The organism is Pseudomonas sp. KH_024_B2, assembly GCF_057839965.1.
The window spans coordinates 343,818-457,692 of sequence record NZ_JBYQPS010000002.1 but is presented as its reverse complement, the minus strand read 5'-3'; the positions used below and the strand labels follow the sequence as shown (position 1 = coordinate 457,692).

The following is a 113,875-nucleotide window of genomic DNA, read 5'->3' as shown; positions in this document are numbered from 1 at the left end:
GGTGAAGGCCGGGCCAGCTTGATTCTGATTGGGGTTCGTCATATCGACCTTTCCGCAATGCGCGGGGACCATTCGACCACGGTCCGTTTTCCAGACGGCATTCGGGATGCGATAGCGATAGAGGCAGGTTTAAAGCAGATGTCCATGATGACGTGGATGCTGAAGGCACTTCAATGCTGGATCAATGATCAACGCGATATTCACACGCTACAAAACGCCTGTGCTGAAATTCAGCATCAGGATAGTTCCAACGTTGAATGACCTAAACGGAAAACAAGGAAAAATCCCTCCCTTCCTCGGTACTCCTGGGTTGGGTTTGGCCGTTCGCACTTACGGTTAGTAACAAGGAGATGAGATGAGCGTACAAGACTGGCTGATCTGCAACGACTCGGATGAAATTGTAGAGGTCGTGATTCACTCGTCAGGCAAAGCCTGGCCAAGAGTGGAGTTCAAGGTTCTATCAGCCTTCCTGCTTTATCACTCTATTGCTCATCCTGGTGCGCAAATGCGCATCGGACGGCTTGATCACTCGGACAAAAGTGTCTTCGTGTCAGAGCAGGATCGGAAGGAAAACGGGTCTAAGTTCGATTGGCTCGAGTGGAACATAGATAACTACATGACCATGCTGGCGAGAAACAATAATGCCTATGCGGGCCATATGGGATGGTTCACCGATATGACTGTCGTAAGTAATGCCCCCCCAATCGCCTTGAACTCCCAAATGATGCACCCCCATATATCCTCTAGGGAAATCGCACAACGCCGAGTGGCTAGTTTCAATCATGGCACCGCACCAGGTTCAAGGGTTCACTACCTCAAAAGTGAACTGGAGGGTCGACAAATTACGACCATCGTAAGCCCCGCTTACATCCTTGGTGATGACGCCCCCGTGGTCGAACTAGACGGTATTGGTACTGCTTTGCTGGATAAAGTTGAGCCATTCTTCGGAAGTTGAAGAAAAACTGATGATAAATGCACGGATGGTCGCAACCTTGGCAGCATTGGTACTTGCGGGTGGTGCTAGTGACTGAACTGATCCGCGTGCTTGCTAATCGTCCCTAAGGGTCATGCATGATCTAGTTACCCCGCCCTTTCGGGTTGACCTGAGCGGCCACAACCTAGCCAAACGGCGTTCAGAAGAATCTTCTTTGGAAATGCAGGCTTGCCAAAAAAGACTCTCGGCGGGGAACCCCGCCGATGTCTTAGATTTTGCAGCTGAAGGGAATTGCATCGATTTCGTCGATGCAGCTGAGTCGGAATGCGGCTCCAGCAAGCAGGACTTGACGCAATTCGCAGAGCATTTTTTCCAGTACTTCTTGCTCATAGCCGATTCGGCAGTGCGCGAACGAGACCTGCAACAGCTGCTTTGACTGATCCGGTGAGAACAGCAATGCGTCCTTTTTGCCGAAGGCCCGGTTGAAATCGCTGTATGGCCCACCCTGTAATGCGCGTTCATCCTCCTTTTCAAGAGGGTGAAGTTTGTAGCGGATAGATATCGCTCCCCGCTTCTTGCCCACCATTACGAACAGGTGAGCGCCGTCTGTATCGACTACCTCCTCCCTGTCGATCCAGTGACGGATGACAGGAAGTTTGGTAGCGATATCGAAGCCAAGGGCAACGGTAACCCGGCTGATTGCAGTAATCGTCATGGTTCTCTCCAATTGAGCGAGCCATGACCCCGGCGGGGCCTAGGCCCGCATGGGTTTTATGGAAATTGGCTTCAGTTCGGTTGAGAAACCAAGCCGTAAATTTGATCTGGGTTTACGCCCAGGCCCAGCAAGAATTTCACCTTCATCTCGATCGTTCCCATTTTCATGGCACGACCGATCAGTACCGACCGATCCTCTACCAAGGAATCAAGCTTAGGCGTTGAGGAATTGTCCTCGAAGAGCCCGGGATTGGATGTACGCAGATACCCAAGTGTGTTGGAAACCACATCAGGCGCCCCAGCCATTTCATCGACTATCAGGCGAAGGCGGATCTGCTGGATCCGCTTCTGCAGCTCCATCCTGAGATCAATCAAGCCCGCGGCCTCCAGGCCAGGAACGAGATGATCATCGGCGATACCTCTGTCATGCAGGGGGCAAATGGCATTTGCCAGGCCCTTTGTCCCCTTGTCACGGGCAATAAAGCCGATGTACGCACAAACATTGATTGCACCGCTCAGATCACGGCACAATTCTGAGACAGGATGTTCCCTCTGAGCGGCGAGCAGCTTTAGCTCACAACTCGCCAAAAAGTCCCCAAGCGCGAACATCATCTGCGTAAGATTCATGACCAACTCCAACAAGCCAGAGCGACAGCCCGCAATGGGCCGTCACTCAATTAGTATTTGGGTTTATGACGCAGGACCCGATCGGGCCTTGGGATTTATTCAGCAGGACGCTGACGCATCAATCGCATCGGCATGGTATCGGAGATCCGTACCTCAGCTTTTTTCGAGAACTCGACGGCGCCGGCGAAAAGATCTTCTGGCGTCACCTCGCTCCGAGGATGTTGGTGGTACCAGACAAAGAACCCTGTTGTGCTGAGGACGTTATTGCCCTCACTGGTGTACTCGCCGCCGAGCTTGCAACACTCTTCGGGAGCATCCGTAAAGTATGCAATAGCGGTTCGCTCGCCCACCGCGGTTTGAAACGACTTTTTCGCCACTGCAGAGGTGTGATTCATGCTGATCTCATCCACGGCCATCCAGCCGGAATGCACCAGGCCCCGCAGGATCGCCTGTTTCATCTCTTGGTAGTTCATATTGGAATTTGACATTTCGAAGCTCCATTTGGACGGAGCTTGCCCCGGCAGGGACAAAGCCCCGCGAGGGTGGGTGTGCGCAGAGTTGCGCGTTTAGTGCTGGTGGCCAGCTCACTACGGACCCAGACATTCTAGGTTCGTGAGAGGCTCAAATGTTGCCTTAACCATCTAACCGCGGCAAGAGCCACAATCAGACGCAAGCTCCGGGTGCCGCCCCCAGCATATGACGGCACCTGTGGACGCCGGCGAGAAGCAGCCTATCAATTGCTGTCCAGGTCAAGTTGAGGGTCTATGTCCACGAAGTTCCGACGCAGGTAACTCTCCATCGCGAAGTCCTCAATCGTCCACTCTCCATGCCCCAGGTTCCCAACCAGGTCGCGGCGCTGCAGGCGCTTCAATGCGGTCTGAACAGTCGCGGCGCTGGGTACGTTGCCACCGGGCATCTCGCTGCCAATCCACTCGCGTCCCTCGGTAGAGAACACCGAGATGCCCCTCACCAGTCCGATAAGTACAGAGAAATCCAGAGGAGCCATCTCCAGAATCAGGTTCTCGAAGTTGCCTTCGTCGGTCATGGTGCCCCAGGCTCGATGGTCCGCGTCACGCACGCTGAGCCCCTCAGTGAGGCACAGCAAGAACACGTCACGAATGTACTTGGGCATGTACCCCCGGGCAGCAAAACGCTCGAAAGCGGCATTTACGTCCCACTCCCGTCCGGTGATCTCCTCAAATCGTTGGCCGAGATGCTGCACGAATTCCAAGCCCAGATTAGGAAATTGGATCTCGTGGCTGAACTGGTAGAAAGGTGCCTTTGTGCGACGAAACATGCGATGTAGACCGTCCTGAGAGGATCCGGTGAACACTGCAAAAACTTCACCGTGCGCCTGCTGCAGCAACGAGCGGAGCGTCGCAGTCAGATCCTCGAAATCCTTCTTGCTCGCCAGGTGCTGCACTTCGTCGATGATTAAAAGCGCCTTGCCGTTCCCGAGTCTGCGGAAGCGCTCGAAGAGCTCGATTAGGTTCAGACCACTCTCCTTCGCCAGCTCGGCCTTCATCGTTACGCCGTCGGTACCGGCGCCGGCCTCCACCGACTGCACGAGTGAGCCAGGCCGCATGAGCTTCAGCCAGTTGCGCCGCAAGAAACCGGCACCGTGGATGGCCTCATACAACGCGCCTGCAATCACCCGTTCAGGGTGCGCCTTGTCAAACCAAAGGTCAGCCGTGGCAACGATGAATCCGTGTGCCTTGGCAATCGGTATCAGGTCGTTGATGAGAAAGGTGGTTTTCCCCTTGCGACGAGGCGCGAAGATCGTCGCCGCATTTTGCAGACGCGACTCGAACGTGGCCAAGATGCCTTCAGCCAGGTAGGTGCGAGGGAAGAGAAGCGTGTCCTTGGTTTCTGGGGTCATTATGGGCCTTTAGGCTGAAATCCATAAATTAGGAATTTCTGCATAATTACGCATAATTTCGCAAATTGGAAGCGGTGCGGCGCTGCGAAGTGCCTGCGACAAGGCCCTGACTTTATCCTAAACATACGCGGAATAGGTCGCGCAATAAGCGGTATTCGCGCCAAGCTTCCACCGGTCGGTGGATGACGAGCTCGAAGGTGTTGCAGTTTAGCGACCTCATCATAACCTCATTGAACTGACTTTATGAGGTAACAGGAATGAACACGGCCCAACGCAACCAACTGATCAAAAAGGCAATCTTGGAAGCAATTACCGCTGGCAAGGGCAACTGGATCACAGGCATCGTCCCTGCCGTGACCGCTCTCAACGTCACAAAATCGAATGACGGCCTGAAGGTTCGCAACTGCCTCAGCGCTTTGATCGAGAAGGGGTTGGTGTATCGCGTTTCTTTCACTTCTGAAGAAATCTACGACTTGGTCGAAAACAAGGTCAGCCCTGTTGAGCCGGCGGGCGGGTTCACTATCCATCACGCGTTCGCGAACGGCGACTTTATCAAAGCGATTTCCGCCGCGCATTGCGCTGCCTACGATGACGAAAAAATGCCCGAGTCGGTAACCTGCAACGTCACCGGCATCACGGTGTTCTTGAAAGTCGAAAAAGGCCAGTTCGTCGAAACCCTCGATGACGGAACAGATGTTTCGGAACTGTTTAATGCAGCGCTTGATAAAGCAGTTGGCATGGCGTGATGAACTGAAAACTGTTGAAATCCAACACCTGAATTGAAAAGGAAATTCACGTGACCACCAAGGCCCAGTTCGACGAAGCAGCTCAACGGCTGCTCGGAGAAGAGAAGTACTCCAACCTGCTCAAGTCTGGCTACTCCCGACCGGACTTCTGCCGTGAGATTGCCCAAGACGAGTTCGTGGACAATCTGTACAGCCCGCCCACCAAAGAAGCTGACTTGGCCCGCATTCGCCGTGTTGCTGCCCGCCTCTGGAAAGGGGATGGCGTCACTGGCTTGGAAGATTAGCAATCGACTGCCACTTAATCCCCGCGCTTGCGGGTTTTGGCTGTAGAAGCGCCGCGGATTTACTACCCAACTCAACATCAAAAACCCCACAGAGAGTCGATGCAGCCATGAAGGCAACCGAAGAGATTACCACCCAGATCTGTGATGCAATTCCAGAGCTCACACCCGAGCTGCTGGCCGCGGTTTTGAATGCGGCGGGGGAAGATTGTCAGATTCTCTTCATCCAAGGTGAAGGTCAGCAGGTCATCAAGGGCAAGACTCATTACCCCGACTACCTGCAGGTCGAAATTACTGATCCGCGAGAGGCCATGAACTTGGCGCAGCAATTGTTGAACGCGTGCTCCGCCGCTATGGACAACGGTGGTGTATTGCGGTCTCCGGTGACTCTCTCCTTTGCCGGGCAGGCCTTACTGAGCGAATAAGCAGGTAGAGCAGGAAGAGCAGCATGAAGCGACGCATACATTTCGAAGTGATTACCTGTGCAGCCACCGAAGCGGATCCCGAAGGAGATTCAGAAATTGCGTGTGGCACCCAGGCTGACGTTGAAGCGGAGCATCTTACAAATTACCCGGATCATGTGACCTGCAAGCGCTGCCTGAAGCGCATGCAGGCCGAGATCCGGCCAGCAAAGGGGTAGCCGATGAAAATCAGAGTGGACGTCTCAGACGAAGATCTAGAGAGCATGCAGTGCGAATCACTGGAAGAGTTCGAGCAGCAATTTCGTAACCAGCTCGATAACGGCGTCGTGACCGACGACGGCGGTGCAGGTTGTGACTGGATGACCGAGTACCAGCTGGAAATCGTCAAGGTTTAGGAAGTGAACATGAGTATTCAGCCGCAAATCGCTTCTACTGCCAGCAAATTTGGGTGCCGCGTTATTACAGTCACCCAGACGCTACCTGACTATCAGCGTCATGAAGCCTATCGCAAAAAGACAGCCGCATTCGAAGAGTGGCGTCAGAAACTCAATCGTGGTGATCGACTGCCAAGAGGCCGGTTTTTCAAAGGAAAAGCCCCAGGGCGAAAGATGGTGATTATGGACGAATTCTGGCAAGCGTTCAGGTAAGGAAAAGCCCGTATGGCACTCATTCACGTCATCAGGCAGGACAAGGCCCAGGCCCTCAGTAACAAAGCGTTGTGGATTTTGATTGCTGTATGGGGCGCGACTTGCCTCGCGCTTCTCGTAATGACCATGACCGTTCTATTTGAAGCCGGCTACTGGTGGCTGGCTCTGTTGATTATTGGACCCTTGGGAACAGGCTTGGGCCATACATCTAGCGAGTGGATTCGGTACTGCCGACCTCAGTGGTTCAAGTCTTAGAACGAGCTATAGGTAAAGACCCCGCAATACCAAAGCCCAGCCTTCGCGCTGGGCCGAGGCCGTAAGAGAGGCGCGCTTTTCGCGTCATGGATCAACCAGGATGAATGTCCGATGAAACGCCCTTTGCTTCTACTGCCCTTGATGCTCGCAATGCTCGCCGGTTGCAGCAAGCCAGTCCCCACCGAAACCGGCCCCGAGCCAGGTACAGCGGCGGCGGCGAAAGAATTGGCACCTAATTTCCTGTTGCAGATGTTCACCGTGGTGGATGAGCCGGTTATTGACGGTGACACAGCAACCGTCAACGCTGTGATCTTGAATCAAAAGTGCGTGCTGACGATGCAGCGCACAAACGAAACCCCCTATGGTTGGTTGGTAAGCAAACAATCGTGCGTGGCTACGAATCTCTCAACGCAAGGTGCGAATAGTCCAATCGTCACCGGCAAAGGTGCCCAGGTTGTCATCCATGCGCAAAGATGAGGAAAATGAGGAAAAATCACCACTGCTGACGTTGCCCAACCTGCTTTATAAGAGAAACATATGAACAGGAAAATTATTCCGTTTGTTGGCGTCATCCTTTGCATCATCGCCCGCGTCACTTTAGGAACTGACACTTTCACCGGGTGGGATGCTTTGGGCTTCGCCATCGGGGCCGGGGGGTTTTGGATGCTTGGCCGTTGGCCATCTCGAAGCACTTAGAGAAAACGCATGGCTATCTACGAACAAATGCAAGCTCAGCTCCAAGAACTGATGGACTTGGTGAAGCAGGATGAGCAGTACACTGCTGCCGTCGCCTACGGCGCGCTTCAAGCCGATCGGGACAACGCCCGGGCCCACCAGCAGCGTACAGCTCGCATCGTCGAATTGAAGCGCAACTACGGGCTTAAGTGAACGTTCCTCGACGACGACACAGCCGCAGACTCAGGAGCCGGACAGGAATGAGTGATGAGGACTTGAGGGAGTTGAAGCGTCAAATGGTCGCCCAGGTCAAACATCAAACGCGGTGGTTACGCCGGGCACCGATGTTGATTGGCGTTGTCGGTGGAGGGTTAGCCCTGTTGGGTTTATGGCAAGCTGCAGGGTCACTTATCACCCTTGGTGCTCTGTGCGGGGTTACTGGTTTTGGTGCGCAAGCGGTGCTTTGGTACAGTCTTCATGACGAGGAAAAACCATAAAAATTCGGTGGGCACATACACCGCGAAGCTGCATCGGAAAGCGTTCATTGCCCAAAACAGCTGGTAGGGGACAGTCCAATGAACGCTTTACCAATGTAGCCACGACCTTCTGGCCGGCCCTGCATTACACCGCGTTTGTGTTCTGTTACACGGACTCAGGTTCGAGCGGTCGGGTACCTCGACACGATGGAAAATTGAGGCACCCCAGAAACACACTGTTTGCTATTCCACCATTGGTGGAGCGAGGGTACCTAGCCGTCATGCCACCACCGCACCGGGGGCAACTGGGTGAGTTGTCGGCGTGCGACGAAGGTGGGCACTCCTTCAGCTCCTCACCAGCTGTAGGCGACACGTGACTGACGATCGCGCGATCGGCCTCTCCAAAAGAATCTTCTGCAGGAAGGGTTTTCCTGCCCAGGTCAGGCTTCTTGAACCACTGAACAAGCCGTTTCCCGTCGACCAGCTGCAGATTGGTCCCCTTCGCAAACCTCGAGGCATCGCTGGTATATGCCCCAGAGGTGACCACAAACCCTCCCGTCGCGCCACGCGCTGACATCACGCCATAAAGCTCGCGGACGACCTGTACTCCCACTTTCGAGGCTCGCCACTGTTTGCATTGGACAAGGAACACCTCCCTGCCCTTACGCAGCACCAGGTCGATACCACCGTCCGGCCCCTTATCCGTCTCCTGAACAGTGAACCCCTGTTTTCGAAAGGCTTCGCCGACCATGTTCTCGAATTGCTCCCAGGTGAGGTTGCGGATAGCAACGCCTGGCTCCTGCGCAGTCCCAATGCGGCTGAATTTTCGAGCCCTCAGTTTTCGCTGCCCCCACCCAAGGATTCCACCCAGCAGAAACACAAGCGGGATGACGTACTGCCCGATAAAGGCGAACAGCCGAAGGATTTGTTGCGCGATCGCAGGGCCAAGCTCACTGCCAGGTGTTACTGCCAGCATCGGCAATTCCGTACCACCGTAATACCGTAAGAAGGCAAACGAGCCACCAGCAATCATCAAATTCGCCCAGAGCGGGATTTTCATCGCAATATTGAGCAGGTCATCAAGAGTTGAGGTTTTGCGCCGTCTGGCCATAAGTAGCTCCATTGAGTGAAGAAGCAATCATGGTCACTTGCGACGAAACATGGGCGTCAATCTGTTCCCTGGATAGGCGCTTTTCACCCTTCAAGGCCTGGATCGGCGCGTTTCCGATGTTGGGATGTGGGAAAATTCCTGCAGCAAGTGGGCCCCTATGCGGTTCAGAGTTTTTGTGGGGGATGACTCATGGCACGTGCCGAAAACCGCAACCCTCGGCTTACGTCCAGCTACGCCACTTCTCGCATGACAGAAACACTGCATTCACCCAAAGCGGTGTTAGGGCTTGGCATCATCGATAGTGCAACGCTTCAAGTGATCGATATCGGTACCGCTACCAATGCCTGAATCGATGTTCCCATTTGAGTCGAGATAGATTTTTGTTTTTGGCCACTTGGGCACAATGCTGATGCAGTGGTCCCGACCTCCCCTACTCCCCCAGGTAAACTCCATGAAGAACTGATCATTCGGGAAGATGTGGCCAAGATCCGCTGTCGCCTCGCCTGGAAGCATCCCGCCTTTATCTATCCTGTGTTGAGTGTTCCAGATATAGCGAAGCTCCCCCTTCCCATCCTTGGAGTAATACACCGCTACGCGCGGCGTTACGACGTACCAAAAAATGAGTGGAGAAAGCAGGAGCGCAACCAGGAAAGGCCATTTTCGGAACTTACTTGCAAACGTGAACACGAACGCCATCCCCCCAATCCACTGGCTTAACTGCGAGCACTTTCTCCATGATCATTTCGGCGGTGATTCCACCGTCAGGATGCTCAGTGAATAGCTCGATTCCTATTCCGATTGAAATTCGGTCTGGAGCATCGTCATATGCCTTCAAGCCGGCGACACCATCGGTCGCCTGAGGACCTCTGCGCTCATCCCAGTCAAACAGTTTTCTTATTCCATCCGAGACGATCTGCTCAGCCCCTGCGCCGTCAGAAAGAACGCTTTCGGAAAGCCCCGCTGCCCGCCCGACGTACCCATAATGGATGTTGGACCAGATGTCGTAGAAATAATCATAGCCACCTTGTTTATGGCGAACTCCACCGAACTTCTGCTGGATTATCGGCTTGTGATCCCAGGGACGATCCTGTCCGACACGTTCCGTCCAAATCGCCATTGCCGCCGCGGCGTTTGCTGCAGCGATTGCTTGAGGACTGGTCGCACCCAGTTGGGCGAACCAAGGCAATTCCATTTTGCTTCGGGTCTCTGCCGCCGTGTCGAAGCTGAGGAGCTTTTTCATCTTCAAAACTGAAGAGTCATTGATATTTCGGTTCATCTCACCAGCAATGTAACTGGCTAACTCCTCCATCCGGTCAGGGTCATTACAGACGTTCGGCTGAGTAATCTGTTCAGGCACCGCCTCAGGTTGCTTGGTTGCCGCATCCTGGTGAATCAGAGCGTTGGCTGCGGTAGCTTTCTCTGTGAGGTTCGGGTCGGCTAACAGGGTAGCCATTCTCTCATCATCTACTGTGCCGTCCGCCCGGAACGCTCCGAGGGCCGCAAAGTTAATGATCGCGGCACCTGGTGCAGCCCCCATGACAAAGCCACCGCCCACATCGCCGGATCCGGTGATGATTGTCCCACCGTGACTGGTTGGGCTCCCCAAATGAGCCATTGGACGACCGTTCACCAGGATCGAAGGGAAGCCGGTGGTAATCAACGCCCCACAACCACAGGTATCGCCTACTCGGGCAGAACCCATAAAGTTGATGTTGAAATCAGCTGAGGCCGAGGCGATTGGAGTCGTGCCGTGTCCCGGTAACGGGCAAACATGCTTGTCGCCCAATCTAGCAGAGGAAATCATGAATCGTCCTTGTGTCGTTCTATCCGTTTTAACAGGTGCAGTGCTGCCTGACCCTATCAGAATCAGCAGTGAAGATATGTAGGAATAATCCTAATCTCCTCGAGAGGCTGGAACATACGGGAATGAGGAAAGGTGCATCGCCCTCGCGATGCCTTACTTTCCCTTCAAAAAATCAAAGATCGAAATGGTGGTTATTTCCTGACTTTCGTCGAAAACATGCCTGGGACTTCCTACGTCGCTGGTTAAGTCCGTTTCCAATCATGAGGGAGTTCTGGAGAATGGTCCGAAGCCATTCAAACAGCTTTTATGACCGTATACGCCACCACGGTAGGCGCCGGTATACAACTCACCGTTGTCGCGTTTATACACGCGCATAGACTGCGCGATAAATGCCTCATTCATTGCACTACCGCACTCCTCGCAGTTGCCGAGTTGATCACCAGGGCGGCGAGCAGGCCTTAAGGTCATGATGATGTTGCCGGTGAATATACCCAAGGTCTACTCCGCGATCGATTCGATGGATATGAACGTCGGAAATTGAATCCGTGTCTCCAACTGCTCAGCTGAGTCACCATCCCAACGCCCCTCCTCGGTGAGGAAGGCATTGGCATCAAAGTCATAGAGCGAATCGAATTCAAGAGTGCCGTCGAGTTTAAGGGGAGCGCCGTACACCTCTCCCTCCTCCATGACCGCGGCGTGCCCATCAGCGATTAGCAGGGCTTTGCCAGGGTTGGCTTGCAGCAACTGGCGATACTTCTCCAGTACTTCCTTGAAGGTCATTGTCTGACGCATTTTTTACCCCATAGTCACCTGTGAGCAGGACCGGCGAGCTGCCATGTCCACTTCATATGGGGCATTTTCCCATAGCGATTCAGAATGCAAGCTCCCTCAACGGTCTGCCTCCGACCTTGCGTTTTTTTGATTGATGAGAAGATCGTTTTTATCGTTGCTACTCACGTGGAAACACCAGCTCCTCTAGTGACTGCTGGCATCACTCATCAATCAAGGAACTTGCCATGAAGCTGTATCTAGAGGGTCACAACGTAAAGCGAGGTTACGCGGTAAGCGTTCAGTTTTCCGACCATGAAGTCAGCGCAATGCCTCCCGAGACGGCGCTGTTGGAGCCAGACGAGCCAGTACGGTTCTACAGCGACCGCCGTTATGCAGACCGCGTGATTGGCCGCTTCAATCGCCGCTTCGCAACCAGGTAGGAAAATCCAGATCGGGTCGCCCGCGCGTGCCAACCGGCGCCCCTATGTGAAGGGTTTTGCGTTTCATACTCGGGTAATGCAGCGGTTGGAGCAACGAATCACTCTGCAGCGTCCATTGTCGCCTGGACCTCCCTGCTAAATGCATCGCTGTCCTCACTGGAAAGTACCCCAGCCGACTCCAACTCCAACAGTCGCCCGTGGATCAGGCCCTGCCTCCAAATACGGAGGTCCGGCTGTTTCTCCTCTATAGCTCGGGCTAGATCAATGCGCAGTTCGGCTAGCTTGCGGGCCTTAAGGGCTTCTGGCGCTTCGTTTCGACTCATGAAGGTGCTCCATCCAGCTGGTTTGAAGGTTCCATGGTTCTTGGGCTAGCTCTAAGAATAGACCCAGTGCTCGGCCCCTAGTCAGCTATTGAGTCAAAGACGATAGCGTGCCAGGAACAACAATATCAGTCATCGAACGGGTCCTTTTCCTTCCAAGGGCTGAACAGATCGTTCCAGTCACTATTTGGGTCGTCTTCAATCACATAGGTTTTGACTGGAGGCGCATCAGCACTCGGAAACAGGTTGAAGAAAAGCACCGCTGGAATCGAAGCGCATACCACCAGTACGAAAGATAGGGCAAAGGCCCAGCCCGGGAAATGATCCTTGGCATACACCGCAAATAATGAGGAGGCGGTCAGCAAGGCTATCGACCCAACCCCCTTACCAATCAGTTTTACGGCTGTATTCATTGTCTCGCGTCCATTCCCAGGCCCGCCTAATTCAACGCCTAAACAGCACTCACCACAAGGCAGTTTCCCGGCGTGTTTTCGTTTTCCAGCATTCCCAATTTTTTTCCGCGGTGCTCAACCAAAATCGGGGGCAGGAACCCCTACAAGCTCCCTGCCCCCGACGACGATTGGCTTCGGCGCGACTAAAGACTGTCGCTAGTGCTGAATCCTCCCCCGCCATCGGAGCTGGACGTGTTGAAGAAGCCACCGGTGTCGCTCCCGCCAGAGCCTCCAAACGTAGGAGTGGACTCGACGGGGATGGATCGGCGATTACTGTCTACCTCACTCACCACCTGTGAATGAGAGAGCGAGCCAGCCATGTATCCAACCAGCATGGAATCGAGATCCATCCCGTCGGAGTACCGGTAGTTGTCACTTGTGTAATGGCTGGACCGCAAGTCGCGCTCCAGGTGCTTTGCTCGTTCGTAGTTGCGCTCGGCTTGCTTACAATCCCTTTCCATGAGCGGCAATCGGGACTGAAGCGCGTCGAGTTCGCTCCGAAGTGAGCGCACTTGATCTACCAGCTCGTCGTCATGCGGCGTGCTTGTGCTCCTCGCCTGCCGCATCAGGGACTCCATGCTCATATCTGCAAGCTGGGCTGCGAGCAACGCTGAAGCCTTGATGAAGAATTGGTCGGCCTTACCCGCATAGCTGTCAAGTTGCTGATGGAGACCATTGGCATCGGCCTTCGCCGCCCCCAAAGCTTGGCGAACTTGCTCCAGACGATCCTCTAACTGAGGCACGCCGGCGACTACGAGTGCCGCATCGTGGAAACGCGACAGTTCGGCCTGCTGAGCAGCACGATTCGCCTCCCGCAAGCTGTTGGCGCCCTCATTGGCCTCCTGCATGGCTAAAAGAGTCATCTCAGTTGCCAAGTTCTGAGTGAAATTGCACAGGTGCGCGATCCGACGATCGATCGCCCGGAACACCGTCCCACGACGATACCCCTCCGTACCGTACTCTGAACCTTTCAGGTAGAGGAAGAGTCGGTCACCCTGAAAAGCCTGCAGTTTGGTTTTGCATTCCTCACGCAACTCCGCATAGGCAACCGCAGCTTGGGCGCTTACCGCTACGACCTCCCCTAGAAGGGCGGACTGGGTTTTGTATGCAGGATCATCCTGAAGCTTTCGGCTAACGCCCGCGACCGCCGCTGCGATTTCAGTGCAGAGACCAGATTCCACATCCATGTGCTGCCCGATACCCGCCTCGGCGACGGATAGGCGGCGACGTAGATCGGCCTCACTCTCCGCCCGGAGGTCCAACAATCGCTGAACTTCGCGCGAAACATCAGCACCGTCAACGAGTTGATAGCTGGCCATTTTCTGGAAGGCGCTACCGATGCTGTGCTGCAAGCGCAGATCATGCTCGTGTGCGTTGGATAGTTCACGCTGGGCATTCCGCAGATCGTTCTCATACCGCCGGGAGTTATCACCAACGGTGGCAATCATGCTGCTCGACTTCATTACCACTCCAGGATGTAATCAGGGTTGCCCGTTGTGCGGCCCTCGGAAAACTTGAGGGTCAATGAATTGGCGTCCTTGACGCCCATACGGCTGTTGTCAACGCGGCCATCGGCAAGCTTGTCGTTCTTCGCTTCTATGTAGGCTGCCTGGCTAACGCGGACGCCGAAGACCTTGGCAAAGCGCTTTTTCCCGGTCTCGGCGCTCGTTACCGGTACCGACACGACGTTACCGGCCGAATCCGTCGCTTCCGTCAGCAAGTACCAAGTCTTACCTCCAGTCGGATCAAAGTTCCGCTCTATCATGGACTTCTCGCCCGCCCGACTGACGACGTTCAGCTTCAGAGCGGTTGATGCGAACTTTTTCAGCTGCTCGACCTCTTGCAATGCCCGCTCTGCGGCGCTGACGTCGAGCCCCTTGATGGCATCATCCACCTTGGCGAACATCGGCTGGAATTGGTCAGCGTCCACCTTGCTCAACCCCATGTCGCGGACAGCCACCTGCGCTTCCTGCAGCTGATCGAGAAATGGATCAATCGCTGTCGCTCGTCCCAGCAAGTTGGCCACCAGGTCCACCGAATTTCGAGCCGCGGCTACCCCCTTTGTGTCCGCTTGCGCAAGTGCGGACCGAGCATGTGCGGCAGCAATGGCCAGCGCCGCATGTTGGCGACTGGTCGCAGCAAATCGGTCGCCCGTTGAAAGCGCGGTCAGCTTCAGGCTGGCAGACAAGAGCTCAGTGATGTCGGACAGCTGCTCGTCTGCGGTTTGTAGGGTGGAAGTACCCTCCTCGAGTGCTTTGGTCGCCATCGCAGCAAGGTTGAGATCACCGATTCGACTATCCGCCGTGACCTTGGCCGGGACAGTTGTCAGCATCTGACCCTGTGCTTTATCGAGCAAAACCACCACTTGAAGCAGCATTCGCCCAGCTGCAGGCAGGTTCGAACCGGCAACCTCAGGCTGAAGCTGAATAGCACGCTTCCTCAGCTGCTCGACCTTTCCAGTCAGTAACCGCGCGTGAACGCGAATCCCATCAACCTGATTCTGAGCGGCTTGAACTCGCTCCTCGCCAATCCAATGGGCGGCAACTTGGATGCCGACGCCGGCAACGGCAGATAAGGCCAGCACCAGGATCACTGGCTTCAGCCATTTGCCACGGGTGATGTATACGCGAGTCAGCAGCCGGGTTACAGGGCCAATTGGCGGCGCATCGTAGGTTAAACGGGCGGCGAAGTAGTCCTTTACGCCCTGTTCTACTAACCCGTCTTGCACGTCGACGCCCTTGGCCTTGTAGAACTCTCGAATACGTTCAGCAACAGCCCGCCGACGCTCAGGAAGGTCCAAGTGTTTTTGGACCTCCATCTGGCTGTGCCGCAACTCGTCGATGAGCGCCATGGCGCCCATCTGGTCGGTGAGGGAAACGCTCGCCACCTTACACCCCCTTCTGCAGGAGAGCAGAGAAGCGGCGCTTGCTGTCTTCGGTGATCGTCTGGATCTCAGCCGACGCCGTACTGGATTCCTTCCTGAGCTCCTGAATCAGATTCAGGCTGCTCTCCTGGAACTCCACCACAGCGTCCGCAAGGGCTTTTACCGAACTGGCTTTCAGATTCGCCCCGTATCCGGCCTTCAACGCAGCATCCAGTTGCTCCCCTCCTACGGAAGCCTGCGCCTCAAGGCTAGCGTTGATACCATCGGTCATCGCATTGATCGTGTTGGTGGTTTCAGCGAGCCCGCTGGACGAAGTGAAGCCGGCGGCCAAGCCGGAAAGCACCGTCTCGTTTGTAGAGAAAAAGCTTACCGCACGCTGGTACAGACGTTCCTTGACCGAGCGGTACTGGTTGAGGCGCGCAAAGACCAACTCTGCGGCGTTGTAAGCAGCCTTCAGCTGATCGGCGATATCCGTGATGATCTGGAAGCGCTTGTCCTCCTCCTGCAGGTCACGCAGTGCCACATCACGCGCGAGCTCCAGCCGCACACGTTCAGTGGCCTCCAGATCGGGGCTTTCCAGAGCTGCACCGGCATCCGCCAGTGCCTTGCGCTTGGCATCCATTTGCACCTGGGCGAGCTTTTGAACTTCGCACGCGTCAACCTCGGCCGACTTCATTGCGAGCCGATAATCCTGATAGGCATCAAGGATGAGCGCTTCCAATTCGATCTGCTCATTTGCAGACTTTGCAACGGCGAGGTAATTCTTGCGGATGTCCTCGAAACGGTCTGGGATCGATCCTCGACGGAGGTTCAACCAGGTCAGCTGCACCCGTTCGGAGAGCTGCAATTTGCCGTCGGCCATCCACTCCATCATTTTCTGCGCATCATCGCGGATCGAGTCGAAGCTTGCGCTGATGTCTGCGTAGCGAGAACCGATATCCATCCCCTGAAGTTTGTCGCGCACCGCGGCATTGAACACGGTCGACTGCTGCAGGGTTGCCGCAATATTGGTTACGCGGTTGGCGTCATACACCGACACCTTGTCCAGAAGCGCGAGGACAGGTGCATCCTGGCTGGGAAAGGTGATTCCGATCGACCGCAACGAGTTCATAGAGCGTTCGAGGTAATTCGTGAGCATAAGCACATTCCCAAAGGCTAAAGCCTTGTTGATCGATGAAGCCATCTTCCATTGATCTGTGAATATGCAAGGAGGGCATCCGCCCCGGTATTCGGTACCAATTACTGATGCGGGTGAGGCCTCCCAAGCTGAAGCAGAATGTGCAGAACTTCACCGTCAACCTAAAGCCGTCGAGCCTTCTAAGGGGGCTGCCCGGGCGGGGTTGCATATGCGCTAACTCACGGACAATGCACGCATGAATCGTCTCTAGGACACCTGTGATGCACCTATGTGAAGTACACACCACGGACGCTGTTATCGCGGCGGCCATTGCGTACCGTAAATCCAAGGAAGAGCGGCCCCGGCCAGGTGATCATCGAGTTGAGGCCGTGCTCACCGCGATCGAGGGCGGCTGGTTCGAGCTCCCGGCCGGGCGGGACCTGTGTTACACCCACAGTCAGTACAGTCGGACAGCCAATCTTGTCCAGAACCTTCCTGCCGTGACCAACGTACAAGAACGATCGCGCTCCTGGTCTGCAATGAAGCGCCAGCAACTGGGTGACGGATTCAGTTTCGTTTTCGGACTCCCCAACACGCTGCCGGACATTGTGCAGAGGACAAGGGGCCTGCCATATGGGGGGCCGAGACGCCCCCTCGAATTCATTGCGGGCAGGTTTCGCGCAGTCGACTTGCTCCAGTGGTTACAGGATGCGGTAGCAATCGCAACCCAGCTCAACGGGCTTATGGATGCCCTTGAGCCAGAGTTCATGTTCGATGCCCAAGCCGACATAGAGAAGCAGGTTAACCACCTAGCGGCGCATGGGCAGATCCACTATTTGGACAAGTACCTGTATGCACTGCGCAGAAAGTTTCTTTGGCGTGAGGAAGAAAGATGGCTACGAGAGGTCAAGGCAGGGTCGATCAGCATCAGAGAGTTTGATGCGCGAGTAGCGGCCCGCGATGGTCAACGCGAGGACGACAATCGCCGTCATTGGCTGACCGTGTACGAAAAGATCCGCCAGCTTGCGAGCTTTCTGCAATACACAGGCACCTATCACCATGGAACCCTAACAAGACGCCTGCGTGAGCGATTTGGGCGATCTGTCCGGCTCCTCCGGGAGCACTCTTCAGGCGGGCTGACTCTTGAGCTCGACGGCGGGCCAAGTCTTGGAAGTGGTCAACAGCTCGAGGACGGGAAAGTCCTTGTCAATTTCGTCTGCGCCCTGGCTGACTTCGTGAAAGGAACTCCTCCCCATGTTCACAGCTACTTTGCTGCAGTGGAAAAAGCCTCGACGCAACTCAATCCCGCTTTCACCCCACCGACGGCTATGAAAAGGCGCATAGAAACCATCGAGCTCCAGGAAGCTGGGTTGATCTAACTCGGATATTTTCATAACCCTGCTTAAGAAAATGAAGTCAGCTGGGACCACTGAGGACGGCCGGTTTCGGTAATTAGGTAGCCGTCGAGGCGATCGGCCTCAACCGCTTGTAACCCACAAATTTCACCTTTCTAGGAACCACGGGGCAAAAAAAACCGCCTGCATCAAAAGCTGGCGGTTTCTTATTCTAGGTATGGGCGAGGAATGCACCCACAGCCTCAATCGCATAGTGCCACACCGCTTTTTTGTGGGACCGAGAGCAAGACCTTAGACCGTAACTCCGAACAATTTTGGAATTGTGTGAAGAAATGCAGCAAACGACATGAACAGACCCGCAATCCTGAGCATGGTATTGATCTGTGCCGCCCGATTCATTTCTCTAAACCTTGGGCCGTGTACCACCTCTGGTGTTGAGTAATACCAAGCCGATGTCAAAGGGGGATACAGTGCAAGTGCCACAACGATGATTTGGTTAAATGAAGCGTGCCAAGCCACGAACGTTAAGACAGCCAGGCACAGGATCACGAGCCATCCATACTGGTGCCGAACGAACTTCCGCCACCCCTCAAGGTGGTCGCTGCGCTCAACCTTTTCGGTCGTGATCTTATTGCCGTTCCAAACAGGGCGATCCTTAAGGTTCGCAATTAGGTTGTGCGCCGCTTCATTTGCCGCCTCTTCAGAAATGACAGAAGCAAATGCTCGAACTAATGCTTTGAAGTCAATTCCGTGAGAAGACGCGTCAAACTTCACCCCATGCGCCCCAGCGGAGAAGATAGCATCACGAACATTGCTGGCCGGCTCACCGCTCTCCCCAAACTTGCCAACCAACCATTGCTCATTGGCAATGACCACACCTGATCGACTAATCCCAGCTACCAGCTCAGCGGCTTTCTCGTTATCCATTCCTACGGTTTGCTCTTGCTGAACGCCCATTGCTACCCCCATTGATTCTGGTTAAGTCGTTGTACGAGGCACCATACCAAGAGCTGTCATTATCGCAAGTACGGTCACCGGAGGGCATTATCCCTGCATATCACTTAACAAGAATCAGATGGCGGGTGTAGGGCTGAAGCCTATTTATTCTCCCATCTGAGAATTACATAGCTCGACTCGCGCGCGGCGCAAATCTAGATAATCTCGGATGGAAAACGTCACCGCTTGCGAAGTCTTCACACCATAGGCTTTGAGGATTGGAAGTACAGCCTCAGGAAGCGGGAGCACACGCCGACATTGCCCAAAGCGCAGGCTATAAACCTTGAATGGCCAGGAGCGATGAATCATTAGAGATGAGGCATCCGGATAGGCTGTGGGAGCAACCATGGATTGCATCGGACGCGTATGGGACTTGAACAGAGCGACACGATTCTTTCCTTCCGTTGCTACGATCAGGGGCAATGTGCCGATTTGGCATGATCTCGGCGCAAATGGGTATTTCAGCAATTCACGACATGCATATTCATCCGACCGGTCCATTGTTCGTTGGATGGCCTGGTCAGAACGCTCATCGTCTGTGTAGTAATTGAAGGCCCCCGAAACAATCATCCGACTGTCGATTGTCATCGGCTGTGCCTTTCTGGCTCTAAAAAACACTTCAGAAAATGGAATCGTGCGCTCTACAAACTTACTGGGGAACGTGGCTGTCCACCCACGCTCCGGTACTGTCCATCCCTGCACCCTGCGTTTAATTCGATGGAACCAACTACCAGGAATATAGGCTCTTCCCTCGACATCAAATCGATCCTTCGCAGCAACGAATTCCGCCACTGCACTGCGCATAACATCGTTCAGAACCTTCTCCTGCGGACATGGCATACGGGCCATCGAGGTCCTCCTAAATAGTCACCTACCCGCCCTGCGCTATGCCTGTTATTGGTACTCACGGGCAGCCTGGCAGGTTCCACAACGATAGTAACCCTACGCGGCGTCTCACAAGCTACGGATAACAACTAGGCGAAATGTGAGCTCGCGCCAGCAGAAGCAAGTCCTTCAATCAGCTCATATTCGTTTACCGGCTTGCATATTTTTACGTCCAGTTATCTTGAGGGAGATCAATCAACCCGTAGGCCATCATCATGCAACTAATCGCCACTTCCCTCTTCCAGGATGCAGCCCCGGTGGCGTCGCCCATTATCGAGCGCTCGTTTGCGGAGAAGGTGGCCGAAGCAGTTGCAGTGATCAAATCGCTGATTCTCGCCGGTAAGCGATTAATCGTGGCGAGTTCGTTCGGAAAAGATAGCTCCGTCACTCTCGCGATTGCGCTGAAGGCAATGGAGAAGCTGAAGGCTGAGGGTATCGAAGTACCCGAACTCCATGTCCTTAACAGCGACACGCTCCTCGAAAATCCACGTGTCCACTCCTACAGCAAGGACGAGATCCGTTCTCTGAAGGCGTACTCCGAAAAGCACGGCCTTCCTGTACGAATCTGGGTTTGCAGTCCCAACCTCTCCGAAAATTGGCTGGTCTCCATCATCGGTGGTCGCACCGTCGCTTCATTGCCCGGAAACTCTGCCAAATGCCAGCAGCAAATCAAGGCGTCACCGATGGACCGAACAAAGCGCCAGATCAAGGCCGTCATAGAGCAGGAAATGGGCGGCGACTTTACAAGCGATACCATCGTTACGCTGATCGGTACCCGCCGGGATGAATCGGCGGTTCGTGGGCGCAATATGGCCGCCCGCGGCGAAAGCGCCTTCCAACCTGTGAACATGGCTAAGCCGGGCGACAAACCCAACTGGATCATGAGTCCCATAGCTGATTTCACGACCATGGATATTTTCGCGTTTCTTTCTCAGGTCACCAATGGGCGTCTGCAGACCTACTCGGACTTCTCTCAACTGACCGAGGTTTACCGCGACTCGGCTGGGGATTGCATGGTGAACGTGATGATTCGTGATGGGGGGGCAGAGCGCAAAACCTCATGCGGCGCCCGACACGGGTGCTGGATGTGCTTGCGCGTAAGCACGGACAAAAGCATGGAAAACATGCTGGGTCATGAGGACGGCATATACGACTGGATGAAGCCACTCAACGAATTCCGCAATTACCTCAAATCCCGCCACTACGATCCCAAAGGGCGTAACTGGCTGGCTCGATCGATCAACCCTGAGAACGGGCATATCAAGATTGCTGCCAATGCCTACTCCCCGGACCTGTGTCTGGACCTCCTGCGCTACGCCCTGACCATCGACGCGAATGAGGCTGAGTGGTCTCAGCGCAACCAGCGCCCTGCCCGGTTCCAGCTTCTGGGCATGAAGGAGGTATTGGCCATCGATCTGCACTGGTCGAGGTACTCGTATCAGCGGCCTTTCACTGCCCTTTCCGAGTACAAAGCCATTTTCGAAGAAGGTAAACGCTACCCGCTTCCAGCTGAGTACACTGAGTTTCAACGGTCGGATCTGGATATCTCCCAATCCATCGAGGTGCCCTTCGCCGACAAGGAATTCAACGGCATGTTTGAAGGTCTGCGCTCGGTAAACGATGAGCTCTCCTGCCAGGGCACCCTTCTGAAGAAGGGCATCTACTACACCAACGTCAATGAGACAAACGAGTTCGACTTGGACGACGAAGGTGTGGAGCTCTTTTATTCCTTCGAGCTCGACCGGGCACTCGAGTACTACGGCCCTCACCAGGACGTATACCCGTCGCAGGCCCTCCACTACCTGCTGCGCTATGGCGTTGTATCGTTCAAGAAAGGTGGCCACTCAGCCTGGGACCGCATGCTGCGTATTGGGAATCAGCTGCACCGGCACGGGCTGCGGGATATCCTCAATAACCCTGATGCGCTGGTCGCTAAGCTGACTGGCCTTTTCGCTTCCACCGGTGGCTCCCAAAAGGCCGCTGAGCCCCCAATACGACCGGTGCCGCGTTGTGATAACGGGCAATATCTGATGGAGTTCTAGGTGCAGCCAGTGCCCACTCCTACTGCGTCAGCGGCTCCCCTGCGGGGATAATGGATGCAACCATCGTTGACGATCATCTTCTCTTCGTTCGAAGCTCTGCTTGCTGGATCAAAGAGATGTTTCGCCATTCTGTTCGGGTCAGATTCTCGACAAGCTCAGGTATCGGAATATCGCTTGGCGCATACCAAGGCTGAGCGGAAAAATGTCGAACCAATTCATCGGGCCCAAATTGGTAGCCATGGCGAGCGAAAATCTCATTGCGCGCGACACGGAGTGCCCAGGGGCTAAGCTGCGCCAAATCACGTGACTTGATGACACGCTCCGAAAGAACAGGGTATTCACCCCTATTGTCCACAGCGCCGAGCATCAAACGACAGGTGGTGTCATAAGTTGCCTCGGAGCCATCCGGTTTGGTCGTTGATGGAAACGGATAGCGCTCGCAGGACGGAAACGGGTAGTTGGCCACGATAGCCGGAAGTGCGTCCATGCCAGGACTCAAAGGACCCCGGAAAAGCCGTTTGAACACCGCCTCTCGTGCATTCGGGTCACCCCAAAGCAAAAATCCGGACTGGGCACCCGCGTATCCCGATCTGCCAAATCGACTCTTGGAGGGCCACCCACTTACAGCGCCGGTGGACACCGGGTAAGGGAGGCCGACGGCCTGCCATTGGTGATTACCGTCAATTGACGAAACCGCCCGCAGCAGGATGCTAAAGGGCTGTCCTGGCGTCTCTGCGAACAGTTTCCGCGGCTGCGCCTGAGGATTCGCTTCCACCATTAAATCGTTGTAGACCGCGTTCAATGCGAAGGCATCCAGCAATGCCAGCTTCGACAACACTATGGCGTCGTAGAGAGCCGCGAACCGATCTTCCGAGATCGTGTCGATTTCTATAACCAGCCCGGCATCACGTCGCACCCGTTCAGCAGCATCAGGGATCTCCAGGAGACGAGATTTGCTCTCGTCTCTTGCGTAAATGTCGTTCAACCGCGCATCGGAGATACGCTCCTTGCTAGTGATGAGTTCTATCAGGACCTTAAGCTGAGGATTGTACAAAAACGCCGCAATTTCTCCGCCCGCACGACTGACAGCCTCCCTCACTTCCTTCTCCAGGGGTTTTTTAACCTTTTTCTCAAACTCCTGCTGGACCTTGATGTTCGGTGCGATCAGCCAGCCAAGCGAGCCCAGGCTGTCCACGACTTGATTGATTTCAGTCGTCAACTTGTCGTGCAGGTCCGTGTAGATGTCCTTGGCAGTACAGACTGTCTGCGGAACCTCGCTGGGTACGGCACCTAGCACGGGGCTCCAACACTCATACCACTTGAAATAAGGGTCGAGCGCACTGCCCTCCTCAGCGGTCAACAAGTGAACGGCGACGCCCTGGCTTGACTTCGAGAAAGCCACAGAAGCCCGCCGAATATCTGCAGCCCAATGTTGCAGAAAGAGCACGATAGGGTTGTAACGCGCGAGCAGGTCCACCACCGGCGCCAAGTCCTTCGTCAGCCTGTCCAGGTCCTGCTGAGACTGCTGCGCTAATTTTTTCGCTTCTTCGACACGCTTACGCGTGAACTTGACCGCCTCCATGTCCAGCTTGCGTTGTGCGCGATCAGCCTCCAGTTGCAGACCGACAGTCCGCTGCGCGATTCTGGCATTGGCGATGGCTTGTTCCGCCTCCACAATCTTGCTTTCAAGATCCTTAATCAGCTTTTTGAATCCATCGATCACGCTCAAGGCCTCATTGAGCACGTTCTGCTTGGCATTGAATGCCTCCCTGGCAATTTTCAGCGTCGCTTGTGCCGACCTATATGCCGGATTGGTCGAACAAAGTAGATCGCCCAGCCAGCCCCATTTACTGCAGATGGTCGCCCCAGTAGCATCGAGCACTCTCTGTGCATCATCGACCAAATTTTTCGCTGCCCTCGCCGCGTCGCGCAATCCCTCTAGTCCGCTTTCCTGCAGGTTGATCGAATTTTTTGCCACCTCGATCTGTTGCCGCCATCCAGTAATCAGCCCCGGGTTCTCGTCGATTATCTTGGCGGCATCGAGCAGTGATCTTCCAGCAGCCTCGATGAGTTCGTCGCGATGCTTGAGGACGTTCTCGCTTTCCTCCAGCCCCTTGCCGGCCAGCTTCAGCCCTTCCTCCGCCAGCTTTAGATTTCCCTTCGCAATCTCCAACGGCTGAAGCTTCTTGAGGCCGATGTCATTGATGGTCTTAGAGATGGCCAGCGCGTCCTCGTAGACTTTTTGCACGTTCTCGTGCAGCACTTCTATGGCGACCACATGTCCAGTAACCTTGATGACCTTCTTAAACTGCAATGAGACGGGGTTTGCTAGCATCAGTTGGTCGGCGACGAATTCATTCGGGGCTTCTGGTATCGCGGCGTATTTAGACCAGATACGAGGGGTCCGATCCGCGATGTAGCGCTCCAGTACGAAGTGTCGTACCTCAATTTCGTTGCTGTCGCTATGCTCGGCAATGTCGAAGATGCCGCCGGCGTAGTGATTGACCCACGAATGAGCGAACACGTCGGAGCTTGCGTGCGATAGAAAGCCGCTCACCCATGCCAGGTCCGCGCCTCCGCCGGCATTTGCCAGCAGATGGCGCAAAAAGTCATCGGTCCCCCACCCATCCTTCAGCCCAGGATGGATCGTCACCTGCGACGTGATGAAGTCGGGAAATACATCTGGACCCAACGCTCCAGCCAAATAAGCGTTCGGATTACCTTTAAGAGCTTCCAGCGTGGTCGGGGGGATTGGGTACCGCTTTGCGCATTGACTGCCAGGTTTCGCTGACGCCAGCGCTTCGCCAGCACATACGGATATCGAACCAGTCAGCGCATCATCCAGCACCTTGGTTGCGATATACAGATGCGTGTCGAGGGAGAATGCGAGCGAGTTTTGAGCTGGAATGCCCGCTAAAACGCCGATTAGAAAGAAGCAAGTCATTGCTCTTGCGCATCGGCGGTTTATGCATCGAACAACGCCCGAGCGCGACGTCGGAACTCTCGACCTTTTTCCAATTGAATCGAAATGAGCAATAGCAGCTAAAAATGCCATCTGATTAGTCTCCGTTTCGGCAGGGGCGTCGCGAAGGAACACGACGTGAGCCATGGAGCGACTGCGAAACGGATCACGGCTGCTCCAGGGAGTCTAGCAGCGAGCAACCGATTTGCTGCGCCCCACAGACCGTACGCATAGCGCGTGGCGCCCGAGCCGTTCCAGCGGGACACCGGAAACGAAAAAGCCCGGCGCAAAAGGCCGGGCTTTTTTATCGAATCATTGCCCCATTGACTGGAGGGGCGGTCGGGCTTGCCTGGACTCTCCCGTTTCCGAGACGCTACGTTCCCGTAGCGGACCCTCATCGAGGGTGGAGGTGGTTTGCCCGTGCCGTTCGTTGCCCATTGCTGCGCAACTACTGAGTGGAACGAACCTCAAGTCCATCTAACCTGCAGCTGTTTTGCGGATTCTCTCATCCCTGGAATCCGGGGCACCTTCTGCGGACCCCCACGGCGGTGTAGCTGATCGCCGCGGACGTATTTCTACGTCGCCACACTGAGTAGTGGCCACTATTTGGTCGTCTAGAAACTGTTCGGCACCAGGTGAGCTCGTGCTCCTTGGGTGCCTCTTTGATTTGTATTCTCCACGACCTCCTGGATATGCAACCCCCCAATGAAAAAAGGCCATCCCCGGGATGGGAATGGCCTTTGGGTATTGCTACAGCTCGATCAACTTGTAGTCAGTCGTATCGGCACTTTTCTTTTTCTTCAACTCAGCGGAGATCTCATCAGGGGTTGGATTGATCATCCACATCATGAGCTCGTAGTCCGAGCCGCTCGCAGGATGAATCCAAGCATGAACCCGATGCGTATAGCCCCGAGCTTTGTACTTGGCGTCGTCACGTTTGAGCTTGTCGTCTTCCTTCTTCATGTCCTTCTCGAATTCCGCATTGAGCTTGGCCATGAAACAGCTCTCGCAGTCGCCGTCACGATTGGTCCGACAGGTCGACGGATCAAATGCGGGCTTTTGGCAGGTCTTGCAGGGCAAAACCTTCACAGTTTCCATCAGAGCCTGGCAATCTTGCTCGGTAGCGGTCTCGATCGGAATATCCTTTCGGGAAACTATCGTGTTACCGCCATTCGGCAATTTGACTGTCAGCTGCAAGCCGTAGCCCGGATACATGAACACGCACGGGCTGATTTCGGCTGTCAGTTCAACGTCACCTTGAATAGCGGTGAATTTCTGGTTTCTGGAAAGCATGGTATAGCTCCTGAGCAATAGTCGCGGAGCTACCCCAAGCGGGATGGCATCCCGCGAGGGTTTTTGATGTGCTGCATCGCAGCTGGTGGCGGCAGTAGAACTGCCATTCATTCAGACCGAACACTCGATCTGAAAGAAACTTTTGGATGGTGCCTGATGGCTGAGGCGCAGTATAACCTGGTGGTGATTGGCGGCAAGTCGGACATCCAATCTAATTTATAGCGGTCACAGCACCTCCCTCTTCTACTTGGCCCCAGGCTGCTGATGGCCAAAAGTCGACTGCACCTCGCCCCATTTGATCACGGCAGTCGGCGCTGTGATGGACAGAGTTGTGGTTACTGACTAGCGTCAGTTACTGAGCTGCCGAAACTGATTCAGCAAGCCTGGGTCATGGTGGCGAGGATGCGTAGTCGAGGCCGTAAATGCGAGCTGAAACCACTCCAACCGACGGTCATTCCGCTGCGCTCGATTCGTTCTCATCGATTACAACCGGAGCGCCGCTATGGAAATCACTAAGTTCGGGCCGCCAGAGCAACGTGGTATTGACCTTGATTGCGATATCTACTTCACCCTCAATAAGCCTGAAGTGGATACGCTGAGTAGCCCTGTCACACAAGCTACGATCGCAGCATTGCTTGCTCCCGGCGTGCCGCCATTTGGAGCCATCGCCGCGGTACTGATTCTGAACTACATCAATCTGATGAAAGAGCATGCTGGCTCTAATGGAGTTTCCGTAAAGTGCACAATCCGGCAAGGCGCCGGATTGCTTACGCAGATGAAGGAGTTCATCGCCGAGCCAATCTGACGAGCAAGATATATAACGCAAGCCCTATCAATAAATAACCCGCTGTCAGAGCGTGACAGCGGGTTGTCTGGCGTTATTGTTTGCTTACGACACCTTTGATGGTTACCGGTCGACTCTCCCTCGCTTCAATCTTCAGAGGAGTTCTCAGCACAGGGGCATCGTTGACCGGGTTAACGGTGACTTGCACCGTTGCCGGTAGCGACCAAGCGCCCTGATTGTCCTGGGCCCTATAGGTGAGGCTGGTGACTCCGTTCCAATCTTTAAAACCAGTAAACGTGAGCACGTTTCCGACAATACTCACACTGCCCTGAGTCGTTGGCGGCGCACTTACGATTTGAAAGACCGTCGGCGCCGGTGAGTCGATGTCGGAGCCACTCAGCTGCACGCTGCCGGAGGTATCTTCGTTCAAGGTCAGTGATTTGGCATCAGCAACGGGTGGGTCGTTTACGGGGTTAACGGTGATGAAAACCGTAGCCGCGTTAGACGCCGCTCCTTTTGAATCGATTGCTCTGTACGTGACAGACGTGGAACCGCTCCAATTTGCTGGAGGTGAATAGTTAAGCACATTCCCGGACAGCCACGCAGATCCAACTGATGGCCCACCAAGAATTTGGAAAGAGTGGTAATCACCTGCATCAGGGTCATATATAGGAAGCGCAACAGCACCTACAGTGTCCTCAGCAGTTACCAGAGAGGCATTTCCTGCTGTCGGAGGTCTATTAGTTTCGCCCACCGATACAGTCATGATATTGGTATAGTCATCGATAGTTGAACAGTTCGTGCACAACTGCCAACTAACAGCAATGGCAATCTCGTATTCGCCAGGTGCGGTAGGGCCCAATGTGCTGAAGCTTACCACTGTTGACGTTCGCGATGCCCCACCGCAAGAAACGAATCCAAACAATGACCCATCCACCATAACTGGGACGAGAGTGAATAGGCCGCCAGAGCCTTTAGGCCGGTAAAAAAGGTTAGCGCCAACATTGGGTACCGGCCCCATGCCAGACGCAGTACAGCCATTGCCGATTCTGCTAGGAAAAGTTATCGTGAAAGTCATCTGGCTGTAACCAATCGGCACTTGTGACGCACCACTTATTGTCGTGCCCGGAGTTTGTGGATAGACAATCCCATCATAAATGTACGCCCTAGCGCACAGACTCGTGAACGAAAAAGCCAAAGTCGCCATCAGACATAACGTATAGCGTATTAATGAAGCCATGTTCATTGATCCACCCGGGTTAGAGCGCGATTATCTTTTAAATAACCATGCAAGTTGCATGTCCTAGGAATACCACCCGGCTGTACTATTAGATCCGCAAAGGATTTACGGTAGATGAGCTGGAAGTTAGTCCCGACACAATCTTTGTCGGTAGAAACAAAATCAACAGCCTGCCCATCCATATTAGAGCCCAGCCCTTCCACCACTCCATTTAACTGAAAAACACCCAACTGCCCAACTGCTGTATCGGCAACCTTGACGTAAATAGTTGCCTCGTAATCCACCATGCCAATTTTCTTTTTTAGAGCAATATGCTGCCCTACCTCAAGACGTTCAAGATCAACATCCTCAACGGTGTCTATATGAAACAGGGAGTAAATCATCACGGCCCCAACTACTAAAGAGAATAAAATTAGTGGCAAGGCCAATATATTGCGTGTCATAAAATCATCTCGTATAACCGGAAACTGTGCAGATCCACTTGCTGGAAAGGTCTAGAGCCGTTAACAAGTCGAGCCGCCATCAGCCCTCCTGTTCCTCCTCTTCCGATTCGCCCGCGATTAGCCTGGACCACGTGAGCGTGCCATCGTCGCCGAATCCGCACTCGTAGTTGGGGTTGTTTCGGTAGCCTTCGGCAATGGCCAACTTCATGGCCCTGTAGGTCTCGGGGGAGCGGGGACGCTCGCTGACGGGGACCCCACCCTCATTGTGGTACAGGTGGACGATCTGGTCCCATTGATCGAGCAGCCCTTTCCAATCTGGCCCGTACGTGGCCATCTCGTGAACACGCGCCCCCCACTCCGGCACCAGGTCCAGCAAGCGCAGGCAGCGACCAAGATCGGAGCAATCAGACGGCGCGTAGCCCTCGCAGGGTTCGCCGAGCATGTGGGCGCAGATCGAGAGACTCGATGCGCCGGTGTCATCTGAAAGCAACCAGCTGATCACCCGTCGTTCTAGTGTTTTCAATCCTGTCATCTCGCTTCTCTGGGAGGGGAACGTTGGAGTTCGCCGCACTCGGGTCGGACATCCTCCTGACCATGTTGCCGGCCTGATCGGAAGCGTCTCACGGGCCAGAGTGCAAAATAGGTCCAGTTCATCCCAGTTTTGGGTTCAGACAGTGCACCCACACACGCTGGCTCCACCTACAATCCCGGCTTTAGCAAACTTGCATATACCCAGGGCCGTGCGACCTTCGGGTCAAAGATTTCCCTCACTAGGAGCGCGACATGCAAGTTCTCACTGGCGCTAAAGTCTCGACGTACTTCAACTGGAATCGTGACGCTGATGAACGTTCGCAAATGACTCTCATCACGCGAGCACATGATGTGACCTTGGGCTACGAAGATTCTTTTCGCGGGAGCGCCGTCCTTACCTTGAGCGCTCAAGAGGCTCATGCCCTCGCTGCGGATATTCTCAAGCTGGCGCCCACAAGCAACGGAGTTATCCCCTATCAAGAGCGCACCGGTGCATCCACCAATCGCGTGGACCCAGAAAGCGGTCTGATCATCCGGATCACCCACAACACCGATGGAGAGCCATACCGCGAGGGAGTACGCCTCGAAATCAGCCGGCCCGACCACACAGAGGTCCTCTGCATGGACGTCGACGCATATACTGCGCACCGTCTGGCTAACAGTCTTAAGGCATATTGCCTGACAACCTAACCCGCTCCGGCCCGCCCCCTTTGGACATCCCAACAAGTCCTGATCCGATTAGGAAACCCAGATGAAATTTCGCGTTCTCTCTGTAGCGATCGACACCACCACCGTCCCGCTATCGCTGGTACCACCCTTCTCCCTGGAAGCGCCGCGTGAAGAGGTAATCGACACCCTGTCAAATGAAGGCTTCACGCAATGCCAGACCGTTCGCGATGTTGAAGTCACCTACGAACGGTTCTGGAATTTCCTCAATGGCGAAGATGCAGTCCATGACCCAAAACAAAAGGTAAAGGTCTTGCTCGTTGAGCGACTCCCCCACGAGTAGGCAGTGATCTAGAAACGGACAAGACGCCCAACCAGCTACACCAACAAGTGAAAATCATCATGACTGTAAAGCGAAAGCATCCCTGCGCACCGGAAATACCCGCCTACGATCTAGGTGTTTTATTTTTCGGGGTTGCGAGCGCTGCTCAGCTCCTCAATGTGTTAAACGAGCAATTACTAAGTGAATGGCAATTCGCCGGACTTTGCGTGACGCTACTCGTAACCACGTTTTTTGCATTCAAAGCTCATCGCATGTCGAAGTGCGACGACAGCTCAGGTCAGGTCAGGTCAGTATAAAAAGAGGCGGCCATGACTACCCATAGCGATGCATTCTTTGCCAGGAAGCTCATGGCAACGCTCAAGGAACACCACCCAGCCTTCCCGGTAGAAACGGTGAAAGGTAGTCGAATCGGCGCGGGGTCACAGCGCGTTATCCATATCACCTTCAACGGGGGTAAGTTCGCCCAGTTCCCGTTCCCTGTGAAGGGAACCCATACGGCTGCTGTGAGCGATGCTTTGTACATGTCAGCGTGCAGCATGTTGCAGCTCACACCAGCACCCGAAGCGACGTAGGAAACCAATGAACATTAATGAATCGCTTGCGGACTCTCAAATTCGATCTACTGCCTCCATGGGCAAGCTTGCAGGTCGGATTCTCAAGGATCGCCCAGCAGCTACCCGTGGTGGCTCTCCGAAATCCAAAGCATCGCGCAAGGCTGCCCGTCGTGCCCGACGCGCAACCCGGCGGGGATAGGAAATCTCGCCATCCCCCGCTTTAAATGTGAGGCCGCGTGTGTAGATAGCGGCACATTTGGGGTCGTTTCGGGAAATAGATTAATAGGCAATCTTGCCTATATGCTTGCATAGGCAAGATTGCCTATTACAGATAAAGCGGAGGACGCGTGGACAATCGCACACGCTATTTACAACTGCTGGATGACTACGAGATCACCCAGGCTAAAAGTGCTGAACTGATTGCAGCGGTTACAGGCCGACCTTGCGCAGCGCGCACCGTCCGGTCATGGGTTAACGATCCTGAGAAGCCTAGTTCAACACCGTGTCCGGATTGGGCCGTTGCTAAGCTCGAACTGGCAATTGAATACATGCAGCGCGCCTTGGCGCGTCGTGCCGAAACTTTAGGGGAATTGACCGACCATGGTACTACCGTCGAGCAATAAGCGAAGTAGGCCCAAAAATGAATCGTGACCCATGGCGCGACGTTACCGCCGAAGACCTACTGCCGGAGTTTGAAAACTCCCGAGAGCCGGAGGACGGCGCTCGTTATGTCGTCGCACGACACGGCCCGGACGGGATTATGACTGTTTACACCCTTCGCCCGTATTACCGGAAGGCAAGCGATTCGTGGCTCTTTACTTCGGGCTCGCAAGCGCGCAGCGATGAGGATTATTGGCTGCCTGAAAGGCAGTTTGATGAGGCCATGACGAGGGCTGAAGAACGCAGCCAATTGCGCCGACTGGGCATCTTTAAGGCTTAGACATTCCACTCAAGATCCACCGCGGAAGGATTTCCAATGCTGTACCTGCTCTTATGTTCCCTGGTGATGATTGTCGCCATGGTCAAAGTCCACAAAGTAGTGCTGCAGATGCTCGAGTATTTGAGCACCACAGAAGGCGCTCGCCCCAACCCGGCCGCTGCCTTGATCCCCATCCTGGTGGCCGCAGCCTATACCGCACCGGTAATGACCGTGGTCCTCGGAGTCCTCTTTACCGGTGAGAATGTGCGGATCGATGCCACCAGTGGCCGCGGGCAGATCTACCTGCTCCTTGCCGGCTCACTGGTCATTCTGGTCACAGCCCTCATCGGAGCACGTAAGGCCTGGTCTGACAGAAAACTCGCCTTCTGGGCTTCCGGTCGTCTTGTCATTCTTCTCCTCGCCGGCACAGTCGGAGTGCTATCGGCCTACAAGCACCTAACCTTTTTCAGCACTGACAATGACGGCATTGCCAACGTTGAACTTCTCCGCGATGAGGCCGAGCTGGGCGACATGAAAGCATGCGCAAGTGGGGTCGCCCTAGTGCAGTTCAGAGACACTGGCCCCCTCGCCTACCGTTGCCCCACTAGCGTTCTATTCAATCAGGATTCTCAGCAGCCCTTCACGCCATGGCCTGACTACGTTGAGGGCAGCAGTGAAGACCTCGCGGTCGCCGTGCGCGATATCAAAGCTGCCGTAGACCACGAGGCATCTCTTCAGCAGCTGGAGCGCTAGGCCCACACCTAACCCGGCTCGACGCCCATGACGACATTTCTCACTGCAGCTTCGAGGGTCAGCTGACTAGAAGCTGCTTGATGTCGTCATCGTTCAACATGAACACCGGGGCTGCCCCTTCGGCCCCAGGGCTCCCCATTAAGGCGAGATCAGCGTACATGTCCCTTGTGAGGGCAAAGCCTTGCTGTGCACTCGGGGGCGTGAAGCCGCCCTTGAACTCCAAGCCCGCACGCTCATAGAACGGAATCAGATCGTGGCTGCAGAGTAGGCAGGTGCCCTGCGAATAGTTCAGAACACCGCCCAGCAACTGACTGCCTATGCCGTGGCCTCTGTAGTCCTTGAAGACAAAGATCTTGTGTAAATATCGGGACATCGCAGGGTCTGGATGCACAAAAAACATTGCATAGCCGTAAAGACGGCCGTCTTCATGACTGATTGCAATCTTCAGGTGACCAGCTCGATAACACTCTTCAAGGATGCCAACGACTTGGCGGATCGCCCGCATCGTCTGGGCCTCTGTGAAGCCCATGAAGTGCATGGCGAGCCCAGGCTGCCCCAATAAATCAGACAAAATCCCTTTCGCATCATTTTCAAAGATCGTCGGAATGAAGGTCTCGACGATCTCCTGAGGTGCTTCTTCCAGTTGAGTCATATATTCCCTGTCAGTTTACGAGGACAAAATAGGGTGGGCCCTACTGATGTAGCCCAAGGCGGGCTGACGGTACCGACGGATCGTCTCGTTACGCGGGGCGAAATTGCACGCCACATGACCGCCAGCGAAGAGAACCATAATGGACAACTGCTTTAATCCGAACTACAGCTTTTCCTGACGGCATTCGGTGGAGCCAGAGGCGACGGGCGATTGGCATCATCGTCCGGGATCGTCAGCACCTCCTCAGAATCGTCAATGCGTTCGGCGGCATGGAGGCTGCATTGGACGCTATCCTGGTACTGGCTTGAACGTCTCGCGCGCCTAGATTTGTTCGCAGTCATGGCCACAGCGCGACAGCCCTTGATGAGCATCATTTCAGGGATACCGAGAATGCCTTTAAGCCGCTGTATAAAAGCGATTTTACTTTCGGCGGGATCCCTCGGCTCATTGCTACTGGTCCTGGTTGTCAATAATGGTCTCGACCTGATAAAGATCGGGTCGGCAAAGAGCTTGGCAGCTCCACGCATTAAAATTTCTGTCGAAGACTCATGTAACTCGATCATTGACGTGCAAGCAACGGTGAATGTGACTCCGGATCTGTTCTTTTTCACCATTGAGTCAACCCCATCTGGTCACGCCACGTGCAAGGAACCACCGATGGCAGGAGTCGAAATATCAAACCTGACGCTTCGGTTAGCGGATGGGACGACCCCACCTCAAGGCTATGTGTTCCCGTATACCCCTCCACTTCGAGCTCATGGGAAACTACATAAGGCCGAGGGAAATTATTCAAATTTTGTCGTTCATCTCACAGGAGACGGTACAACACCAGCCGGCAATTTCACCCTCTTCGACGACGCACTCGATGTCGGTTTCGGTGAGAGGGCGGCGCAAGTTGTGCTTTCAACTCGGAATTTGCAATGCCCTGACGTCTATTGGGATCCGCAATTCTGGCCTGACATCACTAGCGCTAACAGATGCCTGATTTCCTTGCGAGGCGTGCTGCTTTACGCAAATTCGGCTTTCGACCTGGCCTCAGCGATACCACCCGTTGACAGGCTGACGGAGGGGGGGAATCTGTCACGGATTGATAAACAAGACGATTCTTACGACACTACACGACTAGTGTGGTCAGGCCAGCCAAGGCCGCGGGATGGCTATATTCCGCAATCGATAACGGGATTCGAGTTTCATCTCGTTAATCGATTCAGGGTGGCTCAGCGACAGTTCATCACAGTGGCCTTCTCCGCCGTGTTCGGCACATTACTCTCAATGCTTTTTGCCCTACCTTTGGAAAAGCCCCGTTCGGATAGTGATCGGAGGTCCGGTGTATCCGATGGTCAATCTCCCAACCCCTCAGTTCAGGGAGAACCACCTCCTGAACCTCGACGTGATCCTGAACCTGAACCACCTAAGCCTCCTCCACCTGAACCACCCCTTAAAATCCAAACAGACCAGGTAGACGACCCAGAACCACCTAAAAACAAGCCGCACGCCACCACATCAACAGGAGGCGGTAAGCCAGACTAATTGGGCTTTAACGGATCCTGGCCACAATGTGCGGTGGTAACTCTGACACACCTACTTTGACAGACTGGCACCCCAACCGCATCGTAAATTGAGGCGGTTAGGAGTACTGGTTTTTGACCTCAAAGCCCCTTCAACGCTTCATGCAGTTCATCAGCCGATGACTTGCTTTCAGCCTCACGACCATTCGCAAAAACCACGTATGCAAACCATGGCGAACTCTTGCTAACGCCGTCGGCTGCCTTCAGCTCAAATTTCGCCGTGCACTTGAAATCGCCATTCTCGATTTCGGCGCCATACCCTTCAGTCATCGCCGTTACCTGATAGCCACGCTCCTGCGCGGACGAGTCGATATGACCGCGCAGACGTTGGAAGCAATTGTCACGCGGGGTCATCGCAGACGCGGTTGCTGGCATTCCAGGTGGAACACCTGCCAGGGCGTAACCAGCAGTCAACAACAAGGCGGCTGCAAAAATTATTTTCATGAATCGTTTCCTCGGCTTACCGTTGCACCCAGGCGCGAACGTCGCGCCCTTCCACTGATTCGGCCGCTGAAAGCCAGGCTTGAGTTGTTAATCATTTCCAGGTCTTGCTGCATTTGCCTGTACTGCTTTCAATCATGTCTCCGCCTCATTTCCCGGGTTTGAGGTCATCTGGCGTCCACCCATCTGGTCAGGGTGCTGGAACGGTCGCGGAGTGGTACATTAAACGGCAAATGAACCGGCAATTTTTTTTGTCGATCACTTGGTTAAGCCTCGAAATACAAGGCTCATGACATATGGATGAACCGGCAAATGGCATTATCACCTTTCATACCTCAAGACAAAGCCCCAGGCGCCCTGCAGGACGCCGTGGTTGAGCTCATGCAACTCGACGCTGCGCTTAATGCCAATATCCCTCAACCGCTGCGCCTCCCCATGATCAACCTACTGCGTCAGGTGAACTCGTTCTACAGCAACAAGATCGAGGGCAACCCGACGCTGCCCGCAGAGGTGCTGCGCGCCCAGGAAATACCTACCGGCGAAAAGGCACCCGAAGATCTGATGGAAATCAAACGCCACATTGAGGCCCAGCGCCGGCTGTCCATTGATCCAATAGACGAGGTTGCAATCTGCACTCGCGCGTCAATCGCGCGCATGCACCGCGAGTTCTACGTGGGGATGCCTGAGGAGCACATGGACATCAAGGTCAACGAAGAGGGCGAGACTGTTCGCCTTGTCCCGGGCGAATTCCGTACCCGTGGTGTGCAGGTTGGCCAGCACATCCCACCGTCCGCAGAGGCCATGGGCTCGTACCTGAATTGGTTTGAAGGCGCGTATCGCCTCGATTGGCTACACGGGATGACCCCAATTCTGGCTGCTGCAGGTGCGCACCACCGCCTGATGTGGATCCACCCGTTTATGGACGGCAACGGCCGTACCGGTCGCCTGTTCACGGATCAGTACCTGCGCGCTGCCGGCCTGGGGGGTTATGGCCTCTGGACGATCAGCCGTGGCTTCGGGCGAGACGTCGACGCGTACTATGCCGCTCTCAAAGCTGCCGACCACGTCCGCAAAGGCGACCTCGACGGCCGTGGCGAACTCTCCGATAGCGGGCTGCTCAAATTCACCGAGTACTTCATCGCGACAGCACTGGAGCAGGTGCGTTACTTCAGCTCGCTTCTGGAGCCTCGCATGCTTAGCCAACGCATCGACTATTACTTCGAGATGCGTAAGCGGGGCGCATTCCCGACCGCCAACGGCGTGGATTTGCCAATTCTGCGCATCGAGGCCAGGGATGTTTACCGTGACCTGCTGTACCACGGCCCGATGCAACGGTCGGACATCCAGGCCAAGCTGGACATGAGCGAGCGCACCACCCGGAATCTGCTGAGTCAGATGGCGGACGAGGGCTTGATTAACCTCGACGGGCGTAAACCGGTATCGCTGAAACTCTCCAGGCACTCCATCGAGTTCCTGTTCCCCTCCCTGTTTTAACCCAGGACCAACCAAAAAGCCCGGCTATTAGCCGGGCTTTTTGGGGTGTTCAAATCATCATTTAGACCAAATATTAGACTAAGCTTCGACGATCCTTATAACTCATGAACCGGAGTTGGTGCATGCAACGAGCATCCTCCCGCCTGCCTAAGCGAATCACGCTTATTTGGGGCTCAGATCGACTCGAAGTTGATGATCCCGTCTGGATCGCGAAGATTGTGCACGAGATGGGGCAAAACAGTCAGTCAGACGAGGACGGCAGGATAGACCTATTCGAGCCTCGCTCCCGCATGGTCGAAAGAATGGAAGTGAACCTAGGGTTTGCCCCGCGCTCCATGGATTCCAAAGCTCTCCCAAATCAGGCGGGGTATCAAGCTCCCGAGCAGCAGGGGCCCGTTGCAGCAGAAGCACTCAGGGTGTTTTTGGGACTGGAATTGCCCGTAGCATTGAACTTTAAAAGTCTCGGGAACCGCTCCGCACATCGCATGTCTGCCGTGCACACTGCATTCAGGCGGAGCCGATTCCACTACAACACGCCCGATGAGCTCAACCTGTGCTGGATGTTCAGCGGCTACCAACTCTACGCCACTCATCAAATCGGCACGGCGCAAGTTCGGCCCTTTCCCACTGAAGGTTCAGATCACATCGAGCGCCGTCTGTTGAACGGCCAGTGGATTCGCTGGAGTTTCGACGGTGGCTCGCCCCATCCCCATGATCGACTTTGGTCGGACCGGCGCACATTCATCTTGGCGGCCAACGGCACCCAACGAGTAGGTTCCGACGACTCGGACCTAAAGCTCGAGTATCACGACCTCAAAGCCGACGACGATGCTGTGGGCGGAATACCTCCGTCGCAGGAGGCCAGATGACGCTGCTCTTGCCCTACGGGCCTTACGCTGGCGTGAACGGTCCCTTGCTGCGTGCGGCCGCAGCCAAGCTCGCCGACATGCAGTCCGCAAAGCTCTACGACTTGGCAGTCGTGCTTGGGGTGAGCCTCGCTGAAGCTCGGCTAACGTGGGAGCAACTTGTCGCGGAGGGATTCATCGAAACGACACCTGAGGGGGACCGACCCACCGACCGCATGGATGAGCTGGCGCGCGCCAGGTTCGGCAAGCCCCTGCCTCGAAAGAAGGCAGATACCCTAGTTAGCAAAACGGTGGCAGCGGCGGCGGCCTTGAATGCTCTGCCTCCTGAAGCCCCTTACTACTGGGTTACGCGCCTCGCAGTGTTCGGCTCCTACCTTGATGCTCAGAAGTTAGAACTGGGCGATCTAGACCTGGCATGGGAGGTGGTTGAACGCCCTGGCGTCAGGGGTCATGCGCACATGGCCATTATGTACAACCTTGATGGCCTGCAGACGACACGCGCTCAAGTTTGTCCGAAGGGGCCCTATGTCCGATTGACCAGCTTGGGTGAAATGCTGGACCTGAAGTGCCCATACCAAGTGGTTTACTCATTCGAATCTGAAGAGTTGACTAAGGCCCGCGCAGAATGGGCAGCGGAACTCGATGGGGATCGGAGTGGGTATGCCGAGCTATTCCAGCAGATTTATGGGAGTTACCGGTGAACCCTGCTCAAGGTGCAAGGCGGCTGGGCGCCACTTGCGCCCCGTTCCTCGCGGGCGAAATCCGCGATCACCATTGACGTTCTTTTAGCCCACTATTCCGGATTGCCGATTTTGTTGCGTCGCAGCGGCAAGGTTATTGCGGTGGCTATCCAGAATTGGCCGATTTCACTTAGCTGCTCGCAGTCTTGCGATTGGCCACAGCATTTGTCATCCCCCCCCATGCACGCGTAGGTAATTCAGCAACTGCTCGTAGCGTGGATCCTCCTCCACCGCAGGCGCAGCGGTTCGGATGGCTTCCAGACACTTGGAAAGATCGGTGGGTGGCCACTGGGTTTGCTCGCCAATCGCCAAGCTCAAAAAATCCAAGGCGTGTTCAGGGAAAATCCTGCAGAGGTCCGCTTTATGAAGCATACGCACCGCGGTGTCTGGGTGGCCCAATGGCTGTAGCCACGCACGAAGCATCTCCATAGCCTCAGGGAATGCGCTGCCCGCCGCTACACACAAGCGGGCCAGGGTTTCGGCAATCACCGGCGTCATAACGTCCTGGCCTTTTGGCCAGAGGTTGTTGATAAAGGGAGCCACCCGGTTCGCCCAGTAGTCCGCACGTTGATCGCCCGCTCCTTCCTGAGCATTTACCAACGTATTTGCGGCGTACCGCAATCCTTCTGGAGGAAGTGCGCGGACAGCGCCAGCAAGCTCGGAGGACGTGAATGTATCGCCCGGATCCAGTGCGGCATAGGTCAAAAGTGAGGCGTATTGCACGCGATGTTTGCCCAACGCTTCATAGTGATGAGCGGAATCCAGAAACGAGCGCTTCAGCACCTCCATCAGAGGGCGGTATAGACGGGGTGACCACAAAAATCCCTCCCAAGCCGCGCGAGCTTCATGCTCGGAGAGCTGCCATTCAAAGTGAGACAGCAAGTGTTCCGTGGCCCAGTCAGGGTCAACCCGGAACAATGCAATAACATGGGCCGCGAGCAAGACACGCCCATGCCGATATTTTTCAATCCTGTCATCGCAGAGTTCGGTAAACGTGGGCTTAAGTTCGACAGGCAACCCTTTGCCGTCCTCCAGTGACTGCCGGTACCACCATTGGAGCAGCGCCTCAGTAACGTGCCCCACGGGATGATTGATGGCTCGTCCAACGGGGTCGTCCGTCTCACTGCCGTCGCGGCTGTGCAGTTCCAGGACGCGATGCCCGAGCGTGAAGAATTCCTCCTCGTGCCCAACAAAGGTTTTAGCGATGGTCCTCAGCCAAGAGCTCACACCGTGAGTTAGGGACGCCATGGCCTCATCCGGTGCCCCAGCCAATATGGGTGCCATATATCGCCAGGCGCGTGAGACGTGCTTGCCCTCTGACCATGCCTGCAGCGCCTCGCGCCAGCGGCTTGCCGGCCAAAAATTCTCTTGCGCCAAGGCCCACAGGGCGCAGGCCGTAGTTGCAAAGTTGTCGCGGCAACGCTCCCGCCAATCATCCTGCTGGAAGTAATCGGCATCTGGATGTTGCTTTAGCCATTGGATCAATTCACCGCGTCGGCGTGGTGTGGCAGTGAATTTTCGCCAGTCATCGCCGCTTCCGCTCCAGTATGGAAACTCATCGCTTTGATCTTGCGTCAACTCCCACTCCGGGTACTGCCGGCTGAGCGCATCCAGGCGCTCCTGCGCAACCGCGCTCAACGTGGCGCCGGCGCCGGCGACCTTAGCCAGCCGCTGCCATACCTCCCTATCCAGAACACGAGCCAGTCGGTCGGGATCGGCGCCGTCATCAAACATCGTGAGAGACGGGCCGGCAAGAATGGCGCGTTCAAGCTCCAGGACCATCTCAGGATCGCACTTCTCCGCTAGGGCAACGAGCAAGCGTGTGGATTCACGCTCAGTCTCCAACGACCAAAGCCACCAATGATCATCCGCTAACAGCCAGTCAAGAGCACGGCGACTGCCTATGACATCCCCTTTCGTTGCAGCAAAAAAAGCCAGGCGCTTGAAAAGAGGATATTGGATGGTCCACCAGAGCTCCGCCTCGAGGGCTGCGCGCTCTGGGGAAACCGCAGCCGTGGCCAGCCAGGCATCCCGCGTCAGCTCGATGAGCGCTGTCCAGTCGTTGTAGTCGTTGTTCTGTGGGTGCACATCGATAGATGGCTGCTGCGTGTACGAGTTGTCACGCCGATCATCAGCGCCCCCCAGCTCCCTCATCAGGTCGAGCGCGTCTCGCAACAAACCCGTGGAGTCGGTGAGCAGACCAGGAAGTGCTCCATTCCAGCGTTCGTTACCCGAAAGATCCTTCAGGTTGGAATGGACGTCATCCGCCACCAAGACGATCTCCCATCCAACCAAATCCCTGAGTCGTTGTTGCTCGTGGCCTTCAGACTCGTCGGATGAGCCGTACGGCGCACGCAACGAAACACGTGGCGACAGTAACTCCCTGAGCTCCAGACGCAGGGAAGATGTAAGCCCATCACGATTGAATCGGTTTCGCCAACGGTAAAAATCGAGTGCCCGCGGACCGACTTTGACGCGGCCACCGAGCAGCAGCCGCCAAAGCGTACGCATCAGAGGCCCGGGTACCGCATTGGGAGCACCGGCTCGCATGCGGGCCAGTTCGTCGGTTTTACCTTCGCGCTCGAGTGTGGCCAGCTGTTCTAAGCTGTGCTCGATCCCTGAGGAAAAATTGACGTGCAAACGGCCGCCCCAATTGATGATCCAAAGCAACAATGCAGGATCATCCAGGTGGCGAGTCATCCACCGCGCCAAATGCCCCATCACCGCATCCCATTGACCGCTGACACCGTCGCTTTCTACCACGCTCATGAAGGGCGCCAGCGGGTAAGGCAAGGGCCTACGCATCAAGCTGAAGGCAAGCTTTTTATCCAAGCGGGTATTCGGAGGAACGCCATACCGGGCCAGGTCGATATGGCCGAAGCGGGCCTCACTCAACGGCGTTAGCCAATCCAGGGAAGGCACCGGCTCCAGATCGGCAAAACGCTTGGCAGGTAGGCCGAGTCGGTCACTCAACGCCCAAAGCAGGCGGCCCACGAAATCATCCTCCTTGGTACTTGCCAGAGGGCGAGCAATCGCGCTTTCAACAACGATGCGCTCCTTGCCGCGTACGCCGTCGCGGTAGGTTTCCGCCCATGCCTGCAGAGTCTTGTGCAGGTACGCATGACGGCGGTGTTCCTTGTAGAGTATCGGCGTGACGTTCTTGGCCTCCCACTCGTTGGCGCGATCTTCCTCCCCGCCTTGAGAGTAACTGCCAAACGCGAACATCTCCGGGGAGGATTCACCGAGCAGGCGATCGGCAGCGAGAGCATCCATCATGTAACGAAGAACTGGGTCGGTGATGCTATAACCCACGAAACAGACGGTGTAATTGCGGAACAGCTCGCTGACGAATCCTGCGGCCCATCGCTCAGTGAGGTACGCCAGACCAAAATCACCGCTGGAAATCACCAGGTGATCCAGTTCACTTGCTGTGGGTGCTTCGCTCAGTAGGCCATGAAGATACACCAACCCGTCCCACCGATTTTTTGGCACGGGTAACAGGGGGGCTTGAAAGACATGGACCGGAAATGACGCCGCCGGCTTCGCCTCTTCAAACAAACGGTCGAAGTTGGTAGTGATCAACCGAGTGCGCCCATCACGAGTCCTGCCAAGGTTCAACAAGGCCTTGTGGGTTGCGGTTGCCTTGGGCGAGCTCAGGTCTGGCGTGAGAATGCTCGCCATAGTCCGCCGAACTCTCTCACGCCCTACTACTGCCTCCAGCAGTCCGACGGCGGTGTCGTATTGCTTGGACTTGATTGCCAGTTTCTGCACCCCGCTCGCATTGGGTTCAAGGCGTCGATACAGCTCCTCCACAAGGCCGCGGAACCCTGGCAGGCGTGCAGGGTAGGAGATGCCTGCCCCACAGAAGAACACCACGCGCCCTTCCTCGTGTGCCTGCAGCAAACGCTCGGGAATGTAGGGGCCATTTTGGACGAATTGCGGCATTCAGCGGACCTCGGAAATCAGCCGCACCCGGGCAACTGGCAGCAGCGGGCGGCCAGTTTCAGTGATGGCGGGGTGCGTGACCTTAAGAGAGACGACATCGCCGGGCAGGCGGTCGATGGTTTTTCGGTAGGCCGTCAATGCCGCGGGAGCTGCGCCTGCATCAGGCTGGGTGATCAGTCCATCTCGCATTGGCTCTTCCTGAGTACTTTCCGGACCGCATAAACAACGAATCCAGTAGTCTGGCACAACAGTCAGTTGTATGTGCAGCCGGCGCCGCCGGTATCGGCCCGCGCGCGACCGCTGCGGATTCATCGTCTCGCCGAGGGCGCTCTCGTTTGAGCAGCGCCGATCAGTCGATTAATCCTCTGTCTCCAGGAAGATGCGCCACATCCCATACTGTTGGCCCTCCTTCCAACTGCCTTCCAGTCGGCGACCATCCGCCAGGTGCAGTGTGCCGCTCGCCTCGAACCCTTTACCCCTGATGAGGTAATGCCCCTCTCCCTCCATTTCTCCGATGTACTCAACGAGCTCGCCGTCGTTCATGTATTTGACGATCAGCTGCTGGGGCGACATCTCGACGATGCACTCCGTTTGCAACTCTGCAGGTGCTTGAGGATAGAAGGTGTCCATCTGTGACTTTGCGAAACGCTGAGTGGTCATCTTTCTGGCGTCCTGTTTACTTTGTCTGGTCGAGTGCGCATCGAGGCGCAGATCAGGATAGTAGAGGTGCGCCCGGGGCTCAGGCAAAAAGTGTTTGCACGGATGGAGTCATCGGCGAATGATTCGGGGCATCCAATAGCATAGTGACTCGGCGAGCCGGCCAAAGATCAGTTTCGGCATCGCCAGCAGAGCGGGTCCTTCTCAACGAGCAGGGACGCTTCGATCGAAGCCAACGGCGTCGTCGATTCGCTGACTGAAACACCGCAGCCAGGGCAGCTCCAGACCAAGGCAAGCTTTTGTCCAGCGTCCATTGCCATCAGTTCAACGCTACCGGAGGCCAGACCCATGTTTGCCGAATAGCTTTCGCAGCCTTGGCACTTCTCGCATACCGTGCTTTGGGAAGTAGGCCAGCCGCTACTGTCAATGGCTTTACCTGCCAATAGAACCACTTGGCAGTGATGGCGGCTCACGCAACCACCTCGCAACTCAGAAAGAGCTGTTCCGCGCGTTCACGGCGTTTGAATCTGCCGAACGTTTCGAGTCGGGTGCGGACGCGATACCAGTGACCGTCGAAGGTTAGAAACAGGGCAAGGGTGCTACCGGTCAAATTTGGGGTACGTCCAGTTTTGATGATTTCTTGGTTGTCGATTGCACTCATCAGCGTTACTCGGGGTTCAAACAATGCTTCGGGAATCGGTGGTGAATGCAATGCCCTGTTCGCGAGAGGCAGGGCCTCTGCCCTTCCTCACGCTCACCGCCATTGAAAACATCGCGCTCTTTACCAGGTCCCCAAATCTGATGTGTGCTGCATGGGGATTGGCAGAGCGCCGGGGCTCATTGCATTCGTTCCTAGTGTCTCACCACTCTTCAAAATGCAAGGGGTCTCCCTCGGGCTCGAAAGCGACTCAAGCCGCTTATGGCATGGGGTAATAGGGTGTTGGGATTTTTGACGGGGATCGAGCACCCGTTCAGTGTTCTAAATGGACAATGAGGGGGCTTCGCCACCCCGTTGCCAATGCACTGATAATGCTTAATTGAGGTTGTATCCGTGCGATCTGGTCAGCAGGATTTCCTTCCAATGGCTCTCGCGCGCATCAATTTCCCCCGGCATCGCGTGCAGGTCTGCGATCTCCAGCAATGAGAATCGAAGATCCTTTTCGCGTTCGGGCGGAGCATCAATTCCAAACTCCCGCTTGAGCGCCACGTTGTGGCCATGGCTGGTCGTCGAATATGTACACCAGCGCCCCCAAATACCGGTCTCCCCGTCGGCCTTGCCCACGTATAGCTTCCCGGTATGGGTATCGGTGATCAGGTAGATGCCCTTGACACTCGAAAGGGCTGAGCGCCAGGAATCAACGTTCTGCTGGACCACCACATCGAGTTGGCTTTTGGTCAGGTTGACCTTTTTGAAGCCAGGAAAATGGCCAATGCTGAGGCGTTCGGCCAGCAGTTCAGTCACTGCCAAGTCCCCTGCCAGCGTTTGACCATACGGGTAGGAGTTACGTTTGGTGTAGCTGCTGCTCAGATACAGCCGCCCTACCCACTCCTCGGCCGCCGGCACACGCTCCAGGGTGTAGATGTAGTCAGGCTTCGGGCCGTCTCTTTCGACACAATCCATTGTCCGAAACAGACCCGCAAACAACCAGCGGGTTGGACTGCCCGCCTGAATCAGCGAAACCACGTAGGGCAGCTTAAAATTGCGATTGCTTTGCCGACTCTGCCATACGTCGAAGCCGCCCTGTATGAACACGTCGAGCGGATGATCCTCGCCGTTGTACCTGGCCAGGTGGACCTTGGTCTGTTCCGGCGAAAACGTCGGCTCCCACAGTTTCAACAGATCGAACAGGTTCAATGCAACGCTCCCCAGGTAGTCAGGATCGCGAGTGTATTCGTTGTAGGTGAGGTGTGCATCGACGGCTTGCACTCTGCCCGGAGCTGATAATATCAGCGTGATAATGGCGAATTGCCCACGGGCTTTGGCCGCGGCTTATGCGGATGACCACCTTCGGTGCTGATGGTAGCAAGACCCTCACTGACACCGTATTTCTGTAGAAAATTTTCACCCGGAACACTCAAGCCCTGCGATCGTGGGGCTTTGGCAGTAGCGGAATTCTACTTTTGGAGCTCCGCTGTTCAACCTTCACGACATAAGGGCACCGCATGAGCAATAAGCAGATCACCGTCCCATCTGAATATGCCGAATCCGTGTTGGGTCTGATCGAGCATCGCATTCGCGAGATCGGCAAGACCTACCAGGGAGCCAAGAGCAACCTAGACGATGAAGAGATCACTGCGTTCCGAGCTATGGCTCGGCAGCTCGGGTACGATTTCGAGGTTCTGTCAGAGGGTGATGGTTTCGCGATTACTCGGTATGAGTTCAAGCCGGTCGAGTAATTTTGACGAGGTCGCTCCGGCTCGCCGGAGCTTCTAGGATAAGGAAAGAACAGTGAACATCTGCACAGACTGGCTACATGGGACACCTTCTACCATCACTCAGTGGACCTTGACTGAACGTGGCGTCCTAAAGGGGCGCTCACCGCTCCACAAAGGCTTATTTTTCACGAAAAATCGTGAGTTCGCTGTGGGGAGCGCTGGAGGGCCCAATGCTAGGCCCAACGTGTATCAGGCAACTCTTAAACCGGGGGCACATGTGCTTGATATCTCTGACCCAGGAGTGACGTGCACACCTCAGGAATCGGAACAACTGCGTCAGCTCGTTGTAAGCCGCCGTCCGGGTAAGGGCAATATCCAAGCTGAGTACCAGGAGTACTGGGAAAATGGCTGGAGGACAGGTGAGATCATGAAGTATGCGGTTCGGCCCGGAGACCTGCAGATGGCACAGATGGCGCATCTCGCTCTTTATCAGCGTGAAACTGCTGCCGGCTTGCGTGCATGGAATCTAATGCAGCAGACGACGCGGGACTGCATTGAAGATATCGTCGATGCTTCGATTGCAGCTGGCTATCAAGCTGTTGCTGGCAACGAACGGCAGTATGGGGTGACTTATCCGATCTTGATCGTGCTCGATCCGAACATTCTGACATCCCCAGTGAAGGTCTGACCCTGCCCAGGTACACACCAGGCCCGGCAGTCAAACGTTGGGCCGATAGAGGTATGGCGAAGTGGAAACCCCCGCCGGCAAGGCCGTCTCACAGTATCAACTGTTGCGCGACAACCCGGCGCGACACCATCAAGGCGGCATTGCGGGCAGTTGAAGACAAATAGGATTTGTGGTCAAGGAGGTAGGAGCAACGTGACATCCGTATTGTTCATCCAATCAGTGATATGGACTCTGTGCGCAACAGCACTTGGGATTTCGTACTGGAACTATTCACGCTACGTTGAGGCGAAGCGGGACCCTGAAAAATCCAGGCGCAATCTCCAAAGCGCTTTGTACGCGAGAAGCGATGCAGGCATCGGAGAAGCCGATTTTTCGAAGATTGAAAGCGCCCACTATCGTCCTTACCAGACGCGCTTCAGAGTTGCGCTCCTCGTAGGTCTGAGCTTTACGGTTGCGGGTCTGGCTCACCTGTTCGCATAGTCGCGAGTACCCTCCGACTGGACCTCAAACTGATCCAGTGAGCGAGACCTCGGCGGCGCATTTTTCAACGCATTTCTACCCCACTCAGAGTAGTTGACGGATGTCTAAGTCACGACGTGTCAATTTTTTACAGGCCACGCGCATTATCCTTGCGGGCAACGCGGGCCATATGTGTTCTTTCTATGATTGCCCCAAGGTCACCATTGGTCCCGAAGTCAAAAGCGACGGTTCCGTTGGTGTGAAAGGGGTAGCGATCGCTGCGCACATCTACGCAGCTTCTCCCGGGGGCCCAAGACCACCAGTTGGCCTTACTGACAAGGAGATCAGAGCAGAATCGAACGGCATTTGGCTCTGTCCCGATGACGCGCTGAAAGTCGATACTTTTCAGTTTGAGTATCCTCCTGAGCTCCTGCTGCAGATGAAGCAAGTTCGAGTCTTCGCGCAAAGCCTGGCACTGCAAAATCCGACCGTCAGCTTTATGGCCCACTCCATAGGCATGAAGCGACTCGACAGTATTGTGCGCAAACACCTGCCTGATCTGGATAAGGAGAAGATCATTGACGCAGTCAAAGCGGCCTACATCCGAACAGAAATCGCTCATTCGACGGCCGAGATCCCCTTTCCAACTGCATCATTCGCGCTCTCGAGCGTCCAAACGCTCAGTCGTGTTATTCGGGAGGTGATGGTTTGCGCGAACCACAGGCTGCAGATCGAGGACCAGGTCTGGAGAGACGTGATTGCTGAGTGGTCCGTCCACTTCGGGAAATTTCAGCGCCCTCCGCACAAGCGCTGCTCGATATCTGGTAGTGGCTTCGCCAAGATCAGCGCCCGCAATCCCCAGACTGGGGAAATTCTGAAAGGCGGCGTCAAGGCTGGTGCCTTTGTGATGCTCACTGACGGGGAGGCCCCCTCCAATCCGATGAGCAAGCACCTCCTGCTCCAACACACATTCAAACCCTTCAGCCCGCTTGAATGGAAATTGAATGTGAAGCCTGCCTTTGGCACATTCGAGGTCGAGAGTGTGCTCACCTTCTACAAGGATGTGAGCCCTCGCAATAGCGTGCTTAACAATGACCGCAAGTCGTTCGAGTCATACGCGGCAGTGCTCGAGAAACTCACACAGGGCTGGGAACCAATTGGGTACGTTGGCTTGTCGTTGGGTGAAGGAAACGAGGGTGGTAACTACCATCCAACCCCTGTCAGCATCGCCTGCGAAATTGAACCTGAACAGTTCGAGTCAAGGACTCGCCGAAGCGAACGCGTCAAACTGGGATATGAGATTGCGGACACATTTGACTCGACCATGAGCTTCACACCAGCTTTCTTCAATCAGTCCATCACTGATGCGGCGCTATCAGCGGCCGCGGCAGATTTTCTGACTGCGCTGGGGCCAAAGCCATGGCATTTGCTTTGCACCTCAAAGCCGATCATGCGAGTAGATGATCGCTTCGAGATGTACTTTCAACTCAAGCATATGGTGCTGAGCGTAGAGACACGTTTCGTGAGGCGTCACACCTGACTTGGTGTTGATCCACTCTACAAACAGGCCTAACTATTCGAGATAAGTGGCGGCATTAGCCAACTGATCGAACACAACATCCAGTTTTGAAGGGGAGATGTCATGAGCGAAGAGATTGAGGCCCTCAAATTTCTCAATCAGCTTGCCGACGCTATCGAGCAGCATCATGGCAAATGCAAGGTTGAGCGCGACGTGTTCCTGTTCTGGTTAGACGATATGGTTCGCCATGGCCTTGCAACCGGTGCCGATGAAGAAGCAGTCGTGGCAGCAATATTTAAAACCTACCCGTCATGGCAAAACGAGTTGTTCAAAACCGATAGCGATGACTAAAGAGAACATCGAGGGTTTGCCCCCCAGGCACACCCCAACCCCCGCCCTCCAGCCCGGGTAAGGTCAGTAAAATAGGATCACTTTCGGCCACAGGAACGAGCAGGTGACAATCATGAGCGAACATGAATTCACACAGTCCGAAATTAACGAGGCGCTGGCCGAGGTCTCTGCCGCCGACAAGCGCGTGTGGAACTGTTCGACAGGCACCAGACTCAAGTGCATCAAGAATCTTCTGATGGACGATAGCGGCGAGCAAGCGTTCACCCAGGGTCAGAACTACCGCGTGGAGTCCATGCACCCAATCGCCAGGCCTGCCTTTGTTCGGGTGATCGATGACCAGGGTGAGCCGCACGAGCTTGATGGTGATCACCTGCGTGAATACTTCGGACGATAGGATAAGCAGCCATGGTCATGATCGAGCAACCCATTAGCGCCGAGGACGAAGCTCGTTACTTTCAGGTGATGAACGACTACAACGACCTGATGCGTAGCCTCGACGTTGGGCCGGTGCCCATGTGCCACTTCACCCCTATGGAGTTCCACGAATGCGAATCCGATCCGAGCGGGCGCAGTGACGGCTATCAGTGTCGGCATTGCGGCCACAGCGAGGACAGCACCGAAGCCTGGGCTAAGGTGCGAGCCCGCGAAGCCAAGTCGCCCTCTCCCACCAATCTCCAAACCATGCCTGTGCTCGACAGCGCACCGTTCTAGGAATGTCCCATGCGCGCCGATCTGCTTGAACGCTACGTTGCCCGAATGCGCGCCGAGGGTGCCGGGCACCACTCGATCAATGTTGATATACCGTACATGGTCGGTCGCAAGCGGCACGATGCAGGCGTCCCATGGAGCAATGCACACGGCCTGACCTATCGCGCCCAGCGCCTGGCCCGTCTTGGCTATGCTGACGCCGCTCATGGTCGGCCAGTACGACCTACCGCAGAGTGCTGGCCGAACATCGACACCTGAAAGGAAAAAATCATGGAATTTGATGATATGGCAGCCGCGGTTGCGAAGTGGGCCGGCACCCAACCTCTCGTTCGCAAGGCCTACCTCTTTGGCAGTCGGGTTCGTGGCACCCATCGACCAGATAGCGACCTTGATGTTGCGGTCGAGATTTTCACCCTGCCAGGTGATAGCAGTCCATTTACAACTTGGACCGGTGAAGCGCAGAGGCTCAAAGCCTCGATAGCCGGCGTTGTTCCTGCAGCCATCGATCTTGATTGGTACGGAGATGAGGTTGAGACGCCTCGCATCCATGCCGCGTTAGAGCAATCTAGTGTCGTGGTCTATGACGTTGAAAATACTACCTCAACCACCCCGACCAGCTGATCCAGTAAAGGGCACGAAACTGCCGTCCAGAAACACCCAAGCCCCGGCCGAAACCCGGGGCCGAGGCCGTAGAAAGATGCGATTTTCGCATTTACCGAACGATAGGAATGCTTTCGTGAGCGTGTATACAGGCCCAATTGAATTAACCCTTATTTACGGTCAGCCTGGCGGACTTGGCCGAACTGCAGAGCCGAAAACCGTCAAAGTGGTCCTGCAGCGCATGCATGGATTTATCTCGGTTGTCATTCCCGAAATTGGGGTCGCCCTGCTAAAGGCTCCAGGACTGACCCGCGCGCACATAAAGTTGAGTGACGGTACGGGGATCGAAGGAACTGTACGCGCCGTTCAACACGATTATTTCGAGTTAATCGAGGACCTACAGCCAGCACAGGTATAGGAGTTAGCAGCCATGCATAAGGCAGCAAAATGGCGCGGTATTGGAATCGCGGCCGTTGTGATCGTAATCACCGGCATCGCAGCTTTTTCGATTGAGTGGTGGGTGAAAAGCTTGGGTCATTAAGACCGCCACTGTCAGATTGGAACTCCCAGGTAATGCCCAAGCCCAGCCATCAACGTTGGGCTAATCTGCAATTTTCAGCGGCTTCATTTGGCGCCCGATTTGGCTTTGCATCTTCCGGATGTGTGGGAAAATGCCAGCATCGAGTTGGGATTGCGCCACAAGTCATCCTAGCCACGAGCATTAGTGGAATCGGTCATCGAGACAGTAAGGGCAAAATCTCCAATGAAACACCCGACTCACAAAGATTTTTTCTGGTCATATGGATTCTGCGGAGTATTGGCCTCCGGCTTAGTTGTGTATTGGATGCTGGGCTATGAAGGTGATTCCCTTTCTGAAACCATCGCGGCGAGTGTGCTTAGCATTCTCGCCGGTTTGTGCATCCTGCAAGTTGGCGTGGCCGGCATAGTCGTTGAACTCGGCCAGCGTAACTCTGATTCGTCGTTTACCGTTGTTCGGCGTCTCGCGAGCCTTGTCCCCAAAGGGCGTAGCCGCTCCGACCAGGCCAAGTCCGCAAGTCCGCAAGTCCGCAAGTCCGCAAGTCAGGGTAATTATCCATGAACTCGAGAACCGCGCTGATAGCAGCGGTGCCAGTGTTGGCTCTTGCAGCAGGAATCGCCATAGGCATCGCCTATGCCCGCCCAGGTGAAACGGATGTTGTTCCGGCACCTTCGTTTAGTGATCAAGGGGCACAGATGCTGCAATACGTGTGTACGCACAACAAGGCATTTTCTGACCTTTCGAAAGCAGAGCGAAACGAACAGAAATCGCTGGAGCGCTTCAACATCCATGCGGCGCCGCTATCTGATCGTGGCGTCATCTGCACCGTAGATGGTGTGATGTTAACCAGGCACAACGCAACCACAGTAACGTCAGAGCCATTGCAGGCGACGATCCTTGTGGCGACGACAGGTGATGCCGAGGTAGTGACCCGTGAGTTTGCGGAAGCCTTGAGGCGTTCGATAGCGGTAAAGGCAATGGCGTCAAACGTGGGTAATGACGGGACCGTCGTACCCAAGCTAAAACTCAGCCATTAACGTCGGAAATCAGTCATGAAGTTGCGGCGAAGTCTGTATGCAGCATTTCTGCTATGGCCATTCGGGGTCGGCGCACTTTTGGCCGGTATTGTGCCGTTTATGTTCGGTGAAAGCGGGCCTGCACAGCTGTTGTCCGCGGCTTGTATCGCAATAGGTATTTTGTCCAACGGACTCTGGGCGTACTACATCAACCGGAGCGGACTGGTGCAGCGAGCACACGATTTTTTGGGACTCGCCCGAAACCCGTTTACTGGTCGATATGGTGCCACCCAAAAAGATATTGAGGCGGCTGGCCGGCGGGGTCGGGATTCAGAACGTGACAAGAAATCGGAATGAAGAGAGATTCGCACCAATGCCGCCATTGGCAGCCTTGCAGGTCACATTCTCAAAGAGCGACCAGTAAACAGCCGTGTGGGCGTCACGAAATCCAAAGCCTCGCGCCGGGCTGCGCGTCACGCCCGACGCACAACCCGGCGCGGAAAAAAAATCGCACCAGGTACACCCAAGCCCTGCCGTGTTCGTGTTGTTCGCCCAAGGGAAATCCCGATATGGCTAGCCGCCGTCAGCCCTTCACCCCCTGCAAGTTGTACATCGACGGCGCAGACGGCCTGAGCGCCGGCGATTACATCGTCACATCTGGTGGATCAGCCTATCTGGTGCAAGCAACCCGGCGCAGTCCGAGCAAGCCCGAACGCTTGTACCTGGACTGCCTGCGCTGGGTGCCGGACCAGATACCCGCGGATGCCAGATGCTACAGGCTAAATTGGTATCGCCGTTAAAATTGGGCAGCAGGAGGATGTAGACGATGTCTTGGGCAGATGCAGCGGCGCCGATCGTCGCAGAAGTGATTCGTAGCGTTGGGCGCAGCGACATGAAGGCGTTGCGTAAGGCTTTGACCGAGGCCTACCCATGGGGCGAACGTGAGAACACTCCGTACAAAGCTTGGCTGGCCGAGATTCGCCGCCAATTGGGCCATCCGCTGAACGCACCTAAGATAGATCCTGCGGACAAGCAAACAGACATGTTTAACCAGCGCTAACCAAAGAAGCCATGAACAAGCCCGCCCCAAAACATCTCGACCCACTGGGCGGGCTGTACGCGGCGGCTATCGTCTATCTCGCCCTCGTCAACTGCGGGTGCTGCCCTGGCGCCCTGGAGGTGCAGTTGTACGCCATGATGAGTGCCCCGGTCTGCTAATTACTCTGGCTGTTGTTACTCAACTGAGTGACGCCGGTACGACCCGTCGGCCTCGCTTTCTAGCGACGGTTCGGCTGCTAAGCCGTCCCAGATCACGACTTAGCCTCTTCAAATGCGCCCTGTGCTCGCCTGATGGCACGACCTCCAGTTTGGCAATGCCGGCGATGTACTTCTGGAAAAGCCTGTCAATTAAGACCCCGAAATCACGACGCATTGTTGCTTCGTGGTAACGGACATAAAACTCATGATCGTGATCATGCTCACCTAGTGTCCCATCGTGATGCGCGTACTCGTGAATGAGCAGGGCAATCAGTTTGGCCGAGCTACCACCAGCTTTCTGCCCGCGGATTCCACTCAGCATTCGCCGATTGATTGCAATGTAGGTAGCCCCATCGGTCCAACCGTTCATACAATCCGATACGCCGGCAATAAGTTTCCGCGTCGGGCACCGCTTACCGTTCGTTATTTGCGCCAACTCTCGGTTCATCGAGCGCAGCAATTTCAGCACCAGCAGCTCCTCTGGTGGTAGATCCTTGTCGGCAACGAACGATGATGTATCGCTAAGGCCTTTCACCAGTTGAGCGAACGGTATAAACGCAAAGGGAATGTGCTTCGAAACACCCAGGCGTTCCCTCAGCTGCGGGATGATACGTTGAGCGTTGTCCTCTGAAAGTTGCGCGCGAGACAGGTGGAACAAATCCGGCATAATGACCGTAGCCATGCCCTCCCGCTGTACACGTTCAGCTATCCCCATGTGTACGCCATCAAAAAGGGTGTATTTCTCTTGCGCGAGGAAGTCCTTCGGCGCCTTCAACTCACCAAACACGTCTGGAATAAACCGGATGCAGCAAGCCAGGTGTTGAGTCAGTGGCGCAAGCTCCACCTCCGAAAAAAGCAGTTCATGAAGCAGCGTCATGGCCTCCACGCCCTTGAGCTTGGTTACCTGACTCAGCCTTCGCGAAAACTCTTCACGAATGGTCCGGGCGATTTCCCTCCAAGTCTCGCATTTGTGGGTGATGACGGAGTTGCGTGCCAGATTTACGTGCAGGGCACTTTTGGATGTTACCACTCCACCGACACCTACCTCACGAGCAGGGAGATTGCACACATGGACGCCTCGATTGAAAACCCGTAACTCGAATGCCTGATTGTCGAAGCTGTACCAAGCGAGGTCATCTTCGTAATCCCAGGATTGCTGGCCCGGCACCTTATTGACCTGCACCCCATTAAGCATTACCGGAATAGGAACGTAACGGATCGTACTTGATAGTTCCGAGCGCTTAAGAATCCCCGCCCACTCCCAAGAGTCGTTGTCATAAACCCTCCCGGTAATGGTGCATCCTGGGGCCTCCTCCACATGCTCAATCAGTTGGTAGCCAAAAAACTGCTCATCACCCTTCAAATCCACTCGCATTTCAAAGCGACCGCTGCGCCAAACCGTACTCGCGTAGGACATGATTTGCCCGCGGCCAATTCGAAAGCGCCCATAGTGGGCGTCATCCTCATCATGGGGTGTCCCAAACGTCTCGAAGAATCTTTCGATCTCGTTCTTCGAGGTAAAGCCGTGTCCGTTGTCACGAACGACGAAGTTACCAGCATCGCTCACCTCGATTTCAATCAGGCTGGCTTCAGCGTCGACGGAGTTCATCACTAGCTCAGCAACTGCTTTAGTCAGCGAGCCAGCCTGTTCGTGAATCAGTGTCTTGATGATAGAGGGATGAACCGAAAAACTGCGTTGCTCAGGTTGTTCAGAAGAGGTTTGCGACATGGGGAATACCAGCGGGAAGGGGACGTAAGCGCGATGCGCCATGATTCGTGGCACTTACTATCCCGCCCCTTTAAGAGGAATGGAGTCTCAATTCGCCCCAGGAATGCGCCCGATATCGCTGCTGGCCCGATTACGCCTTGCCCTGCGCCGGCTCCGACTCGGCGATGAGCCGGTCGGCGGGATACGGCCGCATAAACTGCATGCTCTCCTCCGCCGGCGCCCGCAACCAATCCTGATGTACGCCATTCGGCAAGATAACCACCATGCGCTTTTCGTCATTAGGTTTGTGAAAATTGCGCATTAACTCGTGTTGAGAGGCGTTAATCGTGAGCATGCTGTAGCTGTGCACCACCTCTCCGCCCGCAGGATCAACCCAGCGTTCCCATAGGCCGGCAATGCCAATCAGGCCACCATCCGCACGGGTGATGCGGGTTGGCACAGCCTTGCCAGAACGCCAGTCCGGCTCGTAGAAAGCAGTGCACGGGATAATGCAATGCTGGGCCTTGGCCCAGGCCGATCGAAATGACGGTTTGGTCGCGGCCGTTTCACTTCTTGAGTTGTAGGTGCTCCGCGCCAGCTTGGTGTCCTTCGCCCAGAACGGTAGCAGACCGAACATCCCGACCAGTGCCTCCACAGGGCCCTCTCCCTCCTCGGCCTCTTCGGCTCCTCGAGCACGCAGGAAAGGCCCGATGTACCCCGGCCACAGGGCTGTTTTGAAAGGCTGGTCCGGTGCTGCACCGAACCCGGCCAGGAGCCTCTCTGTCGTTGGCGCTTCGTATCGGCTGCACATCGCCGTACCTCCGGAACAAAATCACATCATAGGCCATAGCCCGCCATTCTCACCGGTCGTTTAGCGGCTAGTCAGGGCGCGAAAGTATTCCTTGTAGGTCGGGAATGCATCGACGCAGTTTTCCTAAACAGGAAAACGAAACTACATTCAATCCTGAAAAGAACCGTAGGCCGGGGGGTGATGTGTTATGGCAAGACTGCTCTGGGTCGCTGCAGTATTTTTGCTGATCGCTGGCTGTCGTTCGAGTTCCCAGAACGCAGCAATGTTCGATTATGGAAATGCTTATAACCCACCCTATACCGCCGAAGGAGTGATCAATCCCCTATCCGGCGTACGCGAGGCGCCTTGCTCACAGTTTTCGTCCAGCTATGCAATGAAGTGCATGGAACGATATGAAGAACAATATGGAAAGGCCGCTTACGAGAAGGCTTTTGGAATTCCGCAAAAGGCTAATCAGCCAACTGCACTTTTCACAAATCCAATGGGGTGTGAAAAGCCATTAACGGCAGCCGAAGTGCGCTCAATAATGGTGGAGGTTATTCAGCAGTACGGCCTTCAGCAGAGCGGCGTGGTCCAGGTCGACGGTCGCCGTGCAGATGGAGGTCCAGACCCCACACCTACTCCGACTCCAGATAACTCTGGCGTACGACGTGCCGAGGCTCATAGGGCGGGATGGGATGCATTACAAGGTTTTGAGCCCACACCATCGAGACCGCCACCGACCCATGGTATCGGAGTGGGCGGGGGTGGCCCAGGCCAATCGCCCACACGAGACTAGACGTAAAAGGAGTTTCAACCATGCCGACGCTCGAACCCAACAAGCTGCCGCCTTTGAGCGATGACCAGGTGAAGGCCGGTGCACGGCCGGGGGAAAGCTGGGAACAGGCACGCAAGCGCCTGGATGGGTTGAACAGGGCGTGTCTGCCGGCCCCTATCGACGAGCACCCTGGCGCCGATTACACCATTGCCGGTCCGGTCGATGAATGCGAAGGCCTCGACGGCCAGCCGATCCAATGGGAGTCTGGGGAGCTAGGCCGCTGGCAGTACTGATTACCCATCTCGACCTAGCCGGGGGTGTTGATCATGAGTGACACTTACTCCTGGCGGGGTTCTGGTGAACCAAAACCAGCGGCATAGCGTTTGGCTGCTGCGAGCCGGTGATTTTCGTGGAGGATGTTCAGGTGCGGAGTCACAGGCTCCCTGTACTGTCGTCAACCGAGGGGGCCTGCCAAGCGCGTTGGAACGAGCAAGGTCACAAGGTTTATCAACAACTTACCAAATTTCATTTGCACCCTTTGCCATGGGAGTACAACCAGATGGACAAGCAGAAACTCAGCAAGATCGCGGCGTTCGTGAGCGACGAAAAACGTCTGAACGAAGCTTTCGATAGGGTGATTGACGGTATTGAAAGCGGGCGCATCCGAGCTGATGAGTTTCCGCTCGCAGCTGCGCCACTTCGCGCAGGTGGGCTGAGTGACAATCGGGAGTTTGTGACTCGGTACCTGGAACAGCTCGCAGAGCAGGCCCTCACCCCAGAGCAAAAACTCGCGCTCTCCGAGACGATCACCTCGCTCCCTCAAGGAGCCAGCATAGAAGACCTGTACGGTGCCCTTGGGCAGGTTGAGTCGTTGGCAAGCTTCACCGCCGCTCTGCACAAGGTCCAAAATACTGACCAGCAGACCACGAACTGACACACTCATCGAGGCAATGGCCATCCCCCATTGCTGCCTCTACCTGGAAGGCCTCATAACTGCTTTTCGCTGGCTCGGAGCAAGGCTGAAAATGTCTTTCATGGGTTGGTTCCTTCTATTTCCCTGCTAGGTCCCGGGGAGCGAAAAGCATTCCTCTCTACGGCGTCGGCCCCGCGGTTGCGGCGGGACCTGTGTGTACTTGGGCGGGCATTTCCCTTAACTGATTGGCTTGTTGATAGAGCTGAGTTTCTAAGCCTTCCAGTTGAACCGGATGATTCCCCTCATGCAGTCGCAAGGCTGTCCAAATACAGTTTTGAGGAAGTTGAAAGTCTGCCGGTTGCTGCTTCGACTGCAGGTTTAGCTGCGGGTGGAAGGCTCGCAGGGACAGCTGGCTTGGTGGCACCAGCAGGTTTTTTCACCGAAGGCTTAGCCGCTGGTTTGGCGGCAGCTGGCTTGGCGGCGGCAGCAGGTTTTTTCACCGCAGGCTTAGCCGCTGGTTTGGCGGCAGCTGGCTTGGCGGCAACAGCTGGTTTTTTCACCGCAGGCTTAGCCGCTGGTTTGGCGGCAGCTGGCTTGGCGGCGGCAGCAGGTTTTTTCACCGCAGGCTTAGCCGCTGGTTTGGCGGCAGCTGGCTTGGCGGCGGCAGCAGGTTTTTTCACCGCAGGCTTAGCCGCTGGTTTGGCGGCAGCTGGCTTGGCGGCGGCAGCAGGTTTTTTCACCGCAGGCTTAGCCGCTGGTTTGGCGGCAGCTGGCTTGGCGGCGGCAGCAGGTTTTTTCACCGCAGGCTTAGCCGCTGGTTTGGCGGCAGCTGGCTTGGCGGCAACAGCTCTTGCTCTTGAAGCCGCAACAGAGCCGGCAATCGGCTGCACCGTCAATTCAAGGCCGATTGCAGTCATGAGTTTTCTAATAGTATCAAATCGCGTCTTTGCTCCTTTTTTCAGCACTTTGTAGAGGCTTTCGCGGTTTACTCCAGCATCTTCAGCAACTTTATTCACGCCCTTCGCTTTTGCGATCTCAGCCAGCGCATGAATGAGACCCTCGGTGTCATCTGCTTTCATACTCTCAGCAAGGTAAGCAGCCATAGCTTTTGGGCTATCGAGAAAGCGCGAAGCTTCGTAGCGACTTGTGCTAGAGGTATTGAGACTAAGGATAGGCATATCCTCAGGGTTAAATTTCGATTCACTCATGTCATTTACCTCCCAAGGCATTAAGGATCCTTTTGGCCGTTTTGATCCCTCTTCGTTGGTCCGTTTTATCGCTTCCGTTAAGCATCAGGTACTCATTCTGACCTGAGCGCACAAAGTAGATTCTGTAACCTGGGCCAACGAAAACGCGCATTTCGCTCATACCTTCGCCAACCGGCTCGCAATCACCGAAATTGCCATCACTAGCGCGATCCAAGCGGGCCAAAATGGCTGCCTTCCCCACAATATCTGTCACACCACCAAGCCAAACCGAAAACTCAGGGGTTTGGCGAATTTTGAATTTCTTCTTCTTTTTCTTTTTCTCATCAATCATAGTCGGATTTGTAGCCAATTGGCTACTCCTTGTCAGTGCACGTTGGACATAGCGTTGCTTTCGTAATGCGGAATGTCTAGGTTGTTGGCCTGCTCTGCCTTCAACCTGCAATGACTGCCTCTGAACGAGCCATTGACGTATCTCCCTCACGGTTCACTGGCGCCAAATGGGCACCCCTCTACTGCCTCGGACCAAGGGCGGGCTTAGGTGTACTTGGGCGTTCATGACTGTCCCCTACCAGTTTGGTTGGGCAATGAACGATTTCCGATGCAGCCCTAGTGGAGCTGGTCGGATTTTCCTATGGCAAATGACAATAGAGCGGGAGTTGATAAATCTCATCCTTGCTGAGTTCACCTAACCCTTTCCCACTCATCACCTTCTTTGTTAGCGCATCTGCCAGATCGCATATTGGCCTCATGTTCTTAGATACTAAAACAAATGCGTCAGCCTGAAGCTCAACAAGCAGATCTCTGGACGTAAGATTTTGGCTAATCGGCGACGAATTGTAGAGCAGCATGGTTAGCTCGCGCGCAATGGCATAATCTTGGCCAGCTCCAGTCGTTCCGTCCTCAAGGATTTGTTGTGCTGCCTGGGCGTTTATTTTTTGTATTCCGCGATCTATAGCCTCCCCCATTGCCCCTGCAAGCTTGATCAGAGCTCGCCGCCGAACCACTGCCCGCATTTCGCCAATCGTTTCGCAACGAGCGTCAGAACAAGTGTTGGCACTACCTCTGTGTGCTTCAAGCGATTGAATCTCCAACTCAATTTCTTGCGCGTCAAAACCCAATGCAACTGCAACGACCCAGTGCGCAGCCTCATGTTGAGAGAGGGCTACGATTCGCTGAATCAGTTTTAGGGGCTGTATCTGACTCATTGGACTTTTCCTTTAATTCACGCCCTTTCCCAATTTCGGCCTGCCCTGTATTTCTTCCCAAACGTACTGACTCACCAAGGCTTCCAGCGGAATTTACTCCGCCGCAGCGACCTGACGCTCGACGGCCACAATCGGCAGCGTCAGCTTAGGCAACAGATCCATCACCTTGCAGAAAATCGGCCTCCTCGACCAGTCCGCCCGATCGCCGATGACGTACAGCCGGCGCTTGGCTCGGGTAGCGGCCACGTTCACCAGGTTCGGTTCGGACACGGCCCACTCGCGCGCACCTGGCGAATCCGAATTACCGCCCAACACGAGCACGACCACAGAAGATTCTTTTCCCTGCATGGTGTGGATGGTGCCAAAGACCATGGGTTGACGCAGCATCGCCCGCAGTTGGTTACGCACGTCCTGGAAGGGGGTAATCACTGAGATGTCCTTGGCTTCCACGCCCTCCAGCGCCAGCCTGGCCAGCAACGCCTTCAATGCAAGCCCCTCCGCCTCGACCCAGTTGCCGCTCGAGGGCCCGCGCACGTCGATCCAGCCTGTCGGCAGCGTGGCGGTGGTTTCCTTCTCCGGGGATGGCGTACTGGTCCCGTACACCATGGCGCCGTCATAGGCGATCCGGTTGGCCAGCTCGAACATGGGGCGGTCGCAGCGCCGGTGAACCACCAACGGTAATCCGACCCAGCTTTTCATGCCGGCCGGGCCGAGCATCCTGCCGACCGCATTGCCCTGGTCAGCCACCGACTGCGCTGATTGACCACTGGGGATCCAACGCGGGTCAACCTTGAACGGCTGGCGCATGTGTTCAAGCGCAGCGTCAGAAACGGACAGGATTGGCTTGAGCTGCAGGGGATCGCCGACCATCACTGACCGGCGCGAACGCCATAGGGCACCCACTGCAGCCTGAGGTGTCGCTTGCCCTGCTTCATCCACCAGAAGCCAGCCAATCTCGCCAGCACCCAGCGTGCTAAACGTACGGGCAAAGGACGCGAATGTGCTGCTCAGTACCGGTACGACCATAAACAGCGTTGCCCAAGCGGACCGGATGGCGTCTTGAGACACGCCGCCGTACCGGGTTCCCTGCAGCATGCTGGTGACAAAGTTCAGGTTGGCGCGGACCCGTTTTGGTTCAAGCTCGAAAAAGGTCTTGTGCAGACGTAGTGCTTCAATGAACACGCGCGCACGAGCCCGGCGCCATCCCGGGACAATCCAGGGTTCGGCCAACTCAATCTCAGGTCCGCGGCCGATGCTGCCAGTTCGCAGCCAAGCCAGAAAATGTGCTGCTTTGTACTTTTCGGCCAGCGTGGTCACCTGCGCTTCACGCGCTTTCGCCGCGTGTTGTAACTGCAGCAACCTGACCTCGCTCACGACCAGCAACTTGTCGAATTCAGCCAAGTCATCCTGGAGCCGCTTCACCTTCACATCAACAAGCGTCGATGCCCGCTCATCCGCATCAAGAACTTTCTGCAGCAGATCCAACTCCTGCTTCCATTGTCGGTAGCGACCCCACAAGCTGAACAGGTTGGCCAAAAAACCGGGCTTGGTCTTGTTATGACGCTGTATTTGAGTCACCTGTGTTCGAACCGTACCCTGTGCGGTGGTGCCTTCCTTGATGACGTCGTCGACCTCAGACTTGAGGCGTTTGCGGCCCGCAACGGACAGAGCAAGTTGTTCCTGCTTGATCCGGACCTGCTCTCGCGCCTGCAGCATGGCATCCAACAACTGAGTCGCCAGTGCGGCCTCAGCCCCCACCGCCTCGGCCTGGGCCTTAGCGTCGGTGTAACGCTTCACGGCCGCTTGCCAGATGGACTGCCGGCTAACCGTAAGCTTCTCAACGGCGACCTCTTGCTCATCGAGCCATTCGCGGAAGCCTTTCGGTTTTCGCTCCTCATCGGGGCCAGCTGCTTTCCGAGCACCGTCCGCCTGCTCACCGTCAACTTTCTCTGCCTTTTCCGGAGCGTCGTCCGGCTCATCCAGCTCCTCATCAAGGTCGACCGCGTCGGGGCCAGTCTTCCCTAGTGGCTTTCCATCGCCATAGTAAAACCGGGTGACAAATGTCTTTCGGTTGGTCTTGCTGCCCAGGGCAGCAGAGAACAGCCCCCAGGCGGGTTTGCCGGTCAGCCACTCGCCCAGGTCGGCGAAGTGATCGAGGTCGGACAGCCAACGTTCGTCGATCTTGTCTCGTTGGGGTAGCTCCAGCGTGACATTCTCAACCGCGCCGTTGTTTGATGAGGCCACGACAATTTCATGACCCAGCAGGCGATCATTCAAGCTGAAGCAGAATTGAGGCTTGCCCCCGACCCTCGCCTCCTCGGCGCGCAGTCCCTTGCCCTCAAATGCATCCGCAGCTCGCGGCAGCGAGGCCAATACATCAGCCCGACCGGTAACGACTGAGGCAATGATGTCCCTCAGCAACGTGGTTTTACCCGTACCCGGCGGACCATTGACCGCACGCTGTCCTTTACTGGTGCTGAGTGAGCCAGCGATATGGTTAACCGCCAGTTGCTGGGAATGGACCAGCCCTTGGTCGGCTTCTGTCGGCCAGCAACCACTCGGGTAGCGAGCCGGTGCCAGCTCGTCCAATAAGACCCGTGAAAAGCGATCATCGCCGACGTCTATTCGGCCACTCCCTGTGTGGGGTGTGAGGTAGGTATTTAGCGGTGCACTGCTGTTGCTGCGCTCCAGGCTGTCCGCAACTTTGGCCAGGTCGTCCAGAATGAAACTGTTCAACGGGTCGTCGTCGTTTTCGACCTGTGTAGGCTTGATCGGTTTGGAGCGAAAGCGATGGAAGCACTGCTGCTCCGCGAAAAAATCGCGCAGGCCAAAGTATGTGACGATCCAATTGGTGAGGCGGACAATTTTGTCCGCGGTCACCACCCCTGCAAGATGCTCTGTCGCGACGGCTCGTACCTTGTCCTGGGTCTCGTCGAAACTGCGCGCCCAATCCTCCCCTGCGCGCACTCTTGCCAGCAGCCAAGCGGCAGAGGACAGCACCAGGCTGTCGGCCACCATGGCGCCGGTGTGCGTTAACTTGAGCGCGTACAGGGCGACGATCTGACTTTGGGGTTCCGCGTACCCCTGATCGGCGCCAAACACGTCCTCCAATGCCTTCACGGCGTATTTGAAGTCGTAGCAATGCCCGAAAAGGAGGTGGCTCCACACTTTGCCTTTCGGCAGTGGTTCTTTTAGGACTTTGCTCGTTTTGTCCCAGGGCATCACCGGGTTGGCCACGGAAACGTCGTGAATGTACGACTGATGCGGCATTTCCCGCTTCTTGAGCTTGGGGGCAGCCTGCGGCTGAAGCAGTTCGACTGAGCGCCAGTAACGGACGATATCGGCAGGGGTCATCCAGTGTCCTTATTGAATTTTGCGCTGCTGGGAATCAAGCGGTCTGAATAGGCGCACATCGTACGAGGCGGACGGTGCCGCGGGGGAGTCTTTTTTTCTCTCGCTGCCAGCTCCCTGACCATTTTTCTTCAGTCTGTTCCATTTGCGGTGGCCACGCCCTCCCCTGTCCATTTTTTCCGGCTTCGCCGGGCCCGCGGTGCGGGCACACCCCTGTCCATTTTTTTTGCTACTGCCTTCCGGCGCGAGATCCTTGTCGCTTGATGGACTGCGTGTATCATGAATTCATTTACTGTACATCTATACAGGTTAACCAATGAATTCCATTTCAGTCATCGGCCGCATCCGCGTGGAGCCTGCCTCCGGGCTGCTACCCGTCTTCACATCGAAGCTCAGTTGCGGGTTCCCTAGTCCTGCCGAGGACCTCATCGAGGAGATGTCGTCACTGGATGACATTGCTGTCGCCAACCCGCCTGCGACCTACCTGGTGCGCAGTGGAGGCGACTCGATGATTGATGCCGGCATCTGGCCTAACGACGTGATTGTGGTCGATAGGTCCAAGAAGGCGGTCAACCGTTCAATCGTGGTTGCCATTCATGAGGGGGAGTTTGTGTGCAAGCGTCTGGTGATTGCCGGCGACGTCGTTCTGCTCTGTCCCGAAAACACGAGTTACTCCCCAATCGTAATTGCAGACAAAGAAAGCTTAATTATCTGGGGCGTCTGCACTTTTAATTTGCACCGACTTTGCCCGGTATGAACGGACGACCTGCGTTCATCTTATTAGATGCAAACAACTTCTACGTGTCAGCGGAGCGTGTTTGGCGTCCTGAACTTGCAAACAAACCTGTTGTAGTTGCCGGCTCTGGTGATGGATGTGTAATTGCACGTTCTGACGAAGCCAAGGCACTTGGCATTAAAATGGGAGAAGCTGTTCACTTAGTACGCCAACAACATTGGCGCTCTGGGTTGATTATTTGTTCCGCGAACTTTCCCCTGTATGGCGACGCGAGTTCGCGCCTGATGCGATCTGTTGCCACTGTTGCGCCAAAAATTACACCGTACTCAATTGATAAGAATAAGTTGCATACTGTGGACGCCCAAAGTAAATGGGGCATCTATGGACATTGACGCTTGTTTTTACAGAGATATCCCTTGGCTACCGTTGAGCACATTCACTTCAGTCCGCATGACCTTTTTGTCAAAGACCGCCTGATTACCTACTCGCTGAATAGCTCCCGTGTAGTGATCGAAGGACTACCACAAATATTCTGGGAAGACGGCTTGCCCTGGAGAGAAGCCAATCTCTGGGCTATGGAGAGAGTCACCAATGGTGAGGCAATCCTGAAGACCGTTTCTAGCAACCTGAATGGGCTGTTGAACTACGCGAAATTTTTGGAGAGTCGCAGGCTTCAATGGTTTGAGTTTCCGCCTCGAAAGGCTGATCGATGTCTTGTTCAGTACCGTGGGGCGCTTATCAAGGCCCGTGATGCTGGTCATATCAGTCCTGCCACGGCTTCCGAGTACATGCGTAACTGCATCAGTTTCTACAAGTGGGTTAGGAGGCGTGGCCTCCTAAACCCGCTTTTGCCTCTGTGGAAAGACAAGCGCTATTTCATCAAATACTTTGACCAGGTTGGCTTCGAGCGAACGCTAGCTGGCACCACCACCGATCTGGGTATTCCAAACCGAAAACGCATTGGGGTCACATTGGAAGGTGGGCTACTTCCTGTGTCTGCGGCTGATCGAGACGCCATTCTTGATTTCGCAAAACAGAACGCCTCACCCGAGCTTTATCTGATGTTGGCTCTAGGTTTCTTTACGGGTATGCGACTGGGAACGATCTGTGACCTTCGTATTGATACGTTGGAGCGTGCCTTACACGATCCGTCTGCTAAAGGTCTATTTCTGATATCCGTAGGGCCAGGTGCGTCCCCACCCGTGCATACCAAATTTGGAGTAACTGGCCAGGTATGGATTCCCGAAGCTTTGTGTTCAGAAGTCCTGGAGTACACCAAGAGTCTTCGCAGGTTGACTCGCGAGGCATCTGCTGCTGGCGAACATCAAGACTTAGTGTTCTTGACACGATTCGGAAACCCTTTCGGACGTCGCGACAGTGATCAGTCTTCGGCCATAAACGTTGAAATGTCATTGCTTAGAAAATTAGGCATCGCGTCGGGCATCAAAGCGCTCAGGAAGTTTCGCTTCCATCAGTCCAGGTGCACTTTTGGGACTGAGCTCGCCAAGCTGGCTTTAGCAAATTGCGATGATGTGGCGATAGTGATTGCGACTGTCAGCAATGCATTGCTCCACGGTCGAAATTCGGAGGCTACCACTTTCAAATACATCAAATTTGTCCAAGCCGCACCCGCTAAGCAGGCCATTGCGAACAGCTTCATGGCTGCGTTTACAGGGATTGCTTCGATGCAGGGAGCGAGTAATGAATGATCTGACGTCTTCAGACCTAACGTTTCCAATGCTTGAGTACGCGAAAAATGAGACGCCCTGGGATCTGGCACCACTTTTATACAGCGGTGGTGCAAAGGCAAAAGTGAAGACTGTACGCAGTGAAATCACATCCGGTGCTTTAGGTGATCCTTTGCTGGAGCGGGTAGAGCTTGTGAAGGGACTTCATAACTGTTTGACCGACGACCTTGTCGGCGGGGGGAGCCGCTTTTCGGCAAATAACAAGATTGGCGCGGTGAGAAAGTTTTTTCAGTGGGTTGATCACTGCGAGCGTCCTTTGAGCATTGATACGGTCGCGGAGGAATACCTGGGGTGGGCTGAACATCTTCTACAGCGTCATCGCGTGGAAGGATACCTAACTGCCGGATCGTTATACGACGCGGCGAGTTTAACCGCGACGATGCTCGACCGAGTTCTACGCCGAAGCTCGACGCTTCTGTACAGCACCCGAATTCGCAAGCCTAGAGGCAACGGAAAGGCCAGTAATGGGGTCTCTAATAAGCAAAGTTTAGAAGAGAGCTTTTCATTCGGGCAGTTCATTGCCGACCTCTGTACGGCCCTTACCTATGAAGCAGTTACGGGGCCACTTCCCATCCAAGTAGAATTGCGGTCGGGTTCGACGCTACCTATCTGGTGCGGCCTGCGCGATACCGAGAAGGAAGCGTCACGACGGATTCGACCTCAAACCAAATTCCAGATTGCGGACATCCTTCGAAACCGGGAACTTCGGAACGCTGACATTTCAATCGAGACTCGATACCCGGCGGTGAATCTACGAATCGAAGCCGAGCTGCTTATGTTCATCGCACAAACCGGCATGAATTTATCGCAGGCGCATCAGCTTCGAATCGACCAATACCATTACATGAGTCATCTTGATGGTTACCAAGTGAGGTCTTACAAAAATCGCCGTCAGGGTGAAGTGCTTTTTGAAGTTTTCTCAAGCTATAAGCAGTGGTTCGAACGCTACATCGAGTGGCGAAATACGTGGTTTCCAGACGATCTAGAGGGGCTTCTTTTCCCTCTTGTCCGTCTTGGGGGACGTCTCGCTTTAGAAGCTCCTCAGTTCACGGCTATTGCGCGCGCCTGCACCGATTTCAATATTCGATTCGTTCGACCTCGTAAGCTTCGGGGTGCGCGTATCAATTGGCTGTTACGTGAGTCGCAACGCCCCGACCTGGTGGCGGAAATCGCACAGCACACCGCTGAAACTTTGATTCGTGTGTACGCCGAGCCCAATCCCCAAATTGCGATGATTGAAATCACTCGATTTCACCGGCAAGCAGATCCCGTCGTTTGCTCACCTGCTCCAGGCACTTGTGTGGCGCCGACACCAGAATCTGTCGTTGATGCTCCGACTAATGCTCCTGATCCCGATTGTATTAACGCAGCGGGTTGCCTTTTCTGCGTCAATCATCGGGATATTGAAAGCGAGGATCACGTCTGGTCTCTGAGTAGTTTGCGAGTGCTCAAGAGCTTGGAGCTGGCGAGATATCGCCCAGCGTGCACCGATAGATCTGACGAGGCTCACCATCCAGCGATGCTTGCGGTCGAGCGTCTGAGCGCGAAGTTACGGTTCTTTCAAGAAAGTAGCCAGGTGCGTCGGCTTTGGGTGGAGGAGGCACTGGCTCGCATAGCTGAAGAGGACTATCACCCAGCTTGGGACGGATTTATTCGGCTTGCGGAAGTTACAGCGGGGTCTTCACTATGAATATGCTCACGACGTTAGGGCTTTCTATCGAGTCGCCTCTCGCCGTTCCTGGGGCGTCGAATTACCGTCCGGAAAGCTGGCCTCCGCCACCTGATTGGCCGGTTGTAATAGATGCACAGGGCAAAGTAATAAGCCGTTGGGGCGATCCAGTTTGGAGGCTTGATCCATGGGCCAAGCGGGCGCTGACGCTGAACTTTGGGGATGGCCCAGCTACCAAAATAGCGGCGCCCATTGGCTCGGCGAACGCTAACCTGCTCCGTATCATCACAGGCTGGTGGTTGTACGGACCGTATGGCGCTCGAGGCTACAGATCCCTTAAGACGCGTTTCGACCAGATGCGGCGGCTATTTCTGCTTTGCGAAGAGGCAGGAATACTTGCCAGCGAATTGAGCCACTTTCCACGTGTATGCGAACGAATCCCTGCCTTTCTTCATGCCTCAAGAAAGACTGCGGATTCCACGGCCATCCGGCCACCTATTCCATAAACATCCGGCCACTGATTCCACGATGATCCGGCCACCCATTCCACGCTCATCCGGCCACCCTTAAGGCAGGCAGCAACGCAGGATTATTCACTACCATCGACCTCTTTTATCGAAGCAGAGAGGTCGTCGTGGAGCGTTTATCCATGCGTAAAATTCGAGAAGTGCTACGTCTCAAATTCGAGGTCGGCCTATCTGCCCGCCAGGTCGCTGGCAGCTTGCAAGTAGGCCGAGCCAGCGTCGGTGAGTACCTCAATCGCTTTGCTGCCAGCGGCCTGACCTGGCCCTCTGCGCTGACTGACGCCGAGTTACAACGGCATCTTTTTCCGCCGCCGCCCACCGTTCCCAGCGATCAAAGGCCGGTGCCAGACTGGGCTCATGTACACGGGGAGTTACGCCGCCCCGGCGTAACTCTGGCCCTGCTTTGGCAGGAATACCGACTCGCCCACCCGCAAGGCTTCCAATACAGCTGGTTCTGCGAGCACTACCGCCTCTGGGCCGCCAAGGTCGACGTGGTCATGCGCCAGGAGCACCGTGCCGGCGAAAAGCTGTTCGTCGATTACGCCGGCCAGACCGTACCGGTCATTGATCGGCGAACCGGCGAGATCCGCCAAACGCAGATCTTCGTCGCCGTTCTCGGCGCGTCCAGCTACACCTTTGCCGAGGCCACCTGGTCGCAGAAGCTGCCTGACTGGCTGGGCTCGCACGCCCGCTGTTTTGCTTTTTTCGGTGGCACATCGCAGATCCTGGTGCCCGATAATCTGCGCAGCGGCGTCACCAAGGCGCATCGCTACGAGCCCGACATCAACCCCAGTTACCGCGATCTCGCCGAGCATTACGGCATCGCCGTATTACCTGCTCGCTCGCGCAAACCCAAGGACAAAGCCAAGGTCGAAGTCGGCGTGCAAGTCGTCGAGCGCTGGATCCTCGCCGCGCTGCGCAACCGCCAGTTCTTCTCGCTGGGCGAACTCAACACGGCAATCAGCCTGCTGCTCGAACGCCTCAATCAAAAGCCCTTCAAGAAGCTGCCCGGCTCACGCCGCTCGGCCTTTGAGACCATCGACCAACCCGCACTGCAACCGCTACCAGAACATCCGTACATCTACGCCGAATGGAAAAAGGTGCGGGTGCACATCGACTACCACGTCGAGGTCGAGGGCCATTACTACTCGGTGCCGTACCAGTTGGTGAAGCACCAACTCGAAGTGCGGCTAACCGCTAAGACCGTCGAGTGCTTCCACGCCAACCAGCGGGTGGCCAGTCACCTGCGCTCGCTGCACAAAGGCCGCCACACCACCCAAACCGAGCACATGCCCAAGAGCCACCGGGAGCACGCCGAATGGACACCGCAACGGCTGATCCGCTGGGCCGAGCAGACCGGGCCTAACACCGCTGGCGTTATCGCCTACATCCTTGAGCGCCGAATCCATCCTCAGCACGGCTTCCGCGCCTGCCTGGGCATCCTGCGCCTGAGCAAGCAGCACGGCGAAGAGCGGCTGGAAGCCGCTTGCCAGCGAGCGCTGGCACTGGGCGCGTGCAGCTACAAAAGCCTTGAATCGATCCTGCGCCAAGGGCTGGAAAAGCTACCGCTGTCCCAGCAAAACCTGCCGCTACTGCCCGACGAACACATCAACCTGCGCGGCCCTGGCTACTACCACTGACCTGAAAAAGGAGCACCAAAATGCTGCCCAATCCGACACTCGACAAGCTGCAAACCCTGCGCCTGCACGGCATGATCAAGGCGCTGAGCGAGCAACACGCCACGCCCGATATCAATGATCTGAGCTTCGACGAACGCCTCGGCCTGATGATCGACCGCGAGCTGACCGAACGTGAAAACACGCGTCTGAGCAGCCGGCTGAAACTGGCACGACTGCGCCACAACGCTTGCCTGGAAGACATCGATTACCGCAGCCCACGCGGCCTGGACAAGTCCCTGATCCTGCAACTGGGCAGCGGCCAATGGCTGCGCGATGGCTTGAACCTGATCATCGGCGGCCCGACCGGTGTAGGCAAAACCTGGCTCGCCTGCGCGCTGGCCCACAAGGCCTGCCGTGACGGCTACAGCGTGCGCTACTTGCGTCTGCCGCGCCTGATGGAGGAACTGGGCCTGGCCCACGGAGACGGTCGATTCGCGAAACTGATGGCGGGCTATGCCAAGACCGACTTGCTGATCCTGGACGACTGGGGCCTGGCGCCGTTTACCGCACCGCAACGGCGCGACATGCTTGAGCTATTGGACGACCGCTACGGCAACCGCTCGACGCTGGTCACCAGCCAGATGCCCGTGGACAAATGGCATGCACTGATCGGCGATCCGACCTTGGGCGACGCGATCCTCGACCGGCTGGTGCACAACGCTTATCGGATCGAACTGAAGGGCGAATCGATGCGCAGACGCGCAACGAAATTGACGACGACAGGGACTTCAGACTAACAATGCAAACCTGCGTCGCTGCGCTCCGACTGCCTGGCCGGATGAGCGTGGAACGGGTGGCCGGATGTTGGTGGACTGGGTGGCCGGATGGCGTGGAATGCGCAGAAAGACCGAGTTTCTTACTTTAATGCATGAGCTTTACGCGTCCCGTAGTACCGTAGGCTTTACGCTGCTGGATTCAGGCTCCTTAACCCGTCTGGCTGCGCTTTTTCCAACTCACCATACAGCTCAAACACCTTACATTCCTCCACGTATTTGGCGCTATCAAGTTACTAGGCTGCGAGAGTGCCTTGATGACTTCCTATCCCATCGAGAACAGGTTGAAGCTTGTTACCGGTTCTGCTTCGCGGCTTACGAACATAACCAAAGGGTTTCGGAGAGAACGGGGTGTGAAAACGCGCCGCCTTTTAGCGGCCATACAACGCATTTATCAGCCTCTAAAACGGGGCTTCGTTTTCTCGGCGCGTTTGCAGATACCGCGAAACGCTTCGGCATCTTTGAGCTACTAGAACGTTGGGTGGGTCGGAGTGGCGACTTGCCACTAAGAGCGCTGACTAGCTATCTGAAACTGGTCACTCGCGCGGGATTGGCTTACATCCTTAACTTCAGTCTCATGCGGGTCGAGGAAGCATGGAATCTTCGAGCTGGGTGCCTTGACGTCGAGCACGACAAGAGCTTCGGTGACATTTTTTTGTTACGTGGGCATACGACAAAAACGCTTTCCGATAGCGATGCCCTGTGGGTCACATCGCCATCTGTGGCGGTCGCAGTGAAGGCGATGGAGGTTATTTCTCTGTTTCGCTCACTACACGCACCTCCTGAAGCCGCGAGAGTTCTCGCCGGTCGTTACTTCACCGATTTTTCTTACGAGCCCTGGACCCCATTGCGCAATAAAGTTAATCACACACTGAGACCGGGCATTCCGCCATATTCCGAGCTTGTGGGGCAGTACGGGAAGCTCTTTGACTTAGAACGTTTGCGTATCACGCCTGAGGATTTGAAATTGGCCCGGCTAGCTACCCCTTCGTTGCCGGAGGAGTATCAAGTGGGCGCTGTATGGCCATTGGCTTGGCATCAGTTGCGTAGAACTGGGGCAGTGAACATGCAAGCTTCCGGGCTCGTAAGTGATGCTTCGCTCCAGTACCAGCTCAAGCATGTCACTCGAGCGATGAGCCTTTACTACGGACAAAATCACTCGCGGGTGCGTCTGGAGGAGAAAGCTCACACTCTGTACGTTCGCACAATGTACGAGACGCTTGGAAGAGAGTTACAGCAGCTTACCAGTGAGCGTTTTGTGAGTCCCCATGGAGACAAACGAAAGTCTGAGATCGTTCGGCTGATTTCGCCAGAGGATGCGAAAAAGATGATTGGTTTGGCAAAGAAAGGCGCGATCGCCTGTCGCCCGATAATTCTTGGCGTTTGTTCGAGTCGCGAGCCTTGTCCGTACGGCGGAATTGATAACATTGCCCATTGCGGGGGTGGTGATTCAGAGGATGCAAAACCTTGCCCTGATGTGTTGTATGACTCAGAACGATTGGACGCGGTAGATGATCTTGAACATGTGCTCAAAGAACGGCTTGCTACGGCTCAGGATGGGAGCCCGCTAATGGAATCCTTGATGGCTCAACAGCGAAGCGTACAGAGCTACCGTCGTGTCGTAGGGAGCGCAAATGGACGTTGAGCTCCCTGTTCGCCGCAGCGCGGCTGATCAATATCGTGATGCTTTTGAGCGCCTGAAACTCAATAGGCCACAGCTTCTACCAAAGGGAACACCGGTCACTCAGAACAACGTGGCCAAAGAGGCCGGGAGCGATCCGTCGGCGCTTAAGAAATCTCGTTTCCCGAGTCTCATCGCAGAGATAAAAACCTACGTGGAACAGCATGCGGAGGAGCGACCTCCTTCGTTGAACAAGGTGAATCTTCTCGCCCGCCAGAAAAGCCGCGCCCTGCGTGATCGGATGGAGCAAGTAGCCCGGCAGCGTGACCAACTCGCAAGTTTATTGAGCGAAGCGGATGCGAAAATCATTGAGTTATATGACCGTATCGCTGAGCTTGAGCGGCAGTTGCCTGCGTCAAATTTAATTTCGTTGGATCCGCGCGGGCCGAAAAAGCTTTGAGATGACAGCGCGCATGCAGCTAGTCGCCTGGCATTGCCGATCTGGAGCGGCAATTTCCTCCCTCAAATGTCCTACCTATAGAGCCGCGAGGCCGCAGAAAAACTTGATTCCACCCGGCGGAATTGCCATTTGCCGGGATTGACCGGCCGATGAATCGAGGGTTAACTGTATGTATATACAGTTTTCCCTAGGCTTCACATTATGACCATCACCTTCTTAGGCGCGCCGACTGGCGGCGCTACATTGGTTCCTTCTTACTCCTTTCGCGTGCCGGCCGGCTTTCCATCCCCGGCATCCGATCACTTAGAGAAAATTATCTCTCTTGATGAGCTGTTCGATCTGCGAGCCCCCCACGTCTATTTGGTCAAAGTGGAAGGCGACAGCATGCAGGGCGCCGGTATTTTCTCGGGTGACGTCGTCATCGTGGATCAAGGGCGTGACGCGGAGCATGGCGATATCATCATTGCCGCAGTGAACAATGAGCCGGTATGCAAGCGGCTGCATCGCCGGGACGGAGTCGTAATCCTCAAGTCGGAAAACCCAGCTTATCCCGCCAGATACATTCTCGAAGGTGACGACTTTCTAGTTTGGGGATTGGTCCGCTTCAGTGTGCGCGATCATGCACAGTGAAAAAGTGTTTGCGCTGGTCGATTGCAACTCATTTTATGCGAGCTGTGAGCGCGTCTTTAGACCAGATCTGGCCAAGACCCCAATCGTAGTACTCAGTAACAACGATCTGAGGGGTGGGAATCGTTAGTAAATCCTGTAGAGTCCGCGCCACCTTCTGAACCCCTCTGGAACAGCAGTTTCCAGGCTTCATAAGGCAATCCATTGGAAGTGTTTTAGGGCAGCGGCATGAGGCTGGTATTCGCAACAAAAGACCTAGCATTAGCAGGTCGATCCTTTGAAGGCTTTCCGTTGCTGATTGGGTCAGAGGGATGGCCAGTCGAGCCAGCTCAATCCTTCCTTTGGCACACGCTTATCGAGTCAGGTGAGGCCCTAAGCGATTTGACTTGGGAAGCCTATGGACGGCGTCTGTACGATTACTTTGCCTTTCTGGAAGCCAATGGATTGGGCTGGGACGAGGAAAGCCCGGCTCACGGTCTGAGTGCTCTGTCGAGGTACAGGGATTGGTCGAGCGGAGAATTAGCACTTGATCCCGGCACGGTGAACAATCGTCTGGCCTTGATCGTGAGGTTCTACCGATGGGCTAAGCAGCGCAACCTGATAACTGTGCTGCCCTTCGGTGAGAAAAGGGTAAGAGCTGCCCAACATTCCGGTCTTCTCAGTCATATCGCTCGGCCCGGAGCCGAGAGCACGAAAGTTTCGGTGATGGTTCGCGACCGAAAGCGCTTGACCAAATTCCTGACCAAGGATCAAGTCAAGGTATGCCTTGCCCTGGATACCGATCCAAGCCACCAGATATTGTTCCACCTCATGGTGCGTACCGGCCTTCGCTCCTGTGAAGCGAGGTCTTTTCCTCTCAAATATGTGTTCAACCCCAGGTTGAAGAAGGGACTGCGCCCAGGGCAAATGATCAGTGTTGCTCTTGATCCTTCAGACATGCATATCAAGTACGACCGACCTAGAACTATCGACGTGCCATGGTCGTTGATGGAGAGCATGTGGTCTTACTCCCTTCACCAACGAGAGGTTCGTAAGTCCAATGGTGATGGACGTGTTACCGCGCTGCTGCTGACTAATGAAGGCAGGCATTATTCAAAAGATTCCGTAGTGGACGTTATGAAGTCCTATGAAAGAAAGTGCGGTTTCTATGTTCGGGCCCACATGCTACGCCACACCTATGGGACTTATACCTTGCTTGCTCTTCGAAAAAGCAAAGAGTTTGAAGGTGAGCCATTGTTGTATGTCCGAGATAGGCTGGGGCATTCAGATGTGCAAACAACTATGATCTATTTGCATCTCATAAACCAGCTTGAAGCCCAATCCGTCCTTGCTCACGAGGACGAAATTGACATGATGTTTATGACTGATTCGGTTTCGCGTATCTGAGGTAGCACCATTGGCTCGGCAAAAAAGCTACAAGGCGGTTATGCGGTCGGTTACAAAAGGATTCGAGGCTGTCGAAGATGATATCAAGATTGACCTGCCGAGAAATCCGAGAAACCACAGGCAACTCGATCATACGAAATATTTAGGCTTGGGCTTCGACGCTTGGGCAATTCAAAGTCTTCACGTTATCAAAGCTTTGCTACAAGGAGGAAACTTCTCAGTGACGACCTTGATTGGTTACTCTACGAACGGGCTGAGATTTTTTATAAATTTCTTGAGTGGAGGTTCGGTCAAGTCGCCACCTGCAACGCCAAACAGTCTTACCAAACGCCACTTGGAGCGATACGTCTCTTGGCTGAGGCTAAAATACCCTAACGGCTCGACAGCCAAGAATTACTATACTAGCTTCAAGTCGTTAGTTGTTGTTTTGGCTGAATATGGATTTATTGAAGTCAATCTTGACGATCTTTTGCCCCTCAATCCATTTCCTAATAATGCGCAGAGCACTAAAGATGCAGATCCGCTCACCTTGGGTGAAATGCAAAGGCTGATTGGCGCTTTGAAGTCAGATCTTATTGCCATCCATAAGGGTGCATTCCTTGGAAATGGCGCGGAGGCGATGGCTGTATTGCTACTAATTACTGCGGCAAGGTCTGGAATCAATACTACGCCGCTCTTGGAGATGAAGAGGGATGCCCTACAGCCTCACCCATTTATTCCTAATCTCAGGTTGATTACTACCGTCAAACGTCGAGGTAAAGGCGCACAGAGCAAAACAATCCGTCAGACTAATCTGCTAGATGAGTACAGTGCTATTCCCCTGGATGGGGTGGCAGTCCTCAATAAGGCGCTGGAGATTTCTAAGCCACTCGTAGCACTGGCACCTGATGAAATATCTTCATGTGTGTGGTTATATCGCTCGGGCCAGCCTGGCCGCTCGAACGACATCGTTACCCTTACACCCGGTGCTTTACATGTCACGGCAAAAAGCATTTGTGAGCGTCATGCGCTTCAGGATGATCAAGGCAATCGGCTAAATGTCACGCTTAGTCGGCTGCGAAAGACTATGGAAAGCCGTTTGTGGAAACTGAGTGGTGGCGACATTATAGAAGTTTCCTCCGTTATGGGTCATACCCCTGGTGTCGCCGATAATCACTATTTGAAAATCAACGATGAGATCAAGGTCGACGGGGCGACATTTGTTGGGGAGGCTTTTCCGGACAAACTACGTGGCATAAACGTTATACCAACCCCACCAGGCGGCTGCAAAGATAGCCTTTACGGTAGTCTGGCACCAAAGGATGGCGTCAATCATTGTTCTGAATTCATCCACTGCCTCGGTTGCCCTAGCTATGCAATTGTAGGCACCTTGGAGGACTTATACCGGCTGTTCAGCTACCAACAATTCTTGTATGCAGAAGTCGAATACTTTCTCACGGACGAGTGGGGCGCATGGCGCAAGCGTCAGTTTGACTATATTCGATTGATAGATGATTTCACCCAGAAGTTTGATCTTGCATTGGTTTCGCAAGCAAGGGCTCAAGCTGAGTCATCTCCGCACTTGTTCTGGGCTAAAAAAATCGAGTTCATGAAGAAAAAATTGGGCGGCGAAATTTGAGCATAAGAACCTCGAATGCGGTGTTAAAGGCATATGATGTCCTCATCGCACAGCCAGTTTCAGCGAATGGCCTAAGTCCCGCAGAGCGGGATGCAATCGTGATCAGCGCTATCGTTAATGAAGATGGAGAAACCTTCATTCTTAGCAGGTTTGGCGATGCACAGTGGGATCTTCGCCCGTTTTTTGATCAGGCCAATGTTGCTCATTCTTATAAATTCATCAACTGGGATATGGGCATGCCTCGGGAGCTTATTGATGACTGCAAAGCTGTTGCTTATGCTTGGTTTAAAAGAGGAATGCCTAGATCCAAACCTCCTATCGCACGGGGCATTACTACTTTCGCCGTCGTCAGCGTGATGCCTTTTGTTCGCTGGTTAAACAATCTAGGAGTTTCAAGCTTTGCAGATGTCCGTCCGATCCATGTCAGCAATTACGTTCATCATTGCAAATATGAATTGAAGTTAAGGCCTCTCCCGCTGTATGGGCGATTACGGGTTATTGATTTTCTTTGGGTGTTTTCTGCCGACACGATGTTTCCCATTCAGAGTTATCCTTGGGGTAATTCGACATTGTGGCGGATTTGTGGGGTCGCGAATGTAAAAGGATTGGGTGCTGCCACTAAAAACGTCGGGCGAACAGATATCATTCCTCATGATGAACAATCTAGGATTTTCAACTATTGCGAAAGCATTGTCCGGGAGATGAAGGCCGAATTGGCAGCCAATGGTATTGGATATCATCCTAGTGATGAACGGATGGCAATTCGTTGCAGAGATGCTGTTCTGTATATAGTTTCAATCACTAGCGGCATGCGCAATGACGAGGCAATTGGAATTGAAGTTGGCGCTTGGCGCAAAGAGTTAAGAAATGGGATTAATTTTTGCTGGGTGACCACAATCGAGCACAAGACAGGTAAAGGCCAGGTCGAATATCTTGTGCCAGAACTGACGATTGAAGCTTTAAGTCTTTTGGCAAAATATTCAGTACCCATCAGAAAAGAGCTGGATGAAGAGATTAGACAGCTTGCAAGCAATCGGGATTTTTCGTATTCAACTGAACATCTCCTTAGGCTCGAAAAAGCCCGAAAAGACGCGAATAAACTATTTTTGGGACGAAACACACAAGGAGGAAAAGTTCAGGAAAGCCATCATGTTGAGGCTCTCAGCGGGCAAGCATCCAATGCTGCGTTTGACCGTATAGCTAAAGCCGCTGGAAGCGATTGGCCGTTGAGGACGCATCAATGCAGGCGAACATATGCAAGATGCTTTGTAGAATCCCGTATGGGCCGCACTTCATTGATCTACCTCAAATGGCAGTTCAAACACAGCAGCATGAGTATGACCCAACTCTATGCATCCAATCCGCAGCAAGACCTGACTCTCTTTGATGAGATCTTCCAGCAGATGACAGAGTTTAAAATTGACCTGATCGAATCATGGCTCGATGATCAGCCACTGGCAGGGGGCGCTGGCGAAAAGATTGTGGAATTGCGGGCAATTCCAATCAAGGATAGAGCTGCTTTGCTTGCCCAGACCGCCCCACATGCCAACATTCGTGCGACTGGACACGGCTGGTGCATCGCCACAGAGCGGGGCTGCGGAGGTGCTGGTCTATACGAAGCCACACGGTGTCCAGGGTGCAAAAATTCGGTGATCGATGAAGTCTTCGCCAGCACTTGGCAGGACATCTACATTCAACAGCGAGAGCTGATAAAAATTGAGGATGCAGGCCCGGCTGTTAGGCAGCGCGCAGAACGCGACTTGCAGGTTGCACTAGATGTAATTACCAGCCTTGGCCTTTCTCCAGTTGAGGAAATGGAGGAGGCGGCAAATGACTAGACAGGCGGTGGGCCCTGACTCTCCTATTCGCTCCAGGTCGAAGACACTCGCCGCGCTCAACAAGGTCGTCGACGATCTCATTGCTGGTGACGAAAAGCTTTCCATCACATCCGTTGCCCGTGCCGCAGGTGTGACTCCGGGACTCATCCATAACACTTACCCAAGCATAGCGGAAAGGATTCGCAACATCGCTGGCAAGTCGGTGCGAGCCCAGCGAGACTCTAAGCATCAAGCGTTGATGAGCGAGAAAGAAAAGAACAGGTTGCTCCGTGCAGAGAATGATCAGCTTTTAGCGGAGGTAGCTCGGCTGGCTTCGGTTAACCAGCGACTAATATTCGAGATGATTCAGCTGAAGGCGGTTGCCAACGGTAAGGTCACCGCACTCCCTCTGAAACCAGGGCCCAACTAGGCCCTGATGGGGAGCCCACTGAATTCGGCAAAAATCGTAGACCAACACTTCAAGCGCCACGATCACGCCCGACTGTAGTTTATTGACCGGTTAATCTGACTCCTGAGTAAAGCGATAGAACAGGTTCGGCTCGCTGACCACGTACAAATAGCCTTCATCGTCGATGGTTACGCCTTCGGCCTGGGGTATGCCTTTGAGCAAACCAGCAAAACCTCTCGCCAGGGAGCGGAAACTCACCACCTTGCCTTCATCAGTCATTTCAATCAGCAGTTTCGACTCGTCGCTGAGCAATATCAGATGGCCGCTCTGTTGATCGAAGACGACTGAAGACAGGTCAGTCGCAAACACCTTGTCTTTTACCAGGCTGGACAGGTCACGCACGTGCAGGGAAAAGCCTCCGGCCAGGCTGGCACGAAGGCCGCTCACTTCCAGCAATTGGCGAGGATCTCGCTCCTTGGTCACAAACAGGCGGTCGCCTTTCAGGTCGTAGGCGAGCCCTTCAAGGCCTTTGTTGTCTTCCTTGCCAAGCGCCAGGGTCAGCACTGGATACTGGTCTCGGCTCAATGGTCGATCAGGAGAAAGTTTACCGTCTTCGGCGATGGGGACATCCACGACAACCAGGCTCTGCCGGCGCTCTTCGACGATTACCAGCTGGCCGTTGCCGGCATAGGACACCGCCTCCACATCGTGGAAACCGTCCAGGCTATAGCGCCTTTCAACATCACCGTCACGACTAAGGGCCAATAGTTCGTTTGGGCCGTTGGTGACCGCCCACAGCAGGTTTAGGTCAGGGTCAAAGGTCAGACCCGAAAGATTGTTGTCCACACCAGGAACCGTCTTAGCATCCAGCTCAACCCGATAGCCAGGCAGCCACACAGAGCGCTCCTGCCAATCGTCAGTGTGCCAGTTGGTCTTGATCCAGAAGTACAAACGATCATCAAGGTGATGGGTGCGGACTTGGAATACAGTAAGCAATACAAGGCACAGCAGTGCCCAAATCCAGGCGCTTGTTTTCCGTGTTCGGCCCAGCCAGTTTTTTGCCAACAAATACATTCGGAACCTCGTTAATCGGAGCTGACGCCACGAGCTGTCATGGGTTTCAACCCGACTCGACGCGGCTGGCACAGGTGATGCACAGCGGCGTGGCCGGATCGAATTCCAAGCGGCCCGAGGCGATCAACTCGCCGCATTGGTTACACCAGCCATACTCGCCCTCGTGCCAACGCTTGAGGGCCAGCTGGAGGCGGACGCGTTCATGCTGCGCCCGACTACGGATGGCATCGTTCATCGCTTGCTGCTGGAGTGCGTCCATCCTCGACAGACGCCCTACCTTGCTTTGATCCAGCTCCACCGATTGCGAGCGAGACTCAGCGTCTTCCAGCAACCGATCCAGCTCGGCAGCCCGCTGTTCCAGTAGGGTCTTGAAATGGGCAAGATCGAGGGCGTCGTCCATGGCCGTTAGCGCAGCAGCAACAGTGGGCCAGTGGTGGTGCGCAGCATGCTGGTCGTGGTGCTGCCGACCAGAAACTGACGGATGCGCGAATGACCGTAGGCCCCCATCACCAGCAGGTCGATGCCGTGCTCTTTCTGATAGGCGTGCAGGGTAGGCTCTATCTCGCCGTTGCGGGTCTCGGCACGAACACTGAATCCGGCATTGATCAGCACTTTCTGCGCCCAGTCCAGCTGTGCGGACGCTTCATCGCTTACGGGGCCAACCATGACCAGGTGGATCGGCAACCCCTTCAGCAGCGGGCTGGCTGCCAGCATCTCCACACCCTTGCGGGTAGTAGCGCCGCCATCGAATGCCAGCATCGCGCTCTGCGGCTTTTGGAAGTTGGCCGGGGTGACTAGGATTGGCCGGTGCATGATACGAATCACGCTCTCCAGCTGGCTTCCAACATGCTGGCTCAGACCGCCACTAGACTCGCCCTGGCGACCGATGACCAGCAGGCGCGTTTCGGTTTGCAGCTCTTGCAGGCTTTCCAGCAGATCGCCATGGCGTTGCTTGGACTCAGGGGCGGCGACACCATCCTTCATGGCCCGCTCTTTCGCGGCCGCTAACATGATCCGCCCCTGCTCCAGGGCCAACTTGCCGCGCTGTTCATCCAGGGAAGCAAGCTCATCGAGCAGATGCTCGCGGCTGCCAAGGCCGATATTGCCACTCAGATCGGCCGTAACCGGGTACTGGCGCTGATCAAGCACATGCAGGAAGGTCAGCGGGGCTTCCAGGCTTAGACTGGCCCAGGCCGCGTAGTCGCACACAGCTGAAGCCGAGGTGGAACCGTCGATACAGGCAATTACGTGGGTCATCGTTGTTCTCCTTCTTAGTGGCCCATGAGTTGATCAATGGCGTCGGGTTTATCGTGAACGCCAAAGCGATCCACGATAGTGGCGCTGGCCTCGTTGAGGCCCAGCACTTCGACTTCAGTGCCTTCACGGCGGAACTTAATGACTACCTTGTCCAGGGCTGCAACGGCGGTGATATCCCAGAAGTGGGCACGATTCAGGTCGATGGTTACCTTGCCCAGCGCTTCCTTGAAGTCAAAGGCAGCGACGAACTTGTCCGCCGAGCTGAAGAACACCTGGCCGGTAACGTCGTAGCTACGATGCTCGCCGGCTTCGTCCAGCGAGGAACTGATATGCATGTAATGGCCAACCTTGTTGGCGAAGAACATCGCGGCCAGCAGCACGCCGGCCAACACGCCGAAGGCCAGGTTATGAGTCGCCACCACTACCACCACAGTGACGACCATGACGATGTTGGTCGACAACGGGTGCTTCTTCAGGTTGCGCAGCGAATCCCAACTGAAGGTGCCGATGGATACCATGATCATTACGGCTACCAGGGCAGCCATTGGGATCTGCTTCAGCCAATCGCCGAGGAATACCACCATCAGTAGCAGGAATACGCCTGCGGCCAGGGAGGACAGACGAGAACGACCGCCGGATTTAACGTTGATGATCGACTGACCAATCATCGCGCAACCGGCCATACCGCCGATTAGACCCGAAGCAATGTTGGCCACGCCCTGACCCTTGCACTCGCGGTTCTTGTCACTGGAGGTGTCGGTCAGGTCGTCGACAATGGTCGCGGTCATCATCGACTCCAACAGACCGACCACGGCCAGTGCTGCCGAATAAGGGAAGATGATGGCCAGCGTCTCGAAAGTCAGCGGCACGTCAGGCCAGAGGAAGATCGGCAGCGTATCCGGCAGTTCCCCCATATCACCGACCGTGCGGATATCCAGCCCAACCGACATGGCGACGGCGGTCAGCACGATGATGCATACCAGTGGCGATGGGATGAGCTTGCCGATCCTGGGGACATAGGGAAATAGGTAGATGATGCCGAGGCCTGCGGCTGTCATGGCGTAGACGTGCCAGGTGACATTGGTCAGCTCCGGCAGCTGAGCCATGAAAATCAGGATCGCCAGTGCATTGACGAAGCCGGTCACCACCGAGCGCGAAACGAAGCGCATCAGCGAGCCGAGCTTCAGGTAGCCAGCACCAATTTGCAACACGCCACACAGCAGCGTGGCGGCCAGCAGATATTCAAGACCATGGTTCTTGACCAGGGTCACCATCAGCAGTGCCATGGCCCCTGTCGCGGCTGAAATCATGCCTGGGCGGCCACCGACAAAGGCGATCACCACGGCGATACAGAATGAGGCGTAGAGACCAACTTTGGGGTCGACGCCCGCAATGATAGAGAAAGCGATGGCTTCAGGGATCAGCGCAAGTGCGACGACGATCCCCGCGAGCACGTCGCCACGGACGTTGGAAAACCACGTTTGTTTGAGTGTTTGTAGCATCAGAATATCCAAAGCAATGCACCGCACGCATGCCAGGAAAATGGCGAGCGCGTCGATACGAATTCAAATTGTGAGGATTATTTTGCTGTGCGCTTTGGGTGTAAGAACCGGGCATACAGCAGTACGCAGCCGCGAGCGAAACTGGCGGAGGCGAGGTGTTGCGAGGGGGCGTAGCGCTAAGGCGGCGTAGGCTGCCAGTAGAGCGTTTGGAGTACAGTCATGCTGGTGTTCCTGTAGCTCAAGGGGTATGCGGAGCCAAAAGTATACAGTGAAGCTATCGTCGATTGCGATCCGCCGCCCTGCTTTGCGAAGCCACGTCTGAAATAGGCTTAGTCGAGGAGTATCGCCATCAGGAACGAAGGAAAATAATCAAAAAATGTTAGTGAGTTAATTTACTTATAAATCAATATCTTACACTAAACTAACTGTTAGAGTCATTCAGATACAACGACGGGTGTGTGATAGCTCGATCCTACGATGCAAAACCATTCGTAAAAATGGGCGAACCATATTTCCAGATTCGAGACAAACTGAGGCAGCACGGAATCGTGCCGTTTTCCAGCAATTATGCCCTGTATGGCGATATATCCGAACGCGTCATGACCATTCTGGAATCAACAGTCGATTCCTGTGAGCGGTACTCGATCGATGAAATCTGGCTAAGCATAGGTGGTATGCCCGGGAACCTTGAGGCATTTGGCCGTGATCTTCGGTCCCGAGTATTACGCTGCACGAGCATCCCGGTAGGTGTTGGAATAGCATCCACTAAAACCCTTGCCAAGTTGGCCAACCACACCGCCAAGCGCTTGCAGGCTCAAACTGGAGGCGTTGTGGATATCCGTGATCCTTTCAAGCGAGACTGGGTTTTGCGTAACACCGCGGTTAGGGAAGTCTGGGGAGTTGGTAGGCGAATGACAGCTCACCTGGAATCCATGGGCATCCTGAGGGCTATGGACTTGGCAAGGGCTGATCCCAAGATGCTGCGGCAAAAATTCAGCGTGGTGGTGGAGAAGACCGCCCGTGAACTGGCGGGCATATCATGCTTGGACGTTGAAGAGGTTGAGCCGCCAAAGCAAGAGATTTGCTGTAGTCGAATGTTTGGGAATCGTCTCACAGACCTAGCTCCGATCAAGCAGGCCGTGGCCACCTACGTTGGGCGCGCAGCAGAAAAGCTTCGAGTCCAAGGATCGCTATGCAAGCGCATGCGGGTGAGCATCCGCACTGGTATGTTCAACCCGGACGAGGCCCATTACGCCCAGGGAGTGATGGTAGAACTGCCTTACCCGACATGTGACACTCTGCTCATGACGCGAATGGCTACCGACGCAGTGGCTAAAATCTTTCGTCCCGGCTTCCGTTACAGCAAAGCTGAGGTGCTTTTGATGGATCTGAGGCAGCCAGGTGAGTTCACCGAAGACCTGTTTGCCCCCAAGCAATCTGCAGAATGCGTTCGGCTGATGCAGGTCCTGGACAATATCAACGGAAGATGGGGCCGGGGCACACTGCGGGCTGCCAGTGCTCCAGCATCACCTGACTGGGGGATGCGCCGTGAAATGATGAGCCGATCTTATACGACCAAGTTGGACGAACTTTGGATGGTGCGCTGCGATTAGAGGTGTCAGCGGTCGAGGGATTCTCATTGCCGTAAAATCCACAGTGCCCTGAAACCAATCTGAAACTGGAATTTTCAAATGGAAGCTTTAGCCATTTTCACCAGGCAAATACTCAGTCGTTCGAGTGATCACCGACGAGCCATGCAGCTTCTGGCCACAGCGAAAATTTCGAGTCAGATGATGGCCATTCTCCGTCAAGAATTGGACTCGATGGTTCGTGTCGTTTACTTACTGAATCAAGGGCCATCAAGGCGAGCGAGCTTGATTGAAGCATCGGTGAATGGGCAGCTGTGGACTCAGCCTGGCGGTCGAGGTCGCGTAACCGATCGCGAGATGGTCGAATTGGCTCAGCACCTACAAGGTTGGACGCGCTCCGTTTACACATTCGGGTGTGCATTCATTCACCTGACGAATTTGCACGATTACAACGACCGAGATCCAATGGTGCTGCTCCCCGCCGAGGAGCGCGACGCCATTCTCGCCCATTGTCGGTACTATCACGGAGGCCCAGAAAACTCGACGTTTGAAGATTTGCTGGCCTACTTGCCAAGTGTTCTCGAAAAGGTGTCGGGTAACCTTAAATGCTACCTGGAACAGTTACACGATGAGGACTCCATTGGCCAGGTGGGTTAGGGATCCAACCACCCCGCTCAGCAGAGAGTCAGGAAGAATGTCGGCGGAGTAGCGAAGGTTTTTTTGAAACCAGCATCCCGGGCGGCCCAGGACGCTTAGTACAACAAAAAAGGTATCGAGGCTCATGGTTAGCCATTCATAAGCTGCTCAAGCTCACCGATCTCATCTCCCTCAAGACCAGGGAGGAAATACATCATGTCGAAATGGAGAACACCGGGTTCATCATTAACCATCATGAACGCATTCATATCGTTCCATAGATGAATTAGGTCCTTATCGGCAGTGACGAAGAAAACGTTGTCCCCGTGATTCCGGATTTCACTCAGGAACAGAATGAGGGAATAAATGTCCAGAGCGCCATTGAAAGAGTGACCATCGCTGATGAAATTAGGTTTATTGAATTTCAATAGCTTGAGGATGGGATTGTGCCTCTCGCCGGTTACTGCTTTAAAGACAATTGCCGCGAATATCAGATGAAAGCCCTGTACGTTGGCAGCCTTGGCCAAGCTTATAATCGCTTTGAAACCCTCTAGGTTCTGCGGGACGTGATGGCCCGACTCGTATTTTCCGTAAACGGTATCAATGAACTCAAGAATTGCTTCTAGGCCTTGGAAAAAGACGGCACTCGCCTTGTGCAACTGTGGAAGCGAAGCGTCGGTCGCCTTGATCGTCAGGTTCGGGGCACGTTCCTGCATCTTGGTGGTGAAGAACCCAAGCTCTGTGCGCATTTCTTCGAGTGACGGAAGTCGCTTGTCAAACCGATTGTTTCCCTCAAGCAGAATTGGCTTGGGGTCGATAGTGATTTCCCTGTTTTGGAAGAGATCAACCACCACCTGAATGGCGTGTGGCTGAGGATTTCCTTTTTTGTCGATGTGATTCTTGACGGTGCCAAAGGCATTTTTGTCAAAAAGGACCACAGCGCCGTTCGGAATGAAGGCTAGAGGCCGCCAGCCGCCCGGTGAAAGGGCAATTGCGTCTCCTTTCGAATGTACGAACCGCGCAGGAATCTCTGAGTATTCCTTGAAGTCTTGTTTCCCATTCATTTCATAGGGAAACTCTGAAGAAGACTTCCAGATTTTGGCAAAATACCCGGATTCCACCCGCTGAGTTTCCCCATGAAGCAGATGACCTTCGCTGACGCCGAGTACGCCGGTAAGCGCAAACAAACCCGCAAAGAGTTGTTCCTGATCGAGATGGATCGGGTGGTGCCGTGGAAGGGTTTGATTGCCTTGATCGAGCCGCATTATCCCAAGGGTGAAGGCGGTCGTCCGGCCTATCCGCTGATGGCGATGCTGCGCGTGCACCTGATGCAAAACTGGTTCGGTTACAGCGATCCAGCGATGGAAGAGGCGCTGTACGAGACCACCATCCTGCGCCAGTTCGCGGGGCTGAGCTTGGAGCGTATCCCCGATGAAACCACCATCCTCAACTTCCGTCGTTTGCTGGAGAAGCACGAACTAGCCGCCGGCATCTTGGCTGTCATCAATGGCTATCTGGGCGACCGAGGGCTGTCGCTGCGCCAAGGCACGATCGTCGATGCCACGCTGATCAATGCGCCGAGTTCGACCAAGAACAAGGACGGTAAGCGCGACCCGGAAATGCATCAGACCAAGAAGGGTAACCAGTACTACTTCGGCATGAAGGCGCACATCGGTGTCGATGATGAGTCGGGCTTGGTGCACAGCGTGGTGGGCACGGCGGCCAACGTGGCCGATGTCACCCAGGTCGATAAGCTGCTGCACGGCGATGAGAACATGGTCGGTGCCGACGCGGGTTACACCGGCGTCGAGAAACGCCCTGAACATGAAGGCCGGGAGGTCATCTGGCAGATCGCCGCCCGCCGTAGTACTTACAAGAAGCTTGATAAGCGCAGTGCTTTGTACAAAGCCGCGCGCAAGATTGAGAAGGCCAAGGCTCAGGTACGAGCCAAGGTCGAGCATCCGTTCCGGGTGATCAAGCGCCAGTTCGGTTATGTGAAGGTGCGCTTCCGTGGTCTGGCGAAGAACACGGCGCAACTGGTGACGCTGTTCGCGCTGTCGAACCTGTGGATGGCGCGCCGACATTTACTGGCGAATGCAGGAGAGGTGCGCCTGTAATGTGGGAAATGGCTGCCGCGAGGTGCTCGCGGCGGCTAAAAACACAGAAATAAGCGGGTGATCTGAGCGTTTTTGATCGATTTGCCGCTTTTAAAATCGGCAGGGGCTGAAGTCAGCCAGAAATACACAACTACTTCAGACCATCCATAGGAAACGTTTCTGGCCTTGAGCTTGATCTCCTGACCTTCGTCATATTTCACATAGTCGTCCCAGTTGAAATCAACGAGATCGGCCTCGGCAAAGCTTGCAACTAATTCTTTGTCGAGTTTGAACCACAAAACGTCATTACTCGGCACCTGCGATTTCCTCTATTTGAAAAGACTATAACTAATTCGAAAATTCAGCATCAGCGTGTAGGTGAATTCCGACTGAATGTCACCATAGGTTTAACTCAAAAACTCTAGATCATCGAACTGAAGACGACTCTCCATTGTGTGGATTGCGAAATCGATGCGCTCGGAAATCGCACGCCCACGGCGTCTGAGAAGGCCTACTACATCAAGTATGAGATGAACATTGTGATAGAGCATGGCCAGCGTGCTTGGCGCGTCGCTGGAGGTGAGTTGGCCCCGCTCCAGCATGAGACGCACGTGTGCGTTTTCATCTAAGGTTACGTCGCTTGGGAACGTTAGGAACGGCACTCCAACATTGGCGGCAATCACCGAGCGGATCGTGTAGTCATATGACGCAGCAATGATGCTAGTCCTATCATCCATGCGCCAAGCCATGGACAGCTTCCAAGAAGTCTGCGCAACCCATTTTGTAGCCAAATCCGAATAATCCTGCCTAAAAAGATATTCTGATTGCTCGGATTCTATGATCTGAATCATTGCGGCTAAGTCTTTTGGATCCTCTGATACGAAACGATCTTTTACAGGCTCTAAGAGCTCCGCGATACCGTTGCCCGTGATGAAGCCTCCCGGTGTCTCACGAATTTTTTTTACCTCTTGATCCGAGCGGGTAGATGCTGACCCATTTACGTGAAATGTGGCCCGATCCGCCGCGACGATCACGCAATCCCCAACGCTTATAGTCGTAATGAAGGTCATCGTTTCTCCCAAAATTGCGGTTAAGAACTAGGTTCGCTTCACTAATTTTAGGTGGTAATGAGTCCGAGAAAGCGAAGACTGTAGGTTGGGCGGATCCCAAAAAAACGGATCCCAAAATCGCTAAATCACCCGATCTTACATTTCAGTGCGCCGCCATTTACATTAACGTATGGCAGATTGATTCCATCATGAAAACGTTTCGGGGATTGCATGGACGTACGCTATTGGGAAGGAGGTCTCCTTTCTTTTGAGATCGACGCTATCGACAAGATGGCCAAAGCATTTGGGCCCAAAGAGCTTCCTCCGGAACCGGTGGCAGGCTCTACGAAAGGAAAGTCGTTTGACGTTCTGAAACAATTGAAGAAGCCTGAGGCAGGCCATGGCGTATGGCCTTGGCGCGGCTACGCAGGTTTTCGTTTCGCGAACTCGCGGGGAGCAGACGGGGAGTTCGACCTCGTCATCGTTACCCACAGTCTCGTTCTTGTTGTCGAACTTAAGCACTGGCGCGGTGAGATCACCAACCACGGCGGTAAATGGCACCAGGACGGGAAAGAAACAGAAGTATCCCCGGTAGACAAAACCCGTAGGAAAACCTATGAGTTGAGGAAACGAATCAAGGGTCTCAAGTCTCGGCTGCCTGGCGGGAAAGAGCCTTGGATCGACTTCTGCGTTGTGCTCACCGGAAAATGCACTTTGAATCTTCCCGAGGTCGAGATGCAGCACGTCATGGTGCTGGACGACTTTCTGGAAATGGCCGATCCCAAGCGGTTTAAAGACCGATTCAACGCGCGCTCGAATATCGGCTTGAACGAGCATTTCGACTTCTTCGACGGCATCATCAATGAAGGAACGGTAAAGCCCAAAGAGCTTGTTGTTGACGACTACCGTGCGCAGTCGCAAGCGGTATTCACGCACCCAACAGACGTCTACCGAGAGTACGACGCGGTCAATATCCACAACAAGGATGACCGTGCGATGGTCCGTCTATGGGACTTTTCGAAGCTCGATGACACCCGTGCTCGAACGGCTGAAGGACGATACCGAATCCTCTCGCGCGAGAGGGATGTCATGGTCTACCTGCGGCGGCGAGATCAGGAATTGATGAATCGCTGCGCTCGCCCGAAGCGTAATACCAGCCCCGACAGTGTCACCGAGCAATATGCCGAGTTGCTTGAAATGCCCGACGGGCATTACCGTCTAAACGAGTTCATAAACCGTTTTGTAGAGCGGATGCCTGCGCATGAGCGCGTCCAGCTTTTTAAAATCCTTCTGGCTCAATTTGCTGGGCTGCATGGATTCAAAATTGCTCACCGTGATCTGGGTGACCACAGCGTGTGGTTCTCTCCATCGTCATCGATCGCTCTTTCCAACTTCATCAGCGCCTACTATCAGCCTGTAGGTACTCTCGGCGATTTGCGTACTTTGCTGAGCATCGGTGCTATCGCGCTCCCTGAAGACCAGAACACCGCGATGGAAGGCAGCACGCCATTTCGTCGTGATGTCTTCGCGCTCGGGCTGATGGGTTGGCATCTGCTTCAGGCCAGGCCCATGCCTCTGAAGCTCGACGTCGCCTACGTTGCGGGTGTTCAAGCTCAGGTTGAGTCATCAGAAGACTGGCCTGCCAAGGTGCTCGTACAAGCGTTGCAGAATGATCCGAAGGAGCGATTCGATGACGCCAGCGCATTTCAGCAGGCATTGAGCGACTCCACACCGGATAACTCCGCAAGCTTTGAATTTGATAACCGGCGACTTGACGTTTTCTCTACCGATCTACGACTGAGCTCCGCGTACCGGGAGGACGATGAGCCTATCTCCGACACGGCTGAGAAACTGATCTACCGATCGGGCCCCTTGGTCGTGAAATCGTGGCCGTCAATCAACGCCCGGGATCCCAAGGACGGTCAAGGGCCGATGTTGATGGCTTTCTTCGAAGTCCTGGAGCAACTGAAGGGCAGCGGTTTTGCCTTTTTGCCAAAAATTGAACACTTTGGTTACGATCGCAGCGGTAACCCATTCCTAGCTCAGGAGCATATCGACGGTGAGCACTGGGATGAGCTGAAGGGGTTGTCGGTTGAGACCCGTATCGCCGTCGCCCATGGGCTAATCGACGCAGTTGATGGTTTGCATGGCCAGCAATTGAGTCACGGCGATCTGCATCCACACAACGTTAAAGTAAATGTCGGTTCGGCTCCTGAAAACACTCAGGTCTACCTGCTCGACTGTCCAGATTTCTCGGCTTCAGGTACATCACCGGTCAACACCCGCTACAGCCCCGTATTGGAAAACTGTACACCAGCAGAGCGAGACAACTTCGCTGTGATGCGAATGGTGTTTGAGCTCCTGGACATGGACTGGGGCGCGCCGTCGCAGAAGGATATTCCCGCCCTGAGAGCAGCCGTTGCGCACGAAATGGATACAGAATCGGGCTTTCTTTCTTTGGACCGTTTTAAGGACGCTTTGGAGGCCGCTTTCACACCTGCAAAAACGATCGAAACCGTCTCTGTCGTTCTACGCAACAGAAGTGGCGAGGCATTTGAGATCCTGCCGGACAACGGGAAAGTATTTGTTGTCGTGAAGCCCTACCAAAGAGCCCCCACCAAAGCCCTTGAGGTGACGTTCGCAGGTGTCGGAGGGCAATTGACGGCTGAGTTCGATCCTGCTTCCAGGCATTTTGTAAATGCGTTCAAAGCCAATCAGGAGATGCGCGTTCCGGCTTATCTGGCGCGTCAGGCAAACCACCACATAGAGGCTCGGTTCAGCGTCTCGGGCGGTACCAGCGTCAATGTCTATGAGCTGACCAAGCTTCTGGCCAAAGACGAGGCATTTCTAAGCTTAGCCGCACAGGTGCATGACGCCGAAGTGCGTAAGCAAGCGGCGATTGAGGACGGTGAAAGTGTTGCGGACTCGATTACCGGTGAGGACGAGGACAACGGGCTTGCCATAGATGAGGCGCAGCTAGAAGCTGTGAAGGTGCGCAGTTTCCCTGTCAGTCAAATATGGAAAACCATCACCTCCACCGAGCTTGAGGCCCAGCCTTCTTTCCGTGTTTCCGAAGAGCCGCACTTTCACAAGGATGGCGTAGGCCTTTTGATTCCCTACGCCATGGATGCAAAGGCCCTTGAGGGGTTTGAAGCGGGAGACAACATCCGACTGATCCTCCGGGACGGGGAGAAGGATATTGATATCGGTGAGATCAACCTGGGCATGAGCGTGCGTGATGCAGTCTATGTCCCTGCCTCCAGTCGTTCAAAACGCGTACAGGCAGGCTCCCAGATGTTCATCCAAAGTCAGCAGAACAAGACATCAATGACGCGTCGTCGTGGTGCGATGGAGCGGATCCTGAACCGGCAGTCAGTGCTGCCTGACTTGATGGATTACTTCGACGAGAAATGCAAGCTGGCACCAAGGGGGTATGCTGAAGAGCCTACCGATGCGGACTTTGCAGTGTACGAACGCACCACAGCGAGTGGTACGGTCATCGGGCTGAACGAAGCCCAACGCGCCGCGTTCACGCAGCTCATCACTACAGGGCCAGTAGGCCTTTTGCAGGGACCTCCAGGGACAGGTAAAACTGAGTTCATCGCGGCCTTCATCCATTACCTGATCAGCAAGGTCGGGGTGCGAAACATCCTTCTTGTCAGCCAGTCTCATGAGGCTGTGAATACTGCAGCAGAACGGATCCGCGCGCACTGCCGTCGATTGGACACTGAGCTCAACGTTGTACGCTTCAGCAACCGCGACCATGTTGTTTCTGAGGAGCTCCTGGACGTTTATTCTCGCAACATTGTCGACCGTCAGAGAAATGGGTTTAGCGCTGAGTTGAAGGAACGCGTGGGTTCCATGGCTTCGTCGTTGGGTTTGGGCAAAGCTTTCGTCCAGACGATGGTGGATGTGAATCAGCGAGTGTTCCACTTGGTTCGGTCGTTGAAAAAGCTGGACGAGGAAATTCAGCGTGCACAAAAGGGCAACGGGGCAGATCGAAAGGCGTTGCAGACGCTGAAGTCCTCTCTGATGGGCGAGCTGAATCTGAATGCCACCTTGTTTCTTGGCGAACTGGTTGAGGGCGAAAGCACTCCCCAAGAATTACTGGAGCGCGTCTATGACCATGTCCAAACCGTTCATGGAGTTAGGCCCCCAGAGTTCAAACACTGCCTTGACCTGATTCAGCTTTCTCAGGAGTACGTTGAGCGTCTGTCGAGCAACAGGGCCAATTATGATGAGTTCCTGATGCGGTCCAGGACATTGGTTTGCGGAACGTGCGTGGGTATTGGGCTGCAACATCTCAAGCTTTCAGAAACCCACTTCGACTGGGTCATCATCGACGAAGCTGCTCGATCGGCGCCGAGTGAATTGGCGATCGCCATGCAGGTGGGCTCTCGGGTCCTGCTGGTCGGCGACCACAACCAGCTGCGCCCTACGTATGAGGAAGAACATAAGGCAGCCATTGCCCGTTCCCTGGGTGTCACCACGAGCTCAGCCGAATTCCAGCAGGTCATGCGCAGCGACTTCGAGCGAGTGTTCCAATCCCCGTATGGTCGTGCCACACGGGCGACGCTCAATACGCAGTATCGAATGCTCCCTGCGATTGGCGATCTAGTTAACGAGATCTTCTACGACATTGACCTTGAGAACGGCTACAGACCAAGTCCTGCCTATTTTTCGCAAAACGTGCCCGAGTGCCTGTCACATGTGGTCACTTGGGTCGACACCAGCGAGTTAGGCAAAAAAGCCTACGACAGCGGCACGCTGAGCCTGTCCAACAGTGCTGAAGCGGACGCTATCATCCGACTGCTGGAAGAAATCGCAGAGGACACCGAATTTTGTGCGGGCATGGCCAAGGAGATGGCCGAATCGCAAGAGCCCCCAATCGGGGTCATCTGCATGTACCTCGACCAGAGGAAACTGGTGAGAAAGAGGTTTGCCGAGAAAAACTGGTCGGAGGAGTTCCGCAAGCTCGTAAAAATCGAGACCGTCGACAGTTATCAGGGTAAAGAAAACAACATCATCATCGTCTCACTGACCCGGGCCAAAGCGGATCAATCACCTGGCTTCCTGGCGACCCCGAATCGTATCAACGTCGCGATGTCACGCGCGATGGAGCGGTTGGTCATCGTAGGCAGTTTGAAAATGTGGAGCGGTAGGAACGCGAGGCTTCCATTAGGTCAGGTAGCCAGCTTTATCCAGACGAAACAGGACACGATCAACTATTGCATCAAACCAGTGACGCCGGCCAGGAGGGTTGTCTGATGGAGCTTAACCCAGTTGTTCTATTCGAGCTGGACGTCGTGGTCCCTGCGCAACAGTTCCGTATCGAGTACACCCTTGTTGACAAAGGGGGGTTACCGGTTGTACCGGAATTCCTTCTGCGACTGCTCAAGATTTCAGCGCTGCTGCCAGCTGAAATCGGCAATTATTTTGGGTTTACAGCTCAAGAGCTGAGTTTTGCAATCACACCTTTTCTACAAACGGGCGAGCTTAAAACGCGCCCGGATGGACGAATAGAGTTGACGGATAAGGGCCGTAGCTTGTTCGCAGGCAACCATGAGTCACCGATTGTGAAACGCAAGGAAGAGCGCGAGCAGATGTTCGTGTTTGATCTCCTAACGTTTACTTGCCTGGGGAAAAGTCTAGGGGATGCAGATTCTAAAAGGTGCCTGGAATTGCAGGCACCCAGCGATACGCTCTCTGAGTCAGGTACGAAGGCCGTCGGTGCCTTCATGCGGCAAATCTACGACATTCATCGGGCTGGACACCTGGGTGGGCAGTCGCAGGATGCTGGGCCGCCGGAGCTCTACAAAGTTGCGGGTGTGCAAAAAGTAAGAGACGGTTGGGAGAAAATAGAAGAGCGCGTCAGCCTTGATGCCGACTCTCGGCTGGTACGCTTTGTCGCGAAGGAAGGGCTGCGGGAAAACGAGATCTACATGCGTCAGCGTACGGAGCAGTTGAGCCGAATGCTGGGCAGAGAAAACCTCGATCAGGTTCTGCAGCTCGCCGACATCCTGGGCGATTCGGACGCCTACGACTTCGTGTCTTCAAATGGTCTGGACCTTTCTGCCCTGTACTACAGCGCGAGTGCCGTTGCACAGGTTAGAGAGTCTTCCGGGCTGCGACTTTTTGGATCGCTACAGCTGCAGCAAAACTGGGACAGAGTTTTTTCCGTGCTGCGCAAACATCAGAAAGCAGTTCAGAGTGAATCCCACGCTGCTCCGATCAGCCTGTCCTGGATGGCTCCGGCTTCACATGAGCTCTGGGGACGCTCGGCCAGGCATGAGCAGATGTGCAGTGCGTTTTCTGATTTATCAAAAACAAAAAGCAAGGGAGGCGCGAATGATGGAAAACTTGTATTCGACGCCAAAATGCTTATCCCGGTTTCTGCCAGTGACGATTGGCCGGCGATCAAGCGCGCAAAAGCAGATTGCAATAAGGCCAGACTGCTGCTTTGTGGCTTTGTTGAGTCAGAGCAACTGGCGCCGCTTGAGGCAATCGTCATTCACGGCAAATGCGCGGTCGTGGTTTACCATTTAATTTTGCCGGCGTTGTCCCCAGTACCGATACCCTTTGGTTTCATCAGCGAGGATCCCGCCAAGATCCTTAATGTTGAAAACCTCATCAACCGCACGATGGGCGAGTACGTCACAGGTAATACACCGCGTTTCCTCGGCAGCTTCGAACCACCTGCGACCTGAGCGCTACGAACGTAGAGACACTGGCAGCAGTGGAGGGTAGAGGCGTCGATCTTTCGACCCGTGGGTCGGCTGCTTTTGCGTACACCAGATGATTGCGAACACTTTGTTAGCCCCCTCGCCGCGATGGCTGGGGGCAGCTTGATTCACCAGATTCAGATATATCCGGTCACCGATGCAGCAACCTATTCATCTACAATACTGTGATTCGAGGATAGACCGAATACTACGGTAAATTCTGGTACAGAAACGTATGCGTCTGCGGATCACACTTTGCTTGTTAATCGCAGTTTAGGAAGGTTGGCTGTAGGTGTCCGGCCAAGTTTCCTACCAATAGCGCTTATCTGAGCAGCATTGAGTCGTTACGTGGCCTGAACGTTCTCAAGCACGCAAAATAAAAAGGACGATCGAAGTGCTGAAACCCATTCTGAAGGAACCCAGTGTCAACGAGAGTGAGAGGATTCTGTCCGCAATCGTGTCAAACACGTTCTTCAGTCTCTGGTGTTATCCGAGCCTGTTCCGCTCAGTTGGTAAGGGTAAGGAATTCGCCGACCTCACCATTTTCTTCAACAACACCCTGATCATTTTCTCCGACAAAGGCCACGTCAACTTTCAAGAGCAAAATGATGTCCAGTTGGCCTGGAGCCGCTGGTATCGGGCTGCAGTCAGGGAGTCTGCAAAGCAATTGTACGGGGCTGAGAGTTTCGTCAGAAACCACCCCGACAAGCTCTTCCTCAACTCCAGGCTGGAGGATCCGTTCCCGTTCGATTTGACCAAGCCAGGGTTGAAGATCCATCTTGTAGCGGTCACGGGCGGGATTGGTCAGCACGCCCAGCGTTTCTTTAATTCGGTAGGGCCCGGTAGTAATGGAACGTTGGTGTATCACTATGAGGTTTCTGAAAATTATTTGCTGGAAAAGCCTTTCATCGTAGGCGATGTCGATCCACGAAAAACATTCGTCCATGTGCTTGATGAAAGCGGTCTGAAGCTACTGTTCGAGGAGCTTTGTACACCGGCAGATTTCATCCACTATCTAGAGACCAAGGAACGGGCTATTCGGAGTGGAAGCTTCCTATCCAGCGCTGGGGAGGAAGAGACGCTCGCAACATATTTGCAAGGAGATGGTGGGTACGGTTTCGGCGATCTCAGAGTACCGACAGGCTACGAAGGCCACTCTTTCAGGATCCCAGAAGGGGAATGGAAGCATTACCGGCAGACAGTGGCTTACGCGCTCCGGCATGGCCATAAGAAAAACGCAAAGCTCTGGAACGAGATCATCGCTCGCTTCGCTGATGCCATTACCGATGCATGCGTAGGTGAGGCCAAGGATCTTCCTTTCATTGGCCATTCAAATGCTCTTCAGATTTTGGCGTCCGAGAACCTACATTCAAGCAGCTTTCTAGCATCGGCCTTGTTCGAGAAGTTCGGATTGGTGCCCAAAGGCATCCGCTCTGCGCGGACGGCACCGTCCACTGCTAAGCCTGACAGGTTGTATGTATTCGTGTTCTTCCCTTGGGACGATAGCTTTACGTCATATCAGGAATACCGAGAGGCACGGACGGGGTGCATGCAGCTGTACGCATACGTCGCGATGTACAAATACCAGAAGGCGAAGGAGATATTGATATTCGGAGCTGACACCAAAGGCGGACAAGGTGGATCTGAGACGATCTTTGCCGTTGATGGAACTGTTCCCCTTACAAGCGGGGAGCGGGAGATGGCTCAAAAAGCGATGAAGACTTTAAATATCCTAGATAACGTTTCGGAGAGAGTGATCCGAACATCCCATTCAGACGCTGATGTCGGACGAAATGATCCGTGTCCATGCGGATCGCAGAGAAAATACAAAAAGTGCTGCATGGTTACTGGCATGCATTGAGCTCTGGAGTTTTCGCGGAATGCAGCAAATAAACGGTCGGATCCATGCAATGGCGTATGGACACACTTTCGTTTTTTCGCGGGAAAATGGAGCTGAAGTATGGACATCGGGGATTAATGGCAAAAACAGACCATGACTGCCCTGTGGCTATGTCCATAGCCCACAATCTTTCCTTTAAATTGATGAGGCATTTGCCGATCTGACCGGCATGCCGGAATCACTGGAAACCCTTTCCAGAACACTACAATGCGATATCAAACAGAAAACCGGCATACCCGTGGGCATCGGTATCGCCGGCACTAAAACCTTGGCCAAGTTAGCCAACCACGCGGCCAAGCGCTGGCAACGACAAACTGGCGGTGTGGTTGATCTACGAGACCCTGTGCGACGCGACAAACTGCTCAAGGTCATACCAGTAGAGGATGTCTGGGGCATCGGCAGACGCATGCAGGTGCACCTCAACGCACTGGGCATCAAAACTGCCTGGGATCTGGCCTGTAGTGACGCCTGGGAACTGCGTAAGCGCTTCAATGTGATCATCGAGAAAACTGCGCGAGAGCTTCGCGGCACCGCCTGCCTAGAGCTTGAAGAAGCCGCGCCGGCAAAGCAGGAAATCTGCTGTAGTAGATCGTTTGGCAAGCGCTTGAAGACCATCGGACCGATTCAGGAAGCCGCCACCGCCTACGCCACCCGTGCGGCTGAAAAACTGCGCCAGCAGGGCTCACTGTGCCGGCAGATTCGCGTCAGCCTGCGTACCGGCATGTTCAACCCGACTGAGGCCAAATATGCAAATGGCCTACTTTGCCAGCTGCCCTACCCGACCGACGACACGCGCCTGATTATTGCAGCCGCCAGAGAAGGCATCAGCCGGCTATACCGGGATGGGTTCAGCTACGCCAAGGCACAGGTACTGCTGCTGGATCTGTGCCGACGAGATGAGTACACGCCGGATCTATTTACCCCTGAGCAACCGGTGAAGACTGAGCGGTTGATGAGCGCGTTAGACGCTATCAACAATCGATGGGGGCGCGGAACCTTGCAACCTGGGCGACTAGCCAAGCAAGCTGAATGGGGCATGCGCAGGGAAATGCTTTCGCCTGCGTACACCACTCAGTGGTCAGGCCTACTGGTAGCAAAGGCCAAGTAGCGTTGCAGCTAGAAGTATGCAGAGATACTCACCATCAACGGAAACGTTTCAGATTGCCCTTACGCAGGCATCGAGCCCCCACAGGTTTCAAGCGCAGGTGCTGGGCATCCTTGACCAGGTAACTCATTGCCCTGTGGATATGAGGCCGAATCGATAGATTCCGCCTCTGGATGTGGCCAATGCCGCACTTTTCGCCATATTGCTCCTTGTCGTGATTACAGCTGTGCGTGTAGCCCTGGCCATGGGTAATGTCTTGCCACAGCTCACCGATCTGGATGGCCTTGTAGACATCTCCACGCACCTCGTTGCCATTGAAAAAGTAGGCCGCATGAATGTGGTATCCCCGTCCATCATTCCGATCACCTTGCTCGACCGAGTAAATGTGGCCGATAAGATCGTCGAAAACCGGATTACGTTTATGCTCAGCGACTAACTGCCCAAGATCATCGAAGACGTGCTCGGCGCGAAGCCTCGCCTGCGCTTCGGAGCGGTAGTAAAGATCGACCCGAACTATGGTGATACGCGAGTAAAGCGCCATCAGAGCGTTCACGTAATCTGCGATTTCCATTTCCTGCTTACGTGCCTCACCGCGACGATCACCTTTCTTACGCCGATACCGCAACTGCCGGGTCAGCTGACGGATCCGTGCTACAAGAACGTTCATGCTTTGGTGGTGATCTAGGTAGGCGGTCCCCCGTTCATTCAGACAGACAGGACCATCAAGATCACGCACAAGACCTACGTCCTGAAAAGCCTCCCTAAACGCCTGCAGGTGCTCGCTGTAGCGGTACTCAACGCGATCATCAAAAAGGTCGATCATCTGTTGAATGTGGGTGAAATGCCGGGAGAGTCTGGTCTGCTCGACGTGCTCGTAACCTGAGCGGCTTTGCGTTATGCGAAATGCCGGTGTGTCGGACTTTTCGATGGCCTGGACCAGTGACTCAATCTGTAGGGCAATATCAGATTGAGAGGGGTGAGTGTAATTATTCCGGTTGGTCATGGTGGGCACCTGGTTGGTTGTTTTCATACCAAGTACGTGATGTGTTTCTTTTTACTGGTCTTCTTTTCCTCTGATGGTGGTCAGTGGTGAGGGATAGTGATGGTAGTTACTACTAAGCAGATATATTAGATAGTTAATAGCTATATCAATAGATGCAGTTCTATCCACCTCCGACCCTCCCGACCAGGCCGGCCAATGGGGAGCAACATTGCCGAGCCTGTCGAGAGATTTATTGCATTGCGTACTGGGAGAGTTAGCTGAGATCAGAGAACCCTAAGCAGCGGCATAATCGCCATGACCAGCCGTAGCAGGTCATGGCGGTAAAGTTTATTTGGCTAGCTCAAATTTTTACCTAGGCGTGTGGTGGATCCCTCAGCCATATCCCGCTCCTCGATTCTTGCCAAGATCCAATCATCGACCTCTGACTGGATCCATCCAACACCTCGCGTATTCGGTACATCTATTCCAGCGGGAGCCAAGTTGACCGGCTTAGGGAAGATCCCGTCCGCGATGTATTTGTAGATGGTTGACCTAGCAAGACCGGTCTTATCGATTACCTCTTTCAATCGCATGATTCGCATGAGCGGGCTCCTCTGTATAGCTCAGAGGATGTGCGAAGGTTGTAAAAATTAACTTGCTTATTTTTTATAAAAGCCTGCTAGAGTTGCTAGAAATAGCAGATATAGCAGGTTTACATGGAAAATATCGCACAGAATTATAGTCCAAACAGTACTGTTCCCTTCAGGGATGGCTGGCCTTGCTATGAGGAGCACAGCCTGCTGGAGTCGGCTGCCAATGAGGCCGCAAGAGAGCTTCAGGTCTCCAGAGAGATGGCCATGATGTGCGCGTTCGGCGCAATTTCTACCGCATGCCAGTCAATTGTCGATGTACAGATGCCTACAGGGCATAAGGTGCCAACATCCTTGATGTTGCTAACAATTGCTGACTCCGGTGAACGCAAAACGACCACACAAAACTATTTTTTCGAAGCAATTTACGCACTGAACAACAAGGCCTATCGATACAACGAAGAAGCACAGGAAAAACATAAAGAGCAACATCAAATCTGGACAACTGAAAAGAAATTTCTAGAGCGAAAGTATAATAAAATGGCGGCCCTAAAAGACACGACCGCCACCGAAGTCACTCTAAAAGAAATTGAAAATCACATAAGAAAAGAACCAACCCTCCCTGAGTGCGGAAAATTTCTTTATGACGACACAACTCCGCAAGCCTTAGTACAAATGCTAAATGAAAACTTACCCAACGGCTGCTTATTGACAAGTGAAGCCAACAGCATACTTAGCGGTAAAGCCCTAGGAGAACTTGACAAACTAAATACACTTTGGGACGGCGGAAGCGTTATTGTAGATAGAATCTCGAGAGAAAGCTTCATCTTGGAAGATGCCAGATTAACACTATCATTAATGGCCCAACCAATTGTAATTACTAGGTTTATGGGGAAACGAGGAGAAGAAGCTCGAGGCACTGGCTTCTTAGCACGGCTCCTTGTAGCAAAGCCTTCAGCAATGGCTGGATACAGAACTCCAAATAAGCTTTCTTCACTTCCGAGAAAAAAAGAATTTAATAATCGCACAAGAGAACTAACGACAAAACAAAGTATAACACCAAGACAAGTTTTGATTTTTTCCGAGCGCGCATCGGATATCTGGCTGGAATATAGCAAAACACTTGAAGCTGAAATGCGCGAGAATAAAATATATCATTACCTAAAGGACCATGCTTCAAAATTACTAGAAAATACAACTCGACTCGCAGCACTGCTCCACACTTTCGAACGAGAGGCGGATAGCGATATAGAAATCAGTTCATCAACACTAGAGTTCTGCTGGGCTTTCGCGAGAACTTGCTCATCCCACTTCATAAAAAATCTCGCTAGCGAGCCACAACTAGTAACAGACGCAAACAATCTAGCACACTACCTACTAAGAGAAGCATATAAGGAGCAAGAGAAGTACCAGGAGTCAGCACGAAAAAATGGAAAATCTTTATCAAGATCGAGAGAAAACCTGCCAGGCAACCTTATTATAGGGGCAAGGACAACCTTTACTTTAACAAATATAAAACAGAACGGACCAGGATCACTTAGAGGGCGAGCAAACTCTGAACGACTTGATGCAGCAATTGAGCTACTAACAAGGCTCGGCCACATAAAAAAAGAAGGTGGGCGCTACAAATTCAAGGAAACAGTTATTAGACGAAGAATTGACCCAATAGAGCCAGAGATGAAAAATGGCGAATTCATCTCAATAAAGGAACTTCCACTCTTTACCGAGCAAGAATACCACGCACCAACTGGAGGAATTTGGTCAGAACCAGAGTACTATATTAAGACTAAATAACTAATAAACTACATTACTCAAACCATATCTTTAATAGAATCCCATAGATCTCAGGCGGTTGAGTCGCTCTGCCAGGAGAGAACGCTAGGCGGTTAACGGCAGTTTCCAGCCTTATGATAACCAGCAGCTTGAGCCTCCGCCTCGCTGTTAAACTGAACGCGATTGCTGGCTACAACACTGTTATAGCTGAGGCAGCCCGTCGGCAGATGGTAGATGCGACTGCTGTCGTTCCCGATGATGCTGCCGGTGCTGGTCGAAGCCGTATCTGAAGACTTTGGAGCGGCACACCGTGCCGGCAGCTGAGAAACTAAAACCTCACAAGTCGTTCTTTAGCCCAGCGACCAATGCCGCTCGCCAGTGACGAGCGGATTGCGGCGCCCCATGACTGCAGCCGTGCGGCTTTAACTGAGCTTTTCACTTAAAGCGACTGGATACTGTCGATCCCAAGCCATAAGCAATTGCTGTTGCTGTTGCTGACAGGACATGGACATGCCATAGCGATCCTACGTGTAGAAGGTCGGGCAAGCGACCAAGCCTTTCACTTCATCACGCGGCACTGCTGCTCGCCCTACGAAATCAATGCGGGTACTACACGTTCCGTAATAAGGGACTGTGGCACCATGCCATAAAGGAAGTTGCTTCGCCTCACCGACTGACGGATAGCGGTTGGTCAGGTCAACTTTCATGGCACGGAAGACGGGGTCACCAGCTACGCAGTTCTTACGACCTTATGTGCCTCTGCTTGAAGATTTCTGCCAGTGGCTATTACGACTGGAGGGATCGTGATCCAAGCCCCGAATGCTCGCCTGATTGCGACCGAGCGAATTCAATGATGGTAAGTACGCCAACGGCCTGCTTTGCCAACTGCCCTACCCGACCGATGACACGCGTTTGATCATTGCAGCGGCACAGGAGGGAATCAAAAGGCTGTAACGAGAGGGTTTCAGCTATGCCAAAGCCCAAGTGTTGCTGCTAGACCTGTGTAAGCGTGATGAGTACACACAGGATCTATTCGCACAGGAACAGCCAGCTCGAACAGAAAAGCTAATGAGCACATTGGATGCAATCAACGGTCGCTGGGGCGCCTTAAATCATCGCACCAAACCATCTTAGAGAGAGTTCACCGTCGCCCCTAACATGGCATAGGTGATGGATATCACCTTTATCCATACCAGCAGGACTGGCTGTGAAGGCAGCATTACTTCGCCTAATCTAGCGCGGCGGGATTAAAAAGGCGCAGAGCCTAGGTGTAGGACTCCGCGCAACGCTCAATCGTTAGAAATGTTAGGCACCTAGCTCGAACAGGGGGCGCTGTCGACGCGGATACAGGCCTCCAGACTCTGGTTGCGCGGCAACAGCCGTGAGAAGTAGACGGTGACGTAGAAATAGCCCGCGTCAATCTTTGTCTGCGCCACAACCGATGTAGCATGCCCGGGTTTTATAGACCGGGCCAAGATTAATGATGCTCGCCAAGTGGGGCCTGAGCGAGAATCACGTGCCTATTCGCCGGGCTCTTAGATACCACCCAGGCAGAGGTACTTGATCTCCAGGTAATCCTCAATGCCGTACTTGGATCCTTCGCGACCCAGGCCGGATGCCTTGATACCACCGAAAGGCGCAACTTCATTGGAGATCAGCCCAGTATTGACGCCGACCATACCGTATTCTAGGGCTTCGGCCACACGGAACACGCGCCCCATATCGCGGGCATAGAAGTACGAGGCCAGGCCGAACTCGGTGTCATTGGACATCGCGATCACGTCGGCCTCGTCCTTAAAACGGAACAGCGGCGCCAGCGGACCGAAGGTTTCTTCCTTGGCTACGGCGGCGTTATTCGGTACGTCAATGAGGATGCTCGGCTCGAAGAAAGTGCCACCGAGGGCGTGCGGCTTACCACCAGCGAGTAGCTTGGCACCCTTGCTAATGGCGTCGGCAATGTGCTCCTGGACCTTGGCCACCGCCTTGGCATCGATCAGAGGGCCGGTGGTGATACCTTCGTCCAAACCGTTACCAATCTGCAACTTAGCTACCGCGATTTTCAGCTTCTCGGCGAAGGCATCGTATACGCCGTCTTGGATATACAGGCGGTTGGCGCACACGCAGGTCTGGCCATTGTTGCGGTATTTGGAGATCAGTGCGCCTTCCACTGCCTTATCAAGGTCGGCATCATCGAATACGATGAACGGCGCGTTTCCGCCCAGTTCTAGCGACACCTTTTTAATGTCCTTGGCACATTCGGCCATTAGCTGGCGACCAATTTCGGTGGAGCCAGTAAAGCTCAACTTGCGCACGATCGGGTTGCTAGTCAGTTCGCTGCCGACTTCGCCAGCACTGCCAGTGATTACACTGAACACGCCTTTGGGGATCCCGGCACGCTCGGCCAGCACTGCCAACGCCAGCGCCGAATAAGGCGTTTGCGACGCTGGCTTGAGCACCATGGTACAACCGGCGGCCAGGGCCGGGCCGGCTTTACGGGTGATCATGGCTGCCGGGAAGTTCCAGGGTGTAATCGCTGCCGTTACGCCGATGGGCTGTTTGATCACGATCAGGCGTTTGTCCGGTTGGTGGCCGGGAATTACGTCGCCATACACGCGCTTGGCTTCTTCGGCGAACCACTCAAGGAAGGACGCCGCGTAAGCAATTTCGCCCTTGGCTTCGGCAAGTGGCTTACCTTGCTCCATGGTCATGAGACGACCCAGGTCGTCCTGGTTTTCAATCATCAGTTCAAACCAGCGGCGCAGTTTGTTGGCGCGGTCTTTAGCTGTCAGTGCACGCCAGGCTGGCAGGGCATGATCTGCTGCTTCGATGGCTCGACGGGTTTCCGCTGCCCCCATCTTCGGCACACTACCCATAACTTCGTTGGTGGCCGGATTGGTGACCTGAATGGTCTGGCCGCTGTCCGCGTCCAACCAGGTTCCGTCGATATAAGCCTGTTGGCGGAACAATTGGGTATCTTTGAGTTGCATGGCGTGCTCCTTCGCAGACTGCATTCAGTGCTGCTCAGCTATTTTCCAAGCTATGAATTTAAGCCGAGGAGAGCCACATAAAAGCAATTCTCTCCTCCCCCGGATTGATCTAACCAACCCACTGAGTGGTGTCGTCCAGCGCCCTGGCAAAGCGCTCTACAATCATTCCGACTTCCTGTTCGTTGACGATTAACGGCGGGCAGAAGGCCACGGCATCACCCATGGCGCGAGTAATCATGCCGTGTTCCTGGGCTCTGCCGGCCATGTAGCGTCCGAGGGTGCCTAGCGCCTGATACGGCGCCTTGCTCACGCGATCGCCAACTAGTTCTACCGCAGCGATCAGTCCACAACCGCGAATTTCGCCCACCAAGGGATGATCGATGAAATGCTGTAGGCCGCTGCGCAACAACTGGCCCATTTGCGCCGCATGCTCGACCAGGCTCTCCTCTTCAATAATCTTCAGGTTCTCCAAGGCCACGGCAGTAGCTACCGGATGACCGCTGCCGGTGAACCCATGCCCAAGCGCGCCAAGCGCTTGGCTCTGATCAGCGATGCCCTCAAATACTGGGGCATTGATCAGAATCGCCGCTATCGGCTGATAAGAAGATGACAGTTGCTTGGATAACACCATGATGTCCGGCTGGATACCAAAGGTCTGGCTGCCAAACATCTGCCCGGTACGCCCAAATCCACAGATTACCTCATCGGCGATAACCAGGATGTCGTACTTACGGCAAACTTTCTGGATCTTCTCCCAGTAGGTACGAGGCGGCACTATGACACCGCCAGCGCCCATCAATGGCTCGCCAATGAACGCTGCGATAGTCTCCGGGCCTTCGGCGAGAATCTTCTGCTCGAGCTCGACGGCAAGGCGGTCAGCGAAATGCTCTTCACTTTCACCGGCAAGGGCGAAACGATAATGGTGCGGGCAGCCGACATGCAGGAAGCCTGGAAGCGGCAGGTCGAAACCGCGCTGGTTGCCTGGAAGGCCAGTCAAGCTTGCGCTGGCGACGGTGATGCCGTGGTAGCCGTTGACCCGACTGATGAACTTCTTCTTGGCTGGTTTGCCTAGAGCGTTATTGAGGTACCAGACCATCTTCACTACAGTATCGTTAGCCTCGGAACCGGAGTTGGTGAAGAACACCTTACTCATAGGCACCGGCGCCATCTCGATCAGCTTTTCGGCTAACTCGATACTCGGGCGATGCGATTTGTGACTGAACAGGTGATAAAACGGCAGGGTGTTGAATTGCTGCTCAGCTGCCTTGATCAGACGTTGATTGCTAAAGCCAAGCGCGGCGCTCCACAACCCAGCCATCGCCTCGATATAACCCTTGCCCTGATCGTCATAAACATAGATACCCTCCCCGCGCTCGATGATCAGCGGGCCAAGCTCCTGATGAAGGCGAGCATTGGTGTAGGGGTGCAGTTGATACTGAATGTCTTTTTCTGGCAGCGAGGATACTGACTGGTTCATGGGGCGCTCTCAATATGACTAACAAGCATGGTTTCTGGGAGTAGCCTTATAAGTAGGCATCCGGCTTTTGATCACAATCACACACTTCAATTCGGTAACGAGTTCAGTAACGATGACTTGGCTCGGGGACGTTAAGTGCACTAGCCGATAGCCTATTAGACTGAGCCGGTGCGGGGCTTGTCGTCTTGCGCACAGTCTTGTTCGTTCCAGTGCACTGCCGAATTCGCCCCGCACTGCCTCATGCGGGATGTTGGTTTTTTACAAACCTGGGTAGCCCCTGCAGCTGTGCATCAATCTGCTTGATGATGTAGGCGCCTATGGGAATTGCAGAGGTAGCCGCCGGCGATGGTGCATTGCAGACGTTGACGCTACGGCGGGTATTGCGGAACAGGAAGTCCTCGATCAACTTGCCGTCCGCTGAAACCGCTTGGGCGCGGACGCCGGCCGGGTAAGGCTTGAGATCCTGCAGCGTTAAGCTGGGGCAGTACTTGCGTACTTGCTGTAGATAACCACGCTTGAACAGCGAGTTTTTCATCTCGATCAGGCCGGGCCGCAGATTGTCCTTGAGCACTTTAAGAATGCCCGGATTGGTGAGCATTGCGAACGTGTCGGACAAAGATATGTCACGCTTGCGATAGCCCTCACGCTTGAGTGCCAGCACAGCATTGGGACCGACTGTCACACTGCCGTCGATCATTCGCGTCAGGTGCACGCCGAGGAACGGCATGGAGGGATCGGGAATCGGGTAGATCAGGTGATTGACGATCCGGTTGTGCTGCTCAGGCAGCAAATAGTATTCGCCACGGAACGGGCAAATGCTAAAGCCAGGATCTAAGCCCAGTAGACATACAATGCGGTCGGCCATCAGACCCGAGCAGGTCACCAAAAAGCGTGCAATGACTTCTTCATGCTGGGTTTTAACCCGCATCTCCGTGGCGCGCTCTTCCAGGCCGATGACTTCGCTGTCGTAGCGAATCTCGCCACCGTGCCTCTGGAACTCGCGAGCCATGGCAGCGGTGACCTCGGCATAGTTAACGATACCACTGGAGGGCACGAAGATCCCGCCGATTCCGGTGATGTTCGGTTCGCGTTCCTTCAGTTGCTCCGCAGACAGCCACTCGCGCTCCAGACCATTGGCTGCAGTGCGCTCCCAAAGCGCGCGCATGCGCTGCATTTCCACCTCATTGGTGGCGACCAGCAACTTACCGCACTCATCGTAGATAATGCCGTGCTCGTTACAGAACGATTTGGTAGCACGGTTGCCTTCCAGGCAGAACTTCGCCTTCAAGCTACCCGGCGTGTAGTAGACGCCGGCGTGGATGACCCCGCTATTGTGCCCCGTCTGATGCTTAGCTGGCCCGGACTCTTTCTCGAGCAACAAGATTTTCGACTCTGGGTAGGCCTTGATTAATTGCATGGCAGTCGACATGCCGATAATGCCGCCCCCGATGATCACAAAATCGTACACCGCTATCACCTCTACTCGATCTGTTTTGCCCCGTGGACAAACGACAAGGGCTAAACCGCGCAGCCCCTGTTCAATTAATGGCAATTATTGGCCTTGCTGATGGCCGAGTTTGGGGTAACTGAAGTAACCGCGCTGGCGCATCAGTTCACGGCGCAGCCCAGGGTGAGGGGTGAAACGATCGCGGCCATGCAGCCAATACAGGTTATTAATCAGCAGGAAGCAGCCAACTGGCACCGGCACGGAAAGCTTCTGTTTACTGCCCTCCAGGGAGATAGACAGGTCGGTCAGCCAGTTGCCCTCGTCGAAGTCTTTGGGCTGAACAAATTGATCGATATAGCGAATAGTCGGCCGCCCTTCGGCGTCGACATCAAAGATCGAATGGAACACGTCCGTATCGACCCTTTTACTCGGCGGCGCGGTCCAGCGCATGACGCGCCGTGCTAGCGGATGATGGAAGAAAGCATGGCGATCCTCCCAGTCGTCCAGATGCAGGATCAGCGAGTTGCCACCTTCGATATTCTGCTCATCGATCTTCATCATCAGCACGTAGTCGGTGATCTGATCGACGAAAGTACCATCGTTGTGCAACTCCATTACCCGGTGAGGTTGGCGCAGGTAGCTGTCCGAATTATCGACGTTCTCGACCACGAAGCGTGCGTAGAACTGGCCGCTCATCGCATCAAAGTTCGACCGCCCCAGCAGGTGGGCCACAGCAGTCGAGAATTTGACCATATCATCAGCTTGTGCCACATCATTCAGGGCCTCCTGCTTGATTAACAGCCCTCCGGTGGCACGATCCATTAGGGCGTTGAGTAGCACCGGGCGCAGGCTGTTACCGCAGAGATCGTCAAGAATTTTGGCGAAGCGAAATCGCAAGAAGGACTTGTATTCCAGCGCCTGCACCGGCCACTCGGCCACTGCTACACAGAAAGCCTCTATCGTCGCCTTAGTGAAGGTCAGCTCGAACAAACGGGGCGACTGAGCGGAGGGTGACAGAGAAAACCCCTTAACGGCGGTCGGTAGCGGCATCACAAGATCTTTGAGCTGGGTAAAGGCATTCATGGCAGAGTCCTGACGAAAAAATTGTCTGTACGCCGCCCCGAGATTTACCAGAACAGCCGGACTAAAAATATAGCTATTTTATAAAAATGTCTACGCTTTTATAAAATAGCGACACTCGGCAACTGCATCTCCACTTAGTAGATATTTCTGCAGTTGCGTATGATGGATAAAACCCGTTGAGGAGCATGGTTTATGGATACGCTCGCCCCCCGCCAAAACTCAGCAGTCAGCGGCTATGAGTGGCTCAAGCGGGACATAATTCAGGGCATGTTCAAGCCCGGAGAAAAACTGCGAATGACTGCGCTTAAGGAGCGCTACGACCTAGGCGTAGGCCCTCTGCGTGAAGCGCTATCGCATCTGATTGCGGAAAATCTGGTAGTAGCTATCAGTCAGCGTGGCTACCGCGTCGCTCCTATGTCGCTGAGCGAAATGCAGGACATCTATGACGCACGGGCCAATCTCGAAGCGCTGGTACTTAAGCTCGCCATCGAACGCGGCGATGACGCCTGGGAGGCCCAGGTGTTGGCCTATTCGCATACATTGGCCAAGGTAATGGAGGTCAAGACCCAGGAGCAGATGCTGGAAATATGGGATGCCCGACACAAGGCCTTCCATACAGCTATAGCCTCCGGCTGTGGGTCTAGACACCTGCTGCAGGCGCGCGCCTATCTGTTCGATCAGGCCGAGCGCTATCGCCAGCTGTGGCTGCGGCGCACGGTGCTATCCGAGGAGGCCTTGTCCCTGAAACGTCAAGAGCACAGCGAACTGGTAGAAGCTATCCTTGCCCGTGACGCAACGCGAGCAAGCGCCATGATGCAGGCTCATCTGATGACACCAGTACCGATCATCGAAGGGATCATGCGCAACAGCAACCTGAGAGCATCCCAGTCCGCCCCTGAAATCATGGGATAGTTACCGTGTCTCGCCCTTAGAGGGGGTGCCTGCGGAATTTCAGCATGTTTTTTGCAGGACAGACCTGAAGCAATTACTACCCAACACCATAGCTTTGCACCTAGCATGGTTCCGTCTTACGCTTGTGAAGCCTGCGCCGCTCTCAGCCCGCTCGCGTGAACCTAAAACAATAAGCTTGGCTTGATCAGCAACACCAGCTACGCATGAGTTTGCCAATGCAGACGACAAAGGCTTACCCAAGTTAGCGCCCGTATGGAATATCAGACGCCGATATATAACTGGTACTCCCGCAACGGTGAAAAGGCGTGGAGCCTTTATGGGGAGCTACGCCGAGTGACTTCTAATCCCCCAGAGCACATTGACAATAAAGTAACCGGCTACGGCTTTAACGAAACGGCTCGGGCTTCACTGGCAGTACAACTAAAGTGCTGGCGAAAATGCCGGGAAAATTGTGCCTGATCACTGAACCCCCAACGATATGCCAGCTCACCGATTGATAGGTGGCAGTGGGGATCACGTAGGCGTTGATATACAGCCTCCAATCGTTTCAGGCGAATCCATTCACCGAGACTGTAGGGCGTACTGAAAAATAATTTATGCAAATAGCGAACCGATAAGCCGCAGGCCTGAGCAATATGCTGCGGGTTTAGTTCAGCTGAACACAAGTTTCGGTCGATGTAGTGCTCGATACGCTGCAAATGCAGGGCAGCTAGACTCGAACTCTCACTATTAAGGACGCGCTCATCTTGGCGCAGAGCCATTAACAACGTCGAAAGCACCTGTTCCAGCAGCATATGACGGGCATCCGCATCGCATTCGTCGAAGCGCGCGGCACACATCGCCAGTTGATCAACAAAAATTCGTCCCAATCCACGCCGAGCCTCGAAACAGAAACGGGTGTAGCGCTCGGCTCCACGTATCTGTCCATGTAGCGCGCGCTCAGGCAGCTTGAATACCCAAAGGTCGTTGTCGCAGGAGTAGTGAAAACGATAAGGCGCATCGCCTCGCTCGAAGATGAACCCACCTGGCTTACAATGGAGCTCACGACCGTCTTGCTCGAAGTGTACTTCGGTAAGGCGCGGCACTGTTACAAGGTAACAGGGTTCAGTATCTTCGCTAACCTGGCTCTCGCTGCGCGAATAGCCTAGCTGACTGGAGCGCAGGCGCGATAACGCCAACGGCGTACTGCCCGTTTTCCAAATTTTCAGGCTGCCTTGGAAAATGGCGCTGGAATTGAACTCCAACGACAATGGAAAATATGTATTGCCGATGGCTTCGGCCCAACGCGATTGCCTTTCTCCCTCAGGCCAATACCGCGTAGACAATTGATCTGTCATGAAAGGTCCTCAATTTGTAGTTATTATGAGGGCGGCACCAACGGTGAATGCCGTCGGTGCCGTTGTTACACAATCCTTTGTTAAAAATCCCTGACGGTCAATGACCGGGAGTCAGTTCATATGTGGCCGAGGGATCCAGACTGACCCGCCAGCCCGGTGGAACAACGATGTTTGTGGTCGCTTCCTCAATCACACAGGGACCTTGAATAATCTGCCCTACTTCTATGCGGTCGCCGTTGTACACAGGCGTGTCCTGCCAATCGTCTTGCGCATTGAACAGCATCGGACGATGACCAGCCGGAATCGCGGCCGTTGCCTTGAGCGGGGTTGCAAGTTCAGGCATTGGTGGACGCTGTAACCGCGCGATCACCGAGCACTCTAGATTAACTAGTTCGACCGGGCTGTTAGGCTCACTGTAGGAAAACAGCGCCTTGTGCCGCTGGTGGAAGGATTCGCGCAGGGCCGCCAGGCTGCTACGGTCGAGCCGGTCGCAGCTCAGTTCGACGCTGCACTCGTGGATCTGTCCGAGGTAACGAATCTCCAGGCTGTACTGGCATTCAATACGATTGTCACCACCGAAACCATCGTCTCGCAGGTTCGTCATACCACGCTCGCGTAACTGCTGCAGGGCCTGGTTTAGTTGCTCCAAATCGACGAACTCGTCATCCAAACGCATCGGCAAAGTAGTCAGCTGATCATAGCGGATGTCAGAGAGAATCTGGCCGAAGGCGCACAGCCCCGAAGCCACCTTGGGAATCAGCACAACCTTGCTGCCGATTTCCTCAGCTAGTCGCATCACGTGCATGCCCGCTGCACCACCGGCACCGATCAGGGCGAAGTCACGGGGATCATAACCACGCTCAATGGACACGCGGCGGATACCACTAACCATGCTCAGGTTAACCAGGGTAATGATACCGACGGCCGCGCGCTCGACACTGATACCCAGCGGTTCGGCAATTTTACTGCGGATCGCATCGATCGCGGCTTGTCGATTTAGACGGATGCTGCCACCGAGCAGTGCACCATCAGCCAGATAACCGAGCGCCAGGTTAGCATCGGTTACAGTCGGCTCGACCCCACCCTTTCCATAACACACAGGCCCGGGGTTAGCCCCGGCACTGCGTGGACCGACCTGGAGCATGCCGAAGTCGTCAAGGTGGGCGATCGAGCCACCGCCGGCGCCAAGGGTTTCCACCTGAATCATTGGCACGCCGATACGGTAACGGAGGAAGTCGCTGTCTTTGCTGAAGTTGGTGCGACCGCCTTTGCTAAGAGTGATGTCGAACGAGGTACCACCCATATCGACGGTGATTACGTTGTCGATACCGAATGGCTGGGCCACGCACAAGCCGGCTTGCGGGGCAGATGCCGGACCGGAGTTGATCGCGTTGACCGCCCGCTCACGCATTACCACGCCAGGAGCCAGACCTCCGTTGGACTGGAAATAGCGGGTAGGCTGCTGCGCGCCCAGCTCCTCGAACAGCGCGTCGATGCGTTCGATATAACGACCCATCACTGGGCTAAGGTAGGCGTTGACCACGGTTGTCGAGGTGCGTGTGTATTCGCGAATCTGCGGGAACACCTCGTGGCCGCTGCAGACAAATACGTCAGGTAAAGCCGCACGCACCATAGCCATAGCGCGCTGCTCGTGACTAGGGTTGCGCACCGACCAGACGAAGGAGATCGCCACCGCCTGCACCTGTTGTTCGCGGAAGTAGTCGATGGCGGCATGAATCGCCGCCTCGTCTAGCGGGCTGAACTCGCTGCCGTCACTGATAATACGCCCGCCGATTGGACGGCGCAGGTGGCGCGGCACTAACATATGCGCCGGTGGATAAGTGGCGTCATAGCGATGGCCATCTTCTTTGTGGCCAAGGCGAATTTCCAGGCTGTCTTCATGGCCATCGGTACACAGCAGGCCCACCTTGACCCCGGTCTTTTCGATCAGTGCGTTGAGCGCCAAAGTCGTCCCGTTGATGCACAGATCGCAGTCGGCAATGATCTCGGCTGGTGTACGGCCGAGGGCATCGGCGATTTGCGCCAGACCGTTGCGTATGGCCAGGGTGCCGTCATGTGGGGTGGACGGCGCCTTGAACAACTGCACGTTGCCCTGATGGTCGGCGAGGATGAAATCAGTGAAGGTGCCGCCGGCATCGATGCCCAGGCGATATTGTTGTTTGCTCATTTTCGAATTCTCTGCATTGCTCAAAGGGGCTGTGCTCAGTGCGCGGCTCGGTGTGCGTGGGTTGCGGCTTCATCGAGTTGGCCGTTGCCGTCAATCACTACGCCGTATTCAAGGCGCGCGCCGTCAATCGAGACCAAGCCGTTGCGCACATCGGCTAGAACCGTGGCCAGCGGACGACGTAGTGGGTCGCCATAGCCACCACCGCCCGGGTTGACGTTGATTACGCGCTCACCTGGTTGTGCGGTCAGCAGAGTGTTCTGGATGTAATGGTCTTCCTCACCGTCGACATGTCTATGGATCAAGCGGCCGAGCTTGGGCTCGAGCAGAACATTCTTCGCCCCTGCCGCACCGGCGGTAGGCAGCTGCCGGCCCTCACCGAAACCGACCACGGTCATGGCGTGCTTCAGCGGCTCGAGCTCCAGGCGAGTACCAGAGCCACCGCGGAATTCACCGGCGCCACCACTGTCGGTCATCAGGCTGTAGCGGTGTATCAGTACCGGATAGGAGTACTCAAGCAGTTCGATATCGCCGGACATCAGCGCGCCGAAGCAGCACAGCGGGCCGCAAGCAGGCCAACCATCCATAGCCTTGTTAGCGCCAGCGCCGGAGATGACCGAGGCCAGCACCATGGTCACATATTCATCGTTGTTGTTGCGTGGGTCGTGCCCAGCGATATTGATCCCGCTGGCATGCCCCCAGGAGGCGGTCACACGCTCCGGAGCCGCCTGTTCAAGGGCCAGACGCACGGCATCGGCGAGGGTTTCCATCGGAGTAGTGGTGCTGTTGACGTGCGGTGCCGGCTCCTGGGCGTTGCACAGAGTACCGGACGGGCCAAGGTCTACACTCACGCAGCGATAGAGGCCTTCATTGTAGGGCGGTGGCACCTGGGCGAACATCATCAGTCCGAGGTAAACCCCGGAGATCGAATTGCCCGCGTAGGAGTTGATGAAGTAAGGCACCTGCGGCGGGCTCTCTATCAGAACGTGCGCCTCGTCGCCGCGAATTTCCACCTGGGCAGTGATCGACAATTCTCCCAGACCATGACCGGAGTCTTCGAGAATGGCAGTGCCGCTGTAGAAACCGTCTGGCACATCACGCAACAATGCGCGCATATGACGGTCTGCCATATCTTTCAGCTCGGTAATGCACGCTCGGACCTGGTCGACGCCATAGCGATCGAGCAACTCGATCAGGTGACGCTCGCCCACGCTGCAAGCACCGTACTGGGCATTCAGATCGCCTTCTTGATAGGCGCGGGCGCGCATGTTGGTCAGCAGCAGGTTGATTACGTCTTCCCGGCGCTGGCCCTGGGCCCACAACTTGACAGGCGGGATGCGCAGGCCCTCTGCGTAGATTTCTTTTGCGTCCGGGTTGTAGCCGGCCGGTACCGGGCCGCCAATATCGGTCAGGTGGCCCTTGCAGACCGTCCAGAACACCAGCTCGCCCTTGTAGAACACCGGTTTGTACATGCAGCAGTCGAGGATATGACTGCCCATGTAGGCTGGATCGTTATGATAAATAACATCGCCCTCGGCAATCTCATCACCGAAGAAGCCAGCAACGCATTTCATCGCTGGGATAAGCGAACCGAGATGAATAGGAATGTCCTGGCCTTGCAGGATCATTTCCGGGAGGTGATCGAAGAGTGCGTTGGAATAGTCGTGGGCGAGGTTGAACACGCTCGAGCGACTGGTCTTTTCCAGCGTCAGGGTCATTTCTCGCTGGGCTGTTTCGAGCGCACCGCGCACGACTGCCAGGGTGATCGGGTCTACTGTGTTCATGGGTCACCACAAATCTTGTTTTTGTCTGGGGAGGCGTGACGGATGTCTTGCCCACATCGCTAAGCTACGCGCGGGCCTAGCGGCTGGCTTGTCTTCAAGCGCACCGTTTTTTGGCCTGAAGTGAACTGTTTCTACTGGTGCATCTACTCAAGATCTAATGCCGGGAGGCCGGAACGCTGCGATCGGGTAGGAGGCGGCCTCACGGCCGCCGTCCTCCCACACCACCGTGCGTACGGTTCCGTACACGGCGGTTCAGGCCATGCGGTTAAGCCGATTGATCGTATCCAGTATCGAGACCAGTCCAAGTCTGTCCCATAGCTTCTTCGGCAGCGCCTGATTCATATGCGGCGCTCCTGAGTTCCACCACGGGCCTCGGCCATTGAAGGCCGACTTGCAGGCACTCTCCTCGCTCAATCCCAGGCGCATCAGGTTGCGCGCCCTCGTAGAGGGCTGCTTCCATTGCCGCCAGATGACACAGCGAAGTTTGTGCCTGACCCAGCCATCCAGCTCTTCCAGTGGACGCTTGCTCTGGCTGAGCTTGAAGTAGCCTGCCCAGCCTCGCAGCACCGGGTTTACCCGCTCGATGACATTCGCCATCTTGTGGCCCCGCACCCCTCGCAGCAGTTCCCTGAGACGGTCGCGCACACGGCGCAGGCTCATGGTTGCCACTCGCAGTCTAGGCTGCGAGTGCCAACTCATCCCATACCCCAGGTAGTCGCATTTCCACGACCCAGCCACGCGACTCTTGTCCCGATTCAGTCTCAGTTTCAGACGGTGATTCAGGAACCGCTCGACACTGGCCAGCACTCGTTCGCCAGCACGCGGACTACGGACATAAATGTTCGCGTCATCGGCATAGCGCACGAAGCGATGGCCTCGCCGCTCCAACTCACGGTCGAGTTCATCGAGCAGGATGTTCGACAGCAACGGCGAAAGCGGGCCGCCTTGCGGCGCCCCCTCCTGCCGATGGCTGACAACCCCGCCCGACATGACGCCCGCTTCGAGGTAACGGCGGATGAGTCTGAGCACCTGTTTGTCTTCGACATGGCGCTCAACACAGAACATCAGGATGTCGTGGTTGACCCGATCAAAGAACTTCTCCAGATCGAGTTCCACGCAACACCTATGACCCGCCGCCACATGGGTGCGGGCCATCTCGACAGCCTGGTGAG

At 54.8% G+C, this 113,875-nt stretch carries 109 protein-coding genes and 3 pseudogenes (2 of these 112 only partly in view); 62 read left to right on the top strand and 50 right to left on the bottom strand.

The genetic code is table 11. The annotated features are described in order from the left end of the window. Both AC3I0A_RS29390 and AC3I0A_RS29385 read left to right on the top strand, forming a co-directional pair. Window positions 1-261: the 3' portion of an Arc family DNA-binding protein gene (locus tag AC3I0A_RS29390; RefSeq protein WP_489378701.1), read on the top strand. Its footprint begins 252 nt before the window's first position; only the last 261 of its 513 coding nucleotides appear in the window; the start codon falls outside the window, past its left edge; the stop codon is at window positions 259-261. A 94-nt stretch (window positions 262-355) separates the two neighbouring features. Beyond that, entirely contained in the window at window positions 356-955 is a 600-nt protein-coding gene (locus AC3I0A_RS29385) for a hypothetical protein (RefSeq protein ID WP_489378700.1), read from the top strand. Window positions 956-1,202: 247 nt separating this feature from the next. On the opposite strand, the gene AC3I0A_RS29380 is transcribed toward AC3I0A_RS29385, so the two are convergent. From AC3I0A_RS29380 to AC3I0A_RS29365, 4 genes are all read right to left on the bottom strand, one after another. Beyond that, complete coding sequence (locus tag AC3I0A_RS29380) at window positions 1,203-1,649, bottom strand: hypothetical protein (RefSeq protein ID WP_050682994.1); 447 nt, start codon at window positions 1,647-1,649, stop codon at window positions 1,203-1,205. 71 nt (window positions 1,650-1,720) lie between these two features. After that, complete coding sequence (locus AC3I0A_RS29375) at window positions 1,721-2,275, bottom strand: hypothetical protein (RefSeq protein ID WP_050682996.1); 555 nt, start codon at window positions 2,273-2,275, stop codon at window positions 1,721-1,723. Between the two features lie 95 nt (window positions 2,276-2,370). Next, window positions 2,371-2,763 carry a hypothetical protein gene (locus tag AC3I0A_RS29370; RefSeq protein ID WP_489378699.1) on the bottom strand — a complete coding sequence of 131 codons (393 nt, stop codon included), beginning with the start codon at window positions 2,761-2,763 and terminating at the stop codon, window positions 2,371-2,373. Between the two features lie 245 nt (window positions 2,764-3,008). After that, window positions 3,009-4,154, bottom strand: a complete 1,146-nt coding sequence (locus tag AC3I0A_RS29365) for an ATP-binding protein (protein ID WP_050683000.1) — start codon at window positions 4,152-4,154, stop codon at window positions 3,009-3,011. A 257-nt stretch (window positions 4,155-4,411) separates the two neighbouring features. Between AC3I0A_RS29365 and AC3I0A_RS29360 the strand changes: the two genes are divergently transcribed. From AC3I0A_RS29360 to AC3I0A_RS29320, 9 genes are all read left to right on the top strand, one after another. Beyond that, a complete protein-coding gene (locus AC3I0A_RS29360; RefSeq protein WP_050683002.1) occupies window positions 4,412-4,900 on the top strand; it encodes a hypothetical protein in 489 nt (162 codons plus the stop codon). Window positions 4,901-4,950: 50 nt separating this feature from the next. Next, window positions 4,951-5,184, top strand: coding sequence for a hypothetical protein (locus AC3I0A_RS29355; RefSeq protein WP_050683004.1), 234 nt, complete (start codon window positions 4,951-4,953; stop codon window positions 5,182-5,184). 107 nt (window positions 5,185-5,291) lie between these two features. After that, the gene (locus AC3I0A_RS29350) at window positions 5,292-5,606 is read left to right on the top strand and encodes a hypothetical protein (RefSeq protein WP_050683005.1); all 315 of its coding nucleotides are present in this window, start codon (window positions 5,292-5,294) and stop codon (window positions 5,604-5,606) included. Between the two features lie 23 nt (window positions 5,607-5,629). Beyond that, entirely contained in the window at window positions 5,630-5,821 is a 192-nt protein-coding gene (locus AC3I0A_RS29345; RefSeq protein ID WP_489378698.1) for a hypothetical protein, read from the top strand. A 3-nt stretch (window positions 5,822-5,824) separates the two neighbouring features. Then, window positions 5,825-5,998, top strand: coding sequence for a hypothetical protein (locus AC3I0A_RS29340; RefSeq protein WP_156320531.1), 174 nt, complete (start codon window positions 5,825-5,827; stop codon window positions 5,996-5,998). Window positions 5,999-6,007: 9 nt separating this feature from the next. Then, window positions 6,008-6,250, top strand: a complete 243-nt coding sequence (locus tag AC3I0A_RS29335; protein ID WP_050683007.1) for a hypothetical protein — start codon at window positions 6,008-6,010, stop codon at window positions 6,248-6,250. A gap of 366 nt (window positions 6,251-6,616) precedes the next feature. Further along, entirely contained in the window at window positions 6,617-6,982 is a 366-nt protein-coding gene (locus AC3I0A_RS29330) for a hypothetical protein (RefSeq protein ID WP_050683009.1), read from the top strand. A gap of 228 nt (window positions 6,983-7,210) precedes the next feature. Next, entirely contained in the window at window positions 7,211-7,393 is a 183-nt protein-coding gene (locus tag AC3I0A_RS29325) for a hypothetical protein (RefSeq protein WP_489378697.1), read from the top strand. Window positions 7,394-7,440: 47 nt separating this feature from the next. Next, on the top strand, window positions 7,441-7,677 hold the full coding sequence (locus AC3I0A_RS29320; protein WP_050683010.1) for a hypothetical protein: 237 nt from the start codon (window positions 7,441-7,443) through the stop codon (window positions 7,675-7,677). 145 nt (window positions 7,678-7,822) lie between these two features. Here AC3I0A_RS29320 and AC3I0A_RS29315 read toward each other — a convergent pair whose 3' ends face one another. The 4 genes from AC3I0A_RS29315 to AC3I0A_RS29300 all read right to left on the bottom strand — a co-directional run bounded on the left by AC3I0A_RS29315 (window position 7,823) and on the right by AC3I0A_RS29300 (window position 11,363). Beyond that, entirely contained in the window at window positions 7,823-8,767 is a 945-nt protein-coding gene (locus AC3I0A_RS29315; protein WP_489378695.1) for a restriction endonuclease, read from the bottom strand. A 279-nt stretch (window positions 8,768-9,046) separates the two neighbouring features. Further along, a complete protein-coding gene (locus AC3I0A_RS29310) occupies window positions 9,047-9,463 on the bottom strand; it encodes a hypothetical protein (RefSeq protein ID WP_489378694.1) in 417 nt (138 codons plus the stop codon). After that, the gene (locus tag AC3I0A_RS29305; RefSeq protein ID WP_489378693.1) at window positions 9,435-10,571 is read right to left on the bottom strand and encodes a polymorphic toxin type 44 domain-containing protein; all 1,137 of its coding nucleotides are present in this window, start codon (window positions 10,569-10,571) and stop codon (window positions 9,435-9,437) included. The genes AC3I0A_RS29310 and AC3I0A_RS29305 overlap by 29 nt, the downstream gene beginning before the upstream one ends. A gap of 498 nt (window positions 10,572-11,069) precedes the next feature. Continuing rightward, window positions 11,070-11,363 (bottom strand): hypothetical protein, encoded by a 294-nt coding sequence (locus AC3I0A_RS29300; protein ID WP_489378692.1) that lies wholly within the window; start codon window positions 11,361-11,363, stop codon window positions 11,070-11,072. Between the two features lie 224 nt (window positions 11,364-11,587). Between AC3I0A_RS29300 and AC3I0A_RS29295 the strand changes: the two genes are divergently transcribed. Next, window positions 11,588-11,782 (top strand): hypothetical protein, encoded by a 195-nt coding sequence (locus AC3I0A_RS29295; RefSeq protein WP_050683015.1) that lies wholly within the window; start codon window positions 11,588-11,590, stop codon window positions 11,780-11,782. A 448-nt stretch (window positions 11,783-12,230) separates the two neighbouring features. Here AC3I0A_RS29295 and AC3I0A_RS29290 read toward each other — a convergent pair whose 3' ends face one another. The 4 genes from AC3I0A_RS29290 to AC3I0A_RS29275 all read right to left on the bottom strand — a co-directional run bounded on the left by AC3I0A_RS29290 (window position 12,231) and on the right by AC3I0A_RS29275 (window position 16,621). After that, a complete protein-coding gene (locus AC3I0A_RS29290; protein ID WP_050683017.1) occupies window positions 12,231-12,515 on the bottom strand; it encodes a hypothetical protein in 285 nt (94 codons plus the stop codon). Between the two features lie 182 nt (window positions 12,516-12,697). Then, window positions 12,698-14,017, bottom strand: coding sequence for a hypothetical protein (locus AC3I0A_RS29285; RefSeq protein WP_407004644.1), 1,320 nt, complete (start codon window positions 14,015-14,017; stop codon window positions 12,698-12,700). Further along, window positions 14,017-15,441, bottom strand: a complete 1,425-nt coding sequence (locus AC3I0A_RS29280; protein WP_407004643.1) for a DUF6384 family protein — start codon at window positions 15,439-15,441, stop codon at window positions 14,017-14,019. The genes AC3I0A_RS29285 and AC3I0A_RS29280 overlap by 1 nt, the downstream gene beginning before the upstream one ends. Window position 15,442: 1 nt before the next feature. Next, complete coding sequence (locus AC3I0A_RS29275; protein WP_407004642.1) at window positions 15,443-16,621, bottom strand: merozoite surface protein 3b; 1,179 nt, start codon at window positions 16,619-16,621, stop codon at window positions 15,443-15,445. A gap of 215 nt (window positions 16,622-16,836) precedes the next feature. Here AC3I0A_RS29275 and AC3I0A_RS29270 point away from each other — a divergent pair, with 215 nt between their 5' ends. Then, window positions 16,837-17,934 (top strand): hypothetical protein, encoded by a 1,098-nt coding sequence (locus AC3I0A_RS29270; RefSeq protein WP_407004641.1) that lies wholly within the window; start codon window positions 16,837-16,839, stop codon window positions 17,932-17,934. Window positions 17,935-18,201: 267 nt separating this feature from the next. Here the strand turns inward: AC3I0A_RS29270 and AC3I0A_RS29265 are convergent, their stop codons facing one another. Continuing rightward, window positions 18,202-18,867 carry a hypothetical protein gene (locus tag AC3I0A_RS29265; RefSeq protein ID WP_407004640.1) on the bottom strand — a complete coding sequence of 222 codons (666 nt, stop codon included), beginning with the start codon at window positions 18,865-18,867 and terminating at the stop codon, window positions 18,202-18,204. A gap of 144 nt (window positions 18,868-19,011) precedes the next feature. Continuing rightward, window positions 19,012-19,755: a hypothetical protein gene (locus tag AC3I0A_RS29260; RefSeq protein WP_407004639.1), complete on the bottom strand. Its 744-nt coding sequence runs from the start codon at window positions 19,753-19,755 to the stop codon at window positions 19,012-19,014. 251 nt (window positions 19,756-20,006) lie between these two features. Between AC3I0A_RS29260 and AC3I0A_RS29255 the strand changes: the two genes are divergently transcribed. Continuing rightward, the gene (locus AC3I0A_RS29255) at window positions 20,007-21,833 is read left to right on the top strand and encodes a phosphoadenosine phosphosulfate reductase domain-containing protein (protein WP_489378691.1); all 1,827 of its coding nucleotides are present in this window, start codon (window positions 20,007-20,009) and stop codon (window positions 21,831-21,833) included. Between the two features lie 73 nt (window positions 21,834-21,906). On the opposite strand, the gene AC3I0A_RS29250 is transcribed toward AC3I0A_RS29255, so the two are convergent. After that, window positions 21,907-24,777: a YARHG domain-containing protein gene (locus AC3I0A_RS29250; protein ID WP_407004636.1), complete on the bottom strand. Its 2,871-nt coding sequence runs from the start codon at window positions 24,775-24,777 to the stop codon at window positions 21,907-21,909. Window positions 24,778-25,545: 768 nt separating this feature from the next. After that, window positions 25,546-26,199 carry a hypothetical protein gene (locus AC3I0A_RS29245; protein ID WP_489378690.1) on the bottom strand — a complete coding sequence of 218 codons (654 nt, stop codon included), beginning with the start codon at window positions 26,197-26,199 and terminating at the stop codon, window positions 25,546-25,548. 391 nt (window positions 26,200-26,590) lie between these two features. Between AC3I0A_RS29245 and AC3I0A_RS29240 the strand changes: the two genes are divergently transcribed. Beyond that, a complete protein-coding gene (locus AC3I0A_RS29240; RefSeq protein ID WP_050683023.1) occupies window positions 26,591-26,893 on the top strand; it encodes a hypothetical protein in 303 nt (100 codons plus the stop codon). Window positions 26,894-26,966: 73 nt separating this feature from the next. On the opposite strand, the gene AC3I0A_RS29235 is transcribed toward AC3I0A_RS29240, so the two are convergent. From AC3I0A_RS29235 to AC3I0A_RS29225, 3 genes are all read right to left on the bottom strand, one after another. After that, a complete protein-coding gene (locus tag AC3I0A_RS29235; protein ID WP_082239633.1) occupies window positions 26,967-28,118 on the bottom strand; it encodes a tandem-95 repeat protein in 1,152 nt (383 codons plus the stop codon). Next, window positions 28,115-28,555, bottom strand: a complete 441-nt coding sequence (locus tag AC3I0A_RS29230; RefSeq protein ID WP_407004634.1) for a hypothetical protein — start codon at window positions 28,553-28,555, stop codon at window positions 28,115-28,117. Before AC3I0A_RS29230 ends, AC3I0A_RS29235 begins: the two co-directional genes overlap by 4 nt. Before the next feature lie 79 nt (window positions 28,556-28,634). After that, complete coding sequence (locus AC3I0A_RS29225) at window positions 28,635-29,087, bottom strand: hypothetical protein (protein ID WP_407004633.1); 453 nt, start codon at window positions 29,085-29,087, stop codon at window positions 28,635-28,637. Window positions 29,088-29,338: 251 nt separating this feature from the next. On the opposite strand from AC3I0A_RS29225, the gene AC3I0A_RS29220 reads away from it, so the two are divergent. From AC3I0A_RS29220 to AC3I0A_RS29195, 6 genes are all read left to right on the top strand, one after another. After that, complete coding sequence (locus tag AC3I0A_RS29220) at window positions 29,339-29,776, top strand: hypothetical protein (RefSeq protein WP_407004632.1); 438 nt, start codon at window positions 29,339-29,341, stop codon at window positions 29,774-29,776. Window positions 29,777-29,837: 61 nt separating this feature from the next. Beyond that, window positions 29,838-30,095: a hypothetical protein gene (locus AC3I0A_RS29215; RefSeq protein ID WP_273878276.1), complete on the top strand. Its 258-nt coding sequence runs from the start codon at window positions 29,838-29,840 to the stop codon at window positions 30,093-30,095. 308 nt (window positions 30,096-30,403) lie between these two features. Continuing rightward, a complete protein-coding gene (locus AC3I0A_RS29210) occupies window positions 30,404-30,667 on the top strand; it encodes a hypothetical protein (RefSeq protein WP_050683028.1) in 264 nt (87 codons plus the stop codon). Between the two features lie 329 nt (window positions 30,668-30,996). Next, the gene (locus AC3I0A_RS29205) at window positions 30,997-31,272 is read left to right on the top strand and encodes a hypothetical protein (protein ID WP_407004631.1); all 276 of its coding nucleotides are present in this window, start codon (window positions 30,997-30,999) and stop codon (window positions 31,270-31,272) included. A gap of 17 nt (window positions 31,273-31,289) precedes the next feature. Further along, on the top strand, window positions 31,290-31,589 hold the full coding sequence (locus AC3I0A_RS29200; protein WP_103403799.1) for a hypothetical protein: 300 nt from the start codon (window positions 31,290-31,292) through the stop codon (window positions 31,587-31,589). Window positions 31,590-31,625: 36 nt separating this feature from the next. Next, the gene (locus AC3I0A_RS29195; protein ID WP_407004630.1) at window positions 31,626-32,321 is read left to right on the top strand and encodes a hypothetical protein; all 696 of its coding nucleotides are present in this window, start codon (window positions 31,626-31,628) and stop codon (window positions 32,319-32,321) included. A 58-nt stretch (window positions 32,322-32,379) separates the two neighbouring features. Here AC3I0A_RS29195 and AC3I0A_RS29190 read toward each other — a convergent pair whose 3' ends face one another. Next, entirely contained in the window at window positions 32,380-32,973 is a 594-nt protein-coding gene (locus tag AC3I0A_RS29190; protein ID WP_407004629.1) for a GNAT family N-acetyltransferase, read from the bottom strand. Window positions 32,974-34,622: 1,649 nt separating this feature from the next. Next, window positions 34,623-34,985, bottom strand: a complete 363-nt coding sequence (locus AC3I0A_RS29185; RefSeq protein ID WP_407004628.1) for a hypothetical protein — start codon at window positions 34,983-34,985, stop codon at window positions 34,623-34,625. Between the two features lie 309 nt (window positions 34,986-35,294). Here AC3I0A_RS29185 and AC3I0A_RS29180 point away from each other — a divergent pair, with 309 nt between their 5' ends. The 3 genes from AC3I0A_RS29180 (at window position 35,295) to AC3I0A_RS29170 (ending at window position 38,043) form a co-directional block, all read left to right on the top strand. Further along, a complete protein-coding gene (locus AC3I0A_RS29180; RefSeq protein ID WP_407004627.1) occupies window positions 35,295-36,476 on the top strand; it encodes a Fic family protein in 1,182 nt (393 codons plus the stop codon). Window positions 36,477-36,598: 122 nt separating this feature from the next. Then, a complete protein-coding gene (locus AC3I0A_RS29175; protein WP_407004626.1) occupies window positions 36,599-37,345 on the top strand; it encodes a hypothetical protein in 747 nt (248 codons plus the stop codon). Next, window positions 37,342-38,043, top strand: coding sequence for a hypothetical protein (locus AC3I0A_RS29170; protein ID WP_407004625.1), 702 nt, complete (start codon window positions 37,342-37,344; stop codon window positions 38,041-38,043). Before AC3I0A_RS29175 ends, AC3I0A_RS29170 begins: the two co-directional genes overlap by 4 nt. Before the next feature lie 207 nt (window positions 38,044-38,250). On the opposite strand, the gene dsr1 is transcribed toward AC3I0A_RS29170, so the two are convergent. From dsr1 to AC3I0A_RS29145, 5 genes are all read right to left on the bottom strand, one after another. Next, the gene (dsr1, locus tag AC3I0A_RS29165) at window positions 38,251-42,027 is read right to left on the bottom strand and encodes an anti-phage defense-associated sirtuin Dsr1 (RefSeq protein ID WP_407004624.1); all 3,777 of its coding nucleotides are present in this window, start codon (window positions 42,025-42,027) and stop codon (window positions 38,251-38,253) included. Then, on the bottom strand, window positions 42,028-42,216 hold the full coding sequence (locus AC3I0A_RS29160; RefSeq protein ID WP_050683037.1) for a hypothetical protein: 189 nt from the start codon (window positions 42,214-42,216) through the stop codon (window positions 42,028-42,030). 168 nt (window positions 42,217-42,384) lie between these two features. Beyond that, window positions 42,385-42,687, bottom strand: a complete 303-nt coding sequence (locus AC3I0A_RS29155) for a hypothetical protein (RefSeq protein ID WP_050683038.1) — start codon at window positions 42,685-42,687, stop codon at window positions 42,385-42,387. Between the two features lie 466 nt (window positions 42,688-43,153). Continuing rightward, entirely contained in the window at window positions 43,154-43,345 is a 192-nt protein-coding gene (locus AC3I0A_RS29150; RefSeq protein ID WP_050683039.1) for a hypothetical protein, read from the bottom strand. 372 nt (window positions 43,346-43,717) lie between these two features. Then, window positions 43,718-44,539, bottom strand: a complete 822-nt coding sequence (locus AC3I0A_RS29145; RefSeq protein ID WP_050683059.1) for a GIY-YIG nuclease family protein — start codon at window positions 44,537-44,539, stop codon at window positions 43,718-43,720. A gap of 308 nt (window positions 44,540-44,847) precedes the next feature. On the opposite strand from AC3I0A_RS29145, the gene AC3I0A_RS29140 reads away from it, so the two are divergent. From AC3I0A_RS29140 to AC3I0A_RS29080, 13 genes are all read left to right on the top strand, one after another. After that, a complete protein-coding gene (locus tag AC3I0A_RS29140; protein WP_050683040.1) occupies window positions 44,848-45,081 on the top strand; it encodes a hypothetical protein in 234 nt (77 codons plus the stop codon). Window positions 45,082-45,337: 256 nt separating this feature from the next. Further along, the gene (locus tag AC3I0A_RS29135; protein WP_156320534.1) at window positions 45,338-45,748 is read left to right on the top strand and encodes a hypothetical protein; all 411 of its coding nucleotides are present in this window, start codon (window positions 45,338-45,340) and stop codon (window positions 45,746-45,748) included. A 580-nt stretch (window positions 45,749-46,328) separates the two neighbouring features. Then, complete coding sequence (locus AC3I0A_RS29130; protein ID WP_050683043.1) at window positions 46,329-47,747, top strand: hypothetical protein; 1,419 nt, start codon at window positions 46,329-46,331, stop codon at window positions 47,745-47,747. 102 nt (window positions 47,748-47,849) lie between these two features. After that, entirely contained in the window at window positions 47,850-48,077 is a 228-nt protein-coding gene (locus AC3I0A_RS29125) for a hypothetical protein (RefSeq protein WP_050683044.1), read from the top strand. Between the two features lie 112 nt (window positions 48,078-48,189). Then, the gene (locus AC3I0A_RS29120; RefSeq protein ID WP_156320535.1) at window positions 48,190-48,471 is read left to right on the top strand and encodes a hypothetical protein; all 282 of its coding nucleotides are present in this window, start codon (window positions 48,190-48,192) and stop codon (window positions 48,469-48,471) included. A gap of 17 nt (window positions 48,472-48,488) precedes the next feature. Then, window positions 48,489-48,788: a hypothetical protein gene (locus tag AC3I0A_RS29115; protein WP_197282334.1), complete on the top strand. Its 300-nt coding sequence runs from the start codon at window positions 48,489-48,491 to the stop codon at window positions 48,786-48,788. Window positions 48,789-48,797: 9 nt separating this feature from the next. Then, on the top strand, window positions 48,798-49,043 hold the full coding sequence (locus AC3I0A_RS29110; protein WP_050683046.1) for a hypothetical protein: 246 nt from the start codon (window positions 48,798-48,800) through the stop codon (window positions 49,041-49,043). A 12-nt stretch (window positions 49,044-49,055) separates the two neighbouring features. Next, complete coding sequence (locus tag AC3I0A_RS29105; protein ID WP_050683047.1) at window positions 49,056-49,406, top strand: nucleotidyltransferase family protein; 351 nt, start codon at window positions 49,056-49,058, stop codon at window positions 49,404-49,406. Window positions 49,407-50,109: 703 nt separating this feature from the next. Then, window positions 50,110-50,484, top strand: a complete 375-nt coding sequence (locus AC3I0A_RS29100; protein ID WP_407004622.1) for a hypothetical protein — start codon at window positions 50,110-50,112, stop codon at window positions 50,482-50,484. Continuing rightward, complete coding sequence (locus AC3I0A_RS29095; RefSeq protein WP_156320537.1) at window positions 50,481-50,960, top strand: hypothetical protein; 480 nt, start codon at window positions 50,481-50,483, stop codon at window positions 50,958-50,960. Before AC3I0A_RS29100 ends, AC3I0A_RS29095 begins: the two co-directional genes overlap by 4 nt. A 15-nt stretch (window positions 50,961-50,975) precedes the next feature. Next, a complete protein-coding gene (locus AC3I0A_RS29090; RefSeq protein ID WP_050683051.1) occupies window positions 50,976-51,296 on the top strand; it encodes an NfeD family protein in 321 nt (106 codons plus the stop codon). Between the two features lie 212 nt (window positions 51,297-51,508). Next, window positions 51,509-51,739, top strand: coding sequence for a hypothetical protein (locus AC3I0A_RS29085; protein WP_082239637.1), 231 nt, complete (start codon window positions 51,509-51,511; stop codon window positions 51,737-51,739). 26 nt (window positions 51,740-51,765) lie between these two features. After that, window positions 51,766-51,999, top strand: coding sequence for a hypothetical protein (locus AC3I0A_RS29080; protein WP_050683052.1), 234 nt, complete (start codon window positions 51,766-51,768; stop codon window positions 51,997-51,999). 177 nt (window positions 52,000-52,176) lie between these two features. Here the strand turns inward: AC3I0A_RS29080 and AC3I0A_RS29075 are convergent, their stop codons facing one another. After that, the gene (locus AC3I0A_RS29075; RefSeq protein ID WP_407004621.1) at window positions 52,177-53,925 is read right to left on the bottom strand and encodes an ATP-binding protein; all 1,749 of its coding nucleotides are present in this window, start codon (window positions 53,923-53,925) and stop codon (window positions 52,177-52,179) included. Between the two features lie 130 nt (window positions 53,926-54,055). After that, the gene (locus tag AC3I0A_RS29070) at window positions 54,056-54,715 is read right to left on the bottom strand and encodes an SOS response-associated peptidase (protein ID WP_050683054.1); all 660 of its coding nucleotides are present in this window, start codon (window positions 54,713-54,715) and stop codon (window positions 54,056-54,058) included. Window positions 54,716-55,513: 798 nt separating this feature from the next. Here AC3I0A_RS29070 and AC3I0A_RS29065 point away from each other — a divergent pair. Then, window positions 55,514-55,765: a hypothetical protein gene (locus AC3I0A_RS29065; protein ID WP_050683055.1), complete on the top strand. Its 252-nt coding sequence runs from the start codon at window positions 55,514-55,516 to the stop codon at window positions 55,763-55,765. 266 nt (window positions 55,766-56,031) lie between these two features. Further along, entirely contained in the window at window positions 56,032-56,406 is a 375-nt protein-coding gene (locus AC3I0A_RS29060; protein ID WP_050683056.1) for a hypothetical protein, read from the top strand. Between the two features lie 281 nt (window positions 56,407-56,687). On the opposite strand, the gene AC3I0A_RS29055 is transcribed toward AC3I0A_RS29060, so the two are convergent. The 4 genes from AC3I0A_RS29055 to AC3I0A_RS29040 all read right to left on the bottom strand — a co-directional run bounded on the left by AC3I0A_RS29055 (window position 56,688) and on the right by AC3I0A_RS29040 (window position 62,152). Further along, complete coding sequence (locus AC3I0A_RS29055) at window positions 56,688-57,593, bottom strand: addiction module antidote protein (RefSeq protein ID WP_489378685.1); 906 nt, start codon at window positions 57,591-57,593, stop codon at window positions 56,688-56,690. Window position 57,594: 1 nt separating this feature from the next. Beyond that, window positions 57,595-57,924, bottom strand: a complete 330-nt coding sequence (locus AC3I0A_RS29050) for a type II toxin-antitoxin system RelE/ParE family toxin (protein ID WP_050682266.1) — start codon at window positions 57,922-57,924, stop codon at window positions 57,595-57,597. A gap of 298 nt (window positions 57,925-58,222) precedes the next feature. Continuing rightward, window positions 58,223-58,798, bottom strand: coding sequence for a hypothetical protein (locus tag AC3I0A_RS29045; RefSeq protein WP_050682267.1), 576 nt, complete (start codon window positions 58,796-58,798; stop codon window positions 58,223-58,225). 93 nt (window positions 58,799-58,891) lie between these two features. After that, window positions 58,892-62,152, bottom strand: a complete 3,261-nt coding sequence (locus AC3I0A_RS29040) for a DEAD/DEAH box helicase (protein ID WP_489378684.1) — start codon at window positions 62,150-62,152, stop codon at window positions 58,892-58,894. 313 nt (window positions 62,153-62,465) lie between these two features. Here AC3I0A_RS29040 and AC3I0A_RS29035 point away from each other — a divergent pair, with 313 nt between their 5' ends. From AC3I0A_RS29035 to AC3I0A_RS28970, 14 genes and pseudogenes are all read left to right on the top strand, one after another. Beyond that, complete coding sequence (locus tag AC3I0A_RS29035; RefSeq protein WP_050682269.1) at window positions 62,466-62,906, top strand: LexA family protein; 441 nt, start codon at window positions 62,466-62,468, stop codon at window positions 62,904-62,906. Then, a complete protein-coding gene (locus AC3I0A_RS29030; RefSeq protein WP_489378683.1) occupies window positions 62,903-63,277 on the top strand; it encodes a Y-family DNA polymerase in 375 nt (124 codons plus the stop codon). Before AC3I0A_RS29035 ends, AC3I0A_RS29030 begins: the two co-directional genes overlap by 4 nt. 3 nt (window positions 63,278-63,280) lie before the next feature. After that, window positions 63,281-64,594 carry a tyrosine-type recombinase/integrase gene (locus tag AC3I0A_RS29025; protein WP_489378681.1) on the top strand — a complete coding sequence of 438 codons (1,314 nt, stop codon included), beginning with the start codon at window positions 63,281-63,283 and terminating at the stop codon, window positions 64,592-64,594. Then, window positions 64,587-66,323 (top strand): site-specific integrase, encoded by a 1,737-nt coding sequence (locus AC3I0A_RS29020; RefSeq protein WP_489378680.1) that lies wholly within the window; start codon window positions 64,587-64,589, stop codon window positions 66,321-66,323. Before AC3I0A_RS29025 ends, AC3I0A_RS29020 begins: the two co-directional genes overlap by 8 nt. Window positions 66,324-66,951: 628 nt before the next feature. Beyond that, window positions 66,952-68,466 (top strand): IS21-like element ISPre4 family transposase, encoded by a 1,515-nt coding sequence (istA, locus tag AC3I0A_RS29015; RefSeq protein ID WP_041771204.1) that lies wholly within the window; start codon window positions 66,952-66,954, stop codon window positions 68,464-68,466. A 20-nt stretch (window positions 68,467-68,486) separates the two neighbouring features. Further along, window positions 68,487-69,242, top strand: a complete 756-nt coding sequence (gene istB / locus AC3I0A_RS29010) for an IS21-like element ISPre4 family helper ATPase IstB (protein ID WP_011077977.1) — start codon at window positions 68,487-68,489, stop codon at window positions 69,240-69,242. A gap of 97 nt (window positions 69,243-69,339) precedes the next feature. Then, window positions 69,340-70,923, top strand: coding sequence for a hypothetical protein (locus AC3I0A_RS29005; RefSeq protein ID WP_489378678.1), 1,584 nt, complete (start codon window positions 69,340-69,342; stop codon window positions 70,921-70,923). Next, window positions 70,913-71,359 (top strand): hypothetical protein, encoded by a 447-nt coding sequence (locus tag AC3I0A_RS29000; RefSeq protein WP_407005076.1) that lies wholly within the window; start codon window positions 70,913-70,915, stop codon window positions 71,357-71,359. The genes AC3I0A_RS29005 and AC3I0A_RS29000 overlap by 11 nt, the downstream gene beginning before the upstream one ends. A 201-nt stretch (window positions 71,360-71,560) precedes the next feature. Then, the gene (locus tag AC3I0A_RS28995; protein ID WP_407005075.1) at window positions 71,561-71,989 is read left to right on the top strand and encodes a LexA family protein; all 429 of its coding nucleotides are present in this window, start codon (window positions 71,561-71,563) and stop codon (window positions 71,987-71,989) included. Then, window positions 71,979-72,095 (top strand): annotated as a pseudogene (locus tag AC3I0A_RS28990) (Y-family DNA polymerase); the annotation flags it as partial. The gene AC3I0A_RS28995 and the pseudogene AC3I0A_RS28990, both read left to right, overlap by 11 nt. A gap of 119 nt (window positions 72,096-72,214) precedes the next feature. Further along, on the top strand, window positions 72,215-73,372 hold the full coding sequence (locus AC3I0A_RS28985) for a tyrosine-type recombinase/integrase (protein WP_019436561.1): 1,158 nt from the start codon (window positions 72,215-72,217) through the stop codon (window positions 73,370-73,372). A 40-nt stretch (window positions 73,373-73,412) separates the two neighbouring features. Beyond that, the gene (locus AC3I0A_RS28980) at window positions 73,413-74,990 is read left to right on the top strand and encodes a hypothetical protein (RefSeq protein WP_019436562.1); all 1,578 of its coding nucleotides are present in this window, start codon (window positions 73,413-73,415) and stop codon (window positions 74,988-74,990) included. A 98-nt stretch (window positions 74,991-75,088) separates the two neighbouring features. Then, a complete protein-coding gene (locus AC3I0A_RS28975) occupies window positions 75,089-76,828 on the top strand; it encodes a tyrosine-type recombinase/integrase (RefSeq protein ID WP_230395974.1) in 1,740 nt (579 codons plus the stop codon). Then, a complete protein-coding gene (locus AC3I0A_RS28970) occupies window positions 76,821-77,237 on the top strand; it encodes a hypothetical protein (protein ID WP_019436565.1) in 417 nt (138 codons plus the stop codon). Before AC3I0A_RS28975 ends, AC3I0A_RS28970 begins: the two co-directional genes overlap by 8 nt. Window positions 77,238-77,327: 90 nt before the next feature. Here the strand turns inward: AC3I0A_RS28970 and AC3I0A_RS28965 are convergent, their stop codons facing one another. Genes AC3I0A_RS28965 through AC3I0A_RS28950 form a run of 4 tightly spaced genes read right to left on the bottom strand, consistent with a single transcriptional unit; the run spans window position 77,328 to window position 81,049 of the window. Next, window positions 77,328-78,290: an SdiA-regulated domain-containing protein gene (locus AC3I0A_RS28965; RefSeq protein WP_019436566.1), complete on the bottom strand. Its 963-nt coding sequence runs from the start codon at window positions 78,288-78,290 to the stop codon at window positions 77,328-77,330. A gap of 46 nt (window positions 78,291-78,336) precedes the next feature. Further along, window positions 78,337-78,690 carry a TraR/DksA family transcriptional regulator gene (locus AC3I0A_RS28960; protein ID WP_019436567.1) on the bottom strand — a complete coding sequence of 118 codons (354 nt, stop codon included), beginning with the start codon at window positions 78,688-78,690 and terminating at the stop codon, window positions 78,337-78,339. Between the two features lie 5 nt (window positions 78,691-78,695). Continuing rightward, entirely contained in the window at window positions 78,696-79,547 is an 852-nt protein-coding gene (locus tag AC3I0A_RS28955; protein ID WP_019436568.1) for a universal stress protein, read from the bottom strand. A 14-nt stretch (window positions 79,548-79,561) separates the two neighbouring features. Beyond that, complete coding sequence (locus AC3I0A_RS28950; RefSeq protein ID WP_019436569.1) at window positions 79,562-81,049, bottom strand: SulP family inorganic anion transporter; 1,488 nt, start codon at window positions 81,047-81,049, stop codon at window positions 79,562-79,564. A gap of 446 nt (window positions 81,050-81,495) precedes the next feature. Between AC3I0A_RS28950 and AC3I0A_RS28945 the strand changes: the two are divergent. Both AC3I0A_RS28945 and AC3I0A_RS28940 read left to right on the top strand, forming a co-directional pair. Further along, a pseudogene (locus AC3I0A_RS28945) lies at window positions 81,496-82,662 on the top strand (Y-family DNA polymerase); the annotation flags it as partial. A 78-nt stretch (window positions 82,663-82,740) separates the two neighbouring features. Further along, on the top strand, window positions 82,741-83,295 hold the full coding sequence (locus AC3I0A_RS28940; protein WP_010466323.1) for a hypothetical protein: 555 nt from the start codon (window positions 82,741-82,743) through the stop codon (window positions 83,293-83,295). Between the two features lie 128 nt (window positions 83,296-83,423). On the opposite strand, the gene AC3I0A_RS28935 is transcribed toward AC3I0A_RS28940, so the two are convergent. Next, window positions 83,424-84,395 carry a hypothetical protein gene (locus AC3I0A_RS28935; protein ID WP_489378675.1) on the bottom strand — a complete coding sequence of 324 codons (972 nt, stop codon included), beginning with the start codon at window positions 84,393-84,395 and terminating at the stop codon, window positions 83,424-83,426. 15 nt (window positions 84,396-84,410) lie between these two features. Here AC3I0A_RS28935 and AC3I0A_RS28930 point away from each other — a divergent pair, with 15 nt between their 5' ends. Beyond that, complete coding sequence (locus tag AC3I0A_RS28930) at window positions 84,411-85,391, top strand: IS5-like element ISPre1 family transposase (protein WP_011077862.1); 981 nt, start codon at window positions 84,411-84,413, stop codon at window positions 85,389-85,391. Between the two features lie 35 nt (window positions 85,392-85,426). Here AC3I0A_RS28930 and AC3I0A_RS28925 read toward each other — a convergent pair whose 3' ends face one another. Together AC3I0A_RS28925 and AC3I0A_RS28920 are read right to left on the bottom strand one after the other, a co-directional pair. After that, window positions 85,427-85,687, bottom strand: coding sequence for a hypothetical protein (locus tag AC3I0A_RS28925; protein WP_489378673.1), 261 nt, complete (start codon window positions 85,685-85,687; stop codon window positions 85,427-85,429). Between the two features lie 90 nt (window positions 85,688-85,777). Next, window positions 85,778-86,440, bottom strand: coding sequence for a hypothetical protein (locus AC3I0A_RS28920; RefSeq protein ID WP_010466326.1), 663 nt, complete (start codon window positions 86,438-86,440; stop codon window positions 85,778-85,780). 210 nt (window positions 86,441-86,650) lie between these two features. Between AC3I0A_RS28920 and AC3I0A_RS28915 the strand changes: the two genes are divergently transcribed. The 4 genes and pseudogenes from AC3I0A_RS28915 to AC3I0A_RS28900 form a co-directional block, all read left to right on the top strand. Beyond that, the gene (locus AC3I0A_RS28915; protein WP_489378672.1) at window positions 86,651-91,687 is read left to right on the top strand and encodes an AAA domain-containing protein; all 5,037 of its coding nucleotides are present in this window, start codon (window positions 86,651-86,653) and stop codon (window positions 91,685-91,687) included. Further along, complete coding sequence (locus tag AC3I0A_RS28910; protein WP_010466328.1) at window positions 91,687-93,126, top strand: hypothetical protein; 1,440 nt, start codon at window positions 91,687-91,689, stop codon at window positions 93,124-93,126. The genes AC3I0A_RS28915 and AC3I0A_RS28910 overlap by 1 nt, the downstream gene beginning before the upstream one ends. A gap of 409 nt (window positions 93,127-93,535) precedes the next feature. Further along, window positions 93,536-95,002, top strand: coding sequence for a YecA family protein (locus tag AC3I0A_RS28905; protein ID WP_489378671.1), 1,467 nt, complete (start codon window positions 93,536-93,538; stop codon window positions 95,000-95,002). Between the two features lie 178 nt (window positions 95,003-95,180). Further along, window positions 95,181-96,149 (top strand): annotated as a pseudogene (locus tag AC3I0A_RS28900) (DUF4113 domain-containing protein); the annotation flags it as partial. Between the two features lie 34 nt (window positions 96,150-96,183). Here AC3I0A_RS28900 and AC3I0A_RS28895 read toward each other — a convergent pair. Beyond that, on the bottom strand, window positions 96,184-97,149 hold the full coding sequence (locus AC3I0A_RS28895; RefSeq protein ID WP_103463463.1) for a YagK/YfjJ domain-containing protein: 966 nt from the start codon (window positions 97,147-97,149) through the stop codon (window positions 96,184-96,186). A gap of 335 nt (window positions 97,150-97,484) precedes the next feature. Beyond that, window positions 97,485-97,730, bottom strand: a complete 246-nt coding sequence (locus AC3I0A_RS28890; RefSeq protein WP_103463320.1) for a helix-turn-helix transcriptional regulator — start codon at window positions 97,728-97,730, stop codon at window positions 97,485-97,487. Window positions 97,731-97,844: 114 nt separating this feature from the next. On the opposite strand from AC3I0A_RS28890, the gene AC3I0A_RS28885 reads away from it, so the two are divergent. Beyond that, on the top strand, window positions 97,845-99,512 hold the full coding sequence (locus tag AC3I0A_RS28885; RefSeq protein WP_286978577.1) for a YfjI family protein: 1,668 nt from the start codon (window positions 97,845-97,847) through the stop codon (window positions 99,510-99,512). Between the two features lie 92 nt (window positions 99,513-99,604). Here AC3I0A_RS28885 and AC3I0A_RS28880 read toward each other — a convergent pair whose 3' ends face one another. The 5 genes from AC3I0A_RS28880 to glaH form a co-directional block, all read right to left on the bottom strand. Further along, window positions 99,605-99,718, bottom strand: coding sequence for a hypothetical protein (locus AC3I0A_RS28880; protein ID WP_489378825.1), 114 nt, complete (start codon window positions 99,716-99,718; stop codon window positions 99,605-99,607). 1,308 nt (window positions 99,719-101,026) lie between these two features. Then, window positions 101,027-102,478 (bottom strand): NADP-dependent succinate-semialdehyde dehydrogenase, encoded by a 1,452-nt coding sequence (gene gabD, locus AC3I0A_RS28875; protein WP_489378669.1) that lies wholly within the window; start codon window positions 102,476-102,478, stop codon window positions 101,027-101,029. 109 nt (window positions 102,479-102,587) lie between these two features. After that, complete coding sequence (locus AC3I0A_RS28870) at window positions 102,588-103,955, bottom strand: aspartate aminotransferase family protein (protein ID WP_023048105.1); 1,368 nt, start codon at window positions 103,953-103,955, stop codon at window positions 102,588-102,590. Window positions 103,956-104,193: 238 nt separating this feature from the next. Then, complete coding sequence (gene lhgO / locus AC3I0A_RS28865; protein WP_023048104.1) at window positions 104,194-105,423, bottom strand: L-2-hydroxyglutarate oxidase; 1,230 nt, start codon at window positions 105,421-105,423, stop codon at window positions 104,194-104,196. 84 nt (window positions 105,424-105,507) lie between these two features. Then, window positions 105,508-106,485, bottom strand: coding sequence for a glutarate dioxygenase GlaH (gene glaH / locus AC3I0A_RS28860; protein WP_023628647.1), 978 nt, complete (start codon window positions 106,483-106,485; stop codon window positions 105,508-105,510). 192 nt (window positions 106,486-106,677) lie between these two features. On the opposite strand from glaH, the gene csiR reads away from it, so the two are divergent. Next, complete coding sequence (csiR, locus tag AC3I0A_RS28855; protein WP_023048102.1) at window positions 106,678-107,397, top strand: DNA-binding transcriptional regulator CsiR; 720 nt, start codon at window positions 106,678-106,680, stop codon at window positions 107,395-107,397. Between the two features lie 377 nt (window positions 107,398-107,774). Here csiR and AC3I0A_RS28850 read toward each other — a convergent pair whose 3' ends face one another. The 4 genes from AC3I0A_RS28850 to ltrA form a co-directional block, all read right to left on the bottom strand. Next, complete coding sequence (locus AC3I0A_RS28850) at window positions 107,775-108,734, bottom strand: AraC-like ligand-binding domain-containing protein (protein ID WP_033902870.1); 960 nt, start codon at window positions 108,732-108,734, stop codon at window positions 107,775-107,777. Between the two features lie 97 nt (window positions 108,735-108,831). After that, a complete protein-coding gene (gene capA, locus AC3I0A_RS28845) occupies window positions 108,832-110,922 on the bottom strand; it encodes a caprolactamase subunit alpha (RefSeq protein WP_489378667.1) in 2,091 nt (696 codons plus the stop codon). Between the two features lie 35 nt (window positions 110,923-110,957). Then, complete coding sequence (capB, locus tag AC3I0A_RS28840) at window positions 110,958-112,703, bottom strand: caprolactamase subunit beta (protein ID WP_489378666.1); 1,746 nt, start codon at window positions 112,701-112,703, stop codon at window positions 110,958-110,960. 252 nt (window positions 112,704-112,955) lie between these two features. Beyond that, on the bottom strand, window positions 112,956-113,875 hold the 3' portion of the coding sequence (gene ltrA, locus AC3I0A_RS28835) for a group II intron reverse transcriptase/maturase (RefSeq protein WP_489378664.1). 502 nt of this gene lie beyond the right edge of the window; only the last 920 of its 1,422 coding nucleotides appear in the window; its start codon lies off the right edge, out of view — the gene reads right to left on this strand; the stop codon is at window positions 112,956-112,958.

What these genes read in the sequence shown, in the direction of transcription:
- AC3I0A_RS29385 (WP_489378700.1), top strand. Translation starts at nt 356, where the DNA reads ATGAGCGTACAAGACTGGCTGATCTGCAACGACTCGGATGAAATTGTA.
- AC3I0A_RS29380 (WP_050682994.1), bottom strand. Translation starts at nt 1,649, where the DNA reads ATGACGATTACTGCAATCAGCCGGGTTACCGTTGCCCTTGGCTTCGAT.
- AC3I0A_RS29375 (WP_050682996.1), bottom strand. Translation starts at nt 2,275, where the DNA reads ATGAATCTTACGCAGATGATGTTCGCGCTTGGGGACTTTTTGGCGAGT.
- AC3I0A_RS29370 (WP_489378699.1), bottom strand. Translation starts at nt 2,763, where the DNA reads ATGTCAAATTCCAATATGAACTACCAAGAGATGAAACAGGCGATCCTG.
- AC3I0A_RS29365 (WP_050683000.1), bottom strand. Translation starts at nt 4,154, where the DNA reads ATGACCCCAGAAACCAAGGACACGCTTCTCTTCCCTCGCACCTACCTG.
- AC3I0A_RS29360 (WP_050683002.1), top strand. Translation starts at nt 4,412, where the DNA reads ATGAACACGGCCCAACGCAACCAACTGATCAAAAAGGCAATCTTGGAA.
- AC3I0A_RS29350 (WP_050683005.1), top strand. Translation starts at nt 5,292, where the DNA reads ATGAAGGCAACCGAAGAGATTACCACCCAGATCTGTGATGCAATTCCA.
- AC3I0A_RS29345 (WP_489378698.1), top strand. Translation starts at nt 5,630, where the DNA reads ATGAAGCGACGCATACATTTCGAAGTGATTACCTGTGCAGCCACCGAA.
- AC3I0A_RS29340 (WP_156320531.1), top strand. Translation starts at nt 5,825, where the DNA reads ATGAAAATCAGAGTGGACGTCTCAGACGAAGATCTAGAGAGCATGCAG.
- AC3I0A_RS29335 (WP_050683007.1), top strand. Translation starts at nt 6,008, where the DNA reads ATGAGTATTCAGCCGCAAATCGCTTCTACTGCCAGCAAATTTGGGTGC.
- AC3I0A_RS29330 (WP_050683009.1), top strand. Translation starts at nt 6,617, where the DNA reads ATGAAACGCCCTTTGCTTCTACTGCCCTTGATGCTCGCAATGCTCGCC.
- AC3I0A_RS29325 (WP_489378697.1), top strand. Translation starts at nt 7,211, where the DNA reads ATGGCTATCTACGAACAAATGCAAGCTCAGCTCCAAGAACTGATGGAC.
- AC3I0A_RS29320 (WP_050683010.1), top strand. Translation starts at nt 7,441, where the DNA reads ATGAGTGATGAGGACTTGAGGGAGTTGAAGCGTCAAATGGTCGCCCAG.
- AC3I0A_RS29315 (WP_489378695.1), bottom strand. Translation starts at nt 8,767, where the DNA reads ATGGCCAGACGGCGCAAAACCTCAACTCTTGATGACCTGCTCAATATT.
- AC3I0A_RS29310 (WP_489378694.1), bottom strand. Translation starts at nt 9,463, where the DNA reads ATGGCGTTCGTGTTCACGTTTGCAAGTAAGTTCCGAAAATGGCCTTTC.
- AC3I0A_RS29305 (WP_489378693.1), bottom strand. Translation starts at nt 10,571, where the DNA reads ATGATTTCCTCTGCTAGATTGGGCGACAAGCATGTTTGCCCGTTACCG.
- AC3I0A_RS29300 (WP_489378692.1), bottom strand. Translation starts at nt 11,363, where the DNA reads ATGCGTCAGACAATGACCTTCAAGGAAGTACTGGAGAAGTATCGCCAG.
- AC3I0A_RS29295 (WP_050683015.1), top strand. Translation starts at nt 11,588, where the DNA reads ATGAAGCTGTATCTAGAGGGTCACAACGTAAAGCGAGGTTACGCGGTA.
- AC3I0A_RS29290 (WP_050683017.1), bottom strand. Translation starts at nt 12,515, where the DNA reads ATGAATACAGCCGTAAAACTGATTGGTAAGGGGGTTGGGTCGATAGCC.
- AC3I0A_RS29285 (WP_407004644.1), bottom strand. Translation starts at nt 14,017, where the DNA reads ATGAAGTCGAGCAGCATGATTGCCACCGTTGGTGATAACTCCCGGCGG.
- AC3I0A_RS29275 (WP_407004642.1), bottom strand. Translation starts at nt 16,621, where the DNA reads ATGGCTTCATCGATCAACAAGGCTTTAGCCTTTGGGAATGTGCTTATG.
- AC3I0A_RS29270 (WP_407004641.1), top strand. Translation starts at nt 16,837, where the DNA reads ATGCACCTATGTGAAGTACACACCACGGACGCTGTTATCGCGGCGGCC.
- AC3I0A_RS29265 (WP_407004640.1), bottom strand. Translation starts at nt 18,867, where the DNA reads ATGGGCGTTCAGCAAGAGCAAACCGTAGGAATGGATAACGAGAAAGCC.
- AC3I0A_RS29260 (WP_407004639.1), bottom strand. Translation starts at nt 19,755, where the DNA reads ATGGCCCGTATGCCATGTCCGCAGGAGAAGGTTCTGAACGATGTTATG.
- AC3I0A_RS29255 (WP_489378691.1), top strand. Translation starts at nt 20,007, where the DNA reads ATGCAACTAATCGCCACTTCCCTCTTCCAGGATGCAGCCCCGGTGGCG.
- AC3I0A_RS29250 (WP_407004636.1), bottom strand. Translation starts at nt 24,777, where the DNA reads ATGACTTGCTTCTTTCTAATCGGCGTTTTAGCGGGCATTCCAGCTCAA.
- AC3I0A_RS29245 (WP_489378690.1), bottom strand. Translation starts at nt 26,199, where the DNA reads ATGAATGGCAGTTCTACTGCCGCCACCAGCTGCGATGCAGCACATCAA.
- AC3I0A_RS29240 (WP_050683023.1), top strand. Translation starts at nt 26,591, where the DNA reads ATGGAAATCACTAAGTTCGGGCCGCCAGAGCAACGTGGTATTGACCTT.
- AC3I0A_RS29235 (WP_082239633.1), bottom strand. Translation starts at nt 28,118, where the DNA reads ATGAACATGGCTTCATTAATACGCTATACGTTATGTCTGATGGCGACT.
- AC3I0A_RS29230 (WP_407004634.1), bottom strand. Translation starts at nt 28,555, where the DNA reads ATGACACGCAATATATTGGCCTTGCCACTAATTTTATTCTCTTTAGTA.
- AC3I0A_RS29225 (WP_407004633.1), bottom strand. Translation starts at nt 29,087, where the DNA reads ATGACAGGATTGAAAACACTAGAACGACGGGTGATCAGCTGGTTGCTT.
- AC3I0A_RS29220 (WP_407004632.1), top strand. Translation starts at nt 29,339, where the DNA reads ATGCAAGTTCTCACTGGCGCTAAAGTCTCGACGTACTTCAACTGGAAT.
- AC3I0A_RS29215 (WP_273878276.1), top strand. Translation starts at nt 29,838, where the DNA reads ATGAAATTTCGCGTTCTCTCTGTAGCGATCGACACCACCACCGTCCCG.
- AC3I0A_RS29210 (WP_050683028.1), top strand. Translation starts at nt 30,404, where the DNA reads ATGACTACCCATAGCGATGCATTCTTTGCCAGGAAGCTCATGGCAACG.
- AC3I0A_RS29200 (WP_103403799.1), top strand. Translation starts at nt 31,290, where the DNA reads ATGAATCGTGACCCATGGCGCGACGTTACCGCCGAAGACCTACTGCCG.
- AC3I0A_RS29195 (WP_407004630.1), top strand. Translation starts at nt 31,626, where the DNA reads ATGCTGTACCTGCTCTTATGTTCCCTGGTGATGATTGTCGCCATGGTC.
- AC3I0A_RS29190 (WP_407004629.1), bottom strand. Translation starts at nt 32,973, where the DNA reads ATGACTCAACTGGAAGAAGCACCTCAGGAGATCGTCGAGACCTTCATT.
- AC3I0A_RS29185 (WP_407004628.1), bottom strand. Translation starts at nt 34,985, where the DNA reads ATGAAAATAATTTTTGCAGCCGCCTTGTTGTTGACTGCTGGTTACGCC.
- AC3I0A_RS29180 (WP_407004627.1), top strand. Translation starts at nt 35,295, where the DNA reads ATGGCATTATCACCTTTCATACCTCAAGACAAAGCCCCAGGCGCCCTG.
- AC3I0A_RS29175 (WP_407004626.1), top strand. Translation starts at nt 36,599, where the DNA reads ATGCAACGAGCATCCTCCCGCCTGCCTAAGCGAATCACGCTTATTTGG.
- AC3I0A_RS29170 (WP_407004625.1), top strand. Translation starts at nt 37,342, where the DNA reads ATGACGCTGCTCTTGCCCTACGGGCCTTACGCTGGCGTGAACGGTCCC.
- dsr1 (WP_407004624.1), bottom strand. Translation starts at nt 42,027, where the DNA reads ATGCCGCAATTCGTCCAAAATGGCCCCTACATTCCCGAGCGTTTGCTG.
- AC3I0A_RS29160 (WP_050683037.1), bottom strand. Translation starts at nt 42,216, where the DNA reads ATGCGAGATGGACTGATCACCCAGCCTGATGCAGGCGCAGCTCCCGCG.
- AC3I0A_RS29155 (WP_050683038.1), bottom strand. Translation starts at nt 42,687, where the DNA reads ATGACCACTCAGCGTTTCGCAAAGTCACAGATGGACACCTTCTATCCT.
- AC3I0A_RS29150 (WP_050683039.1), bottom strand. Translation starts at nt 43,345, where the DNA reads ATGAGTGCAATCGACAACCAAGAAATCATCAAAACTGGACGTACCCCA.
- AC3I0A_RS29140 (WP_050683040.1), top strand. Translation starts at nt 44,848, where the DNA reads ATGAGCAATAAGCAGATCACCGTCCCATCTGAATATGCCGAATCCGTG.
- AC3I0A_RS29130 (WP_050683043.1), top strand. Translation starts at nt 46,329, where the DNA reads ATGTCTAAGTCACGACGTGTCAATTTTTTACAGGCCACGCGCATTATC.
- AC3I0A_RS29125 (WP_050683044.1), top strand. Translation starts at nt 47,850, where the DNA reads ATGAGCGAAGAGATTGAGGCCCTCAAATTTCTCAATCAGCTTGCCGAC.
- AC3I0A_RS29120 (WP_156320535.1), top strand. Translation starts at nt 48,190, where the DNA reads ATGAGCGAACATGAATTCACACAGTCCGAAATTAACGAGGCGCTGGCC.
- AC3I0A_RS29115 (WP_197282334.1), top strand. Translation starts at nt 48,489, where the DNA reads ATGATCGAGCAACCCATTAGCGCCGAGGACGAAGCTCGTTACTTTCAG.
- AC3I0A_RS29110 (WP_050683046.1), top strand. Translation starts at nt 48,798, where the DNA reads ATGCGCGCCGATCTGCTTGAACGCTACGTTGCCCGAATGCGCGCCGAG.
- AC3I0A_RS29105 (WP_050683047.1), top strand. Translation starts at nt 49,056, where the DNA reads ATGGAATTTGATGATATGGCAGCCGCGGTTGCGAAGTGGGCCGGCACC.
- AC3I0A_RS29095 (WP_156320537.1), top strand. Translation starts at nt 50,481, where the DNA reads ATGAACTCGAGAACCGCGCTGATAGCAGCGGTGCCAGTGTTGGCTCTT.
- AC3I0A_RS29090 (WP_050683051.1), top strand. Translation starts at nt 50,976, where the DNA reads ATGAAGTTGCGGCGAAGTCTGTATGCAGCATTTCTGCTATGGCCATTC.
- AC3I0A_RS29085 (WP_082239637.1), top strand. Translation starts at nt 51,509, where the DNA reads ATGGCTAGCCGCCGTCAGCCCTTCACCCCCTGCAAGTTGTACATCGAC.
- AC3I0A_RS29080 (WP_050683052.1), top strand. Translation starts at nt 51,766, where the DNA reads ATGTCTTGGGCAGATGCAGCGGCGCCGATCGTCGCAGAAGTGATTCGT.
- AC3I0A_RS29075 (WP_407004621.1), bottom strand. Translation starts at nt 53,925, where the DNA reads ATGTCGCAAACCTCTTCTGAACAACCTGAGCAACGCAGTTTTTCGGTT.
- AC3I0A_RS29070 (WP_050683054.1), bottom strand. Translation starts at nt 54,715, where the DNA reads ATGTGCAGCCGATACGAAGCGCCAACGACAGAGAGGCTCCTGGCCGGG.
- AC3I0A_RS29065 (WP_050683055.1), top strand. Translation starts at nt 55,514, where the DNA reads ATGCCGACGCTCGAACCCAACAAGCTGCCGCCTTTGAGCGATGACCAG.
- AC3I0A_RS29060 (WP_050683056.1), top strand. Translation starts at nt 56,032, where the DNA reads ATGGACAAGCAGAAACTCAGCAAGATCGCGGCGTTCGTGAGCGACGAA.
- AC3I0A_RS29055 (WP_489378685.1), bottom strand. Translation starts at nt 57,593, where the DNA reads ATGAGTGAATCGAAATTTAACCCTGAGGATATGCCTATCCTTAGTCTC.
- AC3I0A_RS29050 (WP_050682266.1), bottom strand. Translation starts at nt 57,924, where the DNA reads ATGATTGATGAGAAAAAGAAAAAGAAGAAGAAATTCAAAATTCGCCAA.
- AC3I0A_RS29045 (WP_050682267.1), bottom strand. Translation starts at nt 58,798, where the DNA reads ATGAGTCAGATACAGCCCCTAAAACTGATTCAGCGAATCGTAGCCCTC.
- AC3I0A_RS29040 (WP_489378684.1), bottom strand. Translation starts at nt 62,152, where the DNA reads ATGACCCCTGCCGATATCGTCCGTTACTGGCGCTCAGTCGAACTGCTT.
- AC3I0A_RS29035 (WP_050682269.1), top strand. Translation starts at nt 62,466, where the DNA reads ATGAATTCCATTTCAGTCATCGGCCGCATCCGCGTGGAGCCTGCCTCC.
- AC3I0A_RS29030 (WP_489378683.1), top strand. Translation starts at nt 62,903, where the DNA reads ATGAACGGACGACCTGCGTTCATCTTATTAGATGCAAACAACTTCTAC.
- AC3I0A_RS29020 (WP_489378680.1), top strand. Translation starts at nt 64,587, where the DNA reads ATGAATGATCTGACGTCTTCAGACCTAACGTTTCCAATGCTTGAGTAC.
- istA (WP_041771204.1), top strand. Translation starts at nt 66,952, where the DNA reads ATGCGTAAAATTCGAGAAGTGCTACGTCTCAAATTCGAGGTCGGCCTA.
- istB (WP_011077977.1), top strand. Translation starts at nt 68,487, where the DNA reads ATGCTGCCCAATCCGACACTCGACAAGCTGCAAACCCTGCGCCTGCAC.
- AC3I0A_RS29005 (WP_489378678.1), top strand. Translation starts at nt 69,340, where the DNA reads ATGCGCAGAAAGACCGAGTTTCTTACTTTAATGCATGAGCTTTACGCG.
- AC3I0A_RS29000 (WP_407005076.1), top strand. Translation starts at nt 70,913, where the DNA reads ATGGACGTTGAGCTCCCTGTTCGCCGCAGCGCGGCTGATCAATATCGT.
- AC3I0A_RS28995 (WP_407005075.1), top strand. Translation starts at nt 71,561, where the DNA reads ATGACCATCACCTTCTTAGGCGCGCCGACTGGCGGCGCTACATTGGTT.
- AC3I0A_RS28985 (WP_019436561.1), top strand. Translation starts at nt 72,215, where the DNA reads ATGAGGCTGGTATTCGCAACAAAAGACCTAGCATTAGCAGGTCGATCC.
- AC3I0A_RS28980 (WP_019436562.1), top strand. Translation starts at nt 73,413, where the DNA reads ATGCGGTCGGTTACAAAAGGATTCGAGGCTGTCGAAGATGATATCAAG.
- AC3I0A_RS28970 (WP_019436565.1), top strand. Translation starts at nt 76,821, where the DNA reads ATGACTAGACAGGCGGTGGGCCCTGACTCTCCTATTCGCTCCAGGTCG.
- AC3I0A_RS28965 (WP_019436566.1), bottom strand. Translation starts at nt 78,290, where the DNA reads ATGTATTTGTTGGCAAAAAACTGGCTGGGCCGAACACGGAAAACAAGC.
- AC3I0A_RS28960 (WP_019436567.1), bottom strand. Translation starts at nt 78,690, where the DNA reads ATGGACGACGCCCTCGATCTTGCCCATTTCAAGACCCTACTGGAACAG.
- AC3I0A_RS28955 (WP_019436568.1), bottom strand. Translation starts at nt 79,547, where the DNA reads ATGACCCACGTAATTGCCTGTATCGACGGTTCCACCTCGGCTTCAGCT.
- AC3I0A_RS28950 (WP_019436569.1), bottom strand. Translation starts at nt 81,049, where the DNA reads ATGCTACAAACACTCAAACAAACGTGGTTTTCCAACGTCCGTGGCGAC.
- AC3I0A_RS28940 (WP_010466323.1), top strand. Translation starts at nt 82,741, where the DNA reads ATGGAAGCTTTAGCCATTTTCACCAGGCAAATACTCAGTCGTTCGAGT.
- AC3I0A_RS28930 (WP_011077862.1), top strand. Translation starts at nt 84,411, where the DNA reads ATGAAGCAGATGACCTTCGCTGACGCCGAGTACGCCGGTAAGCGCAAA.
- AC3I0A_RS28920 (WP_010466326.1), bottom strand. Translation starts at nt 86,440, where the DNA reads ATGACCTTCATTACGACTATAAGCGTTGGGGATTGCGTGATCGTCGCG.
- AC3I0A_RS28915 (WP_489378672.1), top strand. Translation starts at nt 86,651, where the DNA reads ATGGACGTACGCTATTGGGAAGGAGGTCTCCTTTCTTTTGAGATCGAC.
- AC3I0A_RS28910 (WP_010466328.1), top strand. Translation starts at nt 91,687, where the DNA reads ATGGAGCTTAACCCAGTTGTTCTATTCGAGCTGGACGTCGTGGTCCCT.
- AC3I0A_RS28895 (WP_103463463.1), bottom strand. Translation starts at nt 97,149, where the DNA reads ATGACCAACCGGAATAATTACACTCACCCCTCTCAATCTGATATTGCC.
- AC3I0A_RS28890 (WP_103463320.1), bottom strand. Translation starts at nt 97,730, where the DNA reads ATGCGAATCATGCGATTGAAAGAGGTAATCGATAAGACCGGTCTTGCT.
- AC3I0A_RS28885 (WP_286978577.1), top strand. Translation starts at nt 97,845, where the DNA reads ATGGAAAATATCGCACAGAATTATAGTCCAAACAGTACTGTTCCCTTC.
- gabD (WP_489378669.1), bottom strand. Translation starts at nt 102,478, where the DNA reads ATGCAACTCAAAGATACCCAATTGTTCCGCCAACAGGCTTATATCGAC.
- AC3I0A_RS28870 (WP_023048105.1), bottom strand. Translation starts at nt 103,955, where the DNA reads ATGAACCAGTCAGTATCCTCGCTGCCAGAAAAAGACATTCAGTATCAA.
- glaH (WP_023628647.1), bottom strand. Translation starts at nt 106,485, where the DNA reads ATGAATGCCTTTACCCAGCTCAAAGATCTTGTGATGCCGCTACCGACC.
- csiR (WP_023048102.1), top strand. Translation starts at nt 106,678, where the DNA reads ATGGATACGCTCGCCCCCCGCCAAAACTCAGCAGTCAGCGGCTATGAG.
- AC3I0A_RS28850 (WP_033902870.1), bottom strand. Translation starts at nt 108,734, where the DNA reads ATGACAGATCAATTGTCTACGCGGTATTGGCCTGAGGGAGAAAGGCAA.
- capA (WP_489378667.1), bottom strand. Translation starts at nt 110,922, where the DNA reads ATGAGCAAACAACAATATCGCCTGGGCATCGATGCCGGCGGCACCTTC.
- capB (WP_489378666.1), bottom strand. Translation starts at nt 112,703, where the DNA reads ATGAACACAGTAGACCCGATCACCCTGGCAGTCGTGCGCGGTGCGCTC.